The organism is Streptomyces sp. NPDC094143, assembly GCF_040303825.1.
Taxonomy (GTDB): domain Bacteria; phylum Actinomycetota; class Actinomycetes; order Streptomycetales; family Streptomycetaceae; genus Streptomyces.
This window is the reverse complement of record NZ_JBEOTZ010000021.1, coordinates 55,485-153,375: the sequence shown is the minus strand read 5'-3', so window position 1 is coordinate 153,375 and position 97,891 is coordinate 55,485. Positions and strand designations below refer to the sequence as shown.

The following is a 97,891-nucleotide window of genomic DNA, read 5'->3' as shown; positions in this document are numbered from 1 at the left end:
CTGCGCGGGGGGCGGGGGGTGGGGCGGGTGGGGGGCGGGGGGGGGGGGGTGCCCGTGGGGGGGGCGCGCGCCGGCGGGGGCCGCGCGCCCCCGCTTCGTGTGTGCGGGCGTTCCGCCGCGTCGGGTCAGCCCTGCTGGAACAGCTCGGCCGGCAGCGGCTTGAGGAGAGCGTAGAGGTCGTCCGTGATGGGGCGGTCCCAGGCGGCGATGGTCACCAGGACGTTGTCGCTGCGGTCGAACTGCACGCAGGAGATCCGGCTCTCGGAGAGCTTGACCCGGCGCACGATCAGGAGATTGTCGCCCTGCATCACCGGCACGTCCTCGGTGCCGACGACGGTGACCTCCTCGTCGTTCTCCAGCGCCAGCAGGAGCTGCGCCACCTCGAAGGGGACCTCGCCCTCGGGGACCTCGCGGGCCGGGGAGCCCTCCGGCAGATTGCCGATGATCATGGCGGGCCCACGGCCGCCGAACAGGTCGTAGCGCAGGAAGACGCCCTGGCAGGTGCCGTCGGGCGCGGGCAGCAGTCCCGCACCGAGGTTGCCGGGCCAGTCGCCCGGGTCCATGGCCAGTACGTCGAAGTCGGGCCCGGCGGGCGTGGCGCTGCGGCGGCGGAGGAACGACATGTCGCCATGGTACGTGCCCGGGCCTGCGACGTGTCGGGCGGGCGGCGCCTCGTTCGGGCCGGACCGCCGCCCGGTGCCGGCGGCGGTGGCGGGCGGTCCGGGCGCGGTTGCCGCGGGACGGCTGGCATCACTGCCGGCGGGGGTGGTCCTTGGGGAAGTACCGCTCGCAGCGCGGCGCGTGGCGGGCCCGCGGCCGGTCGCGGCCGGGGCTCGCGAGGAACGCGATCACGGCCGGCGCGAGGGCCGCAGCAGGGTCGGTCCCGGCCCGGGCGGGCCGGTGGCGGACGACCGCGCGGTGTCCTCGGGCCGGTCCGGGACGGGCACGGTGGGGGTGCGGGACGCCGCCTCTTTCAGCAGCCGCACGGCTTCGGCGCGGGCATCGGCCGGGCGGCGTCGGCGGGAATGCGGGGATGGGTGTACCGGGGCGCCCGGCCCGGGCGAAGAGCGCGCGCACGGCGGTACGCAGCTCGCGGAGGGCGGTGAGCTGTGCGGCGTCGGCGGTGACACCGCATCCAGCCCCTTCCTCCTGTGCTCGCCGCGCCGGGCCGTGCGGGGCGGCGCGGTCGGCCTCCGTGAGGATCTCGGGGTGGGTCCGCACCCAGGCGGTCAGGTCCTCCCGGGGGTCGGGTCCTCCCGGGTGGTCAGCTCGTCGGTGACACCTTCGTCGCCGCCGGGCCGGACGGTGAGGGCGAGGTGCGGGGCGAGCCGGGCGTCCCTGCTGATCGGTTCCCGCGCGGCGCCGATGAGAGGCGAGGCCGTGGCCATCACCCCTGGTCAGTCCTCCGGCGGTGCGGGAGGGATCACCGCCACGGGACTCGCGGCGTGCAGCAGCACGGCCTGGGTGACCGAGCCCATCATCCGGGCGGGTGCCAGCAGGTGCCGCCGGTGACGGCCCACGACGACGAGGTCGGCGTCCCGGGAGGCGGCGACGAGGTGCCCGGCCGCGTCCCCCGCCGCCGGGAGGGGCTCGACCTCCACGCCGGGGTGCCGCTCGCGGTGGGGGGCGAGGAAGCCCTCGGCGAGGACCCGGGCCTCGTCCTCGACGACGTCCTGGTCGACGACCGGCGGGGGCATCTCCCCGGGCAGCATCCAGGGCTGCGCGGGCCACGGGTAGGCGGCGACCGCCTGGAGCCGGACCCCGCGCCGGGCGGCCTCGGCGAAGGCGAACTCCAGCGTGGCGTCGTCGGGGCCGTCGACCTTCAGCCCGACGACCACGCGCGGGGCGGGTCCGGCCGGTACCTCGCCGTGGACCTCGCGTCCGGGCGGGGGGACGACGACGACGGGGCACTCGGCGTCGCGGGCGGTGGCCAGACTGGTGGAGCCGAGCAGCAGGCTGGCGAAGCCGCCGCGGCCCCGGGAACCGAGCACCAACAGCTGGGCGCCGGCGCCCAGTTCGGGCAGGACCACGCCGGTCGCGCCCTCCAGGCCGGTGTACTCGGTGTCCGGCAGGCCGGTGCGGTCCGCCAGATGGGCGCGGACCCGGTCGAGGACGGGGTCCTGTCGCGGGTCGGCGGGCCCGGCGGCGAGGACTTCGGGCGGGGCCCAGTGGGCGTACTGGCGCACGTGCGCCACGCGCAGCGGGGCCGAGCGTCTCAGGGCCGCGTCGACGGCCCACTCCAGGGCGCGCAGGCTGTCGTCCGAACCGTCGACCGCCGCGACGACCGGCAGGGTGCTCATGGGTTCCTCACTTCCCGGTGACGACCGTCCCCTCCCCGGTGCCAGCCTGGCCCAGGGGCCGGGCGAGGGAGGCTGCCTCGGGTCGCGTGTCCGGAAAACGCGGGCGGAACACCCCCGGATCGGCCGCGGCCCACGGCCGCCCGGGACGGTTCGCGCCCTGCCGTCAGGTGAGGTCGAACTCCCCTTCCCGCGCTCCCGAGACGAACGCGCCCCACTCGGCGGGCGTGAAGATCAGGGAAGGGCTCTCGGGTCGGGCACTGTTCCGCATGGCGATGAAGCCCTCCACGAAGGCGATCTGCACATCCCCCAGGCCGCGGCTGCTGGACTGCCACTGTGCCTTGCTGAGGTCCAGGTCCGGCTTGTCCCAGCCCATGAGCGGTCGCTGCTGGGTGGTGGTGTCGGCCACGTCCGTGCTCCTCCCGATTGCGTCGTCCGCGGCCAGCCTAGCGATCGCGTCCCACGGCCGACAGAGCACGTGAGCGGGACCTTTCAGGAGTCCGGCGGCCGTGCTCCCACGAGCCACATGGCGAAGATCACGGGCGAGGTGCGGCGGTCGCCGGGCGGCGAGGCGGACTACCGGTGGGCGCGGGAGGTCGCGGCGGCTGCGGACGGGTGATTCACCGGCCCGGCGATTGAACCCCGGGTGACGTACGGACGTACTGGTGGTGGCAGGCTCGGCATTGGGCTCTGTTTGCCATGCCATCGCACGACCGCACGGAAGGACCACCGGGTGTCGCTCTTCACTCGCCCCCACCAGCAGCCGGACAGGACCGAGGGCGGGGCGGAACCGGACGACGACACGGGGGCGCCGGAGTTCCGGCCGGAGAAGAACGCCGACACCGCCGACCGCGACGGAACTCCGGAGGCAGCACCTGACCGTGACGCGGCCCCGACACCGCGCGGGGCCTCTCGCGACGACACCGGGACGTCCGGCCGGGACGACGACAGCGACGCGGCACACGGAAGTGACGACAGCGACGCGGCACACGGAAGTGACGAGACCGACGCGGCACACGGAAGTGACGAGTCCGACGCCGCGGCCCCAGGCGGCGGCACCGACGGGGCGGAGCCGCAGGACGGCCCGGTCCCCGCCGGACCACAGCACGACCCGGCAGTCGCTAGCCCGCAGCACGACCCGGCCGCAGCTGGGCCGCAGGGCACGACCGGCGGCGCCCGCGAGCCGCAGGGCGTTGCGCAGGCGGCCGAGCCGCACGGTGGTCCGCGTGCGGCCGAGCCGCAGAGCCTTCCTGGCACGGCGGAGCCGGACAGCGGTCCGGCCCCGGCCAAGACCCAGGACACGACCGTCACCGCTGCGCCGCTCAGCGCCGCACACCGGGAGGGCGGCCCGCCGCAGCCGGCCGCCGAGAACACCCCGGGCCCCGCGGCGAGCGCGGTCCGGCCCGGCTGGTTCGGGTGGCGGCGGCGTTACCCGCGGGCCGCCCGGGGTGTCTCCGTGGGCACGAGCGTCCTGGCCGGGGCGCTCGTGGTGTTCGCGCTGCTCGTGCCCAACCGGATCGAGCGGATCGAGCTCGCCTCGTTCGTGCGGATCCCGGCCGAAGGAGTGCTGCTCGCGGGACTGCTGCTCGCGCTCCCCGCGCGGCCCCGGCGGATCACGGCGGTCGTGACGGGCGCGTTCCTCGGGCTGATCACGATCCTGAAGTTCGTCGACATGGGCTTCTACCAGGTGCTGGCCCGGCCGTTCGACCTGGTCCTGGACTGGATCCTCATCGAGCACGCCACCGACTTCCTGCGGGAGACCTTCGGCCGGACCGGCCAGGTGCTGGCCGTGATCGGCGTGATCGTCCTGTTCGTCGCCGTGCTCGCGCTCACGACGCTCGCGGTGGTGCGGCTGACGAACCTCATGGTGCGGCACCGGCCCGTCGCCGCCCGTACGACACTGATCCTCGGCACGGCGTGGATCACCTGCATGACCCTGGGCGTGCAGCTCGGCACGGTACCGATCGCCACCAAGGGCAACGCCGAGTTCATCGGCAACCGCGTGGAGCAGGTCCGCGCGGGCCTCAAGGACGCCCGTGTCTTCGAGCGGCAGGCCGCCGTGGACGCCTTCGCGAAGACCCCGCCCGACCGGTTGCTGACCGGACTGCGCGGCAAGGACGTTCTGTTCACCTTCATCGAGAGCTACGGCCGGGTGGCGATCGACGACCCGGCGATGGCGGAACAGACCGACGCGGTGCTCAAGGAGGGCACCGGCAGACTGAAGGCGGCCGGGTTCGAGTCGCGCAGCGGCTGGCTGCGGTCGCCGGTGACGGGCGCGGGCAGCTGGCTGGCCCACTCGACCTTCCTGTCCGGGCTGTGGATCAAGAACCAGCAGCGGTACCGCAGTCTGACCACGAGCGATCGCATGACGCTGACCAAGTACTTCGGCAGGACGGGTGCCTGGCGGACCGTCGGTATCGTGCCGGGCGTGCGGCGGGCCTGGCCCGAAGGCAAGTTCTTCGGCCTGGACCACATCTACGACTCCGAGCACCTCGGCTACCACGGGCCGTACTTCAGCTGGACGCCCGTGCCCGACCAGTTCAGCCTGGAGGCCTTCCAGCGCCTGGAGCACGGCAAGGAGAACCGTGAGCCGATCATGGCGGAGATCATCCTGGCCTCCAGCCACAACCCCTGGTCGCCCCTCGCGCGGATGATCGACTGGGAGGACCTCGGCGACGGCTCGGTGTTCCACCGGATCAAGAAGGAGGGCACCGACCCGGCCGAGGTCTGGAAGGACCCGGAGAAGGTGCGCGCCGAGTACCGCAAGGCCATCGAGTACTCGATCCGCAGCCTCACCGAATGGATGGAGCGCTACGGCGACGAGGACACGGTGCTGGTCTTCCTCGGCGACCACCAGCCGGTGCCGACCGTCACCGCCGGGGACACCGGCAAGGACGTGCCCGTCACGATCGTCGCCCACGACGAGAAGGTCCTGGACCGGGTCGCCGACTGGGGCTGGAGCGACGGCCTCAAGCCGGCCCCGGACGCGCCGAGGTGGGGCATGGACAAGTTCCGCGACCGTTTCATGACGGCGTACGGTCCGCGGGGCTGAGGCGGGCCACCACTGCCACGCGGCGGCCGCTCGGCCGACAGCCGCTGCGGGCGGTGGGCCGGTCAGGCGAAGAAGGCCGCCACGCGACGCGTGAACCACTCCGGGTCGTCGAGCCACGGGTAGTGCCCCGCGCCCGGCTGCACCACGCACTCGGCGTGCGGGAAGACGCCGGCGGTGCGGCGGGCCAGGGCCGGGGCCGGTCCGCCGTCGGCCCCGCCGGCCAGGACGAGCACCGGGGCGGTCAGCCGCGCCAGGGCGCCGCGGGTCGCCTCCGGGTCGTAGGCGCCGTCACCGCCGTAGACGTCGGCCGCCTCGTCGTTGGTCTCGGCCTCATCGCGGTCCGCGTGGGCTCGGGCGGTGTCGTCCCAGCGCCCGTGGAAGAACGGCACGAACACCGGGTCGAAGTCGCCCGAACCGTCCAGCCAGGCCTCGAACGCCGGGAACGCGTCCGCGAACCAGGGCTCCGAGGCCCTGAGCCGGGCCGCCGTGCGCCGGTCGTCGGCCGTCGCGGGCCACCCCAGTGCCCAGGGGGTGGCGGTGACCAGCGCCAGCCGTGCGATCCGCTGCGGGTACCGGGCCGCGTAGAGCAGGGCGAGACTGCCGCCCGCCGAGTGCGCGAGCAGGTCCATCCGCTCCAGGCCGAGATGGAGCCGCAGCGCCTCGACGTCGTCCACGAGCCGGTCACAGCGGTACGTGGCCGGATCCGCGGGCACCTCGGACTCCCCGGTGCCGCGCAGATCGAGCAGCACCAACCGCCGGTGGGCGTCCAGTCCGCCGAGGTTCCCCAGGTAGGCGGAGGCCCGCATGGGGCCGCCGGGCAGCACGATCAGCGGCTCACCCTCGCCGCGCACGTGGAAGGCGAGTCGGGTCCCGTCCGGGGCGTCGAATACCGGCACGCCGTCGATCCTGGCGCCCGGGGCCGGTCCGGCACAAGCGGGATCTCCGGCCGGGTTAGACCGTGCCCTTCCCGAGTTCGTCCCTGAGCCGGCGCTTGAGGATCTTTCCGCTGGCGTTGCGCGGGAGTTCGTCGACGAACATCACGCGCTTCGGCGCCTTGAAGGGCGTGAGCCGCTCGCGGACGTGGTCGATCAGCTCCGCCTCCGTGACGTCCGCGCGGGGGACGACGATCGCCGTCACGGCCTCGATCCAGCGTTCGTCGGGCAGGCCCACGACGGCCGCCTCGGCGACGGCGGGGTGCGTGTACAGGGCGTCCTCGACCTGGCGGGAGGCGATGACGACTCCGCCGGAGTTGATGACGTCCTTCACGCGGTCGACGATCGTGTAGTAGCCGTGCGCGTCGCGCACCGCGAGGTCGCCGGAGCGGAACCAGCCGTCGCGGAAGGCCTCGGCGGTCTCCTCGGGCTTGTCCCAGTAGCCCTCGCACAGTTGCGGGGAACGGTAGACGATCTCGCCCGGGGTGCCGTCGGGAACGTCGTCGCCGTTCTCGTCGACCACCCGGGCGTCGACGAACAGGACGGGCCGGCCGCAGGAGTCCATGCGGCCCTTGTGCTCCTGAGGGCCGAGGACGGTCGCCAGGGGGCCGATCTCGCTCTGGCCGAAGCAGTTGTAGAAGGCGAGCCCCGGCAGACGCCCCGTCAGCCGTTCGAGGACCGGGACCGGCATGATCGACGCCCCGTAGTAGGCCTTGCGCAGGCCGCTCAGATCGCGGGTGGCGAAGTCGGGGCGGTGGGACAGGGCGATCCACACGGTCGGCGGGGCGAACAGGCTGTCGACGCGGCCCGCTTCGACGAGGTCGAGGAGCCGGTCGCCGTCGGGTGCGTCGAGGATGATGTTCGTCGCGCCGACGGCGAGGTAGGGCAGCAGGAAGACGTGCATCTGCGCCGAGTGGTACAGCGGCAGCGCGTGCGCGGGACGGTCGCCTGCGCTCAGGTCGAGGGCGGTGATCGCGCTCAGGTACTCGTGCACCAGGGCCCGGTGCGTCATCATCGCGCCCTTGGGCAGAGCGGTCGTCCCGGACGTGTACAGCAGTTGCACGAGGTCCTCGGTGCGCGGCTCGGGCCCGTCGTACACCGGCGCCCGGTCCAGCCGCGCGAGCAGCGAGTCGCCGGCGTCGCGCAGGGGCAGCGTCGGCACTCCGCCGGGGAGGCGGCCGGCCAGGTCCGGGTCGGCGAGGACCAGGGAGCTGCCCGACTGGCCGAGGACATAGGCGAGGTCGTCGCCGGTGAGGTTCTGGTTGACGGGGACGTGGACCAGGCCCGCGCGGGCGCAGGCCAGGAAGGCGATCAGGTAGGCGTCGGAGTTGTGGCCGTAGGCGCCGACCCGGTCACCCGGCGCGAGCCCCTGGCCGAGGAGGACGCTCGCCGCGCGGGAGACGGCGAAGTCGAGTTCGTCGTACGTCCAGGTGCGGTCGCCGTACTCGACCGCGACGCGCGCCGGGGTGCGCCGGGCGCTGCGCCGCAGGACTCCGTCGACCGTGCTGCCGTGTCCGGGCCTCGTCATGACACATGATCCTCGGGTCACCGCCGGGGGAGGTCAAGGACCCCACCGCGGCCCGTGGTCGGCTCGATCGGCACCGTCGGCGCCGGCGGGCTCAACCTCACCACGGTCCTCAGGCGTCCGCTGTCATGGAACCGACAGCCGGGGGCACGCACGCGGACGCCCGGCCGGACCTTTCCCCGACGGAGCCGGGAGGCACGATGCGCACCCGCTGGAGACGACTCGTTCTCGGGGCCACGGCCCTGTTCACGGCCGCGTCCGCGTTACCCGCGGCAGCCGCCCAGGACCGGGAGCGAGCGGAGCAACATCCGTCCCACGGCGGCCTGTCCGCCGTCATCCGCTACACCGAGTACGGCATCCCGCACATCCTGGCGAGGAACTACGCCGGTCTGGGCTTCGGCACCGGCTGGGCGCAGGCCGCCGACGAGGTCTGCACGCTGGCCGACGGGTTCGTGACCCTGCGGGGCGAGCGGTCCCGGTACTTCGGCGCCGACGCGCCCGCCGGCGGCGACCTCTCGGCGGCCCGTACCAACCTCGCCAGCGACCTGTACTTCCGCGGTGTGCGGGAGTCCGGCACCGTGGAACGCCTCCTGGAGAAGCCGGCGCCGGTGGGTCCGAGCCGTGAGGTCCGGGACCTGATGCGCGGCTGGGCGGCCGGGTACAACGCCTGGCTGAGGCAGCGGAGGATCACGGACCCCGCCTGCGCGGACGCCTCCTGGGTCCGGCCGGTCACCGAAGCCGACGTGGCCGCGCGCGGGCTCGCCATCGCCTCCGTGTCCGGCGCGGGCCGTTTCGCGGACACGATCACGGCGGCGCGGCCGCCGTCCGGACCGGCCCCGGCCACCCCGTCCGCGCGGGCCGCCGGCGTGCCCGACGCGAGGGCCGTGGCACGGGCGGCCGGGGAACTGTGGGGCGACCCGGGCATGGGCTCCAACGCGGTCGCCTTCCGCGGCGACACCACGGCGAACGGCCGCGGGCTGCTGCTGGGCAACCCGCACTACCCGTGGCAGGGCGGGCGGCGGTTCTGGCAGTCGCAGCAGTCGATCCCCGGTGAGCTGAACGTCTCCGGCGGCACCCTGCTCGGCCTTCCGGTGGTCTCCATCGGGTTCAACGCACAGGTGGCGTGGAGCCACACCGTCTCGACCGGCGTTCCGGCCAACCTCCACCGGTTGACGCTGGATCCGGCCGACCCCACGGCCTATCTCGTGGACGGCAGGCCGGAGCGGATGAGGAAGCGGACCGTGACGGTCGCCGTGCGGGACGGCGCGCCGGTGACCCGCACCCAGTGGTGGACACGCTACGGCCCCGTCGTCACCTCCCTCAGCGCCCAGGTGCCGCTGCCGTGGACGGCCACGACGGCGTACGCCCTGCACGACCCGAACGCCGGGAACCTGCGCTTCGCCGACACCTCCCTCGGCTTCGGCAAGGCCCGGTCCACGGCCGGCGTCCTCGCCGCCCTCGCCCGGCATCAGGGTCTGCCCTGGGTGAACACGATCGCCGCCGACCGGGCGGGCCACTCCCTCTACACCCAGTCGCAGGTGCTGCCCCGCATCACCGACGAGTTGGCCGAGCGCTGCTCGACCGAGCTCGGCAGGAGCACGTACCCGGCGTCCGGCGTCGCGATCCTCGACGGCTCACGCGGCGACTGCGCCCTCGGCAGTGATCCGGACGCCGTCGTGCCGGGCATCTTCGGGCCGGGGAGGATGCCGACCCTGGAGGACGCGCCGTACGTGGCGAACATGAACGGCACGCCGTGGATGACCAACGCCGACCGGCCGCTCACCGGCTACGAGCGGATCTTCGGCACGGTGGGCACGCAACTCGGGCTGCGCACCCGCGGAGGCATCGAGGACGTCGAGGCGATGGCGGACCGGGGCGGCCTGACCGTACGCGACCTGCAGCGGCAGCAGTTCGCCAACCGGGTGCCCGCGGGCGACCTCGCCGCGGCGGACGTCGCCCGGGCCTGTGCCGCGCTGCCCGGTGGCTCGGCCGTCGGCAGCGACGGCACGGCCGTCGACGTCTCCCGGGCGTGCGGGGTGCTGGAGGCGTGGGACCGCACGATGGGCACCGGGAGCCGGGGGGCGCTGCTCTTCGACCGGCTCTGGCGCAGGCTCGAACCGGCGGTGCCGGCCGAGCGGTTGTGGAAGGTGCCCTTCTCGGCGGCGGACCCCGTGCGCACGCCACGCGCGCTGAACTCGGACGCCCCCGGGGTCGCCACCGCCCTCGCGGACGCGGTGGCGGAGCTGCGGGCCGCGGGCATCGCGCTCGACGCGCCGCTCGGCGCGCACCAGTTCGTCGTACGCGACGGCAAGCGTCTGCCGATGCCGGGCGGTGCGGGGCGGCTCGGCGTGTGGAACGTGATCGAGCCGACGTGGAACGCCGCCGCGGGCGGCTACGCGGAGGTGCCGTTCGGGACCAGCCATCTGCAGGCCGTGGGCTGGGACGGCGGCGGCTGCCCGGTCGCGCGCACGCTGCTGACGTACTCCCAGTCGTCGAACCCCGCGTCGCCGCACTCCGCGGACCAGACCCGGCTGTTCTCGGGTGAGAAGTGGGTGACGTCGCGCTTCTGCGAGAAGGACATCCTGTCCTCGCCGCAGCTGAAGGTGGTTCAGGTGCGCGAGCGCCGCTGATCGGCGTGCGAGGGGTGCCGCTCCCGGTGGGGCGGCGCCCCGTCTCGCGCGCGGGCGGTGCCGCCGCGTCCCCTCACACGGGCCGGGTCCGCCCGGATCGACTCGCGCGGCGGGCTTGCCCGGCCCTCGGCCGGTTCGCGGAGGTGTGCGGCGGACATACTCCCGGGGGACGCGCGAGATGGCTGAGGCGAAGGGGTGCGCGGTGACCGACAGACCGGCGAACGGCGAACTGACCCGGCGTCAACTCGGCCGGGCGGGACTGGCCCTGGGCGGCGCGCTCGCCCTCGCACCGCTGCCGGCCGGACCGGCCGGAGCCACCCCGGCGGCCGGAGGCCCGCGGCCCACCCTGCGGCACGGCTCCGCCGCCCGCGCCGGGCTGCTCGCCTCCCACCTGCGCCGCCTCGTCACCGACGCCGAGGCGTTCCTCGGCCCCTCCCCCACGCACCCCTGGTACGCGGGCGCCGTCCTCCTCGCCGGACGCGGCGGCACCGTCGCGCTGCACCGGCCCATCGGCACGGCGGTGCGCTACCGGGCCTACGACGAGAAGACCGGCACCGGTGTGGAGTTCCCGCCGGACCGGCAGATCCCGATGGCCGCGGACACCGTCTTCGACCTGGCGTCGGTGTCCAAGCTGTTCACGTCGATCCTCGCCGTGCAGCAGATCGAGCGGGGCGCGCTGGACCTGGAGGCTACGGTCGCCTCGTACCTGCCGGACTTCGGGCGGGCCGGCAAGCAGGACATCACGATCCGTCAGCTGCTCACGCACACCTCGGGGTTCCGGGCCTGGATCCCGCTGTACAGCGCGCCCACGTACGAGGAGAAGCTCCGGCGCATCTGGGACGAACAGCCGGTCAGCGCGCCCGGCACGGCCTATCTGTACTCGGACCTCAATCTCATCTCGCTGCAGCTCGTCCTGGAGCGGATCACGGGCCGCGCCCTGGACACGCTGCTGCGGGAGGAGATCACCGCGCCGCTCGGCCTGCGCCGCACCCGCTACAACCCGCCCGCCTCCTGGCGACCCAAGATCGCGGCGACGGAGGACGCGCGCCCGCCGTGGTCCGGCCTGGACCGGGGCCTGGTGTGGGGTGAGGTGCACGACGAGAACGCCTTCTCCCTGGGCGGGGTCGCGGGCCACGCCGGCGTCTTCTCCGACGCGTGGGACCTCGCGGTCCTCGGCCGCACGCTGCTCAACGGCGGTGTCTACGGAGAGGCGCGCATCCTGGCGCCGGAGTCGGTGCAGCTGATGTTCACCGACTTCAACACCGCCTTCCCCGGGGACGAGCACGGCCTCGGCTTCGAGCTCTACCAGCACTGGTACATGGGCGCGATGGCCACGCCGCGCAGCGCCGGGCACACCGGCTTCACGGGCACCTCGCTGGTGCTCGACCCGACGACCGACTCGTTCCTCGTCGTGCTCGGCAACTCCGTGCACCCGGTGCGCAGCTGGCGCTCCGGCTCCGCGCCCCGGGTGGCCGCCGCGAACCACCTGGCACGGGCCGTACCGGTCCGTCCCGCGCGCGGCCGCACGGCCTGGTTCTCCGGCATGACGGTCGCCGCGGCGGCGACACTCACCCTCCCCGCGCTCGACACCTCCTCGGGCGGGGCGCGGCTGAGCTGCGCGCTGTGGTGGGACACCGAGCCGAAGGCCGACGTCCTGGTCCTGGAGGCCACCACCGACGGCGGCACGACATGGCGGCCGGTGCCCTGCACGACCTCGCGCCGCGGTGAGGACCCGGTGCCGCGTCCGTCCGGCTCGGTCACCGGCTGGTCCGGCCGCGTCTGGCACCGGCTCACCGCCGGCCTCCCCGCCGCCCGCTCGCTCACCCTGCGCTGGCGGTACACGACGGACCGGCTGTACGTGGGCCGCGGCTGCTACGTGGACGGGCTGCGCGTGGCAGCGGCCGACGGCGTCCTGTTCGACGAGGCACGCCCGGCGGACGCGTCACGGATCGAAGCGGTGGGATGGGCGCCGTCGGCCGACTGAACCGGGATCGGCGTGCGATTCAGCCGGTCGCGCTCTCCAGTACCGCCATGGCCGCGTTGTGCCCCGGCACCCCGCTCACCCCGCCCCCGCGGACCGCGCCCGCCCCGCACAGCAGCACGTTCGGGTGCCGGGTCTCCACACCCCAGCGGCCGGTGCCGTCCTGGGCGTACGGCCAGCTCAGCTCCCGGTGGAAGATGTTGCCGCCGGGCAGGCCCAGGTCGCGTTCCAGGTCGAGCGGGGTCTTCGCCTCGATGCAGGGGCGGCCGTCCGCGTCGGTGGCCAGGCAGTCGGCGAGGGGTTCGGCCAGGTGGGCGTCGAGCTGGGCGAGCGTCGACTTCAGCAGGTCCTCGCGTACGGCGTCGTTGTCCCGCGCGAACAGGCGGGCGGGGGTGTGCAGGCCGAACAGGGTGAGCGTCTGGTAGCCCTGCTCGGCCAGGCCGGGGCCGAGGATCGTCGGGTCGGTGAGGGAGTGGCAGTAGATCTCGGAGGGCGGCGCGGCGGGCGGCTGGCCGGCGGCGGCCTGGGCGTGGGCGGTGGCCAACTGCTCGTAGCCCTCGGCGATGTGGAAGGTCCCGGCGAAGGCCTCGCGCGGGTCGACGGAGCCGTCGCGGAGCCGGGGCAGCCTCGTGAGCAGCATGTTGATCTTGAGCTGGGCGCCCTCGGCGGGGGCGGGCGGCGGGTCGCCGGTCAGGTCGGCGAGGGCCTGTGGTGAGGCGTTCACCAGGACGTGCCGGGCGGCGACGGTGCCCTCGCCGTCGGCGGTGCGGTAGGTGACCTCGGCGGTGCGGCCGTCCGTGGCGACGCGCAGGGCCTCGTGGCCGGTGGCGAGGACGGCACCGGCGGCGCGGGCCGCGTCGGCGAGCGCGTCGGTGAGGGCACCCATGCCGCCGACGGGCACGTCCCAGTCGCCGGTGCCGCCGCCGATCACGTGGTAGAGGAAGCAGCGGTTCTGCTTCAGGGACGGGTCGTGGGCGTCGGCGAAGGTGCCGATGAGCGCGTCCGTGAGGACCACGCCGCGTACCAGGTCGTCGTCGAAGTGTTCCTCGACGGCGACTCCGATCGGCTCCTCGAACAGCGTCCGCCAGGCTTTGTCGTCGTCCAGGCGGTCGCGCAGGTCCTCGCGCGTGGGCAGCGGTTCGGTGAGGGTCGGGAAGATCCGCTGCGCCGCGCGGCCGGTCATGCCGTAGAACTCCTGCCAGGCCCGGTACTCGCTCTCGGAGCCGGTGAGCCGGGCGAAGGCCTCCCTGGTCCGCCGTTCGCCGCCGCCGACGAGGAGGCCGGTGGGGCGGCCGTCGCGTTCGGCGGGGGTGTAGGAGGAGACGGTGCGGGTGCGCACCCGGAAGTCCAGGCCGAGGTCCCGGACGATCTTCTTGGGCAGCAGGCTGACCAGGTACGAGTAGCGCGACAGCCGGGCGTCGACGCCGGGGAAGGGCCGGGTGGACACCGCCGCGCCGCCGGTGTGGTCCAGCCGCTCCAGCACCAGCACGGAGCGGCCGGCCCGGGCCAGGTAGGCGGCGGCGACCAGGCCGTTGTGGCCACCGCCGACGATGACGGCGTCGTACGTGCGGTGTGCGCGAGATCCCAGGGGTGCGGTCATGGTTCTTCGTAACACGGGGTGATCCGGGTCGGCCAGAGATGCCGCGGGGCCCCCGGCGGACGGGGCTGGGCGTTCGGCCTGGGCACGGTACGCCCCGCGGGGAGGCGGCCCGGCCGCTGGAGCCCGGCGCGACCGCCGAGGACGCGGCGCGGTCACCGGGACGCGGCGCGGTCACCGGGGCGCAGCGCGACCGCCGGGACGCGGCACGACCGCCGGGACGCGGCGCGACCGCCGGGACGGGGCACGACCGCCGGGACGCGGTGCGACCGCCGGGACGCGGCACGACCTCCGAGGGCGCAGCGCGACCGCCGGGACGCAGCGCGACCGCCGGACGCGGCGGGCCCTTCCCGTCAGGTCGGGCCTCCCCCCTGCGGCGCGCCTGTCCGGCGGGCACCACAACACCCTCAGTGCCCGAGGTGCCGGCGTCCCGGTGCCGGAGGGCTCAGCGGTCGCCGGAGGCGCGTGGCGTGCCGGGCGGGCGCTGGTCGCGCAGGGTCGCCACCCGGCGGTACAGCTCCGCGGCCTGTGTGGTGTGGCCCAGTTGCTGCAGGCAGTGCGCCTCGTCGTTGCGGCTGGCGAGGGTGTCGGGGTGGTCGACGCCGAGGACGCGCTCGCGGGCCGCGGCCACCCGGCGGTACTCGGTGAGCGCGTCGGCCCAGCGGCCCAGCCAGCCCAGGCCCACGGCGACCTCGCGGCGGCTGACCAGGGTGTCCGGGTGGTCGGGGCCGAGCACCCGTTCGCGGACGGCGCTCACCTCACGGGACTCGGCGAGGGCCTCCGCCCAGCGTCCGAGCCGTCCCAGGTTGACGCACAGCCCGTGCCGGGCGCGCAGGGTCTCCGGGTGGGTGGGGCCCTGGACCCGCCGCCGGTCCTCGGCCAGGGCGGCGTAGAGGTCGAGGGCCTCCGCGCTGCGGCCGAGGCGGCCCAGGCTGATGCCGATCTCGTGGCGCGCGGCGAGCGTGTCGGGGTGGTCGGGGCCGAGAGCCCCGGCACGGGCCTCGGCGACCTCCCGGTACGTCTGGAGCGCCTCGGCCCAGCGGCCCAACTGCCCCAGCGCGTACGCCACTTCGTAGCGGGTGACCAGGGTGTCGGGATGGTCCGGGCCGAGCACCCGGGCGCGGGCGCCGGCCACCTCGCGGGCCATGCGGCAGGAATCCTCCAGGCGGCCGAGGCGGCTGAGGTTGAAGGCGAGATTGTGCCGGCAGCGCAGGGTGTCGGGATGGTCGGGGCCCATCGTGCGCTCCCGCGCGGTGAGGACCGAGGTGTAGACGCGGTGCGCGTCGAACGGGCGGCCGAGCTGGCCGAGCACGTAGGCCATCTCCTGGCGCGCGGCCAGGGTGTCGGGGTGGTCGGCGCCGAGGGTGCGGATCCTGGCCTCGGTGACGTGCTTGTACTCGCGCAGGGCGTCCGGGGCGCGGCCGGTGCGGCTGAGGGTGAAGGCGACCTCGTAGCGGCTGGCGAGGGTGTCGGGGTGGTCGGGGCCGAGCAGGTGCTCGCGCTCGGCGGCGACCGCCCGGTGCACCTCCCCCGCCTCCGTCCAGCGGCCGAGCCGGCCGAGGCTGAGGCCCGCGTTGTGCCGGCCGGCCAGGGCGGTGAGGACCTCGGGGGGCGGGGTGGGCCGCTCCTCGGGAACGGGTTCCTCGACGGGCCCGGTGGCGGGCCGTGCGATCCACTCCCCGGACAGTCCGGCCGCCGGGTCCGGCGGCGCCGTGCGCAGCCCGGTGCCCGCCGCCTTGCGGCCGGTGGTCATGCCCCGCGTCCAGGAGGGCAGCCGGCCCACGCCGGCCAGCGCGTCGGGGGCGGGCCGGGGTGCCACGACGGCCGGCACGTAGACCGGCGCGGCCCGGTGGGCGCTGATTCTCCGCGCCAGCTCGCGGGCGTCGCCGGGCCGGTCGGCCGGTTCCTTGGCGAGCAGGTCGAGGATGACCCGCTCCAGGTACCCGGGCAGTTCGGGGCGGTGCTCGCGCGGCGGCCGGGGCGGGGTGTCGCGGTGTCCGATCAGGATCGCCCAGGCGTCGTCGAGGTCGAACGGCGGTACGCCGGTGGCGATCTCGTACAGGACGCAGCCGAAGGAGTACAGGTCGCTGCGCTGGTCGACCTCGGTGCCGCTGATCTGCTCCGGGGACATGTAGTGCGGGGTGCCCATGGCGATGCCGGTGCCGGTCAGCCGCGAGGTGAAGCCGATGTCGTGGCCGAGGCGGGCGATGCCGAAGTCGCAGATCTTCACCGTGCCGTCGCCGAGCCGCACGATGTTGGCGGGCTTCAGGTCGCGGTGGACGATGGCCTGTTCGTGGCAGTAGGCGAGCGCGGCGGCGACCTGCTCGGCGATCTCCACGACGTCGGCGACCGGCAGCAGGTGCTGTTTGTTGTCCTCCAGCAGCTGGCTGAGGTTGCGGCCGTCCAGCAGCTCCATGACGAGGTAGAGGACGCCGTCGGACTCGCCGAAGTCGTGCACGACGGTGATGCCCCGGTGCTGCAGGGCGGCGGCGACCCGGGCCTCGCGGCGGAACCGCTCCCGCAGGACGCGGGTGAAGGCGTGGTCGTGGTTCGGGCCCAGCGGTTTGAGGCACTTGACGGCGACGTGCCGGCCCAGGGACTCGTCCCGCGCCCGCCACACCTCGCCCATGCCGCCGCGCCCGATCAGATCGAGCAGCCGGTAACGGCCATGGATGAGCCTGCTGTCCCCCATCTCGCGCGACGCTCCCCCCGGTAGCTGTTCGCCCGCCCCGCCCCTGGCCCACCCAGTATGGCGGGCCGTCCCCCGAGTTTGTACGGGGCCGGACCCGCGCCCGGGCCGAGCCGTGCCGTCCCGCGCCGGACGTGCCCGGGAGGCAGGTGCCACCGCACACGTGCGGGAACGCGGCGCAGCAGGAGGCCCGTGAGGCGCGGTCGCCGGGTGACGGTGGCGGGTTCGGGGGCCGCTGTGCCGTACAGCTGGTGGGCGTACGGCGGCAGACAGGCGTACGCCAGATGTGCCACGCGCCGCGACAACACTTCGCGCGCCGGTATGAGGCGCGGGTGCGTCGGGGGCGGAGCAGGAAGTCGTCCACCTCGCGTGCCTCGGGCCCGGCGGCACTCCGTCGGCTCGTGAGGCTGCGTCGTCGACTACACGCGGTGCACTGCGCAGCCGCTGCCCCTCGGGCGGTCAGTTCAGCGTCGCGAGGAAGTCCGTGCAGGCCCGCGCGCAGGCGCGGCAGGCCGCCGCCGAGTCCTCCGCCCCCGGTTGCCGGTCGAAGACGTGGGCCGCCTCCAGGCAGACGGTCCGGCACCACTCCACCTGGACACGGATGATGTTCTCGTCCACCTGGTTCTGCTCGGACAGCACACGGCAGGTCGCGTCGCAGACCTCCGCGCACATGATGCCCTTGCGCCGTACGAGTTCCTGGTTCTCGGTGCCGTCGGGATCCACGAGGCTCGCGCGCAACGCGCACGCCCGGGCGCACTCGGTGCACGCCTGGGCACAGGCGAAACGGTCCTCCAGGAACCGGAACAGCTCCTGCTGGGATGTCGTCGAAGTCACACCGCGCGGGTAGCCCCGGGCGCCGCCGGTCAAACCCTGGTCACCGACCTCGGTTCATGACGAGGTCCATGGGTACTCGCGTGCCATGAATACCGCATGGATGGAGCTGGCCGCGGGCCGAGGCGCCCTCGGCATCGGGCTGGGTGTGGCAGGCGTGGTGGTCGTGGCCCTGCTGCTGGGGGCCTTCGTCCTCGGCTTCCGCAACAAGCGCAAGGAACTGCCCACGCCGCGACCGGACGAACAGCCGCAGATGCCCCCCGGCGGCCCGGTCCGCGAGACGCGCGAACACCGGGAACCGGACGAGATGCCGAGAAGCGACGAGCGTCTGACGCCGCACGAGCTGAAGACCAACGGCCGTCAGAGCGACCGGACGAGCGCCTCGCAGGAGCGCCCGCGCTGGAACGAGGGCAGCAGCGGCGGGTTCGGCAGCGGCGGACCGGGCGCCCGCTGACCCACCGCACCCCCTCACCCCACCCCGGTCGAACATGACGTCGTGCACAGGGAAGTGAGAACCATGGCCGATCCCGCCCGTACCACCCTGCCGCTGCCCGACTACGAGCATCTGCCGATCGGCGGCCTGGAGAGCCGTGTGCGGTCGCTGTCCGCGGACGAGGTCGAGGAACTGCTGGCGTACGAGCGGTCGCACGCCGACCGGCTGCCGGTGACCGAATTGCTCGGCGCCCGGCTGGACCAGTTGCGCGCGGGCGCCGAGCCGACGTCCGGCGACCCGAACGCGCTGCGTCCCGAGACGGGTCACGGCGGCCGGGGAGGCTCGCGTGTGACGCCCGCGACGTCGCCCCAGCCGCACAGCGCTCCGCCGCACGGCACGCTGGACCAGCCGGCCCAGCCGAAGGGCGACCGCACCTAGGGAAGCAGCAGACCAGAGGGCCCGTGCCGGTGCACGGGCCCTTTTCCATGCCCGGCCTCCGCCGAAGTGAGGTGGATCACAGGTTCAAGGTGCAGCGTGGAGGGGGGGCCGGCGTCTTTCGAGAGGTGTAGGAGGCCACTGAGACGCGGGACGGTGAGGATGGAGCAGGTTCGGGGGGCGGACGGCTTCGACGAGTTCGCGGCCGCCCGCTGGTCGGCGCTGCTCCATGTCGCGCGGCTGCTCACGGGGGGCGACCGGCAGCGGGCCGAGGATCTGGTGCAGGAGGCCCTGGTCAAGCTGTGGTTCGCCTGGCCGAAGGTGGCCGAGCAGGCACCCGAGGCGTACGTGCGCACCGTGCTCGTGCGGCTGGCGGCGCGTTCGGCGCGGCGCCGCTGGTGGGGCGAGCGGCCGGTGGAGCAGCTGCCCGACCGGGCCGCCCCGGGCGACATGTCGTCCGCCGTCGCGGAGCGCTCCCGGCTGGAGGCGGCCCTGGCGACACTGTCGCCGAAGCAGCGGGCCGCGGTGGTGCTGCGCTACTACGAGGACCTGCCCGAGGCCCAGGTCGCCCAGGCGCTGGGATGCCCGGTGGGCACGGCACGGTCCCACGCGTCACGCGGAGTCGCCCGGCTGCGCCGGCTCCTGTCCGACGCCGTCAGGCCCGTGGGGTGAAGGGAGAAGCGATGGACGACTTCGAGCGGGACCTGTCGCGCCTGATGCGCGACGCCCAGCAGCACACCCCCTACGAGGCCGAGCACCGGCGGCGGCTGCACGCGGGCATCCGGGCCCGGCGCCGGGCCCGGATGCTGTGGAAGGCGGGCGGCTCCGCCGTCGCGGTGGCCGGAATCAGTGTCGGACTGGCCCTGCTGCCCGGCATGCTCACCCGCGCCCAGCCCCCCGCCGATCACCGGCCTCAGCCGTCGACGAGCCCGACCTCGTCCGTCGACACCACCCCCACCACGGACGCGCCGGAGCCGAGTCCCACACCGACGCGCCCGGAGCCGACGGCACCCGCGACCACGAGCGGCGGCGTCACGCCCTCGGGGACCACGAGCGCGACGAGCGAACCCACGCCCAGTGCCACGCCCTCCAGGGGCCGGAGCACGTCGGCGCCGCCCACCCCGCCGCCCTCCCCCACGCCCACGACGGTGCCGCCGTCCGTCCTGGAGTCGGAGGAGCCCTCCGCGTCGGCCTCCGTCGAGTAGCCCCCCTCTCGGGGCGACGCGCCCCCGAGACCCGTCACCGCACCACCGCCCACCCCGCCACGGGCGCCTTCGCCATGCCCGCGACCGGCGCCCGCATGCCAGAAAGAGACCGTGACCCAGCCATGAGAACCGTACGGCGGTCGCTGCCGGCCGACCGCCCGACACCGAGCGAGCCGTCCGCGCTGCCGCGCCGCGCGCCCCTGTCCGCGCACCACCCGGAGCCGGTCCTCGACGTGGTGGTCCCCGTGTACAACGAGGAACACGACCTGGAGCCGTGCGTCCGGCGCCTGCACACGCACCTCGCCGAGACCTTCCCGTACTCCTTCCGGATCACCGTCGCCGACAACGCCAGCACCGACCGGACCCCGCTGATCGCCGCCCGGCTGGCCGCCGAACTGCCCGGCACCCGCTGGCTCCGGCTGGCCGAGAAGGGCCGCGGCCGTGCGCTGCACGCCGCCTGGTCGCGCTCCCGGGCACCGGTCCTGGCCTATCTGGACGTCGACCTGTCCACCGACCTCGCGGCGCTGCTGCCGCTGGTCGCGCCGCTGATCTCGGGCCACTCCGACATCGCCATCGGCACCCGGCTGGCGCGGGGGGCGCGGGTCGTGCGCGGACCGAAGCGGGAGATCATCTCGCGCTGCTACAACGGGCTGCTGCGCTCCACGCTCGCCGTGCGGTTCTCCGACGCGCAGTGCGGGTTCAAGGCGGTGCGGCGGGACGTCGCCGAGCGGCTGCTGCCGCTGGTGGAGGACCGCGAATGGTTCTTCGACACCGAGTTGCTGGTCATCGCCGAGCGGGCCGGGCTGCGGATCCACGAGGTTCCGGTGGACTGGGTGGACGACCTCGACAGCCGGGTGCACCTGCTGTCCACGGCACTGGCCGATCTGCGCGGCATGGCCCGGCTCGGCCGGGCCCTGGCCCGCGGCCGGCTGCCGCTGACCGCGCTGCACCGCAGCGACGCCGAGCTGGCCGGAGAGCTGCCCGACGGCCTGGCCCGGCAGGCGGTCCGGTTCGCGGCCGTGGGCGCCGCGAGCACCCTCTTCCACCTGCTGCTGTTCACGGCGTTCCGGCCGGCGGCGGGAGCGCAGACCGCCAACGCGCTCGCGCTGCTCGCCAGCGCCGTCGCCAACACCGCCGCCAACCGGCGGCTCACCTTCGGGGTCCGGGGCCGTGGCGGGGCGCTGCGCCACCATCTCAAGGGGCTCGCGGCGTTCCTGATCGGGCTGTCCCTGACCAGCGGTTCGCTGGCCGCCCTCCAGCACGGCGCGCCCGGAGCCGGCCATCGGGTCGAACTCGCGACGCTGATCGCCGCCAATCTGGCCGCGACACTGCTGCGCTTCCTCCTCTTCCGGGCCTGGGTGTTCCCCGCCCGCCCCGCCCGCCGCACGACAGGACCCGCATGAGCACCCTGGAGCTGCGCCGGCCGCCGTCCGGCCCGGACCGCCTGCGGATCCCGCGCCAGGAGTTCCGGCGACGGTTGCGCCGGGCCGCCGCGCGCTACGGGCCCGTGCTGCTGACGTACGGCGTGCTGAAGCTGGCCGGATTCGCCGTCTTCATGTGTCTGCTGGACTCCGCGGGCGACTTCCGCGAGAAGAACCCGCGCTTCGGTGGCGGCGCACACCCCTGGGACGTCCTGGCCAGCTGGGACGGCTGGTGGTACCAGCAGATCGCCGCCCACGGGTACGACCCCGCCCTCGAACCGGTGCCGGGCGCGAAGGGCCTGATCACCCTCGAAGGCAACTCGGCGGCGTTCTTCCCGCTGTACCCGGCGCTGATGCGCCTGGTCTCGGAGTGCACCGGGCTCGGCCTGTACGGCGCGGGCCTGACGGTGTCCGTGCTGGCCTCGTTCGTCGCCGCGCTCGGCGTCCACACCGTCACGCGAGACCTGGGCGGCCACCGGGCCGGGCTGGTCGCGGTCGGGCTGTGGGCGGTCTGGCCGGGCTCGGGCACGGAGTGGTCGGGGTACTCGGAGTCCCTCTACACGGCCCTGGCCGCGTGGGCCTGTCACGCCGTCATGTCCCGCCGCTGGCTGACCGCGGGTCTGCTGACCTTCGCGGCCGGGCTCTGCCGGCCCACCGCCGTCGCACTGGTCGCCGCCCTGGCCCTCGCCGCCGTGCTCTCCCTGCGCAGGCGGCAGGACGGGGTACGCCGTCCGCTGGCCGCCGTGGCGATCGCTCCGCTGGGCCTGTTCGGCTATCTCGCCTGGGTCAACCTCCGCATGGGCGACCTCAACGGCTATTCCAAGCTCCAGGACGGCGCCTGGGCCCACAAGTTCGACTGGGGCGTCCACACGTTCCGCGTCCTGACGTCCGTCCCCGTCGGGCACTTCGACTACCTCTTCGCCATGCCCTTCGAAGACGTCATCGGCGTCTGCGTGGTGCTGGCGGTGCCGGTGCTGACGGTGCTGCTGCTGCGGCTGCGGCCGCCCGCCGTGCTCGTCGTCTACACCGTACTGTCGTATCTGATGGTGATGACGACCCAGCAGATCTTCGGCAACGTCTCGCGCTATCTGCTGCCGCTCTTCCCGCTGTTCGTCCCCCTGGCGCTCGCGATGCGCCGGCTGCGATGGCCGTCGCTGACCGCGGTTCTCGGCACCGCGGCACTGGCCTCCGGCTCGTACGCGGGGTACGTGCTGTTCGAACTCGGGGTGCCCTAGGACGATCACCCGATCGGCCGCGCGCCGCGGCGAAGCACCCCCTTCACACACGACGTGCCGAGGGGTGACGCCCGCTCCCCACGGTGCCCGCCCCCGGGCACTTCATGCGGCCCCGGGGCCCGGACGGCATACTGATCTTGCCCGGCGCGGGACCGGGCGCGAGGGCCGGAGAGGGGATGACGGGACGTGACCACCGGAGGAACAGGCGGTCGGGGAACGCCCGGCGAGCCGGACGGCGTCCCCTCGGTGCCGGACGAGGTGTGGCTGCGGTTCCTCACGGACAGCGAGTCCGCCATACGCGTCTCCGCCCCCAGGGAGCCCTCCGCGACCGAGCGTGCCGGCGGACGGCAGCCCCGACCCCCGTACGCCGTCGGTGACCTGTGGCAGCCGGAGGACCTGTGGATCCGGGTGGCCTGGCGGGACCTGGACCGCCGGGCCAAGGCCCGGCGCGTGGGCCGGGTGGTCGCCACCGCCGCCGCCGTGGCCCTCGCCCTCGGCGCCTGGTCCCAGCTGGCCACCGGCACCGGCACCGGCGAGCGGTCCGGGGACGGCACCGTGCCGCAGGTCGAGGGCGCGACCGTGGGACTGCCCACGGCCACGGCCCGCCCGTCCGGATCGCCCTCCCCTGAGCACCCGAGATAGCACACGCGGACGAGACCCCTGCCGCGCTGCCGCCTACCATGAGCCCACAGGCCGGTCCGGACGCCGGCCCGGACGCGGCCCCGCAGACGAGTCCACCGGTACGCGCACGCCGACCGAAGGGGGACAGTCATGAGCGCGCCCCGTCTCAGCAGTACGCCGCTGCCGGGCATCGGCGTCCGCTACGACCTGACGACCCGGGACCACCGCCGCCTTTCGGTGGTCGCCCACCGCGACGGCCAACGGACGATCAGTGCCTACCGCGAGGACGACCCGGACGCCTGTGACCTCTTTGTGCGGCTGACGGGGGACGAGGCGGCCACCCTCATCGACGCGCTGATGCCCGCTCACCACACGCCGAACCTGCTGTCCACGACGGACCTCGGTCTCGTCGCCGAGCGGGTCGAGCTGCCCGGTTCCTCGCACTGGAACGGGCGGCGGCTGGGCGAGTCGCGGATCCGCACCGACACCGGTGCCTCCGTCGTGGCGGTGCTGCGCCGGGCCGCGGCGATCCCCTCCCCCGCCCCGGACTTCCGGCTCGCCGGCGGTGACGTCCTCATCGTGATCGGGACCCGGGAGGGCGTGGAGGCGGCCGCCGCGATACTCGGCCGGGAGTGACCCGTCGGGCACGACTCCGCCCTGTTCCTGATCGAGTTCGGCTGCCTCAACCTCGGGCTCGGGCTGCTCGGCCGGCTCGCCGGGCGCTTCCGCTTCTCCCCCATCCCCCTTTATCTGCTATCGGGTCGGGCCTTCGGCGAGGGCGGCCTGCTGCCGCTGGGCGCCAGCGAGGACTTCGTCGCCGTCGGCGCCGAGATCGGCGTCATCCTGCTGCTGCTCATGCTGGGCCTGGAGTACACGGCCAGCGCCTGACCGGGCTCCGGTCACGCCGCGGGGGCGCCGGGCCCGCGGCGCCCGTTCCGCCCGGCGGACACGAGACGATCGAGGGCCGGGACGCGGTCGGCCGCGCCTGATGCCGGAGCCCCGGGCTCAGCCCGTCGTCCACCCGCGCCGCGCGTCGAGCCGCTCCCAGTCCGCTTCCCACGCGGCCATCCGGCGCCGGTCGAGGGAGAACCGGGCCAGCCGGGCGGCCCCGAGCAGGGCCGCGGCCGTGGAGGAACCGGCCAGGGTGCCGCCCAGGGCGGTGTGGAGCCAGGCCTCACCGTCCGACACCGGTGCCGGGGTGAGGTCGCCGCTCCGGTCCACCCACACGGGGATCGTGCTTCCGGCGGGAGCCCTCGGCGGGACCCGCGCCTCGTCCCGCTGCGCCGAGCCGTCCGGCGCGGTCCACCGCACGGTGCCCCAGACGCGGTGATCGCTCGCCGACCGGGCCGGCGAGGGACCGGGGGCGTCCTCGACGAGGACCGCGAGGACCGGACGGCTCTCCGCCCGCTGTCGTGCGACGGCCCGCTCGACCGCGTCCGCCGCCATCAGCCCGCCGCCCACCCCACCGAGCAGCGCGCACACCCACCCGGCGAGCACCACCCAGGCCTCGACGACGTCGACGCGCCGCTTCAGCGCGTTGCGCCGCCACCGCCACCACCGCACGCTCGTGCGCCCTGACACCGGCATCGGCCGACACCCCCTCGTGCACCGGCAACCCCCTCCAGTGTGCTCCGGCACCGCCCCGCCGGCCCGTCGGCGGGGGAGCGCGAAGACGCCGGTGTGTCAGCCGGCCCACCGGTCCTCGCCGGGCCTGCGCAGCACCGACAGCAGGTCGTCCTGACCGGCCACCGCCTCCAGGGCCAGCGTGCGGTAACCGGCCCGCCCGAAGAACACGGTGATGCGGTCCTGGTCCTCGCTGAGCACGGTGCCCTCGCCCCACTGCTCGTGCCGTACCTCGGTGCCGACGGGGTAGGCCGCCGCGGCCGGGTGGACAGGCCGATCCTCGGACCCGTCCTCGTCCCGCCGGCCGTCGCAGACGTCGCAGTTCCCGCAGCGGCCCGGGTAATCCTCGCCGAAGTAGCCGAGCAGGAAACGCCGCCGGCAGCCGGTGGTCTCGGCGTACGCCCGGGCCATCTCGACCCGGGTCCGCTCGGTGCGGCGATGTGCCCGGGCCGTCTCCGCGGCCTCCTCGGCGGCTTGCTCCGGGGACATGCCGGAGGCGGGGCGCACCTCGCCCTCCTCGCCGGTGGCGACGGCGTCGGCTTCCTCCAGCAGGTTCACCGCCGCGGTGACCCGGTTCCTGGACAGGCCCGTGTCCTCGCGCAGTTCGTCGAGGCCGGCCGGGTCCCGGCGGTGCTCGTGCACGGCGTTCGCCACGTCCGACAGGGCCTCGTGGCCAGGGGTGCGCCCCGCGAAGTACGACCGCATCCCGGTGTCCTCGGAGCGGTAGTGCAGCACGGCGAGGGCGGGTTGGCCGTCCCGGCCGCAGCGGCCGATCTCCTGGTAGTAGGCGTCGAGGGAACCGGGCAGCGACGCGTGCAGGACGAACCGTACGTCCTCCTTGTCGATGCCCATGCCGAACGCCGAGGTCGCCACCACCACGTCGGCCGTGCCGGAGAGGAAGGCGTCGTGGATCCGCTCGCGTTCGGAGGCGCGCAGCCCGGCGTGGTAGGCCTCGGCGGACAGTCCCAGGGCGGCCAGCTCCCGGGCGTAGTGCTCGCTGTCCTTGCGGGTCCCGGCGTAGACGATGCCCGGTTTGGGTTCGGCGGCGGCCCGTTCGACCACGGCTCGGCGCCGCTCCTCGTCGTCCAGGAAGCGGCGGACCCGCAGCGTGATGTTGGGCCGGTCGAAGCCGGTCACCAGCAGGCGCGGCCGGCGCATCCCCAGGCGTTCGGCGATCTCCCGGCGCACGGGCGCGGCGGCGGTGGCGGTCAGGGCCAGCACGGGTGGACCGCCCACGCGCCGGACGGCCTGCTCCAGGCGCAGGTAGTCGGGCCGGAAGTCGTGGCCCCAGGAGGACACGCACTGGGCCTCGTCGACGACGAAGAGGGCGGGGCGCAGCGCGGCCAGCCGCTCCACCACTTCGTCCTTGGCCAGTTGCTCGGGTGACAGGTACAGGAGGCGGGCGTCGCCGCGGCGCACCGCCTCCCACGCCTCCCCGGTCCCGGCCGCGCCGAGGTCGGAGTTGACCGCGACGGCACCGGGCGCGCGGTCGCCGTCCGGCAGGCCCGCGATCTGGTCGCGCTGGAGGGCCAGCAGCGGCGACACGACCACCACCGGCCCGGACAGCAGCACGGCGGGCACCTGGTAGACGGCGGACTTGCCGGAGCCGGTGGGCATGACGACGAGGGTGTCCTCGCCGTCGAGCACCCATTCCATGGCGGTGAGCTGCTCCGGCAGGAGGGTGTCCCAGCCGAACACCTCGGCGGCGGTGTCCCGCAGGCGTCCGGCGTTGTCCGTCCGCGGCTCCTCACGTCCCATGCCGGGCTCCTCGCTGTTCCGTGCGGTCGCGTCCGGATGTCGCGCCCGCGGCGCCCTCTGGGTACCCGCCGGTCCGCGGGCGTATCAGCCGGTGCCCGGCGCCGGCGTCACCCGGGGGGCGCGGCGACGCGCACCCGGTCACCACCGCCGTCGCCGCGGAGGAAGGACGCCAAGGCCTGTCCTTCTTCCATGACGGCGGCCCGGTCCGCCCGGGTGAGGCGGCGCAGCGGACTGACCACGACGGTGTCCGCCTCGACGGTCCAGGTCGCGGCGACCCGGCCGTCGACCAGGACGAAGCGGGCCCCGGTCACGGACAGGCCGCGATGCGCGTCGTCGATGATCCGGCGGCGGTCGTGGTAGCCGAGGACGGCGTTGTCGAACGCGGGCAGGAACCGCACCGGGGCGGGGGTGCCGGGGTCGGGGCGCGGCGCGTCCGGGAGGTCGAGCAGTTCCCGGCCGCGCTCGTCGCGGAAGCGGACCAGTTCCCCGCGCAGTGCGCGGACCGCGGCGGGGAGTCCGGTCAGGCCGCACCAGGCGCGCAGGTCGGCCGAGGCGGCGGGGCCGTACGCGGCGAGGTAGCGCCGCAGCAGCGTCTGCCCCACGGGGTCGGAGGCGTCCGTGTCCAGCGGGTCGATGTCGCGTCCCAGCCACGTGGCGACCAGCGCGTACCGGGCGCCCGCCCTGGTCCGCCACACCCCGCGCGGCGGCAGCTGCACCGTCGGGAGGAGGCCCGCGGCCAGCATCTCGCCGAGCGGCCGCGGCCCCACCCCCGGCCATCGGTCCTCGACGGCTCGGGCCAGGGCCGACATGGAGCGGGGCTCGCCGTCGGCCATGACCGTGCGGCCGGCCGCCGCGAGCGCGCCGAGGTCGACCCCGTCGAGCTCACGGCGGTACACCCCGAGCACCCGTCGGCGCAGCATGTCGTCGTGCCGGGCGCGCCAGGCCAGGAGGTCGTCTGCGGTGACGAGATGGACGGTGCGGCGCATGAGGTGGGCCCGCACCACGCGCCGCCCGGTCAGCAGCTGCGACAGTTCCGCCGGGTCGAACGCCCGCAGCCGCGACCAGAGCCCGGTGAACGGCTCCTGCGGCTCCTGTGCCTGGAGGCCGCCGAGGTGGGCGACGGCGTCGAGCACCGGCAGCCCGGCGCGGTCGAGGAGCAACTGCCGGGCGAGGGTGGCGCGGTTGAGCGCCCGGGAGTCGAGAACGGTCATCGGAACACCTGTGCCTTCGGGACGGCTGCTTGCCCGCTCACCGTCCCAGGCCTTGCGGTCAGGTGCTGACCGCGACGGGATCGGCGGTCCGGCGCCGCCTTTCCCTATGTTCCCTATCGAATTACTAGGAAAGTATTGACGGCGCCTGACGGCACTGCGCAGGATGATGCGCATGGCCCACACATCTTTCCGGTGTCCGCGCTGCCGCTGAGCCCCGACCCCCCACCGTGTCACCGAAGTTGAGGAGACCCCTGTCATGGGCGTTGCCCCCGCGCTGCCCGGGCCCGACGCGGAGTCCGATCCGGCCGGGCCCGGCCGGGACCACTGGCTGCGGGTGGCCCGCGAGACGGCGGAGGACCTGGCCACGGACGCGGTCGCCAGGGACCAGGCGGGCAAACCCCCGTTCGACGAGGTGGCCCGGCTGCGCGAGTCGGGGCTGCTGGCCCTCCTCGTACCGGCCGGGCTCGACGGCGGTGGCGCCGGCTGGCCGACCGCGTACGCGGTGGTGAGGGAGATAGCGGCGGCCGACGGCGCGATCGGCCAACTGCTCGCCTGCCACTACTTCATGTCGTGGAGTGCCGGGTTCCTCACCGAGCCCGGGCGCGCCGCCGCGCTGGAGCGGCGGACCGCGGCGGAGCAGTGGTGCTGGGGCGGTGGCCTGGCGCGCCAGGAACCGGCTCCGGCCCTCGCCAGGACCGCGCAGGGCCTGGTGCTGAACGGCCGTCAGAGTTACGCCGCGGGGGTGCTGGTCGCCGACCGGCTCGCCGTGCGGGCCGTCCGGGCGGACACCGGCGAGCCGTTCGCCGTGGTGGTCGATCCGGCGCGGCAGGGCGTGGTGGTCGACGGTGACGCCGACCCCTTCGGCCAACGGCTCGCGGCCGGCGGCAGCGTGGAGTTCGACGCCGTGCCGGTCGCCGCCGCGGACCTCCTGGGCTCCCTGGCCGCGGACGACGACGTCCTGTCGCCGCCGACCGGCCTGCTGTCGCCGGTGGGACGCCTGCTGTCGGTGCAGATCCGGCTCGGCATGGCGGAGGGGGTGCTCGCCGAGGCCCGCGAGTACAGCCGGGCCGGCCGCGCCCCCTGGCACCCGGACTGGCCGGCCGGGTCGCCCCGGGACCCGCACGTGCTGACCGCCTACGGGGAACTCACCGTGCTGACCCGCTCGGCGTCCGCTCTGGCCGACCAGGCGCGGGACGCCGTGCAGGCCGGGCTGGAACGCGGGGAGGACCTCTCCTACGAGGAGTACGCGGAGATCTCCGTCCTCGTCGCCATGGCCGAGGCCGCCGCGTCCAGGGCCGTCCAGGAGACCACCGCCCGCGCCCTCGACATCATCGGCGCCCGCTCGGCGTCCGCGCGGCTGGGCTTCGACCGCTTCTGGCGCAACGCCCGCACCCACACGCTGTACGAGCCCGTGACGCACCGGCTGCGCGACGTCGGGGACTACTTCCTCAACGGGGCGCATCCGCCGTTCGTCCTTCCGGTCTGAGCGGCCCTTCGGACCCTCGGGGTCGCCGCGCGAACGTTCTCCCGGCGTCCGGCGTCACAGCGGTAGCCGTCGTCGAAGGGACAACCGCCATGACCGCCGGGTCTCGTACCGTCCGTGCCGCCCGTACCGCCCTGTCCGCGGGACTGCTCTGCGCGGTCGCCGCCTGCGGCAGCGGCGCACCGCACGCCCGGGGCGCCCAGGGCACGCAGGCCGGCGGCCGGACGGCCTGGCAGGAGCCCGCCGCGTACTCCTACACGCTCCGGTCGAGCGGAGGTGAGCGGACCCTGCTCGGCGCGTTCCGGGTGTCGGTCCGCGACGGCGCCGTGGTCGAGGCGGTGGGCCTCGACGACACCGCCCGGCGCGTGGTCGCCGGCACGCCCGAGGCGGTACCGACCCTCGGGCAGCTCCTCGCCGAGGTGGAACGGGCACGCCGGGCCGGCGCGGCCACCGCCGAGGCCGATTACGCGGACGACGGGCATCCGGTGCGGATCGTCCTGGACGAGGACGACAACGCCGTCGACGACGAGGCCCGCTACGACATCAGCGCCTACACGCCGACCGGCCGGGGCTGATCTTCGTCACGGGGCCCGTCGGACGACAGGCCGGTCAGCTCCGCCGCCGTGCGGGCCGGCTCCAGGTGCGGGCCGATCCACTCGCACATCAGCACCGTGGCGTCGTCCTGGAGTTCACCGTTGTGGTAGTCGAGGACGGCCTGGATCAGGCGGCGCAGGGTCTCCGGGACGGGCAGGCCGTCGGCGTGGTGGCGGATGAGGAAGTCGGTGAAACGGTCCAGGCCGAACTCCCGGTCACCGGCGCGGCGCGCCTCGGTGATGCCGTCGGTGTACAGCACGATGCGGTCGCCGGGCTGGAGGTGCTCCTGGCAGACGGTGCCGGGCAGCCCGAGTTCGGTGCCCATGGGGTGGGCCGGGCGGCACTCGAGGTGGGTGGTCCAGCGGTTGCCGCGGATGACGATCGGCGGATGGTGGCCGCGGTTGACCCACCTCAGGATCCCGGTGCGCGTGTCGAGGGTCGCCAGGACACCGGTGACGTAGCGGCGGTGGTCGTACTGTTCGACCAGGGCGGCTTCCACGGCGTCGGCCTTGGCGAGGAGGTCGGCGCCCTGGCGGCGGGCGTTGCGGCACGCCCCCAGTGCGAGCGCCCCGGACAGCCCTGCGGCGGTGTCGTGGCCCATGGCGTCGAAGATCGTCAGATGCACGATGTCTCCGTCGAGGGCGTACTCGAAGAGGTCGCCGCTGATGTCGTAGGCCGGTTCCAGGGCCGCGGAGACGGCCACCCGACCGTCCGCGTAGGTACGGGGCGGCAGGAGGTTCCACTGCATCTCGGCGGCCACGCTCATCGGCCGTGCGCGCGTCAGCCTGGCCACGGTGTCGCTGGTGCCCCGCTTGCTGACGACGATCAGGGAGACGAGCGCCGCCAGCGACTCCATGTCGGTGCGGGCCTCGGCGTCGTTGTGCTCGGCGCTCACCCGCAGCAGGCCGATGCGTTCCGTTCCGTCCAGCAACGGCACCCACCACTCGAACACGCCATCGCCCGGCGGCGCGGCGGGCAGCACGTCGCAGTACTGGAAGGCCCGCCCGGCCAGCGTCCCCTCGATGGGCAGTTCCCTTTCGAGCCCGCCGTCGGCCGCCTCGTCCCCGGGGAGGAGACACAGGGTCCGGCGCCGCAGATCGGCGAGGTAGATCAGCACCCGGCGGAAGGATGCGGCGCGGGCGCACGCGTTCGTCTTGGCCGGAAGCAGCTCGACGGGCATGAGGTGGCTGGCCTCCAGCAGCTCGGAGAGCATGCGCCGCCCGCCCTCGCCCCTCCGCCCAGCGGTGTCACTCCGATCGCTCCGAGCGCTCCGCTCGCCCTCGGTGCTTCGCTCCATCACCGCTCACCTCCGTTCCGCCGCACAACACGGCTACCCGCGAAACGGCGTGTGGCACGGACCCGGGTGCCGGGTGCCGGGGAAAGTGAGTGGAGCCGCTCCGGCATGGCGGGGCTTCAAGGGGCCGCCTCCGGGTACTTCCATGGTGGAACGACCCGCCGAAGGAGGAAACGGAGGCGCGAGGGCCGTGTTGCTGTCGCATTCTCTCGATCACGGAGTACTCGTCATCACGGTCCGCCAAGACCCCGGCATCGGCGGGCGCGCCTCGCTCCTGACGCAGATCAGCGCCCTGGTGGAGGCCTACCGGCCGGCCCCCGTGGTCGTCGTCCTGGACGAGCCGGCCGCGCAGGGCGCCGCGGTCAGCGTCGTCCTGCGCGTCCACCGCCTCTGCAGCCGGCTGGGCGTGCTGATGTCGGTCGCCACCGGCAGCGCGCCCACCCGCCGCGTGCTGGAGGCGAACGCCGACACCGCCGGCACCCGGCTGGTCATCCACGCGCGTACCGACACGGCCGTCACCGCCGCGTACGCCGCCGCGGCGTGAGCCGGTCCCCGCAAGGCCCCGTCACGGCATCGTGCTCTGGGCGCTGATCAGTTCCATGACCGCGCGGAGACCGCCGCGGGCGAGGGCGGCCCGCTGCCGGTCCGCGCCGGTCCCGTCCTGCAGCAGCCGGTGCACCAACGACGTCACCTGACGGGCGTCCCCTGACGCGTCGAGGGCGGGAGCCACGTACCGCAGGAGTTCGTACAGCATGTCGCCGGCGCGCTGCGGTGTGCCGTCGGGCGCGATCAGGGTGTCCTCCAGACCGTACCGGGCGGCGTGCCACATGGCGGCCTGGAGCAGCTCCGGGGCCGGGTCGGGCGCGGGCACCCCGTCCGCCGCCTCGGCCAGGGCGGTCTCCACCAGGGACCGGATGACGGCGGCGAGCATGACCGCCTCGTCCGCCCGGAGCTGGACGTCCAGGCACCGCACCTCCACGGTCGGGTAGGTGGACGACAGACGGGCCTGCCAGTAGAGCTGACCGGTGTCGGAGATCAGACCGGCCTGCTGCAGGCGTGCCACGCGCCGGTCGTAGTCCTCGGCGTCGCGAAAGTAGGGCGGGATACCGCTGACCGGCCAGCGGCTGAAGATCACGGTGCGCCAGCTGGCGAACCCGGTGTCGTGGCCGTCCCACAACGGAGAGTTCGCCGCCATGGCCGTCAGCGCCGGCAGCCAGGGCCGCATCCGGTTCAGGACCTGCACCCCGGCCTCCCGGTCGGGCACGGCGACATGCACGTGCGTGCCGTTGACCAGCTGTTCCGCCACCAGTTGCGGCGCCTGCGTCACCATGGCGCGGTACCGGGCCTGGTCCGTGACGGCGACGGGCCGGCCGTGGCGCACCGGCGGGGTGCCGCAGGCCGCGATCCGGCAGCCGTGCTCCTCGGCGGCCACGCCGACGGCGTGCCGCAGACGCAGCAGGTGTCCTCCGGCCTCCTCCAGCGTGGCGCACACCGGCGTGGCCACCTCGACCTGCGCCTGGAGCAGCTCGTACTGCACCTCCTGGTCCGCCACGAGACGTCCCAGCCCCGCCGCGGCGCGCACCTTGTCCGCGTGCGGCACCGGCAGGCCCGTGACCGGGTCGACCAGCAGGTACTCCTCTTCCACGCCGATCGTCGTCATCGATCACCCTCTGTTCCGCCCGGCGGGCCGGGCCGGGCCACCCCCGCCGGAGTACCGAGTGCCGCGCCCTCTGCCGGGCAAACCATGACAGGGCCGACATCGCCCGCACGGGTGGTGGAAGGAGGCCGTTCGGCCCAACCGGGCCGCGACACACGGTGATCGCGCGGACCGGCAGGGCTAGGTTCCTCCGGGCTGGGCACTCCCCGCCGCGCCCGTCAAGAAGACCGCTGCTGCCGATCGAGGATCTGATGGCGACACACACCGAACCCGTTGCGCCGGTACCCGCGGCGGAACGCCGCGGCAGGGGCCAGGTGATCGTCTCCTGGATGACGACCACCGACCACAAGAAGATCGGGCACCTGTACCTGATCACGTCGTTCCTGTTCTTCCTGATCGCGGGGGCACTGGCGATGGCGATCAGGGCGGAGCTGGCGCGGCCGGGGCTGCAGATCCTCTCCAACGAGCAGTACAACCAGGCGTTCACGATGCACGGCACGATCATGCTGCTGCTGTTCGCGACACCCACCTTCGCCGGCTTCGCCAACGCGGTCATGCCGCTGCAGATCGGCTCGCCCGACGTGGCGTTCCCCCGGCTGAACATGCTCTCGTACTGGCTGTTCCTCTTCGGCGGCCTGATCGTGCTCGGCAGTTTCCTCACCCCGCAGGGCGCCGCCGACTTCGGCTGGACCGCGTACACGCCGCTCAGCGGCGGGGAGCGCACCACCTACGTCGGCGGGGACCTGTGGATCATGGGGCTGGCGCTGTCCGGCTTCGGCACCATCCTGGGCTCGGTCAACTTCATCACCACCATCATCTGCATGCGCGCCCCGGGCATGACGATGTTCCGGATGCCGATCTTCACCTGGAACGTGCTGCTCACCTCGGTGCTGGTGCTGCTGGCCTTCCCGGTCCTGGCCGCCGCGCTGCTGGTGCTGGAGGCGGACCGGCGGTTCGGCGCCCAGGTGTTCGACCCGGAGAACGGCGGCGCGGTCCTCTGGCAGCACCTGTTCTGGTTCTTCGGCCACCCCGAGGTCTACATCCTGGCGCTGCCGTTCTTCGGTGTGATCAGCGAGATCATCCCCGTCTTCGCGCGCAAGCCGATCTTCGGCTACACCGGCCTGATCGGCGCCACCATCGCCATCGCCGGACTGTCGGTGACGGTGTGGGCGCACCACATGTTCGCCACGGGCGCGGTGCTGCTGCCGTTCTTCTCCTTCATGACGTATCTGATCGCGGTCCCGACGGGTGTGAAGTTCTTCAACTGGATCGGCACCATGTGGAAGGGCTCGCTGTCGTTCGAGCCACCCATGCTGTGGGCGGCCGGCTTCCTGGTCACCTTCCTCTTCGGCGGCCTGACCGGTGTCATCCTGGGGTCGCCGCCGCTCGACTGGCACGTCACCGACAGCTACTTCGTGGTCGCCCACTTCCACTACGTGCTCTTCGGCACCATCGTCTTCGCGATGTTCGGCGGATTCAGCTTCTGGTGGCCGAAGATGACCGGCACCATGCTGAACGAGCGCCTGGAGAAGGTGCACTTCTGGACGCTGTTCGTCGGCTTCCACACCACGTTCCTGGTGCAGCACTGGCTGGGCGCCGAGGGCATGCCCCGCCGTTACGCGGACTATCTGGCCGCCGACGGCTTCACCGCCCTCAACACCGTCTCCTCGATCGGCGCCTTCCTCCTCGGCCTGTCGACGCTGCCCTTCCTCTACAACGTGTGGCGCACCGCTCAGAAGGGCGAGCGGGTCGAGGTCGACGACCCCTGGGGCTATGGGCGTTCTCTGGAGTGGGCCACCTCCTGCCCGCCGCCGCGCCACAACTTCCTGACCATGCCCAAGATCCGCTCCGAGTCCCCCGCGTTCGACCTGCGCCATCCGGACGTGGCCAGCCTGGACCAGGCGGAGAACACCGGGCGCCGGGACGTGGTGGAGCCCGAGGGGCACAAGGGCGACCGGCCGTGACCCGCGGCGGCCATGACGCGCCGGACGGGGAGCGGCCCGGCGTGCTGGCCGCGGAGGCCGAGGGCTATCTGCTCGCGCACGCCCATCACGAGCAGATCCGGCGCGAGGCCGAGGAACTGCGCGCGCGCCTGCCGTGGCTGACCACCGCTCAGGCGGAGGAGCTCACCGGCCACTACGTCCGGCTGCGGCTCGACGTCAGCCGTCAGCTGCTGATGGGCACGGTCCGCCGGGCCGAGGAACTGCGTGAGGAGTACGAGGACCGCTACGCCGCTCTCCGGCGCGTCCTGCTCCGCCGTCACGCGGCGGCCGCCTGCGCGCTCCTCGCGTGCGGTGCCTGGGTGAGCTCCCTGGCCGGAGTGCTCACCCGCTGACCGGCCCCGCCGGACGGTGGTGCACAGTGGGGTGGAGTTCGGGCGTCGGAGGGGCGGTGTGATCGTGAGTCGGATCCTGGTGACCGGTTCCGCGGACGGGCTGGGACGGGCGGCGGCGGACACCCTGCTGTCGGCCGGACACGACGTGGTGGTGCACGCCCGGAACCGGCAGCGCGCGAGGGAACTCGACCCGCTCGTCGAGCGGGGGGCGCGACTCGTCGTCGGCGACTTCACCGACCGGGACGCGGTACGGCGCATCGCCGGCGAGCTCGACGAGGCGCCGCCGCTGGACGCGGTCGTCCACAACGCCGGGGTGTGGCGGGGGCCGGCCGTCATGCCGGTGAACGTCATCGCCCCGTACCTGCTGACGGCGCTGCTGCGCGGGGTGGGCCGGCTGGTGTACCTGAGCAGTGGCTCGCACTTCGGGGGGCGTCCCGTCCTGGACGGGGTGGACTGGCGGGGCCGGAGCGCGGGGTCGTACGCCGACAGCAAGCTGTTCGTCACGACCCTCGCGGCCGCCGTGGCCCGGCTGCGTCCCGGCGTGCCGAGCAACGCGGTGGATCCCGGCTGGGTGCCGACGAAGATGGGCGGGCCGGGCGCACCGGACGATTTCGAACTCGGCCACCGCACCCAGGAGTGGCTGGCGACGAGTGACGAGCCGGCGGCCCTGACGACCGGCGGCTACTGGTACCACGGCGAGCGGCGGGAGCCGCACGCCGCGGTCCACGACCAGACCTTCCAGGACCGTCTGGTGCGGACGCTGGCGGAGGAGACGGGCACCGCGCTCTGACTGCGGCGTCAGGCCGTTGCCTCCGCGCCGTCGAGCGGCTCGTGGGCGCAGGTCAGGGGAGCCCCGGGGGGCGGGCTGCTCCTTCAGGTGCTGCGCCCGTCCGTGAGGAGCAGGCGGGTCGTTTCGCCCGCCTGTACGCCGATCGCGCGGTCGGGGAGTTCGACGACGATCGGCGGCAGGTCGGAGGGTGGCACGGCGATCTCCAGCTGCCCGCTGCTGAGGCGCAGACGGATGCCCCAGTGGCCCTGGTAGGCGATGGAGAACCCGTACGACGACAGCTCCGGCAGTGGCACCGGGTCCAGCCACAGGGCGCCGGCGCGGGTCTCCAGGCCGGTCAGTCCCCGCTGGACCAGGTCGAGGGTGCCGGCCATGGCGCCCAGGTGGATGCCCTCGCCCGTGGTGCCGCCCTGGAGGTCGGCGATGTCGCCGCGCAGGGCCTCCTGGCAGAACGTCCACGCCTCGGCCCGCCGGCACCGGGCCAGGATCCAGCCGTGGACCAGGCCGCTGAGGGTGGAGCCGTGGCTGGTGCGGGCCAGGTAGTGGTCGACGGTGCGGCGCCACGTCTCCTCCTCCAGCCGGTATCCCAGGTGCCGGAACAGCCCCTGCAGTTCGGCCGGTGAGAAGAGGTAGCCGAGCATCAGCACGTCGGCCTGTTTGGACGCCTTGTAGCGATTGGCGCTGTCGCCCTCGGCCTCCAGGATCCGGTCCAGGCGGCGGATGTCGTCGTAGCGCTTGCGGTAGTCGTCCCAGTCGAGTTCCGCGAGGTCGCCGTAGCCCTCGAACTGGCTGATGATCCCGTCGTGGAAGGGCACGTGCAGGGTGCGGGAGACGTCCTCCCAGCGCTCGGGCTCGCCGGCGTCCAGGGCGATGCGCTCGACGAGTTCGCGGCGGCGGGGTTCGGGCAGGGTGCGCAGCACGTCCAGGGCGCGGGTGAGCACCCAGGCCGCCGTGACGTTGGTGTAGGCGTTGTCGTCCAGGCCGGGCCGTTCGGCGCCCGGGTAGGCCTCGTGGTACTCGTCGGGGCCGACGACCCCGCGGATGCGGTGCCGTCCCAGGGCCGCGTCCCAGGTCGCCGAGTCGGCCCAGAAGCGCGCGATCTGCAGCAGCATCTCGGCGCCCTTGGTGTGCAGGAACTCGGCGTCGCCCCCGGCCTCGCAGTACTGCCACACGTTGTACGCGACCGCCGAGCCGACGTGGTGCTGGAGGTGGGTGTGGTCGGGCAGCCAGCGGCCCGAGCGGGGGTTGAGGTGCAGCTGCTGGGTCTCCTCGCGTCCGTCGCTGCCGCTCTGCCACGGATACAGCGCGCCGCGCCGGCCGACGGCACGCGCCGCCGCGCAGGCCCGTTCGAGACGCCGGTGGCGGTAGTGGAGCAGGGCGCGGGACACCTCCGGGAAGTGCAGGTTGAGGTAGGGCAGGACGAACAGCTCGTCCCAGAAGACGTGCCCCCGGTAGGCCTCGCCGTGCAGTCCGCGGGCCGGTACCCCCACGTCCAGCTCCGCGGTGTGCGGGGAGAGCGTCTGCAGCACGTGGAAGAGGTGCAGGCGCAGGATGCGGCCGGGTTCCCCGGGCACGTCGAGCTCGGCGCGGCGCCACAACTGGGCCCAGGCGGTGCGGTGGGAGGCGAGCAGCCGGCCGAACTCCGGTGCCGCTGCGACCCGGTCGACGGCGGCCTGCAACGGGTCGCTGATCGCCGGGTCGTGCGAGGTGTGCAGGGCGACGGTCTTGTCGAGGGTGGCGGTGCGGCCCGGGGCCAGTGACAGGGTGAGGCGCTGGACGGCGCGTGCGGGTTCGTGCGGGGCCGTGACGGGCTCCGCGGCGGTCAGCCGGGCGGCCATGCCGACGCGGACGTCCGAGGTGCGGGTCCGGCAGCGCAGCCACACGGTGTCCGGCCCGGCGGTCCCGGTGTGCACATGGGTCAGGTGACGGCCGTCCAGATCGCGGTAGCGCGGCACTCCGGCGTTGGTCACCGTCCCGTCGAGCGCGGCCTCGACCTCCAGCGCGCCGGTGAAGCCCTCGGCGGTGAACTCGCAGCGCAGCGCCGCGAGATGGGGGTCGGCCATGTGCACCAGCCGCCGCTGCCGTACGGCGAGGACCCGTCCGGCGCCGAGGGCGTAGCGGGTGCGGCGCTCCAGCAGGCCCTCGTCGAGGTGGAGGGTCTGCCGGTGGTCCAGCACGGGCGCCGTGTCCGGGGACAGCCACCGGCCGCCCGGGAGCCGGAAGCGCAGGGGCAGCCAGTTGGGCAGGTTGACCAGGTCCTCGTTCTCGACGCGCCGTCCTGCGACCTCGGAGACCAGCCGGTTGTAGCAGCCGGCCGCGTAGGTGCCCGGGTAGTGGACGCCGTCGGCCGCGCACTCGGGCAGCGCGCCGCGGGTGGCGAAGCGGCCGTTGCCCAGGGTGCACAGCGACTCCCGCAGCCGCTCCTCGGCGGGGAGATATCCCTCGTACTCCCAGATGCGCTCCGTCACGGGCCGTGTCCTCCTAGACGCGCTGCGGAACGACGGCGACCGGGCACCCGGCGTGGTGCAGCAGGGTGTGGGCCACCCTGCCGAGCTGGAGCCCGAAGTGGCCCTGCCGGCGCCGGGCCCCGACGATCACCAGGTGGGCCACGGCCGAACGGTGCACGAGTACCGTGCCGGCCGGACCCTCCAGGGTGGTGCGGTGCGTCCGGACGCCCGGATGGTCGGCCATGGGGTCGCGGAGCAGCGCGTCGAGTTCGGCACGGGCCCGCACCTCGTGGTCGCGCCCGGGTGCCTCGGCGAGCGTGTCCTCGTCGGCGGCTTCGCGCGCGGGGCAGCGCCAGGCGCGTACGGCGTCCAGGACGCAACCGTGGGCCTCGGCCTCGCGGAAGGCGAAGCGCGCCGCCTCCGCGCCGGTGGCGGGGCCCCCGGCGCCGAGCAGGATCCGGTCGTGTGGGCCGGCCGGGCCGGCGTGGCCGCCGCGCATCACGATCACCGGGCAGTGCGCCCGGGCCGCGACGGACAGCGCCACGGATCCGAGCGCGAGTTGCCTCAGACCGCCGCGACCGCGGGAGCCGGTGATCAGGGCGGTGGCGTTGTTGCCCTCGTGCAGGAGGGCGTCCGCCGCGTCGGCGAGGAGCACGTCGGTGGTCACCTTCACGTCGGGGTGGCGCCGCGCGGCGCGCTCCGCCGCGGAGGCGACGATGTGGTCGGCCATGGTCCGGCCCGTGGGGCGGGCCGGGCCGGCGGACGGGGTGAGGGCCTCGTAGCGCTCCCAGAGGGAGCCGTGGATCAGCCGCAGCGAAAGACCGTGCCGGGCGGCCTCGTCCACCGCCCAGTCGACCGCCGGCATGCTGCCGGCCGAACCGTCGACGCCCACGACCAGGGGCAGTTCCGTCATCACCGTTCCCACCGCCTCGCACTGGAGCCCTGCTGGGTCCGTGTCCTTTCCAGGATCCGCTTCCACCGTCGCACCCGGGGCAGCGGCGCGCGGTCAGCCGGGGCAGGCCTCGAGCGCACCGGGCACCGGCCGCTCCGGTCAGCCGGTCATGCGTCTCCTCCACTGCGGCCCGACCCGGGCCCACTCCGCGTCCCACCGCTCCAGCCGCAGCCGGTCTAGGCGCCGGCGCGCCAGCCGCCCGCAGCCCCAGACGGCCGCTGCGGCGCCGGCTCCGGCGAGGACGCCGGTGCCCACCGCCTGGAACAGTGACTCCGTCGGGGTGAGGGGCGGCTCGACCAGCGCGCCGGCGCGGTCCGTCCACACCGTCACCCGCGTTCCCGCCGCGGCGGCGGGCTCGGCCTCGGCCCGTCCGATGCGCGGGGAACCGTCCGGTGCCGTCCAGCGCACCATGGCCCACACCGTGTCGCCGGCCGAGCCGTCCGACGTCACCTGCGGGGTCCTCGGCGCCCGCTCGGTGAGCACGGCGGGCACGGCACGCGCCTGCGCGCGCTCCGCGGCCAGGGTGTCGCCCACGGCCCCGGCGGCCACCGGGGCGGCGATCGCCCCGCACAGCACCGCGAGGGCCCAGCTGACCAGCACGATCCAGGCCTCGACGCGGTCGCTGCGCCGACGGAGCGGATTGCTCCGCCATCGCCACAACCGCACCCGGGCCGCGTTCCTCCGTGGCGTCTGCGTCATCGCGCCTCCCCCTCACGGGAGTGCTTCCAGTCTGCGCCGCCCGGACCGGACGGCGCCTCCCGTGCGGCCCGGACGCGGCGGGACACTGCCCGTCGCCCGGGACTCGGCCGCCGCGATCGGCGTCCGCCGCGTCGTTCAGACCGTGATCCGGCGCCCCGTGACGGCGACGGGCTCGATGCGCAGCCACACATCGCGCGGGCCGCCCGCCCAGGGCGTGGTGTGGGCCTGCTCGTCGAGCCGGGCCGCCTCGTCCGGGTCGGTCACGGCCCGCGCGGGGCCGCGCACCAGCACGCTCCAGCCCTCGCTGAACGCCTCGTCGATGCGGTCCACCTCGAAGGCGACCTGGTGGCCCTCGGCCTCGGCGGGCGTGGTGCCGGGCTGGGTGCGGAAGACGATCGCGCCGTCGGCGACCTGGTAGTTGACCGGCACGACGAGCGGCCCGGTGTCCGCCGGTACGGCGAGACGTCCTACTCCGTGCGTGGCGAGCAGGGCGCGGCACTCCGCCTCGGTCAGCTCCGTGAACCGGGGGGTCCGGGCGGCGCGGCCGAGGCCGGGCGGCAGCTCGGTGTCGCCGCCGGTCAGGTGCCACACCGTGGTCCTCAGTGCTCCGGCCAGCCGGAGCAGGGTGCCCGCGCCCGGGTCGGCGGTCGGCCGTTCCTCCAGGTACTGGAGGTAGGCCGGTGCCATGCCCGCGCGAGTGGCCGTCTCCTGACGGGACAGGCCGAGTTCCGTGCGCCGCTGGGTGATCCGCCGTCCGAGATCGCCTCGGGCGCGGCCTCCCACCGGATGGGACGAGGCCCCTTCGGTCATGGCACGTCACCTCTTCCTCGTCGGGCCGCCCGATCGGGGACGACGTCCTCGTGCCGCTCCTCGGCCAGCACCGCCCTGGGCACACCGGTGCGGGAGGCCCGGGCGAGGACGCCGTGCGCCGGCCGGGCCGTGGCGGACCGACCCGGGACCGTGGGGACGTAGCCCTGCATGCGTGCCCACCTTCCTGGCGCGGGCGGTCTGTCCGGTTCCGCCGCAGTTCCAGCTTCGCGCGGATCGGCGGAACGCGCTCGGGCCGGACGGCCCTGTCCCGGCCGACGGGCCGTGCCGGGGCCACGAGCCGCGCGGAGGCGACGGCCGGGGCTGCCGGTCCTCGTGGTCCCGGCCGGGGTGCCCGCGACCGCGCCTGCCTCTAGGCCGGGGCCGTGCCCGTGCCCGTGCGCAGGAGGTCGTCGACGCCGCGCAGGAAGGTCTCGGAGATCAGCGCGGGATCGAAGAGGCAGCCCGCCGCCATGGCACCGTCCCGGAGCATGACGAAGTGGCGGCCCGCCGCGTCGGGGGGCGTGCAGCCGGCCTGCGCCAGCAGGTCCGTGGCGGTCTCCAGGAACCACTGCCGGTGGGCCAGCACGGCCTGGTGGACCGGGTGCGCGGGATCGGGGTACTCGGCCGCCGCGTTCAGGAAGGCGCACCCCCGGAACCCCGGGGTGCGGATGCCGTCGGTGATGAACCGGCCGACGGCGCGGACCGTGTCGGCCGCCGGAAGTCCCTGCGCCCTGATGGCCGCCACCTGCCCCTGGATGCCCTCGTCGGCCTGGCGGAGGTAGGCGAGGATCAGCTCCTCCTTGCCCTTGAAGTGCCGGTATAGGGTGGCGCGGGTGACCTGGGCCTCGGCGATGATCCGGTCCACGCCGACGGAGTGGATCCCCTCGGCGTAGAAGATCCGGGTCGCCGTGCCGAGCAGCCGCGACCGCGCCTCGGACGTGCTCCCGCCTTCTGTGCGCGCGCTCATGGACATCACCGTACCAGCCGATGAGGGAGAACGTTCGGTCTTGACAGGCGGATCCGGGGCGCCTTTGATGAAACGCAAGACCGAACGTTCTCCCTCATTCGAGAAAGGGGCCCTCTATGCGCGGCTCCGTCGTCACCCCCGTCGCCCTCCCCACCACGAACTCGTCCGCGGCACTGCGCCGTCTGTACCTCCTGCGGTTCGCCTTCGCCGCCGTCTGGGCCGCCCTGCTGTTCGGCTCCGCGCGCTCCCTGGGTCCGCTCAGCACCACGCTGCTGGTGATCTACCCGTTGTTCGACGTGGCCTGCGCGGTCGTCGACCTGAGGTCCGCCAGGCCGGGCGGCGGACCGGTGCGCGGGCTCCAGGCGAACATCGTGCTCAGCTCCGTCACCGCCGCGGCTCTGATCGCCGCCTGCTTCTCCGGCGTCCCGGCCGTCCTGCGCGTCTGGGGCGCCTGGGCGATCACCGCCGGGCTCGTCCAGCTGATCGTCGGTGTTCTGCGGCGCGGCGTGGGCGGACAGTGGCCGATGATCGCCAGCGGTGCCATCTCCACGCTCGCCGGTGGTTCCTTCATCGCGCAGGCCGCCCAGGAGGACGCCTCCCTCGCCGCCCTGGCCGGTTACGCCTTCCTCGGCGGGGTGTTCTTCCTCGCCTCCGCACTCCGCCTGCTGCGCCTGGAACGAGCCGACGCTGCCGCGGGCCGCTCGGTCTGACCGCATGATCTGCCCCGGTCTGATCGCATGGCCCGCCCCGGTCTGCTGATCGCATGGCCCGCCCCGGTCTGCTCGCATGACCTGTCTCCCTGGCCCGGCCGGGGCCTCGCCACCGGTCGTTCCGGGGCGGCCGGTAAAGTGGACGCGCTGCCGCCGCACCGGAACCCGAGCCGAGCAGGGCCCGAGCCGGACGGCAGTACGGCGGTGGGGCCCGCCGTACCCAACCGTGGTCGTGATCGTGACGGCCGCCAACGGTCCCTGCCTGACCCTTCCGCGTACCCGCACGCGGTCCGAGCCGATCAGGTAGGAGTCTGAACGCCGTGCACCCCGACCGCCCCCACGACAGTGCCCCGGCCGCCGGCCGGCGGGCCCGGCCCGTCGACCCCGACACGGCCGTCGGCCCGTGGCCCCCGCGCAAGGCCCCCGGTCCCGGGCGGCGTCAGGCCGAGATCCTCGCCGCCGTCATGGCCGGCGGCGTCCTCGGCGCCTGCGCCCGCTACGGCGCCACCCTGCTGTGGCCCACCGTCCCGGGTGCCTTCCCGTGGACCACGCTCTGGATCAACGTCACCGGCAGCGCCGCCATGGGCGTGCTCATGGTGGTGATCAGCGAGCGCACCACCGCCCACCCCCTCGTGCGCCCCTTCCTCGGCACGGGCGTCCTCGGCGGCTACACCACGTTCTCCACCTACGCCGTCGACGCCCGTGGCCTCTTCGTCGACCACCGGGCCGGAACCGCCCTGCTCTACCTCGCCGCCACGCTCGCGGCCGCGCTGTTCGCCGTGTGGGCCGGGGCCCGGCTCACACGGCTGCTCGCCCTGCCGCGGACCGCGAGGACGGAGGGCGAGGCGTGAACTGGCTGATGGTCGTCGTGGGGGCCGCGGTCGGCGCGCCCCTGCGCTATCTCGTCGACCGCGCCGTCCAGGCCCGGCACGGCGGCGACTTCCCCTGGGGGACCGTCACGGTGAACCTCGCCGCCTGCACGGTGCTCGGCTTCCTCACCGGCGCCGCCACGGCCACGGCCGTGCCGTCCGCTCTCCAGCACCTGGTCGGGCCGGGGCTGTGCGCGACGCTGAGCACCTATTCCACGTTCTCCTTCGAGACCGTCCGCCTGGCCGAGACGGGCGCGAAGCCGTCCGCCGCGGTCAACGTCGTCCTCAGCGTCGTCGCCGGACTCGCCGCGGCCTTCCTCGGGGGCGTGGCCGGACAGGCCCTGCCGGGGTAGCCGCTCCCGCCCGACCACACCCGCGTCAGACCCGGGCGAGCGACGCCGCGCGGCTCGCGGCGCGGGCTCGGATGGCGGCCGGAGGCCGGGTCGCGGCGGGCAGGACGGAGTTCGCGCGGGCCGCGATGCGGGGGGCGTCGCGGCCGGTGGTGCTGCCCGCATCAGGAGGCGGTGGTGGGCAGCACCACCTCGAAGCGGCAGCCGCCGGGGATGTTGCGCACGGTGGCCCGGCCCTGGTGCGCCTCCACGATCCCCCGCACGATGGCGAGCCCGAGGCCCGCGCCCGCCGGGGGCGTGCGGGCGTGGGTGCCGCGCCAGCCGGTGTCGAAGACGCGCGGCAGGTCCTCCTCGGGGATGCCGCCGCAGCCGTCCGTCACCGACACCACGACGCCGTCGGCGGACCGCTCGGCGGCGATCGCGACCGTGCCGTCGGCCGGCGTCCGGCGGATGGCGTTGACCAGCAGGTTGCCCAGGACGCGGCTCATCTCCTTGCCGTCCACCTCCACCGGCACCGGCTCGATCCGGTCCCCCACCAGGCGCACCCCGTGCTCCCGGGCGAGCGGATCGGCTCCCGCCAGCGCGTCGCCGACCAGGTCGTACAGCGACATCCGGGTGGGCGTGAGGGGCAGCGTGCCGGCGTGGATGCGGGAGAGTTCGAAGAGGTCGCCGACCATGTCGTTGAGGCGTTCGACCTCGGTGCGTATCTGCCGCAGATAGCGGTCGGGGTCGGCGGCGACGCCGTCCTCCAGGGCCTCCGCCATGGCGCGCAGCCCGGCCAGCGGGGTGCGCAGGTCGTGCGAGATCCAGGCGACGAGTTCGCGCCGGGAGGTCTCCAGGGCCCGCTCCCGCTCCCGGGACTTGGCCAGGCGGGCGCTGGTGGCGGCCAGTTCGCGGCTCAGGGACTCCAGTTCGGCGGTCGTCGGCCCGTCGGGTGCGGTGAAGTCCCCGCCGTCGCCGAAGGAGCGCGCGGCCACGGCGAGGGCGCGGCTGCGGGCGACGACCCAGCGGCCCAGCAGCAGGGCGGTGGCCAGCGAGACGACGGCCGCCATGGCGACCACGGTCGTGACGACGGTCAGGTCGTGCGGGGAGAGGAACATCGCCCAGGCGACGGCGAGCGTGCCGGCGAGCATCGCGACGACCCCGACCGCCGCGACCACGGCGAGCGAGGCGGTCAGCGAGCGGCGCCGGATCAGGCGCAGCAGGACCGCTCCGGCCAGCCCGGTGACGGCGGCGCCGGCGAAGGCGTACAGGGCGATCAGCAGGGTGTCGTTCACGCCCCGTCCTCCGCGCCGGACGGGTCGAAGCGGTAGCCGACGCCCCACACGGTCTGGATCAGCCGGGGCCGGGCCGGGTCGTCCTCGACCTTGCCGCGCAGCCGCCGGACGTGGACCGTGACGGTCGACAGGTCACCGAAGTCCCAGCCCCACACCTCGCGCATCAGGTCCTCGCGGCCCAGCGCCCGCCCCGGATGCCGCAGGAAGAAGGACAGCAGGTCGAACTCCCTCAAAGTCAGGGCCAGTTCGCCACCGTTCTTGGTGGCGCGGCGGGCCGCCGGGTCGACGGTCAGACCGCCCGCCGCAAGCCGCCGCGCCGGGGCGGCGGGCCTGCTGCGGCGCAGCACGGACTCCACGCGCAGGACCAGTTCGCGCGGACTGAAGGGCTTGGTGACATAGTCGTCGGCGCCGACCTCCAGGCCCAGGATGCGGTCGTCCTCGTCGCCGCGTGCGGTAAGCATGATGACCGGCACGGGCCCCTGCCCGCGGATCCGCCGGCACACCTCCAGGCCGTCCATGCCCGGCAGCATGAGGTCGAGCACGACCAGGTCGGGCCGGTGCGCTGCGGCGCGAGCGAGGGCGGTCGGGCCGTCGTCGGCGCGGTCTACGGCGTAGCCGGCGCGGTCCAGGTATCCGGCGACGACCTCGGCGACGGTCGGATCGTCGTCCACGACGAGGATCCGCGAGGACCCCTCGCCCGCCCGTGCGGGCTCGTACGGCTGTTGCATGCCTCCAGCCTGGCACCGCGCCGCCACCGGCGGGGCGCCGGATGGGGCCCGGGCCTTCGACGTCCGGGTTTCGTAAGGAGCGGTCGTCCGTTATGCCACAGTTCCACCGACGGCTCGGCGGGGGTCGCCCGCGTGCCCGGGGCGACGGCCGTGGCCGGGCCCCGCCGCGGCTTCGGCGCCGCCTGCCGCGCGGGGCCGACCGCCGCCACCGCCTGGGTGGTGTGCTTCCGCGGCTGCGACGCCTCGCTCGACCCGGCGCCCCTCGTCCCCTGCGCGCGTGAAGTGCGCGAGGCCCGGGCCGATCCGGCGCTCGGGCGGCGACGGCCGCGGGGCCGGGGCGCGTGGACCGCGCCCGCGCCGGGCTTCCCGCCCTCGCGCGGTTACCGCACCGCCGCACCGGGCTGCGTCTGCACGATCTCGGTCCGTTGCGCGCCGCCCGGGCGCGCGCCGCTGCCCGGCCTCGGTCGCACCGACCGGCGCAGCGGCTGTCCGCTGCAAACGGCCGTCCGCGCCGTCTGCGCCCGGCCGGGCCGGCGGCGCGGCGGTGCGCCCCACCGTCCTGGTGTCCGCCGCCCCGCTGGCGGCGGGGACCTGTCCGGCATGAGCAAGGCGGAGACGGACCGCATCCGGCCGCCCTTCGCGTGGTGGCTGCTCCCGGCCTGCGCGCCCCTGCCCCGCCCCCGTGCCCGGCTCGCCGGGCAGGCCCTGCTCGCGCCGCTCCGCAACCATCTGCTGCGCACCGGATGGTGAGTGCACGCCGGTGGTCGAGGGAGCGGCCCGCTCACCGCTCCGGCCGCGGGGTGAGCCGCTTCTCGAACCAGTGGTGGGCGTAGGGCTCGTCGTTGAAGGCGGGTACCTCGGTGTACCCGCTGTCGCGGTAGAGGCGCGTGGCCGCTGTCAGGGCCTTGTTGGTGTCGAGCCGTACCCGCTCGCTGCCGTGCCGGGCGGCGCGCTCCTCCAGTTCGGCCAGCAGGCGGCGGGCGAGGCCGAGGCCCCTGGTGTCGGGGCGGACCCAGACCCGTTTGATCTCGGCGGGGGCTCCGGCCGGCAGCTTCAGCCCGGCGCAGCCCACCGGCTCGCCGTGCAGCCGGGCGACGAGGAACAGACCGCGTGGCGCCCGCAGTTCGCCCGGGTCGGGCAGCAGGCTCCTGGCGGGGTCGAAGCCGTCGTCGAAGAGCTGGGCGAGCTCGGCGGCGTAGGCGCGCAGACAGTGCGCGGCGTCCGGGTGACCGGGGTCGAGGACCTCCAGGGAGACGACCGCGGCGGTCAGCAACCGCTCGACCGTGACCATGGCGGAGGCCAGCCGGTCCCGCTGCCGGGCGTCGAGCGGGGCGAGCAGTGAGGCGGCGAGTGCGTCGCTGCGCGCGTCGAGGAGGGCGCGCTCCGCGCGTCCGGCCTCGGTCAGCCGCACGGTGCGCACCTGCCGGTCGCGCGGGTGCGGCTCGACGGCGACGAGGCCGTCGCGTTCGAGGGCCCGCAGCAGCCGGCTCACGTAGCCGGAGTCGAGTCCGAGCCGGTCGCGGACGCTGCGGACGTCGTGGGTGCCTCCGTCGCCGATCTGCCAGAGCAGCCGGGCCTGCCCGTAGGGGCGCGCGGCGCCCAGGTAGTGGTCGTGCAGCACGCCGACCCGCTCCGCGACCGTGCGGTTGAAGCGCCGTACCTGCTCCACTTGCTCCGCCGTCATCGTCTGACCTTAGTCAGACAAGGACGGTCGCGGCAACGCGGTGCCGGGGGACGCCTCCGGGCATGCGTGCAAGGATGAGACGGAGGCACACCTGCTCTCACCAGGAGGTACCCGTGAAGATGCTGATCAACGTCCCGGAGACCGTGGTCGCGGACGCGCTGCGCGGTATGGCGGCGGCCCATCCGGACCTGATCGTGGACGTGGAGAACCGGGTCATCGTGCGGCGGGACGCTCCTGTCGCCGGGAAAGTGGGGCTGGTCTCGGGCGGAGGCTCGGGGCACGAGCCGCTGCACGGCGGATTCGTCGGTCCCGGCATGCTGTCGGCGGCCTGTCCGGGTGAGGTGTTCACGTCCCCCGTGCCCGACCAGATGCTGCGCGCGGCGGCCGCCGTGGACAGCGGGGCCGGGGTGCTGTTCGTCGTGAAGAACTACACCGGTGACGTCCTCAACTTCGACATGGCCGCCGAGCTGGCCGAGGACGAGGGCATCCGGGTGGCGAAGGTCCTGGTCAACGACGACGTGGCGGTGACCGACAGTCTCTACACGGCGGGCCGGCGCGGCACCGGGGCGACGCTCTTCGTGGAGAAGATCGCGGGCGCCGCCGCCGACGAGGGCATGCCGCTGGAGCGGGTGGAGGCCATCGCCCGGCAGGTCAACGAGAACTCCCGCAGCTTCGGTGTCGCACTGAGCGCCTGCAGCACCCCGGCCAAGGGCAGCCCCACCTTCGATCTGCCGCCCGGCGAGCTGGAGTTGGGCATCGGCATCCACGGCGAGCCCGGCCGGGAGCGGCGGGCGATGATGACCTCGGGCGAGATCGCCGAGGCCGCCGTCGAGGCCGTGGTGGAGGATCTCCGGCCGCGCAACCCGGTGCTGGTCCTCGTCAACGGCATGGGCGCGACGCCCCTTTTGGAGCTGTACGGGTTCAACGCCGAGGTGCACCGGGTGCTCGCGGAGCGCGGCGTGGCCGTGGCCCGTGTCCTGGTGGGCAACTACGTCACCTCCCTCGACATGGCGGGCGCCTCGCTCACCCTGTGCCAGGCCGACGAGGAACTGCTGCGACTGTGGGACGCCCCTGTGAGGACACCGGCCCTGCGCTGGGGCGTGTGAGAGACAGGGGGTAGAGGATCACCACGTACCTACCAGGCAAGGAGATCCAGTGCTCGACGCCGATTTCTTCCGCCGTTGGATGACGGCGACCGCCGCGTTGGTCGACCGCGAGGCGGAACGGCTCACCGCCCTCGACTCCCCCATCGGGGACGCCGACCACGGCAGCAATCTCCAGCGCGGGTTCCGCGCGGTGAAGGCCGCCCTGGACAAGGAGCCCCCCGGCACGCCCGGCGGGGTCCTGACGCTGGCCGGACGCCAACTGATCTCGACGGTCGGCGGTGCCTCGGGGCCGCTCTACGGCACGCTGTTGCGCCGGGCGGGCAAGGCGCTCGGGGACGAGTCCGAGGTCAGCGCGGAGCAGCTGACCGAGGCGCTGCGGACCGGGGTGGACGCGGTGATGACGCTCGGCGGTGCCGCGCCGGGCGACAAGACCATGATCGACGCGCTGGTGCCCGCGGTGGACGCGCTCGGCGAGTCGTTCGCGGCAGCCCGCGCCGCCGCGGAGGAGGGTGCCGTCGCGACGACGCCCTTGCAGGCGCGCAAGGGACGGGCGAGCTACGTGGGTGAGCGCAGCATCGGGCACCAGGACCCCGGCGCCACGTCCTCGGCGTTGCTGATCGCCGCCCTCGCGGAGGCCGCCGGTGAGTGACGAGCGGCTGGTGGGAATCGTGCTGGTGTCGCACAGCGCGGAGGTGGCCTCTTCGGTCGCCGAGCTGGCGAAGGGGCTCGCGGGCGGCAGCACGGCGGTGCCGGTCGCCCCGGCGGGCGGCACCGAGGGCGGCGGGCTCGGCACCAGCGCGGAGCTGATCGCCGCGGCGGCCGCGGCCGTGGACCGGGGAGCCGGTGTCGCCGTCCTGACGGACCTGGGCAGCGCGGTGCTGACCGTGAAGGCGCTGCTCGCGGAGGGCGACGAACTGCCCGAGGGGACACGGCTGGTGGACGCCCCGTTCGTGGAGGGAGCCGTGGCCGCGGTCGTGACGGCCTCCACGGGGGCCGATCTGGCGGCGGTGGAGGCGGCCGCCGCCGAGGCGTACGCGTACCGGAAGGTGTGAGGTCCGCACACGGCCCGGGCCGGGCCCGCCGGTTACCGGCGGGCCCGGTCGCCACGCCCTGCCGGCCGCGCCCGCCTTCGTCTCCGTCCACGGCGCTGCTGCCCCTGGCCCGGCGCCGGGCGATGTCGGCGCCGCAGGCGTTCTCGCGGCGGGTCGGCGGCATCGGTCACTGCTCGCTCGCCGACAGGCCGCGTCGGCGTCGCCGGCATCGCGACGGCCCGACGTGGCAGCACGGCGGCCCCTCAGCGGGCGCCCACGAACCGCTTCGCCGCACGCTCCCCCGCCGCCACGGCGGCCGCGTGGTCCTCGATGGGGGACACACGGGTGTTCTTGAAGACGATGTAGGTGACGCCCGAGGCCACACCGCCGCCGTGCGGGTCCGGGCGGATGCCGAGGGCCTCGGCGGCGGCGTAGGACGCCTCTCCGATGATGTGCTGCGGGCCGGTGTCGCCGACCACCGCGTACTGCACCCGGTCCCGGTGGATGACGGCCACGACCGACCCTCCGCGGACGCCGTGGTCCCGGTAGTCCCAGATGCGGCTCGGGGCCGGCACGACGATGAAGGGCAGGCGCTCGGCGCTCAGGGGCCGGCCGTCGGACTGCGCGAAGGCGGTGCCGGGGGCGAAGTAGGGGTCGGTGCCGCGGTTGCAGCGCGGGCCCGGACGGCCGTCGCAGTCGATGTCCATGTCCGCCTTCCAGTACACGGCGTCGCCGGTGCCGCAGACCGGGATGGTGGCGGGGGCTCCGTAGTCGCTGCGGTAGCGGCCGCGCGAGACGGGGGCGCAGTCGCGCACCTTGGCCAGCAGGCCGGTGGCGGTCACCGTGGCCTCGCGCGTCGCCACGGGCGGATCGCCGTGCGGGGGCTGGGTGGTGGGGGCTGTCGCAGGGGCGAGCAGGGCGGCGCTGGCCGCGGCCAGTGAGAGCGACTGGACACGCACGATACGGGAGCCTCTCCTCGGGGACCTGACGGGCACGCAGCCCAATCTGGCCCCCGGGGTGATCGGCGGGCCACCGCTGGTGGGCCGGACGGTGCACGTGCCCAAGGGATGAAAGGGGCCGGGGGCCTGAGTCCGTGTGAGACCCGGGCCTCCCGGCCACCTGCGCCAACGCGGCATCTGCGACGACAGCGGTCCGCGCGACAAGCCCGAACTCCCCGGCGTCCGCCGGGTGTTCGGCCGTGAGGAACATCAGCATACGAAACTCCGCCGAGCGGTCGCGCACGACGTCGGGACACCGAACCCTCGACTCCACCCTCTTGATGTGATCGCGTCAGTCGCGTCATATTGGTCCGGACCATTCCCGAGCCCCACCCCGGGAGGCAGTCCCGTGCGACGAATTGCCCTGCTCCGCCGGTGCGCCGTGCTCTGCGCGACGGCCGCCCTGGTCGCCTCCTGCGGCTGGGCCGGAACAGGCGAGGACGACGCAGGCTCCCCACCCGGCGCGCCGACCGGCGTCACCGCGGCCGCGGGCAGCGCCACGAGCGTGCACGTCATGTGGAACGCGACCGAGCGGGCCGACCGCTACGAGGTGTATCGCGGCACCACGAAGGTCAAGGAGGTGCCTGGCTCACAGCACATGGTGGACGTCACCAGGCTGCGGCCGTCCACGCGGTATGTCTTCACCGTGCGGGCGCGGGACGCCGACGGGCGGCTCGGGCCGCCCAGCCGGGAGGTCCGGGCGAGGACACCGGCGGCCGCCGCGGACGACCGCTCGGCGCCGGCCCGCCCCGCGGCACCCCGCGGGCGCCCGGCCGGGAGCCGGGCCGTCCAGCTGTCCTGGTCCGCCTCGACGGACGACCGGGATGTGGTGTCGTACGACATCCACCAGGGGGGCACGAAGATCCACAGCGTGGGCGGGAGCCAGACGGCCACCGTCGTCACGGGGCTGCGGCCCGGCACGGCCTACGTGTTCACCGTCCGGGCCCGGGACGCGGCCGGCAACGTCTCCCCCGCCAGTGCCGCCGTCCGCCTCGCCACACCGGGCAGCGACGACGGCCGCGCCACGGCGCCCACCGGCTTCCGGGCGACGAGCCGCCGCGCGGACGGGGCCTACCACCTCGACCTCAGCTGGGTGCCGCCCCGGGTGGACGGTGTGGTCACCGAGTACCAGATCGAGCTGGACGGCCGGGCGGCCACGTCCCTCGTGTTCGGCGGCAACCCGCCGCGCGGCCGGGCGACGTACAGCTTCTACGTGGGGCGGGACAGCGGGGTCACCCACCGCGTCCGCATCCGGGCGATGCTGCCGGACGGCACCTGGGGAGGCTTCTCGGCGGAGCGGACGGTGACGACGGGCGCGCGGCGCTGACCCACGCCCGACGGCAGCGGCCGGGGCGGCACGACGTCACCTGCACGGCGGCGTCCGGCGTGCGGCCCGGACCCGGGGCGCATTGGCTGACCCTGAGGCAGCACGGGCGTTCCCGACCCTTGGCGGCGCTAGGGATGTACCGCCAACCGTGCCGCCGGAGGGCAGTCCACATGCGCAACTCATCGATAGTCTCCCGATCCGGCCTGACCGTGGCCGCCGCCGCGCTGCCCCTCGCCCTGGCGGCGGTGCCCGCGACCGCGGGCCCGGGCATCTCCGTCAGCACCACGGGTTCCACGGTGTCGGTCACGACCAGTTCGTGCACCCAGATCAACGGCAGCTGGGGCACCGCCTCGCTGCTCACCAGCAGTCAGGGCAGTTTCGCCCAGGGGCGGCAGGTGACCCTGTCGGGCACGTCGACCAGCCAGTCCGCCGCCTGGTCGAACGTCACCGCGGGCACGTACACCGTCATCGTCATCTGCTCGGACGGCACCACCGCGGGCACCCAGTCCGTCGTGGTCTCCCCCGCCCCCACCCCCACGCGGACCGCGTCCCCCTCGGCCTCACCGTCCCGCGGCGTCATGGGCGGGGTCGGCGGATCGTCGACGGACTACGGGACCGTCACGCTGGTGGCGGGCGGCACGCTGGTCGGGGCCGGCCTCCTCGCGACGGCCTGGTACCTGCGCCGGCGCACCAAGCCGTACCGGCTCTGACCCGGTACGGATGGCGGCCCGCCCGGTCGAAGCGCTCCGGCCGGGCGGGCCGCCGTCACGTCCCGGTCAGGCCGGCCGGGTCGGCTCCGGGCCCGGCAGTTCGGCGAAGTCCGCGAGGGCACGCCTGAGCCACTGGGTCCAGAAGGTCTCCAGGTCGATGCCCGCCCGCAGCACCAGGTGCCGCAGCCGGTCCTCGGTGCCGTCCCGGCCGGGCGGGAAGTCGCGCTGCTCGATCTCCCGGTACTCCGCCAACTGCCGCTCGTGCAGCTCCAGGTGGCGGCGCAGATCGGCCTCCAGGCCGGCGGTGCCGACGACGGCCGCAGCCCTGAGCCGCAGCAGCAGCGTGTCGCGGTGCGGCTTGGGGTCCTGGGAGGCGGCGGTCCAGCGGGCGAGTTCGGCGCGGCCCTTGGGCAGCACCTCGTAGCTCTTCTTCTGCCCGCGGGCCGGCTGCTCAGACGGCAGGGCCCGGATGAGGCCGTCGGCCTCCAGTTTCCCGAGTTCGCGATAGATCTGCTGATGCGTCGCCGACCAGAAGTAGCCGATCGACCGGTCGAAGCGGCGGGTCAGCTCCAGCCCGGACGACGGCTTCTCCAGTAGGGCGGTGAGGATCGCGTGCGGGAGTGACATGGCCTCATCCTAGGGACGTGTTCCCGCACTACAGGGCGGCCGCCAGCTCGGTGCCCTGCTTGATGGCGCGCTTGGCGTCCAGTTCCGCGGCCACGTCGGCCCCGCCGATGAGGTGCGCGCTGCGCCCGGCCGCGATCAGCTCCTCGTAGAGCCCGCGGCGCGGCTCCTGGCCCGTGCACAGCACGATCGTGTCGACCTGGAGCACCGTGCTCTCGTCGCCGATGGTGACGTGCAGTCCGGCGTCGTCGATCCGGTCGTAGCGCACGCCCGGGACCATGGTGACGCCGCGGTGCTTGAGTTCGGTGCGGTGGATCCAGCCGGTGGTCTTGCCGAGGCCGGCGCCGACCTTGGACGTCTTGCGCTGCAGCAGGTGGACGGTGCGTGGCGGGGCGGGCCGCTCGGGCGCGGCGAGGCCGCCGGGCGCGCGGTAGTCCATGTCCACGCCCCACTGGCGGAAGTACGTCCGGGGGTCCTCGTGGGCCTTGTCGCCGGTGTCGGTGAGGTACTCGGCGACATCGAAGCCGATGCCGCCCGCACCCAGGATCGCGACCCGGTCGCCGACGGGGGCGCCGTCGCGCAGGACGTCGAGGTAGCCGAGGACGCTCGGGTGGTCGACGCCCGGGATGTCGGGGGTGCGGGGGGTGACGCCGGTGGCGACGACGACCTCGTCGAAGCCGTCGACGTCCCCGGCCGTGACGAGGGTGTTCAGGCGGATGTCGACGCCGTGCCAGTCGAGCTGGGTGCGGAAGTAGCGCAGCGTCTCGTCGAACTCCTGCTTCCCGGGCACCTTGCGGGCGACGTTGAGCTGCCCGCCGATCTCGCCCGCCGCGTCGAACAGCGTCACCTCGTGCCCGCGCTCGGCGGCCGAGACCGCGCAGGCGAGCCCGGCCGGCCCGGCGCCGACGACCGCGACGCGCTTGCGCAGCCGGGTCGGGGAGAGCACGAGTTCGGTCTCGTGGCAGGCGCGCGGGTTGACCAGGCAGGAGGTGATCAGACCGCTGAAGGTGTGGTCGAGGCAGGCCTGGTTGCAGCCGATGCAGGTGTTGATCGCCTCGGGGCGGCCGGCCTCGGCCTTGGTGACGAAGTCGGGGTCGGCGAGCATCGGGCGGGCCATCGACACCATGTCGGCCGCGCCCTCGGCGAGCAGTTCCTCGGCGAGTTCGGGGGTGTTGATGCGGTTGGTGGTGACGAGCGGGACGGACACCTCGCCCATCAGCCGCCGGGTGACCCAGGTGTAGGCGCCGCGCGGCACGGAGGTCGCGATGGTGGGGATACGGGCCTCGTGCCAGCCGATGCCGGTGTTGATGATCGTCGCCCCGGCGTCCTCGACGGCCTTCGCGAGGGTGATCACCTCGTCGAGCGTGGAGCCGCCCGGGACGAGGTCGAGCATGGAGAGGCGGTAGATCACGATGAAGTCGTCGCCGACCGCCTCGCGCACCCGGCGCACGATCTCCAGCGGGAAGCGCATGCGGTTCTCGTACGAGCCGCCCCAGCGGTCGGTGCGCCGGTTGGTCTGCAGCGCGATGAACTCGTTGATGAGGTAACCCTCGGAGCCCATGATCTCGACGCCGTCGTAGCCGGCCTGCCGGGCGAGACGGGCGGTACGGACGTAGTCGTCGATGGTCCGCTCGACGTCGGCGTCGGTGAGCTCGCGGGGCGGGTAGGGGCTGATGGGCGCCTGCAGCGGGCTGGGCGCGACCAGGTCGCGGTGGTAGGCGTAGCGGCCGAAGTGCAGGATCTGCATCGCGATCCGCCCGCCCTCGCGGTGCACGGCGTCGGTGATGACCCGGTGCTGCTCGGCCTCCGCCTCGGTGGTCAGCTTGGCGCCGCCCTCGTAGGGCCGTCCCTCGTCGTTGGGGGCGATGCCGCCGGTGACGATCAGGCCCACTCCCCCGCGCGCGCGGGCGGCGTAGAAGGCGGCCATGCGCGCGAAGCCGCCCTCGGCCTCCTCCAGGCCCACGTGCATGGAGCCCATGAGGACCCGGTTGGGCAGGGTGGTGAAGCCCAGGTCTAGGGGGCTCAGCAGGTGCGGGTAACGGCTCATCGGGCCCTCCGTGCGCGGTGTCGTGCCTGTAGTTGTAGAGGACTACCGAGGGTTTATGCAACTAGTTGCACAAGGTGATGGAGGGCACAGTAGGGCCATGACCAGGGGCCTTGGAGCGCTGTCCGCGGTGGTGGACTCGCCGGTGATCTGATGTGCCACCCGAGCCGGGCCGGCCTCGACGACCGCGCGGCCGGTGCCGGCCGCCTGGGAGGAGTGGCTCGCCGGCCGCGGGCTGCCGCACCTCCTGCCGCGCGACGGCCCCGGCCACGCGGTCGCGCTGCCGGTGGAGATCTCGGCGGGCGAACCGGCCCTGGTGGACGCGGGACGCCCGGGTGGACTCCGCGCCGTACGGCGACGCGACGGCCTGGTCCTTCCCGCCCGACGCCGGGGACGTGGTGCGGCCGGCTGCACGGCCGGGGCGCGACGGGCTCGAAGCTCGCCGCGTCCCTGTTCTGCCGCGTCCCTGTTCTTCCGCCTCGCGGTGGAGCCGCACGGCCTGGACGGGAGGCTGCGCGGCGGGTTCGCGGTGCTGCTCGACGCCGGAGCCACCGGCCGCTTCGGGGGCGCCCGGGCCTGCCTCGCCGGCGTCGAGGCCGTCCGCCCGGCCGGGGTGATGACCGGCTGCCCCGGGCTCGACGAGGTCGTGGTCGGCAGGGTGCTGCGGCGGGCCGGGAGCACCCCGCACGGGGCGTCCGGGCACTCCGGGTCGGACCGGACGGCGGTGGTGATGCCGTGTCACGGGCGACGCGATCCGGTCCGGCTGCTGGACGAGGCGCCCCTGCCCGGCGCGCGGGGCGTTCCCGCTGCCACCGAGGCTGACGGTGACGTCCTGCCACGGCGGCCAGGGGTTCTCCGTCGTCCGGAGCACTGCGAGGTGGGGCGGACATCCGCACCACGCCGCACGTCGAAGCCCGCGCCGCCGAGCACTGGTCCGGTCGGCGGCACGGGAACCGGACGCGCTGGCGCCGGACGCGCTGGCGCCGGGCCCGCGGCCGGCCGCGGACGCCGTGGCCGCCTGGCCCCCGTACCGGCTGGACGTCCACGTGCGGCCCTCCGTCGCGCTCCTCGGCGCCTGGCTTCGGCCAGCCGGGGGCGTCAGCGGAACTCAGCGGCTCTGCAGGCGCACGTGCAGTTCCTTCTCCTGGTCGCCGGAGACCGTGCTCAGGTCGTGCACGTCGAACAGCGAGTCCAGGGTCGTACGCAGCCGCTCGATCGCCCAGTACCCGCCGTGCAGGTCGGCCTCGACCGAGGACGACAGCCGGGCCTGCGGATGCGCCTCCTCGTGCGGGTCGGCGACGTCGAAGGTGCCGAGCCAGACGGTCGGGCGGGTCTCGTGCAGTTCCTCCGGGACGTCGTCGGCGCACCGGTCGGACTCGAAGCAGGCGCACAGCGTGTCGAACACGATCCGGGCGTCCTGCTTGCTGCACCCGCTGATCTCCACCGAGACGCAGTGGGGGTGCGGTCGCTCGTGGTTCATCGCCATCGTGATCGCTCCTTACGTGGTCACGCCGCCGTTTCCGCCCCTCCCCCAGCAAAGCACCACCTTCCCCCGGGCACTACCGGCGGCGGGGCGGCCTTTGCAGGGCGGCACGCGCCCCGGTGGGAGATGGTGGAAGGTGACGGAAGGGGCCTTCCACGAACGGCTCCGCGCGGTAGAACTGGGGTGTCGGCACCGTGACGGCGTGCCGCGAGGAACGGCGAAGGCGGGGCGTGGGATGAGTGCAGCCGGGTCTCCCGAGGCCGGGCGCTCCGAGCCGCTGCGCGGCTCGGAGCGCCCGAGCGGACTGCTCGACGTCCTGCGCGTGGCCTCGGTGGTCCTGGACGCCGAGGGCCGCATCGTGCTGTGGAGCCCGCAGGCCGAGGAGCTGTTCGGCTACGAGGCGCGGGAGGCGCTCGGGCAGTACGCCGCGCGGATCATGGTCCACGAGCAGCACGTCGACCTCGTGGTCAAGCTGTTCTCGGACGTCATGGGCACCGGGCAGAGCTGGGCCGGGGCGTTCCCCATCCGCCGCAAGGACGGCAGCACCCGGCTGGTGGAATTCCGCAACATGCGACTGCTGGACGACCAGGGCGACGTGTACGCGCTGGGTCTGTGCGCCGACCAGTCGACCGTGCACCGGCTGGAGCGGGAGGTGGCGCTGTCGACGCGGATGATCGCGCAGTCCCCGGTCGGGCTGGCCGTGCTGGACACCGACCTGCGCTACGTCTCCGTCAACAAGGCGCTGGAGGAGATCAACGGCGTACCGGCCGAGGAGCACCTGGGCCGCACCCCGCGCGAGGTGGTGCCCGGGATGGACGTCGACGCGCTGGAGGCCGCGACGCGGCGCGTGCTGGAGACGGGCGCGCCGGTCGTCGACCGGTCCACGATCGGGCGCACCGCGGCCGATCCGCACCAGGACCACGCCTGGTCGGTCTCGCTGTACCGGCTGGAGAACGCCTTCGGGACCGTGCTGGGCGTGGCCGTCTCGATCGTCGACGTCACCGAGCAGTACCGGGCGGCCATCGAGGCCGAGGCGGCCCGGCGGCGGCTGGCGCTGATCGCGGACGCCTCGGGCCGGATCGGCACCACGCTGGACCTGGACCACACGGCACACGAGCTGGCCGAGGTGGCCGTGCCGGAACTCGCCGACGTCGCGGCCGTGGACCTGCTGGACGCCGTGGTGCAGGGCCGGCAGTCCACCCTCGGCCCCACCGAGTCGGCGGTGATCCGGGCGCTCGCGGTCCAGGGCTACGACTCCGCCGAGGCGCTGGAAGCGGCCGACCCGCCCGGGCAGGTGGCCCGCTACGCCCCCGACCGGCTGGTCACCCGGTGCGTGCGCACGGCGAGCCCCGTGATGCTGCCGGAGGTCAAGGACGAGGACCTGGCGCGCATCGCCCGCTCCCCCGAGGCGGCCGAGCTGCTGGGCCGGGCCGGGGTGCACTCGTACCTGGCGGTGCCACTGATCGCACGCGGCCAGGTGCTGGGCGCCCTGGACCTCAAACGCACCCGCAACCCGCTGCCGTTCACCGAGGACGACCTGCTGCTGGCCCGCGAGCTGGCCGCCCGGGCCGCCGTGCAGATCGACAACGCGCGCTGGTACCAGAGCGCCCGCGACACCGCGCTCACGCTGCAGCGCAGCCTGCTGCCCAGCATCCCCTCCGTGACGGGCGGGCTTGAGGTGGCGTCCCGCTACCAGCCGGCCGGGGCCACGAGCGAGGTCGGCGGCGACTGGTTCGACGTGATCCCACTGGAGGACGACAAGACCGCGCTGGTCGTCGGCGACGTGATGGGCAGCGGCATCCCGGCCGCGGCGGCCATGGGGCGGCTGCGGACGGCGACCAACACGCTTGCCTCCCTGGACCTCGACCCGAACGTGCTCCTGGAGCACCTCGACAGGATCACCGCGGGGCTCGACCAGGCCATCGCCACCTGCGTCTACGCCGTCCACGACCCGCGCCGGCGGGAGTGCCGGATCGCCAACGCCGGGCATCTGCCGCCGGTCCGCGTCCGGGCCGGCCGGCCCCCGGAACTGCTCGACCTGCCGACCGGGGTGCCGCTCGGTGTCGGCGGGGTCGCCTTCTCCACCACCACCGTCGACCTGGAGCCCGGCGACCGGCTGGTGTTCTACACCGACGGACTGGTCGAGACCCGGCGCGACCCGCTCGACGACCGGCTCGGCACGCTCCTGTCGCTGCTGGACGGGCCGGACCGGCCGCTGGAGGAGGTCTGCGAGCTGCTGCTGCGGACATTGCACGAGCCGGACAACTTCGACGACGTGGCGCTGCTGATCGCGCGGGCGACGACCCCGGGCTGAGCCAGCGCTACGGCCGGACGCCGAGCACCACGTGGGCGTACAGCTCCTCCGAGACGGCCAGGTGGGCCGCCAGTCCCCCACGCTCGAACGCGGCGACCGCGTCCGGCGCCTGGTGCCGGCTCGTCTCCACCAGGACGCAACCCCCCGGGGCGAGCCAGCGGGGCGCCTCGGCCGCGACTCTGCGCAGGACGTCGAGACCGTCCGTGCCGCCGTCGAGGGCGACCAGCGGCTCGTGGTCGCGGGCCTCCTGCGGCAGCAGCCCGATCTCGTCGCTCGGGACGTAGGGCACGTTGGCCGCGAGGATGTCGACGCGGCCGCGCAGCTCGCCGGGCAGCGCCTCGAACAGGTCGCCCCGGTGGACGCGACCGCCGGCGGCGGCGACGTTGCCGCGGGCGCAGCGCACGGCGGCCGGGTCGATGTCGGCGGCGTGCAGTTCGACGGGGCCGAGCCCGGCGGCCAGGGCGGCGCCCACGGCGCCCGAGCCGCAGCACAGGTCCACGACGACCCGCGCGCCGGGCGCCTGGGCCAGGGCCCGCTCCACCAGGAACTCGGTGCGGCGGCGCGGCACGAAGACGCCCGGGGCGACGCCGATGCGCAGCCCGCGGAACTCGGCCCAGCCGACGACGTGTTCGAGGGGCAGCCCGGCGGCGCGGCGTTCGGCCATGGCGGCGGCCCCGGCCGGGGTGCGGGCGGTGGCGAGGATCAGGTCGGCCTCGTCCTCGGCGAAGACGCAGCCCGCCGCGCGCAGGGCGGCGACCAGGGCGTCACGGGACGACGGCGGTGAGGGTGGGGAGGGCGGGACAGCGGGAACAGACGGCATGGAAGCCCAGAGCCTTTTGGGAACCGAAGGGCGCTCCGGCGGTCGCCTACGGCCGGCGATCCGCGCCACGTCGAGGGGGGAGCACCCGAGCTGACACAGCGGTAATGGGTCTCACCTCCCCGGTTCCTCGACGGCTGGGTCCGTCCGCAGCCGGACGGAACCCTACCCGACGGGCCGGCCGCCCGGTACGCGGTCAGGTGGTTGAGGGGTACAACCGTCGTGCGACCATGGGAGGCGCAGACAGCAGCGCCGTGAGGCCGTGAGGGGGGGGCACCGTGCGGGAGATCGGCGGGCGCCGGGACACCGACCTGGCCGCCCACCACGCCCTGGACAGGTCCACCGATCTGTCCCGGTTCGCCGGCTACCTCGTGCGGTACGACGCGGGATCCGGCCCCGGGCCGCGGGACTAGGACGCACCGACGCGCCGCACGTACGGTTGAATACGCAATCACTGATGATGACGCCGGACCCGACGGGGCACCGCCGGCCGGCCCGGAGGCTCGACCCGATGCACATCACCCGAGGCTTCACCGGGCGCCCGCGCGGCGCCGGCCCCGCCCTGCCGCCCGGACAGTACGACGCCCGCGACGACTGGCCCGTCCTGTCCGCCGAGGTCACCCCGGACCTTGCGCCGGCCGACTGGACCTTCCGCATCGACGGGCTGGTCGACGCGCCCCGCACCTGGGGCTGGGAGGAGGCGCACCGGCTGCCGTCGTCGGCGTACCAGGGCGCCATCCACTGCGTGACGAGCTGGTCGAAGTTCGGGGTGCGGTTCTCGGGCGTGTCCCTGGACGCCTTCCTGGATGTGGTCCGCCCCCAGGAGTCGGCGACCCATGCCGTGGCCTACGCGCACACCGGCTACACCACGAGCCTCCCGCTCGCCGACCTGACCGGCGGGCGCGCCTGGATCGCCTGGGAGTACGACGGGCGGCCGCTCGCCCCGGAGCACGGCGGCCCGGCGCGGCTGCTGGTGCCGCACCTGTACTTCTGGAAGAGCGCCAAGTGGATCGCGGGCCTGCGGATCCTCGACCACGACGAGCCGGGCTTCTGGGAGCAGAACGGCTACCACGAGCGGGGCAACCCGTGGGAGGAGCAGAGGTACGCCGGTGACTGAGACCTTCGAGCCGGCCTTCGGGCCGGCCTTTGTGCCGCCCACGCGGTTCGCGGTCCCCGGGCGTATCGCCGTGAGCGAGCAGGCCGCCTCCGTGTGGCGGACCGCCACGCTCACCGAAGTCCGCCGGGAGACGCCGCGCGCCGCCACGTTCCGGTTCGCCGTGCCCGGCTGGCCCGGTCATCTGCCCGGGCAGCACCTGATGGTGCGACTGACCGCCGAGGACGGCTACGTGGCGCAGCGCCACTACTCGATCGCGTCCGCCCCGGACGACTCCGGGCACGTCGAGCTGACCCTGGACCACATCGAGGGCGGCGAGGTGTCGGGCTGGTTCCACACCGTCGCCCGGGTCGGCGACCGGGTCGAGGTGCGGGGTCCGGTGAGCGGCTTCTTCGCCTGGCCGGGCGACCGGCCCGCGCTGCTGCTCGGCGCCGGCTCCGGCGTCGTGCCGCTGATGTCGATGGTCCGGCATCATCGGGCACGGAACCTGACCGTGCCGCTGCGCATGCTGGTGTCCGCGCGCAGCCCCGAGGAGCTCGTCTACGCCCGGGAGTTGGGCGCCGAGACGACACCCGTGTTCACCCGCAGCGCGCCGGAGGGTGTGCCGGTGGGACGTATGACGGCCGCACATGTGGCGCCGCTCCTGGCCTCGCCGCCTCCCGGTGGGTGGGAGGCCTATGTGTGTGGCTCCAACTCCTTCGCCGAGCACGCCTCACGACTGCTGGTGACAGCGGGTCAGCCCGTGGACCGCATCAGGATCGAGCGCTTCGGCTGACGCCCCGCGGCACCGTCGCGCGTGCGGTTGCCTTGCGGGGGCTGGGCCCGGTGACTTGGCCGGGGCGAGCCGGGGGTGTGCGCGCCCGTACGGGGTGGGGCGGCCGGGGTCGTTTCGGGTGGGGCGGAGTGTTCGCGCCGTACGGGGTGGGGGGCCTCGGGCGGCCGGGTCGCTTCGGGCGGGTCGGGGTGATCGCGCCATACAGCCGGGGCACCGTGGCCGGGACAGGGTCGGTCGCCGTGGGCGACGGGAGTCGCCGTGGACGAGCCGGGTCGCCGTAGGCAGGCCAGGTCGCCGAGCGGGCCCGCAGTTTCACCCCCGACGGGCCAGGACCTCACCGCGGACGGACCCGGAACCCACCCACGCGAGCCGGGCTTCACCCCGCATCGGCCAAGGCTTTCACCCCCGTATGAGCCAAGGCTTGCACCCCCGTTTGAGCCGAGGCTTGCACCCCGCACGGGTCGGCTCGGCCCCCGTACTGGCCCGGTGTTCCCGCCGGGCGGCACCGGTGTTTCGCCGTGGGGCGGTCGGGCACCCAGCCGGTGGGTCGTGGCACGCGACGCGGCGCGCCGCCCCTCCTCCTCCGTGCCGGCACCGGTGCCCGGGGAGCGGACCGACGGCCCGGTTCGCCCCGCGGCGCGCCCCACCGGGCTCAGCCGCGCAGCCCCGCGCCCCCGCAAGGGACGTGCCGGGGGGCGGAAGTCGGACGGTGGAGGAGTACCGGATCCGTGGGGGCAGGCGCGGGGAGGGCCCGGCCCGGTGGGGGCGAGCGGCACAGGCGTCCCCAACACGGCCGGGCCGTCCTCCGGTGACGGCGAGGAGGTCGGCATGCGAACCCGGGTGTGCGGCTGGCGCTGGCGGCGCAGTCCGCTGCGGCGCCGGTCGGACGTCGTCGAGGCGTGGACGGTGCTGGTGGCCGCCGTCCTGATCCTCGCGGGCGCGCCCCTGGTGGGAGCGGCGGCCGCCCGGTGGGCCCATGGCGAGGCACGGGCCGTCTCCCTGCAGCAGCGCGCCGAGCGGCATGCCGTGCGGGCCGAGGTGACCGGCGAGCGGAGCCGCTCGCTGCCGTCGGTGCAGTCCGGCGGGGAACGCGCCTACCGGACGACCGTGCGCTGGCCGGAACCGGGCCAGGGCACCCGCACCGCGACCGCCCGGGTTCCCGCGGGCACCCGGCAGGGCGACGTCGTGGAGGTCTGGTTCGACGCACACGGCCGGAACGTGCCGCCGCCGGTCGACGGCAGTGCCGTCCGGCAGCACACCCTGGCCATGGGCACGTGTGCCGCGGGTGGTGCGGTGCTGCTCGTGCTGCTCGCGCACGGCGTGGTGCGCCGGGTCGCCCTGAGCCGCCGGCTGGCCGAATGGGAACGGGCGTGGGCCCGCACGGAACCGGAATGGACGCATCGCCGCGCCTGACGCGACGCGAGGCGACCCATGAGGCGACACCCGACGGCTCGGCGCGGCGGCGCCGACCGTTCGGTGACCCGACCACCCGTGTCCGGGACTCCACCCGTCACGGCCGCACTCGCCCCCGCAGACACGCATCCGACCTGCGGGAGCACCGCCAGGGTGGTCACTCCCGCACCGGGCGCGTCCGGCGAACACCTGGTCAGTCCTCCGACCACCGCCGTAGGGTGATCCGCGCTGTCTCCGCACCGGTTCCTCATCAAAGGCGGTCCTGCATGGCCCTGTTCGACCTTCCTCTCGACGAACTCCGCGAGTACCGCAGCGCGTCCAGCGAGCCGGAGGACTTCGACGCGTTCTGGTCCAAGACGCTCCAGGAGGCGCGCGAGCACGATCTGGACGCCCGCTTCGAACCGGTCGACACGGGCCTGTCCACGGTGCGGGTGCTCGACGTGACGTTCGCCGGCTTCGGCGGGCATCCGGTCAAGGGCTGGCTGACCCTCCCGGCCGGAGCGGACGGCCCGTTGCCGCTGGTCGTGGAGTTCATCGGCTACGGCGGCGGGCGCGGACTGCCGCACGAGCATCTGCTGTGGGCGTCCACGGGCCGGGCGCACTTCGTGATGGACACCCGCGGCCAGGGCAGCGCCTGGGGCGCGGGCGGCGGCACGGCGGACCCGGTGGGCGGCGCACCCGCCTACCCCGGTTTCATGACCCGCGGCATCGACGCTCCGGAGAACTACTACTACCGCCGCGTCTACACCGACGCCGTGCGCGCGATCGAGGCGGCCCGTTCGCATCCGCTGACGGACGCCGCGCGCACGGTGGCGGTGGGCGCCAGCCAGGGCGGAGGCATCACCATAGCGGTCGGCGGCCTGGTGCCGGACCTGGCGGGCATCGCACCGGACGTGCCGTTCCTGTGCGACTTCCCGCGCGCGGCGACCCTCACGGACCGGCACCCGTACCGGGAGATCGGCCTCTACCTCAAGACGCACCGCGGTCGGACCCAGGAGGCCCTGCGCACGCTCTCCTACTTCGACGGCGTCCACTTCGCCGCCCGCGGCCGGGCTCCCGCCCTCTTCTCCGCCGCCCTGGAGGACCAGACCTGCCCGCCGTCGACCGTCTTCGCGGCGTTCAACGCGTGGAGCCACGAGGACAAGGCGATCGAGGTGTACGACTTCAACGACCACGAGGGCGGCGGCCCCTTCCAGGAGGCGGCCCAGCTGCGCTGGATGCGCTCGCGCGTCTGATCCGGCCGTTCCCCGCCGACGGCCTTCCCCTTTGGTCCGACCGGTCGGTACGTTCTTCCCGCCCGGGCCGCGCGTCGCCGCGGCCCGGGCCTGGACACGACCGGCGAAGGGGTGGGACCCATGTCCGAGAACGAGGCGTCCGAGCAGGCGGCAGGCGGTGACGCGGCACCCGGCGACCGGGAACGCGCCGACGGGGTGCGGGTGCACGGTCACTGCGACCCGCGTTTCACGGCGGTGCGCGAGGCCTTCGAGGAGAACTTCCGGGAGCGGGGCGAACTCGGTGCCGCGGTGGCCGTCACCGTCGGCGGCAGGATCGTGGTCGATCTGTGGGGCGGCTGGGCCGACGGGGCGCGCAGCCGGCCGTGGGAGCGGGACACGCTGGTCAACGTGTGGTCCACGACCAAGGGCCCGGTGGCGCTCTGCGCGCACCTCCTGGCCGACCGGGGACTGCTCGACCTGGACGCGCCGGTGGCCGTGTACTGGCCCGAGTTCGCAGCGGCGGGCAAGGAGAAGGTCCTGGTACGGCACCTGCTGTCCCACCGGGCCGGTCTGGCCGGACTCAGGGAGCCGCACTCGCTGGAGCAGCTCTGCGACTGGGAGCTGACGACGCAGCGGCTCGCGGCGACGGAGCCGTGGTGGGAGCCGGGCACCCGGTCCGGCTATCACGCGCTGACCTACGGCCATCTGGTCGGTGAGGTCGTGCGGCGGGTGTCGGGGCTGCGCCCGGGGGCGTTCCTGGAACGGGAGGTGACCCGGCCGCTCGGCATCGACTTCCGTATCGGCCTGCCGGAGCGGGACGCGGGCCGGGTGGCGGAGCTGGTCCAGCCGCCGGTCGCCCAGAGCAGCGCGCAGGCCGCCGTCTTCGCCCAGTTGGCCCCGGCGGCGATCGCCGCGCTGACCAACCCGCCGGTCGCCGCCGCCGCGGCCAACACGCCCGGCTGGCGGGCCGCCGAGATCCCCGCGGCGAACGGGCACGGCACCGCGCGGGCGGTCGCCGAGCTGTACGGCGTCTTCGCCGGGCGCGGCTCGTACGGGGGCCACCGTGTGCTCTCCCCGGAGGCGGCCGAGCGGGTGCGCGAGGGGCAGGGCAGCTGCCGGGACCTGGTCCTCGGCGCCGGGTTCCCGGCCGAGACGGAGGTGGGACTCGGGCTCTGGCTGAGCGGCCGCAACGGCTCCTACGGCCCGAACCCGCGCGCTTTCGGACACGACGGCTTCGGCGGCTCCTGCGGGCTCGCCGACCCGGAGGCGGAGGTGTCCCTGGGGTACGTCATGAACCGGATGGGACCGCACATCGCCGACGACCCACGCAAGATGGCGCTGGTCGGGGCGCTGTACAGCGCGCTGTAGGGACCGGGCGCGCCTCGCCGTTCCGGGGCGGGGCGGCGCACCGCGAGGACCGCTCCCCTCCGGCCGGTCCCGGCCGCGGCACGGCACCGCACCACACGCCGGCCACTCCACCCTCCGGGCGCGCAGGGGCGGCCGACCGGCGCGGTGGCCCGGCACGACGGACCGGCCCTGCGGCAGCCGGTTTCGGCCGAACCGCCCGGCCGCCCTTCCCTACTGGTTTAGACCAATGCTAGATCTGGTGGCGCACCGAGCCCGCACGGCTACCGCACGTCACCAACAGGAGGCGCGGCATGGCCCGCACCACCCCGCCCGACCACCCGGCGACCGAAGGAGAGCCCGGAGAGCCCCTGTACCGGCGGATCGCGACGGAACTGCTCGGCGAGCTGCGCGACGGCACGATCCCGCCCGGTGAACGGCTGCCCGGCGAACGGCGGTTGGCCGGGCACTTCGGGGTCAGCCGGGAGACCGTACGGCAGGCGCTGGAGCTGTTGCGCCGCGAGGGCCTCGTCGCCACCGACCGGCGCGGCAGCCACGCCACGCTGTCCGGCGCGCCGACCCGGACCCCGGCGGCGCTCACCTTCCCGGTCGGCGCCGGGACCGCGACGCCGGGCACCGTCGCCCGTGCCACCGTCACCTGGGAGCCTCCCCCGCCGGAGCACGCCGAGGCACTGGGACTGGCCCCCGGCCGCCCCACCCTGATCCACCGCTACCGGCACGCGACCGCCGACGGGCGCGGCCTGCGGACCGCCGTGACGTCCTTCTCCGCCGTGGCCCTCGCGGAGGTGGAGGAGCTGGCCCGCTACCGCGACCGGGCCGACGGCAACGCCGCCGCGCAGCTGCGCCGGGCCTACGACTGGATGCGCCGGGCCGGTCTGACCCTGCACCACCGCGACGCCATCACGCCGCTCCCGAGCACGCCGTCGGTGCGGGTCACCCGGCGGGTGCACGACCAGTACGCGCGCCCGCTGGAGATCACCGACCTCGTCGTGGACGCCCAGCAGGACGCGCTGGTCTACGAGTTCACCCTGCCGGGCCGGGCGGCGCGGCCCGCAGCCGCCGGGGCGTCACGCCGTACGCGGCCCTGAAGCGGCGGGTGAAGTGGCCGGGGCCGGTGAAGCCCCTCTCGCTGTCCTGGCCCGACGACCTCGGCACCATCGAGGAGGCCGACCGGCACCCCGAGGTCTTCGCCGGCAAGACGGTCGGGCGGAAGGCGGACCATCCGGCCGGCCTGATCGGCGCCCTGAAGCGCAGGCCGGCGATCATCGGTCACTCGTTCGGCGGAATGCTCACACGGATTCTCGCCGGGCGGGGCCTGTCCGCGGTGTCGGTGGTCATCGGCCCCGCGCCGTTCCGGGGCGTGCTGCGGCTGCCGGTGTCGCCGCTGCGCGCGGCGGCCCCGGTGCTCACCAACCCGGCCGACCGCGACCTCGCCGTGCCGCTCACCTGCGACTCCGGTACCCCTTCGCCAACGCGGTGAGCGAGGAGGAGGCACGGGAGCTCTACGGCGCGTCCGCCGCCGGCGCCGGCGGCGCGATCCCGGGATCACGGAGATCATCGTGATGAAGGACACGGGCCTCGCCCTGACCATCGACCGGCTGGCAGGAGGTCGCGGACACCGCCCCGGCGTTCGTACGGCGTTTCGTCTGATCTCGCGCCACCATCCCGGAGAGGACTCCCCATGAGCAGGTTCACCACGTCCGACGGAACCGAGATCTACTACAAGGACTGGGGCGAGGGCCGGCCCGTGGTGTTCAGCCACGGCTGGCCGCTCAACGCGGACGCGTGGGACCGGCAGGCGCGCCTGGTCGCCGAGCACGGGTTCCGCGCGATCGCCCACGACCGCCGCGGGCACGGCCGCTCGGGCCAGCCGTGGCAGGGCAACCACATGGACCGGTACGCCGACGACCTGGCCGAGCTGATCGAGTCGCTGGACCTCGGCGACGCGGTGCTGGTGGGCCATTCGACCGGCGGCGGCGAGGTGGCCCGGTACATCGGGCGGCACGGCACCGCCCGGGTCGCCAAGGCCGTGCTGCTGGGCGCGGTGCCGCCGCTGATGCTGCGCACCGACGACAACCCGGACGGCACGCCGAAGGACGCCTTCGACGGCATCCGCGCGGCCGTGGAGGCGGACCGCTCGCAGTTCTACTGGGAGCTGAGCGAGAGCTTCTACGGGTTCAACCGGCCCGGCGCGGCGGTGTCGGAGGGCATGCGGCGGGCGTTCTGGATGTGGAGCATGCAGGCCGGCCTGAAGGGCGCCTACGACTGCGTCGCCCAGTTCTCGGAGACCGACTTCACCGAGGATCTGTCGCGGATCGACGTACCGACGCTGGTCGCGCACGGTGACGACGACCAGATCGTGCCGATCGCCGCCTCCGCGAAGCGGACCGCGCAGTTGGTGAAGGACGCGACGCTGAAGGTCTACGAGGGTGCCCCGCACGGCCTGGTGGGCGACTTCGAGGAGGCGTTCAACAGCGATCTGCTCGCCTTCATCCGCGGCTGACCGGCCTGGCCGGCCCGGCCGTCGCGTCCGGAGTCCGGGCCACGACGAGACGCACCCGCGGGCTGCCGTCGCGTCGCCGCCCGAACTCCGGCAGGGCATGCAGCTCCACCCGGAAACCGGCCCGGGCGAGCCCCCGCCGTACGTCGCCGAGCCGGAACGCTCGGTAGTACATGACGAACGGCGGCCGCCACAGCGCGTTGCGCACCCGCATCACCGTGTCGAAGCCGAGCAGCGTCCAGTAGGCGCGGGTGCCCGGGCGGGGCGGGGCGACCAGCGGGAAGGCGAACCGGCCGCCCGGCCGCAGCACGGCACGCACCTGCGTGAACAGCCCGGGCAGTTCGCGGGGCAGGAAGTGGCCGAAGGCCCCGAAGCTGACCACCAGGTCGAAGGCGGGTCCGAACGGCAGCACCCGGGCGTCGGCCCGGACCCAGGAGAGCCGCGGCCCGCCGGGCCGGATCCGCTCCCGCGCGACGTCGAGCATGCCCGCGCTGAAGTCGGCCCCGACGACGTGCTCCCGGCACAGCCGCGTCAGCACGGCGGTCCCGGCGCCGGTGCCGCAGCACAGGTCGAGCCCGGTGCCGAAGGGCCCCATCGGCCGCAGTGCCGACTCGACGGCGTCGAGCACCGCGTCGGGGGTCCGGAAGGGGGTGTGGTCGAACTTCGGCGCGAGGAGGTCGTAGCCGCGTTCGACGGACGACAGGGCCTGGACGGCGAGCTCGCGCACACTGGGACCTTCAGGGCTGAACATCGGCTCAGCCTAAGGGCTGCCCCGAGTCGTCGCGGAGCACTGCGCGGGCGCCACGGGCAACCGCAGGAAGGAGTGGGCGATGACCGCACGCACGGGCCTGGTGAGCTGCGACATCACGATCTCGGCGGACGGGTACGCGGCGGGACTCCACCAGAGCGAGGAACGCCCCTTCGGCGACGACGGCGGGGACGGCACGGGCGCCAGGCTGCACGCCTGGATGTTCGACACGCCCGAGGAGAACCGGGCCGAGATCGAGCTGCTGAACACCGCCGGGGCGTTCGTCATGGGCCGCAACATGTTCGGCCCGGTGCGCGGCGCCTGGGACCGGCCGTGGAACGGCTGGTGGGGGGACGATCCGCCGTTCCACGCGCCGGTGTTCGTGCTCACGCATCACGCGCGCGCACCACGGCCGATGGACGGCGGCACCACGTACCACTTCGTCACCGACGGCGTCACGGCGGCACTGACCCGGGCCCGCGAGGCGGCCGGCGACGGCGGCGTCACCGTGCTGGGCGGCGCGACGACCGTCAACCAGTTCCTCGCCGCGGGTTTGATCGACGAGTTGCGGCTGCACCTCGTGCCGTGCACGCTCGGCGCCGGCACACGGCTGTTCGACGGCGTGCCGCCGCTGGACCTGGAACAGGTGCGGTCCCGGTCCGCGAGCCTGGTCACGCACCTGACCTATCGCGTGCTGCCCTGAGCCGGGGGGCGCTGCCGCTCGTCCCGGGGAGCGCGCTGGTCGAGCACCGTCCGCACGCGCGCGCACCAGCGGAGGTTGTCCTCCTCCAGGGCGATGCCCGCCAGCAGGGTGAGGTACGGGCCGACGCGGTCGGCCTCCCTCAGGTACTCCTCCTCGCCACGGCCGGCCAGGAGGCGCTCGCGGACGCGCCGGTAGCGGGCCAGCTTGCCGCGGGCCCACGCCTCGCGCTCCTCGACCAGGGCCCGGGTGGAGGCGGGGTCGGCGCCGTCCATCGCCTGGATCTTGATGAGCAGTTCGTCGCGGATCGCGGTGGGCCGCCGGGGCGGTGTGGCGGCGAACGTGTCCAGGTCCCGGCGGCCCGCCTCGGTCAGCGTGAACATGCGCTTGTCGGGCCGCCGCTCCTGCCGGACGACACGGGCCTCGATCAGGCCCTCCCCGGCCAGGCGCTCCAGCTCCCGGTAGAGCTGCTGGGGCGTCGCCGCCCAGAAGTTGGCGAGCGACACGTCGAACACCTTCGACAGCTCGTAGCCCGACGCCTCGCCCTCCAGCAGGGCGGCCAGGACGGCGTACTTGAGAGACATGTGGACATCGTATCAACCGTTGATTAATCTACTTCGCACCTACTCAACTAGTTGACCAAGGCGGTTGCGATGCAGGCTTTCCGTGAGGCGGTCGAGGCGCTCGACATGGACGCCGCCGAGGCGCTGCTGGCGCCGGACGTCGTCTTCACCAGCCCGGTGGTGTTCAAGCCGTACACCGGCAAGGCGATCACGGGGGCGATCCTGCGCGCCGTCTCCGGTGTCTTCGAGGACTTCCGCTACGTGCGTGAGATCAACGACGTGGGGGGCCGTGACCACGCCCTGGTGTTCACCGCGCGGGTGGGCGACCGGCAGATCAACGGCTGTGACTTCATCCACGTCGACGACGACGGGCTCATCGACGAGTTCACGGTCATGGTGCGCCCCCTGTCGGCGGCCCAGGCGCTCGCGGCGGCCATGGGAGAGCGGTTCGAGCAGATCGCGGAGGAGGCCAGGGCCCGCGCGGTGTGACAGGGCGCTCCAGGGGCCCCTTGCCGCGTTCCGGCGCCCGACGAACGGCTCCGGAGGGGCCCCTGTCGCGTTCGGCGCGTGACGGACGGCTCGGCCCCTGTCGCGTTCGGCGCGTGGGAGACGGCTCGCGGGGCCGCTCCGGCGTCCGCGGCGTGTGGGCTGCTTCCCGGCCCGTTTCCCGCGTTCCTCCGCCGCCCCGGGCCCGTTCGCGGTTGGATGTCCTCATGACGTCCGCCGAGCACGACAGGCTGATGCGGGCCAACCAGGCCAACTGGGACGCCCGCACACCCGTCCACCTCGCCAGCCGGTTCTACGGCCTCGACCAGGACCTCGACCCCGAGCGCTGGTTCGCCCCCTTCGAGTGGGAGGACCTCGGCGAGCTGGCCGGCCGTGACGTGCTCCATCTGCAGTGCCATCTCGGCACGGAGACGATCGCCTTCGCCCGGCGCGGGGCCCGGGCCGTCGGGCTCGACTTCTCCGCGCGGTCCGTGGCCGCCGCGACCGGCATCGCGGCACGGGCCGGGGCGGACGTGACGTACGTCCGGGCCAACGTGTACGACGCCGTCGAGGCTCTGGACGGACGGCGGTTCGACGTCGTGTACACCGGCAAGGGCGCCCTGTGCTACCTGCCCGACCTGGACCGCTGGGCGGAGATCGTCGGCCGGCTCCTGCGGCCGGGCGGCCGGCTGTACGTCGTCGAGTTCCACCCCCTGCTCAACTCCCTCGGCCCGAAACCCGCCCCCGGGGAGGGCCCCGAACTGCTGCTGCGCCACGACTACCTGGGCGGCGGCGGCCCCGTGCACCGCGACGCGACCCACACGTACACGGACGGCCCCGCCGTCGCGGGCGCCACGGACAGCTACGAGTGGATGCACGGAATGGGCGAGCTCGTCAACGCGTTGACGGATGCGGGGCTCACCGTGCGCCGCCTGCGCGAAGGCGACGAACTTCCCTGGCCGCGCTGGCCGCACATGGTCCGCACGGACTCCGGCTGGTGGCGGCTCCCCGAGCCGCGGATCCCACTGCTGTACGGGCTGCTGGCCACGCGCTGAGCCGTATTCCGTTCTCCTCGCGCCCCCGGCGTGGTAGCGTGCGAAACAGCACGTGTGCTTGCCCCTCTTGTGGGCGCCGGTGCCAGTTCTCCCTCGTAACACCTCTTCGTTTCCCGGCACCACGACGTGTTCCGTCGTATTCGAGGTGCTGTTCCCCGCCGCACCCAGGCGTGCCCCAAGGCCGCCCCCTCGCGGCTCTCTCCCTCCCCTTCGCATGTCTCATGCCACTCCGTCCTCGGAAAGGACACACCCCCATGACCACCACACTCGAAAACCCGCCTGCCGGGCAGCGGACCGCGCTCCGGACCACTGTCGGCGTCCTCGACATCGACACGAACGGGAAGGGGCACCTGCGCGGCGACGGCCTCCTGCCCACACCCGCCGATCCCGCCGTCTCCCCCGCGCTGATCCGCCGGCACGGCCTGCGCAAGGGCGACCTCGTCGAGGGCGTGCGCGGCGACCGGGGCGGTCTGACCGAGGTCGAACGGGTCGACGGTGTTTGCCCCGCCGCGCTGGGCGGGCGCCGCCACTTCCGGGATCTGACACCGCTGCACCCGCACGAACGGCTGCGTCTCGAACACCCCGCGGCGGGAACGGCCGGACGGGTCGTCGACCTGATCGCACCGGTCGGCAAGGGGCAGCGCGGGCTCCTCGTGGCTCCGCCCAAGACCGGCAAGACCGTCCTCCTCCAGCAGCTCGCGGCGGCCGTCGCCGGCAACCATCCCGAGTGCCGGCTGATGGTGCTGCTGCTCGACGAGCGGCCCGAGGAGGTCACCGACATGCGGCGCTCCGTGCGCGGCGAGGTGTACGCCTCCACCTTCGACCGCAGCGCCCGGCAGCACATCGCCCTGGCCGAGCTCGTCATCGAGCGGGCCAAGCGGCGCGTCGAGGCCGGCGAGGACGTCGTCCTCCTCCTCGACTCGCTGACCCGGCTGTGCCGGGCGCACAACAACGCGGCCGGATCCGGTGGCCGCATCCTCACCGGCGGCGTCGACGCGTCGGCGCTGACCGGACCCAAGCGGTTCTTCGGCGCCGCTCGCACCGCCGAGGAGGGCGGCACCCTCACGATCCTCGCGACCGCCCTGGTGGAGACCGGCTCCCGGGCCGACGACTACTACTTCGAGGAGCTGAAGAGCACCGGCAACATGGAACTCCGCCTGAGCCGCGAACCGGCCTCCCGCCGGGTCTTCCCGGCCGTCGACATCACCCCCTCCGGCACCCGCCGCGAGGAACTCCTCCTGCCCGAACCTGAGTTGACGGCCCTGCACGGCCTGCGCCGAGTACTGCAGAACCGCGACGGACAGGGCGCCCTTGAGACCCTCCTGGACCGCCTGCGCGAAACCCCGGACAACGCGACGTTCCTGCGACGCGTCCAGCCGACACTGCCGTCGGACTGACGAACCGGTGCGGCATCCGGGTGCTCGCGGGCGGGCTTCGGCCCCGTCGCCGCCGTGCGCGGGCCGGCCGTTTCTACGTTGATCGTATGATCATCGGATTCTCTTCCCGGGTGGCCGTGACGGCCGGCGCGCTCTGTGTGGCGGGGCTCCTCGTCGTGATGCCCGCCGCCGCGGCCGACCCCGGCGGCGCGGAGCCCACCGCGCCGGCCGGGCCGCGGGCGGCGGCCCCGCACCCCTCGCTGCTGCACCGGCCCGGTCTGCACGTGCGCCCGCGCGCCGGAACGCCCCGCCTGCCCAAGGTCTCCGCCCTGTCCTGGCTGGTGGCCGACGCCCGCACCGGCGAGGTGCTCGCCGCCCGCAACGCGCACCGCAGACTCCCGCCGGCCAGCACGCTGAAGACACTGTTCGCCCTCACGGTGCTGCCGTCCCTGCCGGCCGGCATCCGGCACACGGTCCGCGCGCAGGAGCTGCGCGGCATCGGGTCGGGCAGCAGCCTGGTCGGCGTCGCCGAGGGGCGGACGTACCGGGTCGCCGACCTGTGGCGCGGTGTCTTCCTCAACTCCGGCAACGACGCCGTGCACGTCCTGGCCGAGCTCAACGGCGGCTGGCGGGCCACCGCCGAGCGGATGCAGGCCAAGGCACGCTCCCTCGGCGCCTTCGACACGCGCGTGGTGTCGCCGGACGGCTACGACGCCCCGGGCCAGGTGTCGTCGGCGTTCGACCTGGCCGTGTTCGGCGCGGTGGGACTGCGCAACCCGGACTTCGCGCGGTACTGCGCCACGGTCGAGGCGCGCTTCCCCGGCGGCGACCGCTGGTCGTACCCGATCCGCAACACCAACCGGCTGCTGAGCGGCGCCCATGGGGTGAAACCGTACCCGGGGCTGATCGGCATCAAGAACGGCTACACCAGCAAGGCCGGCAGCACGCTCGTCGCGGCGGCGCGGCGGGACGGCCGCACCCTCGTCGTGACGGTGATGAACCCTCAGGCAGGCGGCGGGTCCGCCGTCTACGAGGAGGCCCGGTCGCTGCTCGACTGGGGCTTCGGCTCGGCCGCGAGGGTCGAGCCGGTGGGTTCGCTCGCGGTGCCGCGCCCGCCCGCGCGCACGGAGGTGACGGCCGTGCCCGCGGCCGCGGCGACCGTGCCGAGGGAACCGGGGTCCGTCTGGACGGAGGCGGGACTGATCGCCGGAGCGGCCGGGGTGGGCGCCTCGGTCGTGGTGCTGGTGCTGCGGCTCCCGGTGCGCAGGCCGGGGCGGGGCTGACCGGCCGGCAGCCACAGCAGCAGACCGAGGGTGATCCACGCGTAGAGGTTGCCGCCGAGGAACCCGTCGACGCCGGACGCGTCGTCGAACCACAGCCAGACGACGCTGGTGCACAGCACCGCGTACAGGGCGCCCGCGACGCGGACGTGTCCGGCCCGGAGCAGTACGGCGAAGGACGGCAACAGCCAGACGAGGTGGTGCACCCAGGTGATCGGGCTGACGAGGCAGGCGGCGAGGCCGGTCAGGGCGAACGCGGCCGTCCAGTCGTCCGCCGCGGCGGCCCGGCGGGCCCGCACGGCCCACACGCCCAGGACCAGCAGGACGGCCGCCGCCCACACCGCCCGGTCCGGTGCGCCGAGCCGGGCGAGGATGCCCTGCACGGACTGGTTCGAGACGTAGGCCGGCCGCCCCACCCGGTCGGTGTCCCACAGCCCTTCGGTCCAGTAGAAGCGCGAGGCGTCCGGGTCCACCAGGGCGGCCAGGGCCGTGGCGGCGAGGGCGACGGCCGTGGCGATCGCGGCGGCGCGCCACCGCCGGGCCACCAGCAGCAGCCCGATGAACAGCGCCGGCGTGAGCTTGATCGCCGCGGCGAGCCCGATGCCGGCGCCCGCGAGCCGGTCGCGTCCGGTCGCCAGCAGCGCCGCGTCGATGAGGACGAGGGCCAGCAGCAGGACGTTCACCTGGCCGAAGCTGAAGGTGTCGCGCAGCGGTTCGAACAGCGCGAGCAGGCAGGCGATCAGCGCCCAGCCGAACCAGCCGAACCGACGCCACGCCGGGCCCGCCAGCAGGCGCAGGACCAGGGCGAGGGCCGCCAGGTTGAGCAGCAGCGCGGCGGCGATCGCGGTAGGCAGGTCCAGCAGCGACATCGGCAGCATGGCGACCGCGGCGAACGGCGGGTAGGTGAAGCCGTACATCGTCCCCGGCACGCGGTAGTCGTAGATCCGGCCGCCGTGGTGGACCCAGGTGTCCACGCTCCCGTAGTAGACGCGCAGATCGAACCAGTCGCGCAGCAGGGGCACGGTCGCGGTGAAGACCGTGACCGCCGTGGCGAGGGCGACCACCAGCAGCAGCCGGCCGCGGTCGGTGCCCGGCTGGGACGCGCTCACGCGGCGCGTCCCAGCGCCGGGGCGAGCTGGGCCTGGCGGGCCTGCCACAGCACGACGACCGCGAGAGCCCCTCCGGAGACGGCCAGCAGCAGCTGTCCCGTGTCCGCCGGACCGCCGCTGGGCAGGACGCACAGCGCGAGCACGCCGGTCACGGCGGCCGTGCGGTGGCGTACGGAGCCGCTGGGCGCGGCGGCGGCGATGAGGAACAGGCCCCACAGGGCGTACCAGGGGCGGATCGCCGGGCCGAGCGCGGCCACCGCCACCAGGCTCAGGCCCAGCGCGTACACCGGCCGCGGCCGCAGCCGGAGCCAGATCACCGCGATCGCGGCCACGGCGGCCACGATGCCGAGGGTGTGCCAGACGGGGATCGCCAGGGGCGCGAGATCACTGCCGAGGTGCTCCAGGACGGCTCGGGTGGCCCGGCCGAGCAGGGTGGTCAGGGCCCAGTTCTGCGGTGACGCCGGGGTGTCGAGGGCGGCGATCCAGCCGTATCCGGTGCCGGCGACGGCCGTGACGGCGACGGTCGTCCCCGCCGCGGCGACGGCGGTGGCCGTGAGGGCCTTCACGGCACTGCGCCCCGCGCGCACCTGCAGGACGACGACGGCGGCCAGGCCGAGCACGGCGGGCGCCTTGACCAGCGCGGCGAGCGTCACGAGAACGGCACCGAGAACCGGCCACCGGCCGAGCGCGGCGACCAGCCCGACACCCAGCAGGCCCAGCATGACGGCGTCGTTGTGGGCGCCGGCGACCAGGTGCAGCAGGACGAGCGGGTTGAGGGCGCCCAGCCACAGCGCGGCGGACGGGTCGGCTCCGCTGTGCCGGGCGAGGCGGGGCAGTGCGGCCGCCATCAGGGCCACCCCGGCGAGCGCGACCAGCCGCATCCCGACGAGTCCGGCGGGCAGGTCGCCGCGGGTCAGACCGGACAGGGCCGCGGCCACGGCGAGGAACACCGGTCCGTACGGGGCGCCGGTGTGCCGCCAGAGCGGGGCGACCTCGTCGGCGAGCGGGCCGCCGAGCCGGGACGGTCCGTGCGCGTACACGTCCAGGTGCGCCTCGACCATGGCTCCCTGGGCGAGGTAGCTGTAGACGTCCCGGCTGAACAGCGGCGGGGCCAGCAGCAGAGGGGCCGCCCAGGCGGCGAGGACCAGCAGCAGGGCGCGCGGAGCGGGAGGTCGGGGACCGCGGACCAGCCGGCCGAGCAGTGCCCAGGCCGCGATCAGCAGCACGACACCGAAGTACGCGCCGACCAGTCCGAGGGCGGCGTGCGCGGAGGCCGGGTGGAGGAGGTCCCGTACGGGCAGGGCCCCGGCCGTCTCACCGCCCAGGGCGAGGCAGGCGGTTCCGGCCAGACCGAGTATCCGGCAGCGGCGGAGATCGACGGGGAAAGCCATGGCCAACACTCGGGCAGCGTGGCAACGCGGTGTGGCTGGAAGTTGACGCGGTGCCCTCCGGGGCGCGGCCGGAGTGTGACCGGCCGGTGAGTGTGACCGGCCGGTGATCAGAACCGAGGGGGGTCCGGCGATGAAGGGTCTTCCGGTATGGGAGGCACGTCCCTCGGGCCCCCGCGTCAGAACACCGACAGGCCCGTCAGCGTCGTGAACCTGTCCAGTGCCGCCACGCCCGCCACCGAGTTGCCCCGCTCGTCCAGGCCCGGGCTCCACACGCAGAGGGTGCAGCGGCCCGGGACGACCGCGATGATGCCGCCGCCCACACCGCTCTTGCCCGGCAGGCCCACGCGGTAGGCGAAGTCGCCGGCCGCGTCGTACGTGCCGCAGGTCAGCATGATCGCGTTGATCTGCTTGGCCTGGCTGCGGGTGAGCAGACGGGTGCCGTCGGCACGGATGCCGTGCCGGGCCAGGAAGGTCGTGGCGAGGGCGAGGTCGGCGCAGGACGCCGTGACGGAGCACTGGCGGAAGTACTGTTCGAGCAGGACCGGCACCGGGTTGTCGATGTTGCCGTACGACGCCATGAAGTGGCCGAGCGCGGCGTTGCGGTCGCCGTGGGCGGACTCGGAGGCGGCGACCTCCTTGTCGAACGTCAGCTCCGGGTTGCCGCTCTCCGCGCGCAGGAAGCCCAGCAGTTCCCCGGACGCGTCGCCGGTCCGGGTGTGCAGCCGGTCGGTGACGACGAGCGCGCCGGCGTTGATGAACGGGTTGCGCGGGATGCCGTTCTCGTACTCCAGCTGGATGAGGGAGTTGAACGGGTTGCCGGAGGGCTCGCGGCCCACGTGCTCCCACAGGGCGTCGCCCTCCCGGGAGAGGTCCAGGGCGAGGGTGAAGACCTTGGTGATGGACTGCGCCGAGAACGGCTGCCGCCAGTCCCCCACCCCGTACACGGTGCCGTCGGGTTCGGCGACGGCCATGCCGAAGCTGCGCGGGTCGCAGGCCGCTAGCGCCGGGATGTAGTCAGCGGCCCGGCCGCGGCCGGGGGTCCGCTCGATCTCCCCGGCGATGCGCTCCAGGACCGGCTGGAAGGTGGTCGACGGCGTCATGATCACCATTGTCCCTCCGGCCGGTCCCCGCGCGCACGGGTCCTTGTCGAGTTATCGCGTTGTCGCGCCGGAGCGCCGGGGGGGCTACCGTGCGGGCAGCGAGTGATCCCGGAGGAGCTGAGCATGGTCGGTCGTCAGAGCGCGCGTTGACGTCGTGGCCGTCTCCGGCCTGTCATCGCGTGCCGCCTTGATCCGTGGCACGGCGAGCCCTGCTTCCCGTCCGTCACCGTCGGCGCGCCCTGTCGCGCGCCGGGTGCCGGTCTCGTCCTCGCACCCCTGGAATCCCCGTGCCCTTTGATGTCTCCGCTGCGAACGATCCGTCCCGCCCGTGCGCACCCCACGACGCCTCCGGCGCCGGTCGGTCCGCCCCGGCCTGTGGCGGGACGCCGACTTCCGCAGGCTCTGGACCGGTCAGACCGCCTCCCAGCTGGGCGAGCACGCCTGCCTGGTGGTGCTGCCCCTGATCGCGGTGCTGACGCTCCACACCGACGCCGGCCGGCTGGGCGCCCTGCGCGCGGTGGGGCAGGCGCCCATCCTGCTGCTCTCCCTCTTCGTCGGCGCCTGGGTGGACCGGTGGCGGACCCGCACGGTGATGGTGCTGGCGGACGCCGGCCGGGCCGTGGCGCTGGGCGCGACCGTCCTGGCCGGCCTCCTCGGCGCGCTCGGGCTGCCGGCCCTGCTCGTGGTCGCGTTCGTCGTCGGGGCCCTGTCCGTGTTCTTCGACGTGGCGTACCAGACGTCGCTGGTACGGCTGGTGAGGCGCGATCAGCTGCTGCGGGGCAACAGCGCGCTGGAGGGCAGCCGGTCCGCGGCCCAGATCGGCGGCCCCGCTCTGGGCGGGGCACTGGTGTCCCTGCTGTCGGCACCGGTCGCGGCGGCCTCCGGCGCACTGTTCTTCGTGCTGTCGTTCCTGTCGATCCGGCGGATCCGCCGCCGGGAACCGGTCCCGGAGTCCCGGGGACGTCCCCCTCGGATCCGGCGGCGGATCATGGCGGGCGTCCGCTTCGTCGCCCGCGACCCCGCGCTGCGGGCGGTGGGTCTCGCCTCCGCCGCCTTCCAGTTCTCCTTCGCGGCCATGATGACCGTCTATCTGCTCTTCCTGCCGCGGGAACTGCACCTGTCGGGCGCCGCCGTGGGGCTGGCGCTCGCCGCGACGGGACCGGGCGCGCTCCTCGGCTCGCTGTTCGCCGCCCGGCTGCCGGGCCGGTTCGGTCACGGCATGGTGCTCGTGTCCGCGGCGGCACTCGGCGACGCCGTGATGCTGTGGGTGCCCGCGCTGCACGGCCCCGCCGCAGTGACGGTCCCCGCGCTCGTGGCGGTCAACTTCCTGTTCGGGGCCTGCGGGCAGCTGGTGAACGTCACCACCATGTCCGTGCGCCAGGCCGTCACGCCCGACGGGATGCAGGGCCGCGTGGCGGCGACGATCACGTTCGCCGGCATGGGCACGGCCCCGCTCGGCTCCCTGCTCGGGGGCCTGCTCGCGGAGCGGTGGGGCCTGCGCACCGGCCTCTTTCTCACGGCCACCGGCCTGTTGCTGTCCCCGGCGCTGCTGGCGTTGTCCCCGCTCGCCCGCCTGGGACGGACGCTGCCGGCCCGGCCGGGGCCGGACGCGACAGGCGGTTGATCACCAGGGGCCGGTGCCGGGGTCGGCGGGTGACGCCGGTGGCCGACGCCGGGGCGGGCGGGTGACGCCGGTGGCCGGCATCCGCCCGCCCCACCGGACGCGGCGACCGGCCACGCCGACAGGACCACCGAGCCACCGATCACGGTGTTCCGAACGGCTCCGTTCAGACCGCGGCCGGACGCTCCTCCGGCCCGCTGCCCGCCAGAACCTCCGGACGCAGCAGGGCCGCGAGGGTATCGGCGGGCAACAGGCCCTTTTCCAGGACGAGTTCGGCCACGCCCCGGCCCGTGGCGAGGGCTTCCTTGGCGATGTCGGTGGCGGCCGAGTAGCCGATGTGCGGGTTGAGGGCGGTGACGAGGCCGATGGAGTTCTCGACCGTGGCGCGCAGCGCCTCGGTGTTGGCGGTGATGCCCCACACGCAGCGCTCGGCGAGCGTCAGGCACGCCGCCCGGAGGTGGGTGATCGACTCGGACAGGGAGTGCAGGATGATCGGCTCGAAGGCGTTGAGCTGGAGCTGCCCGGCCTCCGCGGCCATGGTGATGGTGACGTCGTTGCCGATCACCTCGAAGGCGACCTGGTTCACCACCTCGGGGATCACCGGGTTCACCTTGCCCGGCATGATCGAGGAACCGGCCTGTACGGGCGGCAGGTTGATCTCGCCGAGACCGGCACGCGGACCGGAGGACAGCAGCCGCAGGTCGTTGCAGCTCTTGGACAGCTTGACCGCGATGCGCTTGAGCACGCCCGACATCTGCACGAACGCACCGCAGTCCTGGGTCGCCTCGACCAGGTTGGCCGCGGTCACCAGCGGCAGGCCGGTGATCTCGGACAGGTGGCGCCGGGCCGACTCGGCGTATCCTGCGGGGGCGTTGAGGCCGGTGCCGATGGCGGTGGCGCCGAGGTTGATCTCATGGACCAGCTCGACGGCCTCGGCGAGCCGGGACCGGTCCTCGTCCAGCATGACGGCGTACGCGGAGAACTCCTGACCGAGCGTCATCGGCACCGCGTCCTGCAACTGCGTACGGCCCATCTTGAGCACGTCACGGAACTCGACGGCCTTGTGGGCGAACGCGTCCTGCAGCACCGACATCGCGTCGAGCAGCCCGCGCACCGCGAACACCGTCGCGATCTTGACCGCGGTCGGGTAGACGTCGTTGGTGGACTGACCGAGGTTGACGTCCTCGTTGGGGTGCAGGTACCGGTACTCGCCCTTGGCGTGGCCGAGCAGTTCCAGCGCCCGGTTGGCGACGACCTCGTTGGCGTTCATGTTGGTCGAGGTGCCCGCCCCGCCCTGGACGACGTCGACGACGAACTGGTCGTGCAGCCGGCCGGCGCGGATCTCCCGGCAGGCGGCGACGATGGCGGCGGCCTTCTCCGGGTCCAGCAGACCGAGTTCCTCGTTGGCGAGGGCCGCGGCCTCCTTGACGGCGGCCAGGGCGCCGATGAGGTGCGGGTAGGCGGAGATCGGCGTCCCCGTGATGGGGAAGTTCTCCGTGGCCCGCAGGGTGTGCACACCCCAGTAGGCGTCGGCGGGAACGTCACGGTCACCGAGCAGGTCGTGCTCGGAGCGGGTGGCGGCGGTCATGAGGGTGAGGGTCCTCTTTCTGAGGGAAGTGAGGGTGGGTGTGCGCCCCTTCAGGGGCGCGGGGAACTGCGCGATCAGCCACAGGGGTGCCGCAGCCGCCGGACGGGAGAACCCGGCACGCGTTCAGGCCCGGGCCGCACCGGCAAGCGGCTCCAGCGAGCGAACGGGCCGCACCCGCCCGACCTCCCGGCCACCGCCCAGCAACGGCTCGCCCTGGAACTCGGTGAGCAGCCCGGGGTCCACACCGGCCCGGGCCAGCGCGGCGGCGGTCACCGGCACCCGCGCCCGGTTCGCACCGTCCGCGATCTTCACCGCAACGGCCCGCCCGTCGGCCAGCGCGGCGACCTGCACACCCTCGAAGCCGTCCTTGGACAACAGCCCCGGCACGGCCCGCATCAGCGCGGCGACGTCCCGGCCGGAGCCGGAGGCCATCTCCGCGTGCTCGCGCATCGCGTCGGCCACGCGTGCCTCGGGCGTGCCGGGCGCGGCCGAGACGATCCGGGCGGTCGCGCGGGCCAGGCCGTGCAGGGAGATGGCGAACAGGGGCGCGCCGCAGCCGTCGACGGTGACCCGGGCGATCCGCTGCCCGGTCAGGTCCTCGACGATCTCGGCGATGGCCTGCTGGAGCGGGTGGGCCGGGTCGAGGTAGTTCTCCAGCGGCCAGCCGTTGAGGGCGCAGGTGTAGAGCATGGCGGCGTGCTTGCCGGAGCAGTTCTGGGCGAGCCGGGAGGGCGGCCGGCCGTCGCGGATCCAGGCGTCCCGGACGACCGGGTCGAACGGCATGTCCGGGACGTTGCGCAGGTGTTCCTCGGTGAGCCCGGCGAGTTCGAGGATGCGCCGGGCGCCTGCGAGGTGGCGTTCCTCGCCGGAGTGGCTGGCCGCGGTCAGCGACAGCAGCTCGCCGTGGAGCGGGAGCCCGGCCCGGGCCATGGCCACGGCCTGGACGGGCTTGATCGCGGAGCGGGGGTAGAAGGCGGCCTCGATGTCTCCGATCTGGAGCTGGACGTCTCCGTCGGCGCCGAGGACGACGACGGAGCCGTAGTGCATGCCTTCGACGATTCCGCCGCGTATGAGGTGGGCGACAGGGGTGTGGACGGGTTCACGGACCAGGGGTGCGGCCGCGAGGGAACTGCTGTGCATCACTGCCTGCTTCTCTGGGAGCGGCGCGTGGGTCACGCGCCGGCTCCGGTGGTGGACTTGCGTGCGATACGGCCGCGGATGCCGAACCATCCGGCGACCAGGGCCCCGACGATCAGCGGCAGGCACAGCACGGTGGTGCGTCCCGCGCCGCCGTCGGCGTACATGAGGACCAGGACGGAGGCGAGGAAGCCAGCGTCGGGGCCCGGACGACGAGGAAGGCGAACAGGCCGCAGACCGCGTAGGCGATGAAGAGGGAGGGGCCGGCGTCGGCGAGGCGGCCGCCGGCGCCCAGGAAGAGGCCGGTGCCGATGGCGCCGCCGATGGCGATCATGTTGACGTGCCGGGACTTCAGGGACTTGCTGTAGCCCGCGTCTCCGGCGTCCACATGGCCGGAACGTTTCTGCACGTCGTCGCGCAGGGACTGCTCACTCACGCCTCGGGCCTGCCTTCCATGGGGGTTTCCGCGCTGGTGTCCGCCGGGGTTGTCGTCCGGATCTCGGGGGAGATGTCCGTGCGCGGGGAACGCACGATGTCGGTGAGGGTCGTCTCGACGCGGTCGAGATGGTGGGCCATGGCCTCCACCGCGTCGTTCTCCGAACCGTCGACCAGCGCCTCGACGATCGCCCGGTGCTCGCGGTTGGACTGCTCGCGGCGGCCGCCGAGCTCGTTGAGGAAGGCCGACTGGCGGGCCAGCGCGTCCCTGATCTCCTCGATGACCCGGCGGAACACCGGGTTCTGGGCGGCTTCCGCCACGGCGAGGTGGAACAGCGTGTCCATCGCGACCCAGGCCGTGGTGTCGGTCTCCCGCTCCATCCGGTCCAGCAGGTGGGCCAGGTGGTCGAGGTTCTCGGGGGTGCGGCGCCGGGCCGCGTACCCGGCCACCGGGATCTCGACGTGGCGGCGCACCTCCAGCAGGTCGCTGGCCGCGTAGTCGCCGAAGGTGGGGTCCTCGACGCTGTCGGCCACGACGAAGGTGCCCTTGCCGGTCCGGGACACGGTCAGACCCATGGTCTGCAGCGCCCGCAGCGCCTCGCGCAGCACGGGCCGGGAGACCTCCAGGGTGCGGCAGAGCTCCGCCTCGGAGGGAAGCTTGTCGCCGATGGCGTACTCGCCCCGTTCGATGGCGCCGCGCAGGTGCGCCAGCACCGCTTCCATGGCGCTGACGCGGCGCACGGGCTGTCCGGCTGTCCGGCTGTCTGACAGGTTCACGGGAGAGATACTCCGGTCGGCGGCTCAGGCTGTCAAGGGGCGCCCCAAAGGGGCGCGGGGAACTGCGCGACGAGCCACGAGGGCGCCGCAGACAGACGACGGCGCTTGCCCGCAGGACACTCAGCCGTGCAGCACACCCGCCCCGAGCAGCCCCAACAGCAGCACACCCACCACGACCCGGTAGATGACGAACGCGTTGAACGAATGCTTGGCGACGAACCTCAACAGCCACGCGATGGAGGCGTACGCCACGACGAAGGAGACGACCGTGCCGACGGCGAGTGGCGCCGCGCCCACCCCGGTGCCCAGGGCGTCCTTGAGCTCGTACGAGCCGGCACCGGTGAGCGCGGGGATGCCGAGGAAGAAGGAGAGCCGGGTGGCGGCGACGCGGTCCAGGTCGAGGATCAGCGCCGTGGACATGGTGGCGCCGGAGCGGGAGAAGCCCGGGAAGAGCAGGGCGAGGATCTGGGAGCCGCCGACCAGCATGGCGTCCTTGAAGGAGGTGTCGTCCTCGCCGCGTCTGTGCCGGCCCATCTGGTCCGCCGCCCACATCACACCGCTGCCCACGATCAGCGAGCCGGCCACCACCCACAGGGAGGCGAGCGGGCCCTCGATGAGCGGCTTGGCGACGAGCCCCACGGCGACGATCGGGACGGTGGCGCAGACGACCCACCAGGCGAACTTGTAGTCGTGGTGGTGACGCTCCTCGCGGTGGCGCAGGCCGCGCCCCCAGGCCGAGACGATCCGCACGATGTCCCCGAGGAAGTACACGAGCACCGCGGCGATGGCGCCGACCTGGATGACCGCCGAGAACCCGACCACGGCGCCGTCGTCCACGGGGATGCCCATCAGCCCTTCGACGATCTTCAGATGGCCGGTGGAGGAGACGGGCAGGAACTCGGTCACCCCCTCGACGGCTCCGAGGACGACGGCCTGACCGACGGTGATGACGCTCATGGGATCCCGTTCTGCTCGTGAGGGGCGGGAGCGAAGGGATCAGTCGTACTGCATCCGGGCGAGAAGGAATCTCATGCGGTTCACACCCACTCCTTACCCCTGGGCCCCTACCAGCCCTTCTCGAACATGCGGGCGACCTCGGCGATCCGCATGTCGTCGCGGTGGTAGCGCAGGCCGCCCCCGGACCGGCTGCCGCGCAGCATGCCGGTGGCCTCCAGCAGCCGCAGATGGGTGGCGGCGACCGGGCGTGGCAGCGCGAAGTGCTCGGCGACGGCGTCCGCGGTGACCCCGCCGGCGGCGGGACCGGGTTCCCTCAGCCAGGCCAGGATGCGCAGCCGCGTCAGGTCCGTGGGAGTCCTCAGCATGGCGTGCCCCTGCCTCGCGGCGTCGTCCTCTGCACCGCGTCTTCCCACTGTCCCGCACTCGATGCGACCGTGTCCGGGACTCGGCAGGCTTGTCCGATACCACACCCACCGGGCCGAACTGCCGTACAAAGCAGAGCAGTTCGGGCCGGGCGGAGGGACGGAAGAGGGAGGGACGGAAGAGGGAGGGGCACGACGCGATGGGCCGGGCCCCTCCCCCGCCGGCTCAGCGGTGGCGGAACCAGGACATCGACGCGAGCGCGCGGTCGTCGTAGCCGAACAGGGCCTGGTTCTCCCAGGCGTTGCCGGAGGACGCGTCGGTCGGGTCCCAGCCGTTGCCGGACACGGCGGTCCAGGTCGCCTCCCAGTAGAAGACGCCGAGGCCGCGGCCGTTCGGGACGGCCTCCACGATGCTCGCCACGTCGTTCATCCACCGGGTCTGGCCGGTCACGCTCGCCGGATAGCCCGGGACCAGCTCGTCGGCGGTGTTGATGATGTTCTCGTGGGAGTCCTCGCTGTCCAGGCGGAACGGGTAGGCCGTCTCGGCGACGAACACCGGCTTGCCGTAGCGGGTGGCCGCGTCGTCCAGCGTCGTCTGGAAGTCGGCCAGGGTGCCGTGCCAGTAGCCGTAGTACGACAGGCCGATCGCGTCGAACCGCACGCCGTGGGAGCGCGCGCTGTCGAACCACCAGCGGGTGCCCTCCAGGTCACCGCCCTCGGCGAGGTGCAGGGCCACGGTGGTGCCGGAGCTGACCGCCTTGACGGCGTCGTAGCCGGAGTTGAGGAGGTCGGCCAGCTGTGTCCAGTTGGAGGTGGATCCCTCGTTCCACAGCATGCCGCCGTTGATCTCGTTGCCGACCTGGACCATGTCGGCGGTGGTGCCCTGGGCCTTCAACGCGTTCAACACGTCGTAGGTGTGGCGGTACACGTCCGTCTTCAGTTGGCTGTAAGAGTGGCCCGCCCAGGCAGCGGGCTTGTCCTGGCGGCCCGGGTCGGCCCAGAAGTCGGAGTAGTGGAAGTCCACCAGCAGCTTCACGCCCTGGGCCTTGACGCGCTTGGCCGCGGCCAGGACGCGGGCCTTGTTGTTGTAGCCGTCGGCCGGGTCGACCCAGACCTTGAGGCGGGCGTAGTTCATACCGTTCGACTTCAGCAGGGACAGGGCGTCGCCTGCGGTCCCGGAGGCGCTGCGGTAGAGGCCGCCCTCGGCCTCGCTCTTCACCAGGGACGAGACGTCGGCACCCTTGATCGACGTACCGGACGTGCCCGGCGCGAAGGTCAGGTCGTCGACATTGATCCAGTTGCCCGCGTTCGCGTCACTGTTGATGGTGATCGTGCACTGGTTGGTGGTCACGTTGACCGGCACGACGATCCGGATCCACCCACTGGCCGAGACCGGCAGGTCGGTGCGCTGCTCGGCGCCGCCGCAGTTCTTCAGCGCTATGTAGGCCGCCTTCTGTCCCCCGCCCGAACGCACCCAGGCGGTGAGCTTGTAGGAGCCGTTGGCGAGTCCGGACAGGTACTGGTACGTCTCCACCTTGTAGGCGCCGGCGGCCCAGTGGCTCAGGCGGTGGCTGCCACCGTGACCGCCGGGCTCGGTGAACGAGGCGCCGGTGTCGCCGTACTCGGACCAGCCGGCCGGTGTGGGGGCGCCCGCGCCGTCGGCTTCGAAGCCGCCGTTGGTCAGCGTGCTCGCGGCGTGGGCGGGGGTGGCGGGCAGGGCGGTGAGGGCGAGCCCGGCGGCGAGCGGCAGCAGCAGGGCTCTCAGGGTGCGTCTGGGATGGAACATCGTCGTCCGTCGTCCCTTCGACGTGGGGGTTGGGGAGTACCTCCCGCCCACGGCAGGGCGGGAGAGCCCCTCCGCCCGCGGCTCGTGGCACGCGCGGGCGGAGGGAGTCGGTTCAGCCGTCGAGCCGGACGACCCGGACGGCTCCTGCGGGAACCGCCAGGCGGCCGGCGGCGCGTTCGCCGGTGAGCAGTTCGGTGCCGGCGGCCTCCAGGGGCACCTTGGCGTCCGCGGCGGTGTGGTTGACGGCGAACAGGTAGGTGCCGGACGCACCGGTGCGGCGGACCACTTCGACGTCCCGGGGCAGACCGGCGCGCGGAGCGAGCCGGGCGTCCTCGCCCGCCAGGCCGAGCAACGTGTCGAGGCCGTCGGCGCCGAGCCGGGTGGAGACGTACCAGGCGGTGCCCCGGCCCAGGCGGTGCCGGGTGACGGCGGGCAGACCGGCGGCCGGCCCGTCGGCGTAGGTCAGGACGGTGTCGGCGCCGCGGGGCACCACGAACTCGGTCCACACGTCGGCGCCCAGTTCGGTCCCGTCGGGGCCGGTGACCCGCACGCGTTCACCGGGGAGCAACGGGGAGAACTCCTCGATCGTCAGGCCGAGGACGTCCCGCAGCGGGCCCGGGTAGGGCCCCTCGTGGACGGCGTCGTGCTCGTCGACGATGCCGGAGAAGTACGAGACGGCCAGCGTGCCGCCGCCCTCCACGTACGCAGTCAGGTTGCGCCCGGCCGCCTCCGTCATCAGGTACAGGGCGGGGACGACGACAAGGGGATACCTCGACAAGTCGGCTTCCGGGTGGGCGAAGTCGACGGTGAGGTGGCGGTCGTAGAGAGCCTCGTAGAAGGCGTCGGCGCGCTCGCGGGCGTCGTGGTCGACGCTGGGGCGCCAGTCGAGGGTCTGCGCCCACCAGGAGTGCCAGTCCCACAGCACGGCCACGTCGGCCTCGGTGCGCGTGCCGCGGATCTCGCTCAGCGCCTCGACGCATGCGCCGAGTTCGACGACCTCGCGCCACACGCGGGTGTCGGTGCCGCCGTGCGGGACCATCGCCGAGTGGAACTTCTCGGCGCCGCGCCGGGACTGGCGCCACTGGAAGAACATGGCACCCTCGGAGCCGCGTGCCACGTGCGCGAGGGAGTTGCGGGCCATCTGGCCGGGGGCCTTGGCGGGGTTGCGGGGCTGCCAGTTGACGCCCGAGGTGGAGTGCTCCAGCAGCAGCCAGGGGGCGCCGCCCGCGACGGAACGGGTGAGGTCGGCCGCCATGGCGAGGTTGACGTGGGTGCGGCGGCCGTCGGTGATCAGGTAGTGGTCGTTGGTGACGAGGTCGACCTCGCGGCCCCAGGCCCAGTAGTCGACGGAGTCGCACTGGCTCAGGGCCGTCATGAAGTTGGTGGTGACCGGGACGCCCGGGGAGAGGCGGTGCAGGATGTCCCGCTCCGCCACGAAGTTCTCGCGCATGGTGGCGTCAGCGAACCGCTTGTAGTCCAGCGCCTGGGCCGGGTTGACGGCCGCCGGGGTGAGCCGGGGCGGGTTGATCTGCTCGAAGCCGGTGTAGCGCTGGCCCCAGAAGGCCGTTCCCCAAGCATCGTTGACCGCGTCGACCGTGCCGTACGTGGTCTCCAGCCAGCGGCGGAAGTGGGCGGCGCAGGAGTCGCAGTAGCAGGCCGAGACGGGGACGCCGTACTCGTTGTGGACGTGCCACAGCGCCAGGGCCGGGTGGTCGGCGTAGCGCTCGGCGAGCCGGGTGGTGATGGCCGCGGCGGCGGCTCGGTAGTCGGCGTTGCTGTGGCAGATGGCCGCACGGGAGCCGAACTCGTAGCGCACGCCCTCGGCGGTGACGGGCAGCGCCTCGGGGTGGGCCCGGTAGAACCAGACGGGCGGGACGACCGTGGGGGTGCCGAGGTCGACGCGGACGCCGTGCTCGTGGAGCAGGTCCAGCAGCCGGTCCAGCCAGCCGAAGTCGTAGGTGCCGGGCGCGGGTTCCAGCAGGGCCCAGGAGAAGATCCCGACGCTCACCATGGTGACGCCGGCCTCGCGCATCAGCCGGACGTCCTCCTGCCAGACGCTTTCCGGCCACTGCTCGGGGTTGTAGTCCCCACCGAAGGCGAGCCTGGTGAGGCCCCTGGGGCTTGTGTCCGGCATGGATGGTCTCCCGGTTGATCGATCAATTGGGAACGTGCACACACAGCGGCGCGGTGCTGAGCCCAACATAACCGCACAGCAACAACCATTGACAAGTGTCCGGGATGTTTCTCTACTGTGAACGCTCACAGAAGCATGGCAGGTCCTCGCAGCAGGCGAGGACCCCAGGTCAGGGGAGAGATCCATGCCGTACACGAAGCGCCGTCGCCTCGTGACATCCGCCGTCGCCCTCGCGCTCGGCGCCACCACCCTCGCCGCTTGTGGCTCGGATTCCGGGGACGGCGGGACCGAGTCGGGTCCGGTCTCGCTGACGTACTGGACCTGGACGCCCGGCATGGACAAGGTCGTGGACCTGTGGAACAAGGGCCCGGGCAAGAAGGACCGGATCACCGTCACGGTGAAGAAGCAGGCCTCCGGTGACACCCTGGTCACCAAGATCCTCACCGCGCACAAGGCGGGCAAGGCGCCCGACCTGGTGCAGGCCGAGTACCAGGCGCTGCCCACACTGGTGAGCAACGACGCCCTCGCGGACATCTCCGAGGACGTGGACGGCGCGAAGGACAGCTTCGCCGACGGCGTCTGGCAGCAGACGACCCTGGGCACGGACGCGGTCTACGCGGTTCCGCAGGACATCGGGCCGATGATGTTCTACTACCGCGAGGACCTGTTCGAGGAGTACGGCCTGAGCGTGCCGACGACCTGGGAGGAGTTCGCGGAGACGGCCCGCGAGCTCAAGAAGGCCGCCCCCGGCAAGGACCTCACCACCTTCTCCGCCAACGACTCCGGCCTGTTCGCGGGTCTCGCCCAGCAGGCGGGCGCCAAGTGGTGGACCACTTCCGGCGACCGGTGGAAGGTCGCGATCGACGACGCGGCGACGCGGAAGGTCGCGAAGTTCTGGGGCGGCCTGGTCCGTGAGGGCGCCATCGACAACCAGCCGATGTACACCCCCTCCTGGAACAAGGCGCTCAACACCGGCAAGCAGATCGCCTGGGTCAGCGCGGTGTGGGCTCCGGGCACCCTCACCACCGCCGCCCCCGACACCAAGGGCAAGTGGGCCATGGCCCCGCTCCCCCAGTGGCCGGGGAGCGGGAACCGCACCGGCAGCTGGGGCGGCTCCTCCACCGCCGTCACGACGGACTCCGACCACCGCGAGGCCGCCGCGAAGTTCGCCACCTGGCTGAACACCGACCGGGCCGCCCTGAACGCGCTGGCCGAGGAGAGCGGCATCTACCCGGCCGCCACCAACGCCCAGACCAGCGGCGCCTTCCTCAAGCCCCCGGCCTACTTCTCCAACCAGGCCGACTTCTACGCCAAGGCCGCCGACATCGCGGAGACCACCGCGCCCTCCGCCTGGGGCCCGAACGTCAACGTCGCCTACACCACCTTCAAGGACGCCTTCGGCGCCGCCGCCAAGAACAAGTCGGACTTCGGCGCCGCGCTGGAGAAGATGCAGGCCGACACCGTCGCCGACATGAAGAAGCAGGGCTTCGAGGTCGCGGAGTGAACAGCACGGTACGCCGGCGGTCGTACGGGGTCAGAAGGGCTCCGTACGGCTTCCTCCTCCCCGCGACGATCCTCTTCGCGCTGTTCTTCGCCCTGCCCATCGGCTACGCGCTCTTTCTGAGCTTCCGCAAGGTGCGGGTCTCCGGCCTCGGCCTGGGCTCCGGCGCCCGCACGGAGGTCTGGGCCGGACTGGAGAACTACACCGACGCCCTCTCCGACAGCGAACTGCTCGACGGCACCCTGCGCGTGCTGGGCTACGGCTGCGTCGTCGTCCCGGTGATGCTGGGCCTGGCCCTGCTCCTCGCGCTGATGCTCGACTCGGAGAAGGTGCGGCTCGCGCCGTTCACCCGGCTCGCGATCTTCCTGCCGTACGCCGTCCCGGGGGTGGTGGCGGCGCTGCTGTGGGGCTTCCTGTACCTGCCGGACGTCAGCCCCTTCTACTTCGTGCTCGACCGGCTGGGACTGCCGCAGCCGGACCTGCTGGACGGCGGGCCGCTGTACCTGGCCCTGTCGAACATCGCGGTGTGGGGCGGCACCGGCTTCAACATGATCGTCATCTACACCTCGCTCCGGGCGATCCCAGCGGAGGTGTACGAGGCGGCGAAGCTGGACGGCGCCACCCCGCTGCAGACCGCCCTGCGGATCAAGATCCCGATGGTGGCTCCGTCGCTGGTGCTGACGTTCTTCTTCTCGATCATCGCGACGCTCCAGGTGTTCAACGAGCCCACCACCCTCAAGCCGCTCACCAACTCCGTGTCCACGACGTGGAGTCCGCTGATGAAGGTGTACCGGGACGCCTTCGGCGAGGGCGACATCCACGGCGCCGCGGCGCAGGCCGTGATCATCGCCTTCGCCACGCTCCTGCTGTCCTTCGGCTTCCTGCGAGCCGCGAACCACCGTCAGAAGCAGGAGGCAGCCCGATGAGCTCCCTTGCCGTCCCCCAGACCGAGCCGGTGGCGGGCAGCACGCCCGGCACGGCCCAGGACCGCCCGCCGCTGCGCCGCCGCATCGCCCTCCTCCCGACGCTCACGTTGCTGCTGGGCGCCCTCTACTGTCTGCTGCCCGTGGCCTGGGTGGTCATCGCGGCCACCAAGTCCGGGCGGGAGCTGTTCTCCACGTTCACGTTCCTGCCCGGCACGGGCTTCGCGGACAACGTCCGGGATCTCGACGCCTACCGCGACGGCGTCTACTGGCAGTGGATGGGCAACTCCGCCCTGTACGCCGGCCTCGGTGCCCTGCTGTCGACGTGCGTCTCGGCGGTCAGCGGCTACGCACTGGCGGTCTACCGGTTCCGGGGCCGCGAGACGCTGTTCAACGTGCTGCTCGCGGGCGTGCTGATGCCACCGGTGATCCTCGCCGTCCCGCAGTACCTGCTGCTGGCGCAGGCCGACCTCACGGACTCGTACCTGTCGGTCCTGCTGCCGCAGATCCTCTCGCCGTACGGCGTCTACCTGGCGCGGATCTACGCCGCGGCGGCGGTGCCGGCCGACGTGGTGGAGGCCGGGCGGATGGACGGGGCGGGCGAGTGGCGGATCTTCACGCGCATCGCGCTGCCGATGATGGTCCCCGGGCTGGTGACGGTGTTCCTCTTCCAGTTCGTGGCGATCTGGAACAACTTCCTGCTGCCGTACATCATGCTCAGCGACGACGAGAAGTTCCCGATCACGCTGGGGCTGTTCACGTTGCTGGAGCAGGGCGCCAACACCCCGGCGCTGTACACGCTGGTGATCACGGGCGCGTTCCTGGCGGTGCTGCCGCTGGTCGCCCTCTTCCTGGTGGTCCAGCGGTTCTGGAGCCTGGATCTGCTCTCCGGAGCCGTAAAGTCATGACCATGAACGCTGCGGGGGGCAGGCGCAGACCGCCCACGATCCACGACGTGGCGCGCGAGGCGGGGGTCTCGCGCGGCACCGTCTCACGTGTGCTCAACGGCGGCCACTACGTCAGCCCGGCCGCGCAGGAGGCGGTCAACGCGGCCATCCGCAGGACCGGTTACGTCGTCAACCGGCACGCCCGCTCGCTGATCACCGGCCGGTCGGACTCGGTCGGCTTCCTGCTGACCGAGCCGCAGGAGCGGTTCTTCGAGGACCCGAACTTCAACGTCCTGCTGCGCGGCTGCACCCAGGCGCTCGCCGCGCACGACATCCCGCTGCTGCTGATGCTGGCGGGCACCGAGGACGAACGGCGGCGCATCACCCGGTACATCACCGCCGGGCACGTGGACGGGGTTCTGCTGGTCTCCAGCCACTCCGGCGATCCGGTCGCCGACGAGCTGCGCGGGGCGGGGGTGCCGCTGGTCGCCTGCGGCAAACCGATCGGCCTGGGCTCGAAGGTGAGTTACGTGGCCGCCGACGACCGGGACGGCGCCCGGGACATGGTGCGCCATCTGCTCTCGCTGGGGCGGCGCCGGGTGGGCATGGTGACCGGCCCGCTGGACACGCCCGGCGGCGTGGAGCGCCTCGCCGGATACCAGGAGGTGCTGGCCGAGGCGGGGCTTGGGTTCGACGAGGGACTCGTCGTCTCCGGCGACTACAGCCGGGCCAGCGGCGAGGCGGGCGCCGAGCGGCTGCTGGCGCAGGCCCCGGACATGGACGCGGTGTTCGTCGCCTCGGACCTCATGGCGCAGGGCGTGCTGACGGCGCTGCAGCGGGCGGGCCGGCGGGTACCGCAGGACGTCGCGGTCGGCGGCTTCGACGACTCCCCCGCGGCGCTCGCCTCCAGCCCCGAGCTGACGACCATCCGCCAGCCGTGGGACCGGATCAGCGCCGAGATGGTGCGAGTACTGCTGGCGCAGATCGGGGGCGAGGACCCGGCGGCGGTGATCCTGCCGACCGAACTGGTGAAGCGGGAGTCGACCTAGCCGCGGCCGTCTCGCGAGGAGCTCGCTCCATGCATGCTCATGGAACCCCGCGCCGGTGTTACCGTTCCCATATGGTGGCGAAAACGGCTGGTGTGGCGCTCGAGGAACGGTGGCGGGACATCCTGTCGGCGCACGCGCGCACGATGTGCGAGATCGACCGGGCGCTGCATCCGCACGGTCTCGGCGCCTCCGACTTCGAGGTCCTGGACATGCTCGCCACGGCCGGGCCCGAGCAGGGCGACCAGTGCCGGGTGCAGAACCTGGTCGGCCGGGTGCATCTCAGCCAGAGCGCGCTGTCCCGGCTGATCGCCCGGCTGGAGAAGGACGGGCTGGTGACGCGCTCGGTGTGCGAGGAGGACCGGCGCGGCGTCTGGGTAGCCCTCACCTCCAAGGGCCGTGACCTGCACGCCGAGGTGCTGCCCCTGCAGCGGGCGGCTCTGGCCCGGACCCTGGGCGAGTAGAACGCCCGGGCCCGGACGGGGCCGGTGTGCCTACGGGCGTGCCAGCAGGGTGCGCACTCCCTCCGATGTGAGGGTCAGCCGATGCTCCGAGCTGCCGTCGATGGTGAGCGACAGATCGTCGGCCGGCCACTGCGCGGCGAGGGCGCCGAGGGGCACCAGACGGTAGCGGGAGACGAACGGCAGCAGCCCGGCCATCTCCACCTCCGAGGTGAACACGGGCACCACCGGCTCGCCGCCCGGCTGCTCCAGCACGGGCAGCGCCACCGCCGAGGGGTTGGCGGCGTCGGAGTCGTTCGCGTCGTCGGGCACGGGGATGAGCACGTCGCTGTTGGCGAGCGCGTCCAGAGCCGCCGCGTCCTCCGTGTTCTCGGCGAGGACGTCCAGAGCCCGCTGGGCGGGCGTGGGCGTGGGGTCGTTTGCAGGTGTCTCCATGGCAGATTCCCTGGTAGCGGAGGTCGTGCGGCCCACCCGGGACATGATCCGCCCCGAGTGCGGTCCTGGTCGCGTACCCGAACCGACCCGGGGCAACCCTCGTCGGCCCCGAAGGTTCCCGGGAGGGTTCGGGCGTCACTCGTGCAGAACGGCGAGCAGCCCCCGCACGCGCGTGCCGTCCGGCAGCGTCCAGGAGCCGGCGAGGTGGCCCGTCGCTCCCCCGTCGGCGGTGGGCGGCCCGTCCGTGGCGGGCTCCAGGACCCGGTGCAGACGCAGCACCGGCCCATTCGGCGAGGTCAGCCGGGTGCCGTCGTGGTCGTCCGTCACCGTGAAGTCCGTGGGCAGGGGGCCGTCGCCGGTGCGGGAGACGGTGACGTCGTCGTCGGGCAGGTCGCTGATGTTCTGGTGCTGCGCCCGCGTCCGCCCTTCGAACAGGGCCGGCAACGGGTCGAGGAGGACCGGGTCGTGACAGCCGTCATAGGCCCAGCGCGGCCCTAGCACGCCGTGCTCCATGGTGCCGACGAGTGCGTCCTCCGCCCCCTGGAGCGGGGCGCCGCGGTAGTGAGCGGCACCAGATGGGCCGTGGGCCCGGGGCCGCGGGCGTCAGTCACGCCACACCTTGGCGATCCGCCCCGCGCCCCAGTCCGCAGACGGCCCCCTCGACGCCGGCGCCGATGCGGCGGGCCCCGGGTTGCCCTCGCCCGGCGAAGTACCCGGGCCACGGGTCGGCGGCGGAGCGGGGTGCGGCGTTCGGCGAGGTCTCCACGCTCGCCGTGGGATCGATCGACGCCGCCGCCGGCCGGTACGGCCGGACCGGCCGGCACGGGAGTCAAGGCGTCGGCGGCGGCCCGCTGCCGTCCGCCAGGCTCCCTCGCCGGGGCCGGCGAGGACGCCCCGCCCGGGCTCAGGTGTCGAAGTCCACCGTCAGCGTCTCGGACACGGGATACGTCTGGCAGGTGAGGACGTAGCCCGCGTCCACCTCCGACGGCTCCAGGGCGAAGTTGCGGCGCATGTCTGCCGTGCCGTCGGTGACCAGGGCCCGGCATGTGCCGCACACACCGCCCTTGCAGGCGAAGGGCAGGTCCGGGCGGGTCTGCTGGGCGCCTTCGAGGAGGGTGCGTTCACGGGGCAGGGCCGAGGTGGTGGAGCGGCCGTCCAGGGTGATGGTGACCTGGCTGACCGGGCCGGAGGGGCCGGTCTCCGTGTGCACGACCTCGCGCACCGGCTCGTCGTCGGCGTAGAAGAGCTCCTGGTGGACGCGGTCGGTGGGGACGCCGAGGCCGGACAGGACCTGCTGAGCGGAGCGGACCATGCCGTGCGGGCCGCACAGCCACCAGTGGTCGGCACACTCCACGTCGACCAGCGCGCCGATCAGCGCCGCGAGCCGCTCGGCGTCGAGACGCCCGGAGAGCACCTCCGCCTCGCGGGGCTCGCGGGAGAGGACGTGGGCGAGCTGGAAGCGGGTCGGGTAGAGGTCCTTCAGGTCGGCAAGCTCGTCGGCGAACATCACCGTGCCGGTGCGGCGGTTGCCGTAGAGGAGGGTGACGCGCGAGCGGGCGTCGGCGGCCAGGACGGACTCGGCGATGGAGACCATGGGCGTGATGCCGGAGCCGGCCGCGATCAGCACGTGGTGGCCGGGGGTGGTGAGGTCGGGGGTGAAGGCGCCGGTGGGGGCCATCACCTCGACGGTGTCGCCGGGGCGCACCTCGCGCACCAGCCAGGAGGAGAACAGGCCGCCCGGGACGACCCGGACGCCGATGCGCGGTGCCGTGCCGGCGGGTGAGCAGATGGAGTAGGAGCGGCGCTCGTCACGGCCGTCGATCTCGCGCCGCAGGGTGAGCGACTGGCCGGGCGCGAAGGTGAACTCCTTCACCAGCTCGGCCGGGATGTCGAAGCTGACGGCCGCGGCGTCCTCGCACAGGGGCTGCACGGCGGCGACCCGCAGGGGGTGGAAGACCGGGCGTCGGCGGGCACGCGCGGGTGCGGCCGGGGCGGGGGCCGGCTCCATCAGGTCCTCCATCAGATCTCCTTGACGTACTCGAACGGCTCGCGGCAGGCGAGGCAGCGCCACAGGGCCTTGCAGGACGTGGCGGCGAAGCGGGAGGTCTCCTCGGTGTCGGAGCTGCCGCAGCGGGGGCAGGGCACCGTGCGGCGGGTCGGCGACAGCACCAGCGGCACCGGCCCGGCGGCACGCGCGGGCGCGGCACCGGGCGGGGCGATGCCGTGCTCGGCGAGCTTGCGGCGGCCCTCGTCCGTGATCCAGTCGCTGGTCCACGGCGGATCCAGGACGGTGCGGATCTCCACGCGCGCGTACCCGGCGTCCCGCAGCCGGGCGGCCACCCCGGCGCGCATCTCCGCCATGGCGGGGCAGCCCGAGTAGGTGGGGGTGAGGCTCGCGACGACCGTGCCGTCCTCGGTAAGGGACACGTCCCGCAGCACCCCGAGGTCGGCCAGGGTGAGCATGGGCAGTTCGGGGTCGGGCACCTGCTCGGCGATCCGCCGGGCCCGCCGCGCGTCCAGGAGCGTGGTCACCATGTCGCCTCCGGATGCGCCCGGGCCACGCCCTGCAGCTCGGCCAGCAGCGGCGCCAGATGCTCGGTGTGCTCGCCGGAGCGGCCCGACCCGGGCAGCGGGCGGTAGACCGGCATGGGCAGTCCGGCCGCCTCGGTGACCTGCCGCAGGACGTCGACGACCTGGTCGCGCACGTCGTACGCCGTGAACAGCTCGCCCAGGTAGGGGGCGACCTGCTCCTGCGCCTTGCGCATCCGGCGGTGCGACTCCTCGGTGCCGTCGCCGAGCCGCACGGCCCACTCGGCCGCGTACTGGCGGTGGTACGCCAGCTCCTTCACGCCCTTGGCGGCGATGGCCGCGAGGACCGGGTCGCGGTGGGCGGAGAGCCGCTCGAACTGGGCGAGGCGCCAGCTGGAGAACACCAGCAGCCGGACGATCGAGAACGCGAAGTCGCCGTTGGGCAGTTCGGCCAGGCGCACGTTGCGGAAGTCGCCGGCGTCGCGGAAGTAGGCGAAGGCGTCCTCGTCGCGGCCGGTGCCGTCGACCTGGCCGGCTCGGGAGTAGAGCAGGCGGGCCTGGCCGAGCAGGTCGAGCCCGATGTTGGCCAGCGCCACCTCCTCCTCCAGTTCGGGGGCGCGGGTGGTCCACTCGGCGAGCCGCTGGGCCGAGACCAGGGCGTCGTCGGCCAAGGTGACGCAGAGTTCCGCGAGTTCACCGGCGTCCACACCGTCCGGGACGGTGGTGTCGACGCCGTGCAGGGGGTCCTCGAAGCCGGTGCCGTAGGCCCAGCGGGTGTCGTCCTCGTGTCCCTCGGCGAGGGTCAGGTAGACGTGGTCGTCGCTCATGCCCTCTCCTTCAGATGTGCGGGACGTCGTCGGGGATGTCGTAGAAGGTCGGGTGGCGGTAGACCTTGTCGGCGCTGGGCTCGAAGAAGGGGTCCTTCTCGTCGCGCGTGGAGGCGGCGATATGCTCCGAGCGCACGACCCAGATGGACACGCCCTCGTTGCGGCGGGTGTAGAGGTCGCGGGCGTGGGTGAGCGCCATGCGGTCGTCGGCCGCGTGCAGCGAGCCCACGTGGACGTGGTTCAGGCCGCGCTTGCCGCGCACGAACACCTCGTACAGCGGCCATTCCTGCTTGCCGGCGGTCATGCCACCGCTCCCTTCCGCGTCCGGGACGCCTGCTTGGCGGCGTGGGCGGTGGCCGCCTCGCGCACCCAGGCGCCCTCCTCGTGGGCCGTGCGGCGCCGGGTCACGCGCTCCTCGTTGCACGGTCCGTCGCCCTTGATGACCCGCATCAGCTCGTCCCAGTCGGGCGTGCCGAAGTCGTGGTGGCCCCGCTCCTCGTTCCAGCGCAGCTCCGGGTCGGGGAGCGTCACGCCGAGCTTCTCGGCCTGCGGGACGGTCATGTCGACGAAGCGCTGGCGCAGTTCGTCGTTGCTGTGCCGCTTGATCTTCCAGGCCATGGACTGCGCCGAGTTGGGCGAGGCGTCGTCGGGCGGACCGAACATCATCAGCGACGGCCACCACCAGCGGTTCACCGCGTCCTGCACCATCTCGCGCTGCTCGGG

General features: G+C 73.9%; 91 protein-coding genes and 6 pseudogenes (1 of these 97 running past the window's edge). 48 read left to right on the top strand and 49 right to left on the bottom strand.

All coding sequences use genetic code 11. From position 1 onward, the window contains the following. Nucleotides 1–125: 125 nt before the first annotated feature. The 4 genes from ABTZ58_RS25430 to ABTZ58_RS25415 form a co-directional block, all read right to left on the bottom strand. Complete coding sequence (locus tag ABTZ58_RS25430; protein ID WP_033309560.1) at nt 126–623, bottom strand: hypothetical protein; 498 nt, start codon at nt 621–623, stop codon at nt 126–128. Between the two features lie 606 nt (nt 624–1,229). Next, entirely contained in the window at nt 1,230–1,388 is a 159-nt protein-coding gene (locus ABTZ58_RS25425; RefSeq protein WP_351360961.1) for a hypothetical protein, read from the bottom strand. Nucleotides 1,389–1,397: 9 nt separating this feature from the next. Beyond that, nucleotides 1,398–2,300, bottom strand: a complete 903-nt coding sequence (locus ABTZ58_RS25420) for a universal stress protein (protein ID WP_351360958.1) — start codon at nt 2,298–2,300, stop codon at nt 1,398–1,400. Between the two features lie 163 nt (nt 2,301–2,463). Further along, the gene (locus ABTZ58_RS25415) at nt 2,464–2,706 is read right to left on the bottom strand and encodes a DUF397 domain-containing protein (RefSeq protein ID WP_351360955.1); all 243 of its coding nucleotides are present in this window, start codon (nt 2,704–2,706) and stop codon (nt 2,464–2,466) included. A gap of 324 nt (nt 2,707–3,030) precedes the next feature. Between ABTZ58_RS25415 and ABTZ58_RS25410 the strand changes: the two genes are divergently transcribed. Continuing rightward, entirely contained in the window at nt 3,031–5,349 is a 2,319-nt protein-coding gene (locus ABTZ58_RS25410) for a sulfatase (RefSeq protein ID WP_351360952.1), read from the top strand. Between the two features lie 62 nt (nt 5,350–5,411). Here ABTZ58_RS25410 and ABTZ58_RS25405 read toward each other — a convergent pair whose 3' ends face one another. Together ABTZ58_RS25405 and ABTZ58_RS25400 are read right to left on the bottom strand one after the other, a co-directional pair. Beyond that, nucleotides 5,412–6,245: an alpha/beta fold hydrolase gene (locus tag ABTZ58_RS25405; RefSeq protein WP_351360949.1), complete on the bottom strand. Its 834-nt coding sequence runs from the start codon at nt 6,243–6,245 to the stop codon at nt 5,412–5,414. A 55-nt stretch (nt 6,246–6,300) separates the two neighbouring features. After that, nucleotides 6,301–7,809, bottom strand: coding sequence for an acyl-CoA synthetase (locus tag ABTZ58_RS25400; protein ID WP_351360946.1), 1,509 nt, complete (start codon nt 7,807–7,809; stop codon nt 6,301–6,303). Between the two features lie 197 nt (nt 7,810–8,006). Between ABTZ58_RS25400 and ABTZ58_RS25395 the strand changes: the two genes are divergently transcribed. Continuing rightward, complete coding sequence (locus ABTZ58_RS25395; RefSeq protein ID WP_351360943.1) at nt 8,007–10,436, top strand: penicillin acylase family protein; 2,430 nt, start codon at nt 8,007–8,009, stop codon at nt 10,434–10,436. Between the two features lie 178 nt (nt 10,437–10,614). Beyond that, entirely contained in the window at nt 10,615–12,420 is a 1,806-nt protein-coding gene (locus tag ABTZ58_RS25390; RefSeq protein ID WP_502996122.1) for a serine hydrolase domain-containing protein, read from the top strand. Nucleotides 12,421–12,439: 19 nt separating this feature from the next. Here ABTZ58_RS25390 and ABTZ58_RS25385 read toward each other — a convergent pair whose 3' ends face one another. From ABTZ58_RS25385 to ABTZ58_RS25370, 4 genes and pseudogenes are all read right to left on the bottom strand, one after another. Continuing rightward, nucleotides 12,440–14,017 (bottom strand): phytoene desaturase family protein, encoded by a 1,578-nt coding sequence (locus ABTZ58_RS25385; protein WP_351360937.1) that lies wholly within the window; start codon nt 14,015–14,017, stop codon nt 12,440–12,442. A 442-nt stretch (nt 14,018–14,459) separates the two neighbouring features. Further along, nucleotides 14,460–16,706 carry a serine/threonine-protein kinase gene (locus tag ABTZ58_RS25380; protein WP_351360934.1) on the bottom strand — a complete coding sequence of 749 codons (2,247 nt, stop codon included), beginning with the start codon at nt 16,704–16,706 and terminating at the stop codon, nt 14,460–14,462. Then, nucleotides 16,658–17,091 (bottom strand): annotated as a pseudogene (locus tag ABTZ58_RS25375) (oxygenase MpaB family protein); the annotation flags it as partial. The gene ABTZ58_RS25380 and the pseudogene ABTZ58_RS25375, both read right to left, overlap by 49 nt. Nucleotides 17,092–17,162: 71 nt before the next feature. Next, nucleotides 17,163–17,537 (bottom strand): four-helix bundle copper-binding protein, encoded by a 375-nt coding sequence (locus ABTZ58_RS25370; RefSeq protein ID WP_351360931.1) that lies wholly within the window; start codon nt 17,535–17,537, stop codon nt 17,163–17,165. Nucleotides 17,538–17,622: 85 nt separating this feature from the next. On the opposite strand from ABTZ58_RS25370, the gene ABTZ58_RS25365 reads away from it, so the two are divergent. The 9 genes and pseudogenes from ABTZ58_RS25365 to ABTZ58_RS40255 form a co-directional block, all read left to right on the top strand. Next, complete coding sequence (locus ABTZ58_RS25365) at nt 17,623–17,988, top strand: DUF6479 family protein (protein WP_351360929.1); 366 nt, start codon at nt 17,623–17,625, stop codon at nt 17,986–17,988. A gap of 63 nt (nt 17,989–18,051) precedes the next feature. Next, nucleotides 18,052–18,405 (top strand): DUF8129 domain-containing protein, encoded by a 354-nt coding sequence (locus tag ABTZ58_RS25360; protein ID WP_351360927.1) that lies wholly within the window; start codon nt 18,052–18,054, stop codon nt 18,403–18,405. Between the two features lie 159 nt (nt 18,406–18,564). Continuing rightward, nucleotides 18,565–19,074 carry a SigE family RNA polymerase sigma factor gene (locus ABTZ58_RS25355; RefSeq protein ID WP_351360924.1) on the top strand — a complete coding sequence of 170 codons (510 nt, stop codon included), beginning with the start codon at nt 18,565–18,567 and terminating at the stop codon, nt 19,072–19,074. Between the two features lie 11 nt (nt 19,075–19,085). After that, the gene (locus ABTZ58_RS25350) at nt 19,086–19,607 is read left to right on the top strand and encodes a cellulase (protein ID WP_351360921.1); all 522 of its coding nucleotides are present in this window, start codon (nt 19,086–19,088) and stop codon (nt 19,605–19,607) included. 122 nt (nt 19,608–19,729) lie between these two features. Continuing rightward, entirely contained in the window at nt 19,730–21,010 is a 1,281-nt protein-coding gene (locus tag ABTZ58_RS25345) for a bifunctional glycosyltransferase family 2/GtrA family protein (RefSeq protein WP_351360918.1), read from the top strand. Continuing rightward, nucleotides 21,007–22,263: a putative hexosyltransferase gene (locus tag ABTZ58_RS25340; protein ID WP_351360915.1), complete on the top strand. Its 1,257-nt coding sequence runs from the start codon at nt 21,007–21,009 to the stop codon at nt 22,261–22,263. Before ABTZ58_RS25345 ends, ABTZ58_RS25340 begins: the two co-directional genes overlap by 4 nt. Nucleotides 22,264–22,449: 186 nt before the next feature. Continuing rightward, nucleotides 22,450–22,905: a hypothetical protein gene (locus ABTZ58_RS25335; RefSeq protein ID WP_351360912.1), complete on the top strand. Its 456-nt coding sequence runs from the start codon at nt 22,450–22,452 to the stop codon at nt 22,903–22,905. A 129-nt stretch (nt 22,906–23,034) separates the two neighbouring features. Continuing rightward, nucleotides 23,035–23,520 (top strand): cation:proton antiporter regulatory subunit, encoded by a 486-nt coding sequence (locus ABTZ58_RS25330; protein WP_351360909.1) that lies wholly within the window; start codon nt 23,035–23,037, stop codon nt 23,518–23,520. Nucleotides 23,521–23,541: 21 nt separating this feature from the next. Then, nucleotides 23,542–23,766, top strand: a pseudogene (locus ABTZ58_RS40255) (cation:proton antiporter); the annotation flags it as partial. Nucleotides 23,767–23,889: 123 nt separating this feature from the next. On the opposite strand, the gene ABTZ58_RS25325 reads toward ABTZ58_RS40255, so the two are convergent. The 3 genes from ABTZ58_RS25325 to ABTZ58_RS25315 form a co-directional block, all read right to left on the bottom strand. Continuing rightward, the gene (locus ABTZ58_RS25325; protein WP_351360907.1) at nt 23,890–24,471 is read right to left on the bottom strand and encodes an Rv1733c family protein; all 582 of its coding nucleotides are present in this window, start codon (nt 24,469–24,471) and stop codon (nt 23,890–23,892) included. A 96-nt stretch (nt 24,472–24,567) separates the two neighbouring features. After that, a complete protein-coding gene (locus ABTZ58_RS25320) occupies nt 24,568–26,265 on the bottom strand; it encodes a RecQ family ATP-dependent DNA helicase (protein ID WP_351360904.1) in 1,698 nt (565 codons plus the stop codon). 107 nt (nt 26,266–26,372) lie between these two features. After that, nucleotides 26,373–27,476, bottom strand: coding sequence for a winged helix DNA-binding domain-containing protein (locus ABTZ58_RS25315; RefSeq protein WP_351360901.1), 1,104 nt, complete (start codon nt 27,474–27,476; stop codon nt 26,373–26,375). A 256-nt stretch (nt 27,477–27,732) separates the two neighbouring features. On the opposite strand from ABTZ58_RS25315, the gene ABTZ58_RS25310 reads away from it, so the two are divergent. Both ABTZ58_RS25310 and ABTZ58_RS25305 read left to right on the top strand, forming a co-directional pair. Beyond that, nucleotides 27,733–28,962, top strand: a complete 1,230-nt coding sequence (locus ABTZ58_RS25310; RefSeq protein WP_351360899.1) for an acyl-CoA dehydrogenase family protein — start codon at nt 27,733–27,735, stop codon at nt 28,960–28,962. Between the two features lie 89 nt (nt 28,963–29,051). After that, the gene (locus ABTZ58_RS25305) at nt 29,052–29,534 is read left to right on the top strand and encodes a DUF6174 domain-containing protein (protein WP_351360896.1); all 483 of its coding nucleotides are present in this window, start codon (nt 29,052–29,054) and stop codon (nt 29,532–29,534) included. Here the strand turns inward: ABTZ58_RS25305 and ABTZ58_RS25300 are convergent. Continuing rightward, nucleotides 29,510–30,766, bottom strand: coding sequence for a PP2C family protein-serine/threonine phosphatase (locus tag ABTZ58_RS25300; protein ID WP_351360893.1), 1,257 nt, complete (start codon nt 30,764–30,766; stop codon nt 29,510–29,512). The genes ABTZ58_RS25305 and ABTZ58_RS25300 overlap by 25 nt on opposite strands. A gap of 274 nt (nt 30,767–31,040) precedes the next feature. On the opposite strand from ABTZ58_RS25300, the gene ABTZ58_RS25295 reads away from it, so the two are divergent. Then, the gene (locus ABTZ58_RS25295; RefSeq protein ID WP_351360982.1) at nt 31,041–31,391 is read left to right on the top strand and encodes a hypothetical protein; all 351 of its coding nucleotides are present in this window, start codon (nt 31,041–31,043) and stop codon (nt 31,389–31,391) included. A gap of 21 nt (nt 31,392–31,412) precedes the next feature. Here ABTZ58_RS25295 and ABTZ58_RS25290 read toward each other — a convergent pair whose 3' ends face one another. Further along, on the bottom strand, nt 31,413–32,507 hold the full coding sequence (locus tag ABTZ58_RS25290; protein WP_351360891.1) for a carboxylate-amine ligase: 1,095 nt from the start codon (nt 32,505–32,507) through the stop codon (nt 31,413–31,415). 248 nt (nt 32,508–32,755) lie between these two features. On the opposite strand from ABTZ58_RS25290, the gene ctaD reads away from it, so the two are divergent. The 3 genes from ctaD to ABTZ58_RS25275 all read left to right on the top strand — a co-directional run bounded on the left by ctaD (nt 32,756) and on the right by ABTZ58_RS25275 (nt 35,629). After that, nucleotides 32,756–34,468: an aa3-type cytochrome oxidase subunit I gene (gene ctaD / locus ABTZ58_RS25285; protein WP_502996121.1), complete on the top strand. Its 1,713-nt coding sequence runs from the start codon at nt 32,756–32,758 to the stop codon at nt 34,466–34,468. After that, nucleotides 34,465–34,839 carry a hypothetical protein gene (locus tag ABTZ58_RS25280; protein WP_351360886.1) on the top strand — a complete coding sequence of 125 codons (375 nt, stop codon included), beginning with the start codon at nt 34,465–34,467 and terminating at the stop codon, nt 34,837–34,839. The genes ctaD and ABTZ58_RS25280 overlap by 4 nt, the downstream gene beginning before the upstream one ends. 64 nt (nt 34,840–34,903) lie before the next feature. Next, on the top strand, nt 34,904–35,629 hold the full coding sequence (locus ABTZ58_RS25275) for an SDR family NAD(P)-dependent oxidoreductase (protein ID WP_351360883.1): 726 nt from the start codon (nt 34,904–34,906) through the stop codon (nt 35,627–35,629). A gap of 83 nt (nt 35,630–35,712) precedes the next feature. Here ABTZ58_RS25275 and ABTZ58_RS25270 read toward each other — a convergent pair whose 3' ends face one another. From ABTZ58_RS25270 to ABTZ58_RS25245, 6 genes are all read right to left on the bottom strand, one after another. Further along, on the bottom strand, nt 35,713–38,094 hold the full coding sequence (locus tag ABTZ58_RS25270; protein ID WP_351360880.1) for a glycoside hydrolase family 65 protein: 2,382 nt from the start codon (nt 38,092–38,094) through the stop codon (nt 35,713–35,715). 13 nt (nt 38,095–38,107) lie between these two features. Beyond that, nucleotides 38,108–38,986 carry a universal stress protein gene (locus tag ABTZ58_RS25265; protein ID WP_351360877.1) on the bottom strand — a complete coding sequence of 293 codons (879 nt, stop codon included), beginning with the start codon at nt 38,984–38,986 and terminating at the stop codon, nt 38,108–38,110. Nucleotides 38,987–39,124: 138 nt separating this feature from the next. Further along, entirely contained in the window at nt 39,125–39,724 is a 600-nt protein-coding gene (locus ABTZ58_RS25260) for an Rv1733c family protein (RefSeq protein ID WP_351360874.1), read from the bottom strand. 135 nt (nt 39,725–39,859) lie between these two features. Further along, nucleotides 39,860–40,534 carry a helix-turn-helix domain-containing protein gene (locus ABTZ58_RS25255; RefSeq protein WP_351360871.1) on the bottom strand — a complete coding sequence of 225 codons (675 nt, stop codon included), beginning with the start codon at nt 40,532–40,534 and terminating at the stop codon, nt 39,860–39,862. Continuing rightward, complete coding sequence (locus tag ABTZ58_RS25250) at nt 40,531–40,704, bottom strand: hypothetical protein (RefSeq protein WP_351360868.1); 174 nt, start codon at nt 40,702–40,704, stop codon at nt 40,531–40,533. Before ABTZ58_RS25250 ends, ABTZ58_RS25255 begins: the two co-directional genes overlap by 4 nt. A gap of 200 nt (nt 40,705–40,904) precedes the next feature. Further along, nucleotides 40,905–41,501 carry a TetR/AcrR family transcriptional regulator gene (locus ABTZ58_RS25245; protein WP_351360865.1) on the bottom strand — a complete coding sequence of 199 codons (597 nt, stop codon included), beginning with the start codon at nt 41,499–41,501 and terminating at the stop codon, nt 40,905–40,907. Nucleotides 41,502–41,617: 116 nt separating this feature from the next. Between ABTZ58_RS25245 and ABTZ58_RS25240 the strand changes: the two genes are divergently transcribed. From ABTZ58_RS25240 to crcB, 3 genes are all read left to right on the top strand, one after another. Continuing rightward, nucleotides 41,618–42,211, top strand: a complete 594-nt coding sequence (locus tag ABTZ58_RS25240; protein WP_351360862.1) for a hypothetical protein — start codon at nt 41,618–41,620, stop codon at nt 42,209–42,211. A gap of 320 nt (nt 42,212–42,531) precedes the next feature. Further along, a complete protein-coding gene (locus ABTZ58_RS25235; RefSeq protein ID WP_351360859.1) occupies nt 42,532–43,062 on the top strand; it encodes a fluoride efflux transporter FluC in 531 nt (176 codons plus the stop codon). Next, nucleotides 43,059–43,433, top strand: a complete 375-nt coding sequence (crcB, locus tag ABTZ58_RS25230) for a fluoride efflux transporter CrcB (RefSeq protein ID WP_351360856.1) — start codon at nt 43,059–43,061, stop codon at nt 43,431–43,433. The genes ABTZ58_RS25235 and crcB overlap by 4 nt, the downstream gene beginning before the upstream one ends. A 161-nt stretch (nt 43,434–43,594) precedes the next feature. On the opposite strand, the gene ABTZ58_RS25225 is transcribed toward crcB, so the two are convergent. Both ABTZ58_RS25225 and ABTZ58_RS25220 read right to left on the bottom strand, forming a co-directional pair. Further along, on the bottom strand, nt 43,595–44,707 hold the full coding sequence (locus ABTZ58_RS25225; RefSeq protein ID WP_351360853.1) for a sensor histidine kinase: 1,113 nt from the start codon (nt 44,705–44,707) through the stop codon (nt 43,595–43,597). Then, nucleotides 44,704–45,435, bottom strand: coding sequence for a response regulator transcription factor (locus ABTZ58_RS25220; protein ID WP_351360850.1), 732 nt, complete (start codon nt 45,433–45,435; stop codon nt 44,704–44,706). The genes ABTZ58_RS25225 and ABTZ58_RS25220 overlap by 4 nt, the downstream gene beginning before the upstream one ends. Before the next feature lie 96 nt (nt 45,436–45,531). On the opposite strand from ABTZ58_RS25220, the pseudogene ABTZ58_RS25215 reads away from it, so the two are divergent. Beyond that, nucleotides 45,532–45,957 (top strand): annotated as a pseudogene (locus ABTZ58_RS25215) (glycosyltransferase); the annotation flags it as partial. Between the two features lie 259 nt (nt 45,958–46,216). On the opposite strand, the gene ABTZ58_RS25210 reads toward ABTZ58_RS25215, so the two are convergent. Further along, entirely contained in the window at nt 46,217–47,119 is a 903-nt protein-coding gene (locus ABTZ58_RS25210) for a bifunctional helix-turn-helix transcriptional regulator/GNAT family N-acetyltransferase (protein WP_351360847.1), read from the bottom strand. 113 nt (nt 47,120–47,232) lie between these two features. On the opposite strand from ABTZ58_RS25210, the gene dhaK reads away from it, so the two are divergent. From dhaK to ABTZ58_RS25195, 3 genes are read left to right on the top strand one after another with little or no spacing between them, the layout of a single operon-like run. Beyond that, nucleotides 47,233–48,225 carry a dihydroxyacetone kinase subunit DhaK gene (gene dhaK, locus ABTZ58_RS25205; protein WP_351360844.1) on the top strand — a complete coding sequence of 331 codons (993 nt, stop codon included), beginning with the start codon at nt 47,233–47,235 and terminating at the stop codon, nt 48,223–48,225. A 49-nt stretch (nt 48,226–48,274) separates the two neighbouring features. Beyond that, nucleotides 48,275–48,874: a dihydroxyacetone kinase subunit DhaL gene (dhaL, locus tag ABTZ58_RS25200; RefSeq protein ID WP_351360841.1), complete on the top strand. Its 600-nt coding sequence runs from the start codon at nt 48,275–48,277 to the stop codon at nt 48,872–48,874. Beyond that, nucleotides 48,867–49,277 carry a PTS-dependent dihydroxyacetone kinase phosphotransferase subunit DhaM gene (locus ABTZ58_RS25195; protein ID WP_351360838.1) on the top strand — a complete coding sequence of 137 codons (411 nt, stop codon included), beginning with the start codon at nt 48,867–48,869 and terminating at the stop codon, nt 49,275–49,277. Before dhaL ends, ABTZ58_RS25195 begins: the two co-directional genes overlap by 8 nt. Before the next feature lie 242 nt (nt 49,278–49,519). Here ABTZ58_RS25195 and ABTZ58_RS25190 read toward each other — a convergent pair whose 3' ends face one another. Then, nucleotides 49,520–50,215, bottom strand: coding sequence for a glycoside hydrolase family 75 protein (locus tag ABTZ58_RS25190; protein ID WP_351360835.1), 696 nt, complete (start codon nt 50,213–50,215; stop codon nt 49,520–49,522). A 388-nt stretch (nt 50,216–50,603) separates the two neighbouring features. Here ABTZ58_RS25190 and ABTZ58_RS25185 point away from each other — a divergent pair, with 388 nt between their 5' ends. Both ABTZ58_RS25185 and ABTZ58_RS25180 read left to right on the top strand, forming a co-directional pair. Next, on the top strand, nt 50,604–51,581 hold the full coding sequence (locus tag ABTZ58_RS25185) for a fibronectin type III domain-containing protein (protein WP_351360832.1): 978 nt from the start codon (nt 50,604–50,606) through the stop codon (nt 51,579–51,581). A 170-nt stretch (nt 51,582–51,751) separates the two neighbouring features. Continuing rightward, nucleotides 51,752–52,291 carry a hypothetical protein gene (locus tag ABTZ58_RS25180; protein ID WP_351360829.1) on the top strand — a complete coding sequence of 180 codons (540 nt, stop codon included), beginning with the start codon at nt 51,752–51,754 and terminating at the stop codon, nt 52,289–52,291. A gap of 66 nt (nt 52,292–52,357) precedes the next feature. Here ABTZ58_RS25180 and ABTZ58_RS25175 read toward each other — a convergent pair whose 3' ends face one another. The 3 genes from ABTZ58_RS25175 to ABTZ58_RS25165 form a co-directional block, all read right to left on the bottom strand. Next, on the bottom strand, nt 52,358–52,918 hold the full coding sequence (locus ABTZ58_RS25175) for a PadR family transcriptional regulator (RefSeq protein ID WP_309097868.1): 561 nt from the start codon (nt 52,916–52,918) through the stop codon (nt 52,358–52,360). Between the two features lie 28 nt (nt 52,919–52,946). Next, nucleotides 52,947–54,962 (bottom strand): oxidoreductase, encoded by a 2,016-nt coding sequence (locus ABTZ58_RS25170; RefSeq protein WP_351360826.1) that lies wholly within the window; start codon nt 54,960–54,962, stop codon nt 52,947–52,949. A gap of 1,105 nt (nt 54,963–56,067) precedes the next feature. After that, nucleotides 56,068–56,439, bottom strand: coding sequence for a hypothetical protein (locus ABTZ58_RS25165; RefSeq protein WP_351360979.1), 372 nt, complete (start codon nt 56,437–56,439; stop codon nt 56,068–56,070). Nucleotides 56,440–56,677: 238 nt separating this feature from the next. On the opposite strand from ABTZ58_RS25165, the gene ABTZ58_RS25160 reads away from it, so the two are divergent. Then, complete coding sequence (locus ABTZ58_RS25160) at nt 56,678–58,756, top strand: SpoIIE family protein phosphatase (RefSeq protein WP_351360823.1); 2,079 nt, start codon at nt 56,678–56,680, stop codon at nt 58,754–58,756. 7 nt (nt 58,757–58,763) lie between these two features. Here ABTZ58_RS25160 and ABTZ58_RS25155 read toward each other — a convergent pair whose 3' ends face one another. Continuing rightward, complete coding sequence (locus tag ABTZ58_RS25155) at nt 58,764–59,576, bottom strand: putative protein N(5)-glutamine methyltransferase (RefSeq protein WP_351360820.1); 813 nt, start codon at nt 59,574–59,576, stop codon at nt 58,764–58,766. 275 nt (nt 59,577–59,851) lie between these two features. On the opposite strand from ABTZ58_RS25155, the gene ABTZ58_RS25150 reads away from it, so the two are divergent. The 9 genes from ABTZ58_RS25150 to ABTZ58_RS25110 all read left to right on the top strand — a co-directional run bounded on the left by ABTZ58_RS25150 (nt 59,852) and on the right by ABTZ58_RS25110 (nt 67,957). Continuing rightward, on the top strand, nt 59,852–59,986 hold the full coding sequence (locus ABTZ58_RS25150) for a hypothetical protein (protein WP_351360817.1): 135 nt from the start codon (nt 59,852–59,854) through the stop codon (nt 59,984–59,986). Nucleotides 59,987–60,084: 98 nt separating this feature from the next. Beyond that, nucleotides 60,085–60,690: a sulfite oxidase-like oxidoreductase gene (locus tag ABTZ58_RS25145; RefSeq protein WP_351360814.1), complete on the top strand. Its 606-nt coding sequence runs from the start codon at nt 60,085–60,087 to the stop codon at nt 60,688–60,690. Further along, nucleotides 60,683–61,462, top strand: a complete 780-nt coding sequence (locus ABTZ58_RS25140) for a ferredoxin reductase (protein WP_351360811.1) — start codon at nt 60,683–60,685, stop codon at nt 61,460–61,462. Before ABTZ58_RS25145 ends, ABTZ58_RS25140 begins: the two co-directional genes overlap by 8 nt. Nucleotides 61,463–62,290: 828 nt before the next feature. Next, a complete protein-coding gene (locus tag ABTZ58_RS25135) occupies nt 62,291–62,875 on the top strand; it encodes an Rv1733c family protein (RefSeq protein ID WP_351360808.1) in 585 nt (194 codons plus the stop codon). A gap of 266 nt (nt 62,876–63,141) precedes the next feature. Beyond that, complete coding sequence (locus ABTZ58_RS25130; RefSeq protein WP_351360805.1) at nt 63,142–64,110, top strand: acetylxylan esterase; 969 nt, start codon at nt 63,142–63,144, stop codon at nt 64,108–64,110. A 120-nt stretch (nt 64,111–64,230) separates the two neighbouring features. After that, nucleotides 64,231–65,457, top strand: a complete 1,227-nt coding sequence (locus ABTZ58_RS25125; protein WP_351360802.1) for a serine hydrolase domain-containing protein — start codon at nt 64,231–64,233, stop codon at nt 65,455–65,457. Nucleotides 65,458–65,747: 290 nt separating this feature from the next. Beyond that, on the top strand, nt 65,748–66,542 hold the full coding sequence (locus ABTZ58_RS25120; RefSeq protein WP_351360799.1) for a GntR family transcriptional regulator: 795 nt from the start codon (nt 65,748–65,750) through the stop codon (nt 66,540–66,542). 26 nt (nt 66,543–66,568) lie between these two features. Further along, nucleotides 66,569–66,934, top strand: a complete 366-nt coding sequence (locus ABTZ58_RS25115; RefSeq protein WP_351360796.1) for an alpha/beta fold hydrolase — start codon at nt 66,569–66,571, stop codon at nt 66,932–66,934. A 201-nt stretch (nt 66,935–67,135) separates the two neighbouring features. Continuing rightward, on the top strand, nt 67,136–67,957 hold the full coding sequence (locus ABTZ58_RS25110; RefSeq protein ID WP_351360793.1) for an alpha/beta fold hydrolase: 822 nt from the start codon (nt 67,136–67,138) through the stop codon (nt 67,955–67,957). Here the strand turns inward: ABTZ58_RS25110 and ABTZ58_RS25105 are convergent. Next, entirely contained in the window at nt 67,944–68,705 is a 762-nt protein-coding gene (locus ABTZ58_RS25105) for a class I SAM-dependent methyltransferase (RefSeq protein ID WP_351360790.1), read from the bottom strand. The genes ABTZ58_RS25110 and ABTZ58_RS25105 overlap by 14 nt on opposite strands. Nucleotides 68,706–68,784: 79 nt before the next feature. Between ABTZ58_RS25105 and ABTZ58_RS25100 the strand changes: the two genes are divergently transcribed. Beyond that, entirely contained in the window at nt 68,785–69,405 is a 621-nt protein-coding gene (locus ABTZ58_RS25100; RefSeq protein ID WP_351360787.1) for a dihydrofolate reductase family protein, read from the top strand. Here ABTZ58_RS25100 and ABTZ58_RS25095 read toward each other — a convergent pair. Then, nucleotides 69,387–69,986 carry a PadR family transcriptional regulator gene (locus ABTZ58_RS25095; RefSeq protein ID WP_351360784.1) on the bottom strand — a complete coding sequence of 200 codons (600 nt, stop codon included), beginning with the start codon at nt 69,984–69,986 and terminating at the stop codon, nt 69,387–69,389. The genes ABTZ58_RS25100 and ABTZ58_RS25095 overlap by 19 nt on opposite strands. Nucleotides 69,987–70,055: 69 nt before the next feature. Between ABTZ58_RS25095 and ABTZ58_RS25090 the strand changes: the two genes are divergently transcribed. From ABTZ58_RS25090 to ABTZ58_RS25075, 4 genes and pseudogenes are all read left to right on the top strand, one after another. Then, nucleotides 70,056–70,454, top strand: a complete 399-nt coding sequence (locus ABTZ58_RS25090; protein ID WP_351360781.1) for a nuclear transport factor 2 family protein — start codon at nt 70,056–70,058, stop codon at nt 70,452–70,454. A 224-nt stretch (nt 70,455–70,678) separates the two neighbouring features. Further along, nucleotides 70,679–71,506, top strand: a complete 828-nt coding sequence (locus ABTZ58_RS25085; protein ID WP_351360778.1) for a class I SAM-dependent methyltransferase — start codon at nt 70,679–70,681, stop codon at nt 71,504–71,506. A gap of 254 nt (nt 71,507–71,760) precedes the next feature. Further along, nucleotides 71,761–72,903, top strand: coding sequence for a transcription termination factor Rho (gene rho, locus ABTZ58_RS25080; protein ID WP_351360776.1), 1,143 nt, complete (start codon nt 71,761–71,763; stop codon nt 72,901–72,903). A gap of 86 nt (nt 72,904–72,989) precedes the next feature. Beyond that, nucleotides 72,990–73,826, top strand: a pseudogene (locus ABTZ58_RS25075) (D-alanyl-D-alanine carboxypeptidase family protein); the annotation flags it as partial. An 83-nt stretch (nt 73,827–73,909) separates the two neighbouring features. Here the strand turns inward: ABTZ58_RS25075 and ABTZ58_RS25070 are convergent. From ABTZ58_RS25070 to ABTZ58_RS25060, 3 genes are all read right to left on the bottom strand, one after another. Beyond that, complete coding sequence (locus tag ABTZ58_RS25070) at nt 73,910–75,271, bottom strand: glycosyltransferase 87 family protein (RefSeq protein ID WP_351360773.1); 1,362 nt, start codon at nt 75,269–75,271, stop codon at nt 73,910–73,912. Beyond that, nucleotides 75,268–76,662, bottom strand: a complete 1,395-nt coding sequence (gene mptB, locus ABTZ58_RS25065) for a polyprenol phosphomannose-dependent alpha 1,6 mannosyltransferase MptB (protein ID WP_351360770.1) — start codon at nt 76,660–76,662, stop codon at nt 75,268–75,270. Before mptB ends, ABTZ58_RS25070 begins: the two co-directional genes overlap by 4 nt. Nucleotides 76,663–76,838: 176 nt before the next feature. After that, nucleotides 76,839–77,771 (bottom strand): glutaminase, encoded by a 933-nt coding sequence (locus tag ABTZ58_RS25060; RefSeq protein WP_351360767.1) that lies wholly within the window; start codon nt 77,769–77,771, stop codon nt 76,839–76,841. A 319-nt stretch (nt 77,772–78,090) separates the two neighbouring features. Between ABTZ58_RS25060 and ABTZ58_RS25055 the strand changes: the two genes are divergently transcribed. Continuing rightward, complete coding sequence (locus ABTZ58_RS25055; RefSeq protein WP_351360764.1) at nt 78,091–79,386, top strand: MFS transporter; 1,296 nt, start codon at nt 78,091–78,093, stop codon at nt 79,384–79,386. A gap of 163 nt (nt 79,387–79,549) precedes the next feature. Here ABTZ58_RS25055 and aspA read toward each other — a convergent pair whose 3' ends face one another. The 8 genes and pseudogenes from aspA to ABTZ58_RS25015 form a co-directional block, all read right to left on the bottom strand. Continuing rightward, entirely contained in the window at nt 79,550–80,971 is a 1,422-nt protein-coding gene (gene aspA / locus ABTZ58_RS25050) for an aspartate ammonia-lyase (RefSeq protein ID WP_351360761.1), read from the bottom strand. 123 nt (nt 80,972–81,094) lie between these two features. Next, nucleotides 81,095–82,111, bottom strand: coding sequence for an asparaginase (locus ABTZ58_RS25045; protein WP_351360758.1), 1,017 nt, complete (start codon nt 82,109–82,111; stop codon nt 81,095–81,097). A gap of 199 nt (nt 82,112–82,310) precedes the next feature. Then, nucleotides 82,311–82,544, bottom strand: a pseudogene (locus ABTZ58_RS25040) (amino acid permease); the annotation flags it as partial. Beyond that, complete coding sequence (locus ABTZ58_RS25035; RefSeq protein ID WP_351360976.1) at nt 82,541–83,266, bottom strand: FadR/GntR family transcriptional regulator; 726 nt, start codon at nt 83,264–83,266, stop codon at nt 82,541–82,543. The gene ABTZ58_RS25035 and the pseudogene ABTZ58_RS25040, both read right to left, overlap by 4 nt. A 174-nt stretch (nt 83,267–83,440) precedes the next feature. Then, the gene (locus tag ABTZ58_RS25030) at nt 83,441–84,277 is read right to left on the bottom strand and encodes an undecaprenyl-diphosphate phosphatase (RefSeq protein ID WP_351360755.1); all 837 of its coding nucleotides are present in this window, start codon (nt 84,275–84,277) and stop codon (nt 83,441–83,443) included. A gap of 107 nt (nt 84,278–84,384) precedes the next feature. Next, on the bottom strand, nt 84,385–84,642 hold the full coding sequence (locus ABTZ58_RS25025) for an ArsR/SmtB family transcription factor (RefSeq protein ID WP_351360752.1): 258 nt from the start codon (nt 84,640–84,642) through the stop codon (nt 84,385–84,387). 223 nt (nt 84,643–84,865) lie between these two features. After that, complete coding sequence (locus tag ABTZ58_RS25020) at nt 84,866–86,425, bottom strand: glycoside hydrolase family 53 protein (RefSeq protein ID WP_351360750.1); 1,560 nt, start codon at nt 86,423–86,425, stop codon at nt 84,866–84,868. A 112-nt stretch (nt 86,426–86,537) separates the two neighbouring features. After that, nucleotides 86,538–88,559 carry a beta-galactosidase gene (locus ABTZ58_RS25015; RefSeq protein ID WP_351360747.1) on the bottom strand — a complete coding sequence of 674 codons (2,022 nt, stop codon included), beginning with the start codon at nt 88,557–88,559 and terminating at the stop codon, nt 86,538–86,540. A gap of 184 nt (nt 88,560–88,743) precedes the next feature. On the opposite strand from ABTZ58_RS25015, the gene ABTZ58_RS25010 reads away from it, so the two are divergent. The 5 genes from ABTZ58_RS25010 to ABTZ58_RS24990 all read left to right on the top strand — a co-directional run bounded on the left by ABTZ58_RS25010 (nt 88,744) and on the right by ABTZ58_RS24990 (nt 93,380). Then, entirely contained in the window at nt 88,744–90,063 is a 1,320-nt protein-coding gene (locus ABTZ58_RS25010) for an ABC transporter substrate-binding protein (RefSeq protein ID WP_351360745.1), read from the top strand. Then, entirely contained in the window at nt 90,060–90,986 is a 927-nt protein-coding gene (locus ABTZ58_RS25005; RefSeq protein ID WP_351360742.1) for a carbohydrate ABC transporter permease, read from the top strand. Before ABTZ58_RS25010 ends, ABTZ58_RS25005 begins: the two co-directional genes overlap by 4 nt. Continuing rightward, nucleotides 90,983–91,891 carry a carbohydrate ABC transporter permease gene (locus ABTZ58_RS25000; protein ID WP_351360739.1) on the top strand — a complete coding sequence of 303 codons (909 nt, stop codon included), beginning with the start codon at nt 90,983–90,985 and terminating at the stop codon, nt 91,889–91,891. The genes ABTZ58_RS25005 and ABTZ58_RS25000 overlap by 4 nt, the downstream gene beginning before the upstream one ends. Continuing rightward, nucleotides 91,888–92,919: a LacI family DNA-binding transcriptional regulator gene (locus tag ABTZ58_RS24995; protein ID WP_351360736.1), complete on the top strand. Its 1,032-nt coding sequence runs from the start codon at nt 91,888–91,890 to the stop codon at nt 92,917–92,919. The genes ABTZ58_RS25000 and ABTZ58_RS24995 overlap by 4 nt, the downstream gene beginning before the upstream one ends. Nucleotides 92,920–92,990: 71 nt before the next feature. Beyond that, complete coding sequence (locus ABTZ58_RS24990) at nt 92,991–93,380, top strand: MarR family winged helix-turn-helix transcriptional regulator (protein ID WP_351360733.1); 390 nt, start codon at nt 92,991–92,993, stop codon at nt 93,378–93,380. Nucleotides 93,381–93,410: 30 nt separating this feature from the next. Here ABTZ58_RS24990 and ABTZ58_RS24985 read toward each other — a convergent pair whose 3' ends face one another. From ABTZ58_RS24985 to paaA, 7 genes and pseudogenes are all read right to left on the bottom strand, one after another. Continuing rightward, on the bottom strand, nt 93,411–93,812 hold the full coding sequence (locus tag ABTZ58_RS24985) for an SseB family protein (RefSeq protein WP_351360730.1): 402 nt from the start codon (nt 93,810–93,812) through the stop codon (nt 93,411–93,413). 135 nt (nt 93,813–93,947) lie between these two features. Next, a pseudogene (locus ABTZ58_RS24980) lies at nt 93,948–94,328 on the bottom strand (maltokinase N-terminal cap-like domain-containing protein); the annotation flags it as partial. A gap of 388 nt (nt 94,329–94,716) precedes the next feature. Beyond that, nucleotides 94,717–95,832, bottom strand: a complete 1,116-nt coding sequence (paaE, locus tag ABTZ58_RS24975; protein ID WP_351360727.1) for a 1,2-phenylacetyl-CoA epoxidase subunit PaaE — start codon at nt 95,830–95,832, stop codon at nt 94,717–94,719. Beyond that, a complete protein-coding gene (gene paaD, locus ABTZ58_RS24970; RefSeq protein WP_351360724.1) occupies nt 95,832–96,347 on the bottom strand; it encodes a 1,2-phenylacetyl-CoA epoxidase subunit PaaD in 516 nt (171 codons plus the stop codon). The genes paaE and paaD overlap by 1 nt, the downstream gene beginning before the upstream one ends. Continuing rightward, the gene (paaC, locus tag ABTZ58_RS24965) at nt 96,341–97,168 is read right to left on the bottom strand and encodes a 1,2-phenylacetyl-CoA epoxidase subunit PaaC (protein WP_351360721.1); all 828 of its coding nucleotides are present in this window, start codon (nt 97,166–97,168) and stop codon (nt 96,341–96,343) included. Before paaC ends, paaD begins: the two co-directional genes overlap by 7 nt. Before the next feature lie 10 nt (nt 97,169–97,178). Then, entirely contained in the window at nt 97,179–97,472 is a 294-nt protein-coding gene (gene paaB, locus ABTZ58_RS24960) for a 1,2-phenylacetyl-CoA epoxidase subunit PaaB (protein WP_351360718.1), read from the bottom strand. Then, nucleotides 97,469–97,891, bottom strand: the end of a protein-coding gene (paaA, locus tag ABTZ58_RS24955) for a 1,2-phenylacetyl-CoA epoxidase subunit PaaA (RefSeq protein WP_351360715.1). The gene runs 564 nt beyond the window's last position; only the last 423 of its 987 coding nucleotides appear in the window; its start codon lies beyond the right edge, outside the window; the stop codon is at nt 97,469–97,471. Before paaA ends, paaB begins: the two co-directional genes overlap by 4 nt.

Coding starts and splice junctions, on each gene's coding strand:
- ABTZ58_RS25355 (WP_351360924.1), top strand. CDS start 18,565: ATGGAGCAGGTTCGGGGGGCGGACGGCTTCGACGAGTTCGCGGCCGCC.
- ABTZ58_RS25020 (WP_351360750.1), bottom strand. CDS start 86,425: ATGTTCCATCCCAGACGCACCCTGAGAGCCCTGCTGCTGCCGCTCGCC.
- ABTZ58_RS25110 (WP_351360793.1), top strand. CDS start 67,136: ATGAGCAGGTTCACCACGTCCGACGGAACCGAGATCTACTACAAGGAC.
- ctaD (WP_502996121.1), top strand. CDS start 32,756: ATGGCGACACACACCGAACCCGTTGCGCCGGTACCCGCGGCGGAACGC.
- ABTZ58_RS25345 (WP_351360918.1), top strand. CDS start 19,730: ATGAGAACCGTACGGCGGTCGCTGCCGGCCGACCGCCCGACACCGAGC.
- paaC (WP_351360721.1), bottom strand. CDS start 97,168: ATGAGCGACGACCACGTCTACCTGACCCTCGCCGAGGGACACGAGGAC.
- ABTZ58_RS25250 (WP_351360868.1), bottom strand. CDS start 40,704: ATGCAGGGCTACGTCCCCACGGTCCCGGGTCGGTCCGCCACGGCCCGG.
- ABTZ58_RS25220 (WP_351360850.1), bottom strand. CDS start 45,435: ATGCAACAGCCGTACGAGCCCGCACGGGCGGGCGAGGGGTCCTCGCGG.
- ABTZ58_RS24985 (WP_351360730.1), bottom strand. CDS start 93,812: ATGGAGACACCTGCAAACGACCCCACGCCCACGCCCGCCCAGCGGGCT.
- ABTZ58_RS25320 (WP_351360904.1), bottom strand. CDS start 26,265: ATGGGACGTGAGGAGCCGCGGACGGACAACGCCGGACGCCTGCGGGAC.
- ABTZ58_RS25395 (WP_351360943.1), top strand. CDS start 8,007: ATGCGCACCCGCTGGAGACGACTCGTTCTCGGGGCCACGGCCCTGTTC.
- ABTZ58_RS25420 (WP_351360958.1), bottom strand. CDS start 2,300: ATGAGCACCCTGCCGGTCGTCGCGGCGGTCGACGGTTCGGACGACAGC.
- ABTZ58_RS25125 (WP_351360802.1), top strand. CDS start 64,231: ATGTCCGAGAACGAGGCGTCCGAGCAGGCGGCAGGCGGTGACGCGGCA.
- ABTZ58_RS25015 (WP_351360747.1), bottom strand. CDS start 88,559: ATGCCGGACACAAGCCCCAGGGGCCTCACCAGGCTCGCCTTCGGTGGG.
- ABTZ58_RS25035 (WP_351360976.1), bottom strand. CDS start 83,266: ATGGAAGCGGTGCTGGCGCACCTGCGCGGCGCCATCGAACGGGGCGAG.
- ABTZ58_RS25340 (WP_351360915.1), top strand. CDS start 21,007: ATGAGCACCCTGGAGCTGCGCCGGCCGCCGTCCGGCCCGGACCGCCTG.
- ABTZ58_RS25180 (WP_351360829.1), top strand. CDS start 51,752: ATGCGCAACTCATCGATAGTCTCCCGATCCGGCCTGACCGTGGCCGCC.
- ABTZ58_RS25155 (WP_351360820.1), bottom strand. CDS start 59,576: ATGCCGTCTGTTCCCGCTGTCCCGCCCTCCCCACCCTCACCGCCGTCG.
- ABTZ58_RS25425 (WP_351360961.1), bottom strand. CDS start 1,388: ATGGCCACGGCCTCGCCTCTCATCGGCGCCGCGCGGGAACCGATCAGC.
- aspA (WP_351360761.1), bottom strand. CDS start 80,971: ATGACCGCCGCCACCCGCTCCGAGCACGACCTGCTCGGTGACCGTGAC.
- ABTZ58_RS24990 (WP_351360733.1), top strand. CDS start 92,991: ATGGTGGCGAAAACGGCTGGTGTGGCGCTCGAGGAACGGTGGCGGGAC.
- ABTZ58_RS25045 (WP_351360758.1), bottom strand. CDS start 82,111: ATGCACAGCAGTTCCCTCGCGGCCGCACCCCTGGTCCGTGAACCCGTC.
- ABTZ58_RS25165 (WP_351360979.1), bottom strand. CDS start 56,439: ATGAACCACGAGCGACCGCACCCCCACTGCGTCTCGGTGGAGATCAGC.
- ABTZ58_RS25430 (WP_033309560.1), bottom strand. CDS start 623: ATGTCGTTCCTCCGCCGCCGCAGCGCCACGCCCGCCGGGCCCGACTTC.
- paaD (WP_351360724.1), bottom strand. CDS start 96,347: ATGGTGACCACGCTCCTGGACGCGCGGCGGGCCCGGCGGATCGCCGAG.
- ABTZ58_RS25360 (WP_351360927.1), top strand. CDS start 18,052: ATGGCCGATCCCGCCCGTACCACCCTGCCGCTGCCCGACTACGAGCAT.
- ABTZ58_RS24995 (WP_351360736.1), top strand. CDS start 91,888: ATGACCATGAACGCTGCGGGGGGCAGGCGCAGACCGCCCACGATCCAC.
- ABTZ58_RS25085 (WP_351360778.1), top strand. CDS start 70,679: ATGACGTCCGCCGAGCACGACAGGCTGATGCGGGCCAACCAGGCCAAC.
- ABTZ58_RS25240 (WP_351360862.1), top strand. CDS start 41,618: ATGCGCGGCTCCGTCGTCACCCCCGTCGCCCTCCCCACCACGAACTCG.
- ABTZ58_RS25315 (WP_351360901.1), bottom strand. CDS start 27,476: ATGACCGTTCTCGACTCCCGGGCGCTCAACCGCGCCACCCTCGCCCGG.
- ABTZ58_RS25025 (WP_351360752.1), bottom strand. CDS start 84,642: ATGCTGAGGACTCCCACGGACCTGACGCGGCTGCGCATCCTGGCCTGG.
- ABTZ58_RS25210 (WP_351360847.1), bottom strand. CDS start 47,119: ATGACGGCGGAGCAAGTGGAGCAGGTACGGCGCTTCAACCGCACGGTC.
- ABTZ58_RS25245 (WP_351360865.1), bottom strand. CDS start 41,501: ATGAGCGCGCGCACAGAAGGCGGGAGCACGTCCGAGGCGCGGTCGCGG.
- ABTZ58_RS25385 (WP_351360937.1), bottom strand. CDS start 14,017: ATGACCGCACCCCTGGGATCTCGCGCACACCGCACGTACGACGCCGTC.
- ABTZ58_RS25255 (WP_351360871.1), bottom strand. CDS start 40,534: ATGACCGAAGGGGCCTCGTCCCATCCGGTGGGAGGCCGCGCCCGAGGC.
- ABTZ58_RS25365 (WP_351360929.1), top strand. CDS start 17,623: ATGAATACCGCATGGATGGAGCTGGCCGCGGGCCGAGGCGCCCTCGGC.
- ABTZ58_RS25000 (WP_351360739.1), top strand. CDS start 90,983: ATGAGCTCCCTTGCCGTCCCCCAGACCGAGCCGGTGGCGGGCAGCACG.
- ABTZ58_RS25060 (WP_351360767.1), bottom strand. CDS start 77,771: ATGGTGATCATGACGCCGTCGACCACCTTCCAGCCGGTCCTGGAGCGC.
- ABTZ58_RS25390 (WP_502996122.1), top strand. CDS start 10,615: ATGGCTGAGGCGAAGGGGTGCGCGGTGACCGACAGACCGGCGAACGGC.
- ABTZ58_RS25310 (WP_351360899.1), top strand. CDS start 27,733: ATGGGCGTTGCCCCCGCGCTGCCCGGGCCCGACGCGGAGTCCGATCCG.
- ABTZ58_RS25380 (WP_351360934.1), bottom strand. CDS start 16,706: ATGGGGGACAGCAGGCTCATCCATGGCCGTTACCGGCTGCTCGATCTG.
- rho (WP_351360776.1), top strand. CDS start 71,761: ATGACCACCACACTCGAAAACCCGCCTGCCGGGCAGCGGACCGCGCTC.
- ABTZ58_RS25350 (WP_351360921.1), top strand. CDS start 19,086: ATGGACGACTTCGAGCGGGACCTGTCGCGCCTGATGCGCGACGCCCAG.
- ABTZ58_RS25130 (WP_351360805.1), top strand. CDS start 63,142: ATGGCCCTGTTCGACCTTCCTCTCGACGAACTCCGCGAGTACCGCAGC.
- ABTZ58_RS25010 (WP_351360745.1), top strand. CDS start 88,744: ATGCCGTACACGAAGCGCCGTCGCCTCGTGACATCCGCCGTCGCCCTC.
- ABTZ58_RS25160 (WP_351360823.1), top strand. CDS start 56,678: ATGAGTGCAGCCGGGTCTCCCGAGGCCGGGCGCTCCGAGCCGCTGCGC.
- ABTZ58_RS25290 (WP_351360891.1), bottom strand. CDS start 32,507: ATGACGACGATCGGCGTGGAAGAGGAGTACCTGCTGGTCGACCCGGTC.
- ABTZ58_RS25175 (WP_309097868.1), bottom strand. CDS start 52,918: ATGTCACTCCCGCACGCGATCCTCACCGCCCTACTGGAGAAGCCGTCG.
- ABTZ58_RS25090 (WP_351360781.1), top strand. CDS start 70,056: ATGCAGGCTTTCCGTGAGGCGGTCGAGGCGCTCGACATGGACGCCGCC.
- ABTZ58_RS25120 (WP_351360799.1), top strand. CDS start 65,748: ATGGCCCGCACCACCCCGCCCGACCACCCGGCGACCGAAGGAGAGCCC.
- ABTZ58_RS25260 (WP_351360874.1), bottom strand. CDS start 39,724: ATGACGCAGACGCCACGGAGGAACGCGGCCCGGGTGCGGTTGTGGCGA.
- mptB (WP_351360770.1), bottom strand. CDS start 76,662: ATGGCTTTCCCCGTCGATCTCCGCCGCTGCCGGATACTCGGTCTGGCC.
- ABTZ58_RS25095 (WP_351360784.1), bottom strand. CDS start 69,986: ATGTCTCTCAAGTACGCCGTCCTGGCCGCCCTGCTGGAGGGCGAGGCG.
- ABTZ58_RS25400 (WP_351360946.1), bottom strand. CDS start 7,809: ATGACGAGGCCCGGACACGGCAGCACGGTCGACGGAGTCCTGCGGCGC.
- ABTZ58_RS25145 (WP_351360814.1), top strand. CDS start 60,085: ATGCACATCACCCGAGGCTTCACCGGGCGCCCGCGCGGCGCCGGCCCC.
- paaE (WP_351360727.1), bottom strand. CDS start 95,832: ATGGAGGACCTGATGGAGCCGGCCCCCGCCCCGGCCGCACCCGCGCGT.
- ABTZ58_RS25030 (WP_351360755.1), bottom strand. CDS start 84,277: ATGAGCGTCATCACCGTCGGTCAGGCCGTCGTCCTCGGAGCCGTCGAG.
- paaB (WP_351360718.1), bottom strand. CDS start 97,472: ATGACCGCCGGCAAGCAGGAATGGCCGCTGTACGAGGTGTTCGTGCGC.
- ABTZ58_RS25330 (WP_351360909.1), top strand. CDS start 23,035: ATGAGCGCGCCCCGTCTCAGCAGTACGCCGCTGCCGGGCATCGGCGTC.
- ABTZ58_RS25305 (WP_351360896.1), top strand. CDS start 29,052: ATGACCGCCGGGTCTCGTACCGTCCGTGCCGCCCGTACCGCCCTGTCC.
- ABTZ58_RS25265 (WP_351360877.1), bottom strand. CDS start 38,986: ATGACGGAACTGCCCCTGGTCGTGGGCGTCGACGGTTCGGCCGGCAGC.
- ABTZ58_RS25105 (WP_351360790.1), bottom strand. CDS start 68,705: ATGTTCAGCCCTGAAGGTCCCAGTGTGCGCGAGCTCGCCGTCCAGGCC.
- ABTZ58_RS25300 (WP_351360893.1), bottom strand. CDS start 30,766: ATGCTCTCCGAGCTGCTGGAGGCCAGCCACCTCATGCCCGTCGAGCTG.
- ABTZ58_RS25325 (WP_351360907.1), bottom strand. CDS start 24,471: ATGCCGGTGTCAGGGCGCACGAGCGTGCGGTGGTGGCGGTGGCGGCGC.
- ABTZ58_RS25170 (WP_351360826.1), bottom strand. CDS start 54,962: ATGAGCCGTTACCCGCACCTGCTGAGCCCCCTAGACCTGGGCTTCACC.
- ABTZ58_RS25100 (WP_351360787.1), top strand. CDS start 68,785: ATGACCGCACGCACGGGCCTGGTGAGCTGCGACATCACGATCTCGGCG.
- ABTZ58_RS25135 (WP_351360808.1), top strand. CDS start 62,291: ATGCGAACCCGGGTGTGCGGCTGGCGCTGGCGGCGCAGTCCGCTGCGG.